Source organism: Palleniella intestinalis, from assembly GCF_013166595.1.
In the GTDB taxonomy this organism is placed as follows: Bacteria; Bacteroidota; Bacteroidia; order Bacteroidales; family Bacteroidaceae; genus Prevotella; species Prevotella intestinalis.
Genome location: NZ_JABKKG010000004.1, coordinates 1 through 115,343, shown reverse-complemented (window position 1 = coordinate 115,343; position 115,343 = coordinate 1). Strand labels below are relative to the sequence as shown.

Genomic DNA, 115,343 nt, shown 5'->3' with positions numbered 1-115,343 from the left:
AGTGTCGTTCAACGTGAAGGAGAATGCCACGGTAATCAACGAGCCGTACTTCAGCATGCCTGCCCAGGAGGTGGGACTGAAGAAGGGTGACATCATCCTTTCCATCGACGGCGAGGACATGAAGGGCAAATCCACGACATACGTCTCGGAGCATCTGCGAGGAGAGGCAGGCACGAGTTTCATACTGAAAGTACTGCGCCCTACCCTCCCAAAGGCAGCGGAAACTCCTGCAAAGAAGGGCAGGAAAGGCAAGAAGGAGAAGGTGAACCCTAAGGGGCAGGAACTGTCGTTCAAGCTGACAAGGCGCGCCATACAGATGCCTGCCATGCCGTACTACGGTATGCTGACAGACTCCATAGGCTACATAAACCTCAACCAGTTCACGGAAGATTGCTCAAAGGAGGTGCGCCACGCTGTCATCGACCTCAAGCGCAAAGGGATGAAGCAGCTGCTGTTCGACCTCCGAGGCAACGGCGGCGGCTCGCTCTCCGAGGCGGTGGACATCCTGAACATGTTCCTGCCGAAAGACCTGAGCATCGTGAAGACAAAGGGCAAGCTCACACGCGCCAACCGTGAGTACAAAACCACGGCTCTGCCGATAGACACTCTGATGCCTATCGCCGTGCTTGTGAACGGCGGCACTGCCTCGGCATCGGAAATCATGGCGGGCACAATGCAGGACCTCGACCGTGGCGTGGTCATTGGCACAAAGACTTTCGGCAAGGGACTGGTGCAGGTGCCGATGGATGTGCCGTACAACGGTAACCTGAAACTGACCACGGCGCATTACTACATCCCGTCAGGACGCTGCATTCAGGCTATAAACTACAAGCACGCCAACGGCGGCTCACGCGAGGCGGTGGCGGACTCTCTGAAGAAGGAGTTCAAGACTCTCCACGGGCGTAAGGTGAAGGACGGCGGAGGAATCATGCCGGACATCGAGGTGAAACCTGACTCGCTGCCGAACATCGTGATGTATCTCACTGCTTCGGGACTGGACTCCACGAATGTGATGATGGACTATGTCGTGGACTATGTGGCAAAGCATCCGCAGATAGCGCCGGCACGTGAGTTCTCAATCACCGACGCCGACTATGCCGAGTTCTGCCGGCGTGCCACAGAGGCAGGATTCAAGTACGACCGTGAGAGCGGCAGGTTCCTGAAGGACCTTGAGAAGGTGGCGCGCTTCGAGGGCTACTACGAGCGTGCAAAGGCGGAGTTCGAGGCTCTGGAGGCGAAGCTGAAGCATGACCTTACCGCGGAACTTGACTACCACCGCGATGTGATAAAGGATGCGATAACCATGGACATCGTCTCCTGCTACTACTACCAGGCGGGGGCTATCGAGAACAGTCTCAGGCGCGACAAGCAGATAAAGGCTGCCATAGCCCTTCTCCGCGACCCTGCAAGGTACTCCGCAACACTCGCGCCGGAGGAAAAGAAGGCAGAGTAGGAACAAGAAAAATGCTCATTGCATCCCTGTCAGGCTTCACAGGAAGTCCGGCAGGGATGCTTTCTTTTGGCATGCAGCCACGGAACAAGGCATGCCGCAACGGAGTGCCGCCTGCCTTGGCTTGCAAGAGGTTGGTTTACAGGCATGAAAAGCATTGTTGCAGAGGGGCACAGCGGAAGGTAGCCTTTTGCACGGTGAAAGGTAACGATTGGCTTGGTGAAAGGTATGCTTTTGCATGGCCAACCGTTACCTTCCGCCATGAGGGTTGTTTTGGCGGCATTTCCTTAATCTGAGTTTGACGAAATGGACAGACTGCTCTTCATGAAAAGGGTTGTCATAGAGCCCGCCAACGATGAGCCGCATAACGTTCCCGCAGATTACGCAGATTCCCGCAGATAGTTGTTTGTGGCATATACCTGCGAAAATCTGTGTAATCTGTGGGAAAAACATTCATTGCAAACGCTTTAATCAGCGAAAATCTGCGTAATCTGCGGGAACTTTGTGCTTTATTGCAAACGAATTTTGTGTCCCTCCGATTTCACAGGCTGCAGGGAACGAAAAAGCCCGCCTCTGCAAGAATACAGATGCGGGCCTATCGCAATGTTTGTTGTCAGTCTGCTGTCATGCAGTCATTATCTGCGCCTGCCTCTTCTGCCGGTGCCCTTGTCAAGGTCAAGGATTGGCTTCAGGGAGTTGTCGTCAGGGTTCACAGACTTATACATCTTAGCATACCTGATAGCTTCCTTTGTGTTGTCATTATGCAAGTTGTAGACAGCGAGGAAGCGGTAAGCGTCGGAGAGGAAGATTTTCTTGCGCTGCTCCGATGTCTGTGCTCCCGTTGTAGGGTCCTGCACGACTTCTATGAGTCGGAGGTAGTGCGGCACGGCAGCGGCGCGGTCAGTAGCGGCAGCCATCCTTGCGCGGAGGTAGCACATCAGCGTTGCCTCGTAGTCAGGATAATCGCGCTGTATGATGGCATAGACGCTGTCAGCCTTTGCTATCGCCATGTTGTGCTGTGCCTCGGTGCAGAGAGTGTCGTCAATCATCTCGCGGTAGATGTTCGCCATCTGGTAGTAGTCGTAGCCCGAGCGGTTGCGCTTCGCTGCTATGTAGTCGGCATACTTCTCGGCAGCCTGGAGGTAATTGCCACCGCTCTTTGTTCCGGTGATGTGCTTGTTGATGAGCGAGCGTGCCGCCTTCAGGTGGTCATTGGCGAACTCACTGTGAGTGTCGTAAATCTTGTAGAAGGTCTCTGTCGCTGTGCTTACGTCACCCCTCTTCAGGTAAATCTGCCCGGCATAGAAGTGGTCGAAGGAGTTCAGTGTGTCAGTAACCTGAAGCAGCTTGTCATAGGAGACAAGGGCATCGTCGTACTGTTCGAGACCGAAGAGGCAGTACATGCGTGTACGGTTGAAGAGCGGATAGTCTGGAAACTTCTTCTGTCCGTCATTGACCACTTCGAGACCTTTTGCGAAGTCACCGATGAAATAGTAGTCAAGGGCATAGTTGTTGTACTGGTAGTCCTCCAGGCGGTTAACCACTTTGGAGTAAGCCTCTGCCGACTCGCGGAAGTGTCCGAGGCGGTTGTATATGCCGCCGAGCTCCAGTTCGGCAGGATATTCCGGACGGCGTGCCTTAAGGTCTTTGAGAACCGTTATGGCGGAGTCGGCTGCGTGTCTCATGCGTAAGCTGTCCTCGTGTGTCTGGCGGTTGCCGTAGAGCTTGTACTTGAACATGTAGAGGTCTGCTATGCGCTCATAAGGCACATTGCTCTGCGGCTCCACGTCGATGGCCTTCTTGTAGTAGATGTATGCCGTGTCGAGGGAGTTCGGCTGGTTCCAGTAGTACTTGTAGATGTCGCCGTACTGGATCAGCGGAGCAGCTGCCTTCGGGTTCTTCTTTATGGCAAGTTCAAGCATGTCCTTTGCCTGGTCGAGCTCTCTGTTGCGGAAGTAGGCATTGCCAAGCTGTGCCAGTACCTCCGGCTGGTTCCCGTACTTCTTCACGAGAACCTTGGCAAGGGAGTCCGTCTCTGTCACAGAATAGTGGCGTACAGTGTTGGCGAACGCCTCTCCGATAGCTTTGGACGACTGTGCCGATGCTGTCAGTGACAGGAACAGTGCCGGGAGAAGGAGAAGTTTCCTTGCTGCTGATATTTTGTTTGTTATTTCCATGATGGTATTCATAAACTAAAGTGTGTACTGCGCTCCAAGCGAAACACTTGGGATTAACTGCATTTTGTTGCCCACGAAGCTGATGGTCTGGATTCCCGCCATCCTTACATTTGAGATGAAGTGCAGTGACGGTTCGAGATACACTCCTATCTGGCGTGAGAAATTGTGGCTGAACTTCGCTCCTCCCGTGAATGCAAAATGTACCTTGAACTTGTGGTCGATGTTGCTCTTGAAGGTGTGTCCCTCAGGAAGATTGTCGCCTATTGCTGATGCGCTCTCGCTGATGTAGAATGCTGCACCCGGACCGAAATAGAACTCCAGGTTGAAGCGCTTCGGACCTTGGTAGCCGCTGAGGAGGCTGTACATGTCGACACTGTAGTTGGCAGTGGTGATAAGCAGTCCGTGGCGGCGGTTACCCATTCTGTAGCTTGACTGTGACACAGGCTTGTCGCCCTTCATGTATGACTCTGTGAACGGAGACTCGATTGCGCGTGAGAGCGACAGGTAGTCGATGGAGAGGCGTGCAGATGACAGCTTTGTGAAGCGGTACTGTCCGAAAGCCTTGATACCGTAGGAGAAGCCTTTGTCTTTGTAGGCACTTGTCTGCATCATCATTATTGGTGTGGTGAATGACAGACCGGCTGTGATAGGGAGTGCGTCGCTCTCTTCCTCCGGTTCGAGGACACGTGGGCGGAACTTCGCGCTGCGTGTTTTTGCCGTCAGACCGAAGAGTACGGAGACATTGTCGTCCCTTACACCTTCATGACGGTAGCTTGAATAGCGTGGCTCGACGAAGAACTGCAGGTCTTTGTCTATTGTGGCATAGAGGTGTGCACCGCCGCTGATAGACTCGAAAGAGGTACGCGTCTTGTAGTTGCCGCCTCCCGTTAAGTTCAAAGATCCATAGCCGACACCTGCGAAGATGTACGCTCCGAAAGGATTGTTCCAATCGAACTTCTTGGAGAATCCGAATGGGTTGATGAGACCTTCGACGTTTCCTCCACAGGTAGCCTCATAGAAGTTGCGTCGGAACCCGTTTTTGCCGGCTCCCTCCTGGATGCGGTTGGATGCCATGTGTGCGGAAAGCCTTACACCGACAGTGCTGGAAATCCACTTGCCCACAGACCACTGCATCTGGAGTCCTGCTGTATGGCTTGCCGGCAGGGCATCTATCGGACTGTTCTTGCGGAAAGTCACCATCGGTCCCATGCCTGCCTCGAAGAACCATGGGTTGTACATGAGACTGTCGTGACGCTGCTTAGGCGAGAAGTTGTTCGTGAAGCTGTGTACGATACTGAGGTTCACTCCGTAGAACACATCGTACTTGCGCCAGTTGTCCGGTGAAAAGTCCATCTTGTCCGCTGTTACGCCAACATAAGGCTCAACGGTGAAATGTCCGTAAGGTCCTGACAGGAACTTGAACTGGAATCCGGTGTGTACCTCAGGAGAGATGCGTGTCGGTTGGGAGTCGTGCATGATGTTTGTGCAGTATGCACCTGCACCGAAGAGGAGCTGCATCTCAAACGGGCGTGCCGGGTTGTAGCCTCTTGAGAAGGCAGACACATTGAACAGGTACTCCAATGATCCGCGCAGTGAATTAAAATGGCTGCGGCTGTACTTCTCATATCCGGAACCATACTCAAGGGAAAGACGTATTGTGTTGTAGATGTCAAGGGTCTTGCCCAAAGAGCCATGCACCGTGGCGAGAGTGTTGAGCTTGTAGTTGCCGGATGTCGGAACGAAACCCATCAAACCCGCACCTGCCTTTACGTACATGTGGTCGTACCATTTCTTTGTGAACTCGTTATGCTTCGGGCGATAGCGTGACTCCAGCGAGAAGTCCATGACGTTACGTCGTGTAGCCAGTCGCTTAGGAGTCTTCGTGATCGTGTCGAGGTAATAATCCTCGTCCTCCGGGTCCGGAGCGATAGAGTCAGGTATGGCGGCATAGTTGAATGCCACTGCTTTCTGCGTAGCCATGACGCAGAGCATCAGGAATATTATCGTGCTGATTTTCTTCATTACCTCTAACTTTTTATTGTTCCACATTCTTATCCTTAACATCGGTGTCCTCATCAAGGTCGTCACCACTCAGTTCCTCCTCATAATCGGCAGGCTTGCCTTTTCCGAGGAACTCGTCAAGCAGTTCATTGTACTTAGGGATGTCACGCTTGCGGTACTTGTACTTGTCTCTCAGCGAGTCGCTGACCTGTCCGTCGGTGAAGTATGTCAGGCGGAGAGCCGGGTCAATGGTGAAGCTCTTGTAGAAGAGTGCGAGATAGAGAGGGATATATTGCTTGTCCGTCACATTGCGCTTTGCTTCCTTGTCAGCCTCGAGGATGGCGAGGAGATACCATTTCTTGGCATCGCTGTCAGGCAGCTTCATGATTTGCTCACGGCATTCGGCATCGCTCTTGCCCATGAACTGGCGGCCTTCGGTGTAGAGGACAGCCCTGTTTGACACTGAAGAGTTGAGTACAAACGCCTCTGTCTTCTTGTATTCGGCAGCCTCCTCGGCGGAGAGCTTGTCGCTGTAGTACTTCAGGAAGTTCTTCTTGAAGTTTACATAGTTGCGCAGTGCCACTACTTCCTTGTCGTTAGCTGTCGGGAACCAGAACTGCAGCAGGCGTGCCGCTGAGTCACGCTTCTCGAGCTGGTAGTATGCGAGGATGTGGTTGATGAGTATCTGGCGACGGTTCATCTGCACTCTCTCGCGTGCCTCGCGGTTGTTTCCGAGATAGGCTTCTGTGACACGGTTGCTTGTTGTGTCGACGAAAGCAGCGAGTGTCTCGGTGCTTGGGTGTCCCTGACGGAGCTGCATGATTGCCATACGGTTTGCGACATACTGTGAGAACTTCAGCTTCTCGTAGTTAGGCTGTGACACCATGTGGCGGTATGCGAGCATTGTGATTGTATCCTGCTCCAAAGAGTCCTTTACGCTTGCGAAGAGATTGTAATAGTCACCATCGGAGAGGTTGACTGACTTGTCGCCGGCAAGGAGCTTCTTCTTGTTCTTTGCATAATAGGTAAGAACCTCATCAGAGTTCATGATGTGCATCTGCTCATATTTATATACGCAGCGCATGGAACGCATGCTTTCAAGAACAGGGAGGATGTGGTCGGTGAAGCCTTGCAGCTCACCTATCTTAAGGATAGGAGACTTGATGCCTGACGCAATGATTTCGCGCACGCTGTCGGCGAGTTCCTTCTTGCCCTTGTTATCCAGTTCGGTAGCGACTTCATCCCAAGTGTAGACTCTTGTCTTAAGACCTTTGGTAACATCGGCGCGTCCGAGTCCGCGCATCACGAGGTTCATGGCGACACGTCCGCGGTCCTGTGCGAGCTTGAGGTTCTTCTCGTAGCCACCGTCAGGTGATGAGTAAGCCTCTATCTCGACACGCATGAGCTGTTCGCCGTACTCCTTCATCTCCTTAATGAGCATTTCGAGGCGCACATCATTCAGAGAGTCTGCAGTAAGCTCTGACTTGCCGACAAGGAAGTTCAGCTTAAGGTCTCGTGGCACTGCTCGCATGGTCTCTTCTGCATCAATGCGGAATTCTTCAAGCGGCATGTCGGCAGAGACGCCTTTAAGGTTGAGGAACTTGAACATCTTGCGCTTGTTGCATGAGCCTACGGTATTGAGGCGCATGTAGCTGTGTGTGTAGTCCTCGACAAGGATGTCACAGAAGATCTTGTAGTCCTTGTTCGGATCCTTCTTCTTGTACATCACGATGGTGTCCACGTGCAGCGGCTGTCCGTCAAGCAGCGGGCGTCCTTTCACGAAGCCCTGTGCGATTACCTCCGGCTCGTTCTTGTAGAAGTCGAAGTTCATGCGGCGGTCCTGCAGGCGGTGGTATCTTCTTCCGGCATAGACAAGAGGTGTGACGTAGCTCACGGTGTCCTCTGTCTGGCAGTCGATAGCCATCGGCTGCACGAAGACGCGGGTGTCCTTGCCGGTGATTCCTTCAGGAAGGTCGAAGGAGATGTGCACAGCCATGTTCACGCCGTCGTCGTCACCTCCGTCGACAATGAATGGGATATGCACCTTCTTGCGGTTACCCTCGACATTGACATTGTCAAGAGTGTGCATGCCGTCCATCTTGAACTCTACGGTCTCGTTATAGTCTGTCTTGCCGTCCTTTATCTCGAAAACCTCGAAACTCTGTTCGTTGACATAGACAAGGACACACTGTCCGGGATATGCGCGCACATTGAAAGTGCCGTTGGCCTTTGCACGTTTGAAGCGCACGTTGTATTTCACGAGAGCATTGTCGTACTCGGGACCACCGGGGAATCCGTCGGTGATTATGGCAGCCTCCAGCTTGTCCTTGACGTCCTTGGCTTTTTTCACGGTCTTGAATACGGCATAAGAAGTCGGGTACACAGCAGGCGTGCCTTTCGTGCCGTGGCGTCCCTGCACCTGAAAGTTGGCTGTCAGGCGCTCATCCTGGGCAATGGCGCTTGTCGCCATGCACAGCAGGAATGCGATGAATATGTAAATTGTCTTCTGCATTTAGTCTAAAATATATGCGATGGAAATACCTATTCTTGTTGGCAGGAAATAAGATCCTCTTGAATTGTCGGTGATAAGCTCTGTCGGGTCCTCTGTCTTGAACAGTTCCTTCTGCTTGTAGAAGAAGTTCTGCACACCGGCATGGAAATCGATGTTCCAGCGGCGTGAGAGACTCAGGACATAACCGAATGTCACACCCACGCCCACACCGTAGCCGTCATAGACCTTGTCGGTGCCTGTCACCTTGTATGTTCCGAAAGGAAGGCAGAGTCCGATGAAGTGGCGGGACATGGCACGGCGTGAGAGATAGTATCTCCATTCCGGCTGTATGGCAATCATTTTCATGTCTGCGCCCCATGGCTTGTAGTTTCCCATGGCATTGAGGGACAGGGTCGTGCTGTTGCCTGTCGTGAACTCTAAGCCGAGGGACGGTGTCTGGAGTGCGTCCATGACCAAATCACTGTTGACCGCTACCGTCTGTGCTCCGGAGTTCGCGGCAAAGGATATAACCGATATTATTGTTATTAAAAGTTTTCGCATTGTGAATTAAATAAGGGAAATACTCTGATTACGTATTGTCTGTACTATATCTTAAAACGAAGGTGCGGCACACCGGCATGTCCCGTCTCGGGAACGTTCCGGCATGCTGTACCTCGGTTTGCTACCTTATCAGTCCTTCTTTCCGGAGGATTTACGCTTTTTCTTCTCAGCAGCCTTCTTCTCTTTCTCGAGAGCCTTCTGCTTCTTGGCTTCGGCCTTCTTCTCCTTTTCAAGGGCTTTCTTGTCCTTTGCTACGGAGTCCTTGTCAGAAGATTTCTTCTTGCCACGAGACTTCTTCTTGGAAGACTTTTTGTCCTTTGCAGGAGCCTGACCCTCATTTTCAAGAGCCTGCTCGTCCTTTGCCACGGCGTCCTGCTCCGAAGAGTCCAGTGCTTCATCGGAAGACTTCTTCTTCTCCTCGGCAGCCTTCTTTTCAGCACGGGCCTGCTTCTTCTCGGCGCGTTCCTTGGCAGCCTGCTCCTTTGCCTGGCTCTTGGCCTGCTTCTTGAGCAGTTCGCGCTCCTGCTTCAGGATCTCGGCATCACTCTTGGCAGCCTCAGGGTTCTTCTTCACGATAGAGTCAAGCTGCTCCATGTAGTAGCCGCTAACCAACTTGTACTGGCTTGTGGCAATAGAGTCACGGTAAGCCTGTGCAATGCGCTCATCACGCAGACTGTCAACCTGGTATGCATATCTCAGGTCTACGTCATAGCGGAAGCGGTACTTGTGGTGTCCGGCTTTCTTGCCGATGCGGTAGACAAGTCCGGCACGGAGCTCGTTGACCACAGGAAGAATCTTCAGATCCTTCCAGCCGACAGTCTTCGTGTAGTTGATCCTGTTGCGCTCTTGGTCAACATCGTACTTCCTGTACTTGTACAATGCCACTCCGACACCCACACCAAGCTCAAGGTCAATGCTTGAACCACGGCGGAAGCGGTACAGAGGACGCTGGATGCCGTAAACACCGCCGAACATCATAGCCTGACCGTCATAGCCTTCATAACCCGGCCCGAAACGGAAGTTATAGTTGGCATAGGAGACGAACAAGCCACGGTAGTAGGTAGTGAGCGGATGCTTCTGCTCATACCTGCGCTGTGACATAGCCTTGTCCCAAATGCGGCTGTGCGCCTTCACACTGCTACCGTTTATACGACGTGTGCGCCAATAGTTGCGGAACTCCAGCTTCGTCTCGAAGAGGTCGAACGCATGGTTTGGTACAAACGTGTGAGAGGTAGCCCACTTATAACGGACATTGACACCAACAGACCAGCGGTTCCAGTTCTTGTTGTTGGCAATGTCATACTCGATGCCGATATTAGGCACCATCAAGAGCCAGTCCACACTGTTGGTGCGGAACGACAGACGGTCGGCAACTGTCAGTGTGTCCAGTTTGCGGCTGTTGTCAGGCACCCACTGGGCATACGAGCTCATACTTGCTGCACACAATAGGCACAGCATAGGTAATATACGTCTAATACGTTTGATAATTGTTAAAATTTAGATGTTAATAAATATTATATATTCTCTTTTGGGGTGCAAAATTATAAAAAAACTGGTAAATATAAATATCAAATGTATCTGTCACCAACATTTTTAACACATTTTTACCGCATATTTTTGTTATTAACCTTTATTGAATCGATTTATGACAATTTATAACTTTTATCATGTAAAAACAAGAAAATCATCAAATTGACACGTATCAACCTGATGATTTGATTAATCTCAATAATTAACGCTGACCTTATCACTCCTTTCGCCTTACAAGCTGGCGGAGGGAGAAATCCTCGCGGTAGGCAATCTCTATTTTCGTGAAACCGAGGGCGCGGAGCTGTGGAATGAGGAGGTCTGTTGCGGAGACCTTGGCGGTCTCGATGACTGCCTGCTGGGCGGAATCCGGCAGCTCTGTCCATGCGCTCTCCTTTGCCTGGCGCACCATCTCCTGGTACTGCTCGTAGGTCAGTCCTTTGCCGAGGAGCTGCTTCTCCTGCGACTCGTTCTCATGGTCCACGGTGCATGCTGTCTCCACGATTATCGGGTCGGGCAGGATTATGCGTATCGTCTTGCCGTCGGTGCGCACATTGCGGCTGTCGACGCGTCCGAGGTCGATGTATGCCTTGTAGGTCACGGTGACAGGAATCTTCGCCTCTGTCTTACCGAGCGGCAGGTCGATGGACTTGTCTATGCCGAGGGCTTTAAGGGAGAGCTTGTTCTGCGAGGTGTAGGTCATGGTCTTCTTGCTCTGCGCCTCGGCGGTGTAGAGACGCGAATGCCGGCGGACGGTCTCGATGACGGCTTCTTCCTGCGGTTTCTCTTCAGGATTGGCATTGCTGCATGCCTTCATGCTGAGGATTGTCATGAGGGATAAGACGATGACTGTGAGGACAAGATAGACTGTGAGTTCCTTGGATTTCATGGTTGTGGAGATGCGTTTGGTGAGAGAGGTTGTAATTAATTGTCAGTTATGTCAGTATTGACAGCACTGTCAGTATTGTCAAGATTGTCAATACTGTCAATACTGTCTGACACATTGCTGCCCGAAGAGGTTGCCCCAGGCGTAGCTGCCGGGCTTCATGGTGATGTGGATGTCGGCATTGAGTGGCTTGATGCGCACCACACCGGGCGCGATTTCGTCAGTGACGGTGAACGTATGCCAAGGGGTTTGGGAGAGTATGGCAAAGGCTGTCGCACCGCCTTCTATGACAAGCTCCGCAGGGAGGGCGGCATCGAGCATGGCGCAGCATACTTCCGCCATTGTGCGGCGCAGATAGACGGCAGCATCCTTGCCTGTGCGGACTTCCTTGTCGCCTATGGTGAGCACGGTGCTGCCTGCCTTTGTGTAGCGCGGCAGTATGGCTTCAGTCCATGAGGAGGCATCGGCACGCTCATAGAAGACGTCCGTCGGCATTGTCTCGACAGGCATCCCGAGGTCGAGAGCCTTGCTCTGCGTGGAGCCGCGGACGACAATCATCGGCGAGGAAAGGGACAATGGCGAGGGCTTCTCAAGAGGTTCATGGGGCTCTTTGACAAAAAGTTGCTCGACGAGGGAGCAGAACAGGTCTGCCGCCCCGGCAAGGAGCGTGTCGCCGGCGGTGAGTGCGGAGGCTGCGGCACGATCTGTGTCGGCCTTGCTTTCGGCGTTTGCGAAGGGCAAATCGGGGAATCGTTCCGCCACGCTGCTTGTCACGGCAGGGAACTCAGGGTCAAAGCGGAAGTCGGTCTCCGCTATCGGTGTGCCGTTGACATAGTATGTCCCGTCCTTTATTATGCGTCCTTTTGAGGGGTTGGCAGGGACATACAACGCACGGGAATAATGGCTGTTGTCAAGGATAGCTTGCAGTTCCTCGCGGACATTTCCGCGCAGTGCGGAGTCTGTCTTGCGGAAGATGAGTTTCTGTTTGTCACCATCGGCGCATGGGAAAGCCATTACCGCCTTGGTGACCTTTGCCGTCATGGCATAAGCCTCGGCAGCGGTGACGGAACGTGCGTCGGTGGCAAAGACAATGACATCCGTACCTTCCTCGATGGAAGAAGGGACGGATGTCGTAAGAGTTGTGCGCAGACCGTAGCGGTGAGCCATACCGGCGATTTCCGCCGCGCCTGTGATGTCGTCAGCAATAACGTAGAGCATGAGTTGTTAATCGGTTTGGTCAGTTCTGTCATTATTGTCAGTAGTGTCAGTACTGACAGTATTGTCAATTATGTCATTACTGACAGTATTGACCAAAACTGACAATAATGAGAATCCTTTACTTCATTCTTATTGATTGAAGGAGTTGAATAATTCTACACGTTCTAATCGTTTTCTCTTCCAGCGTGTTATCGCCATCTTTGTCGCATACTCAATGGAGGAGATGAGAGCATCCTCGGCAGCAACTCCCTTTCCTGCCACATCAAAGGCTGTGCCGTGGTCGACGGACACGCGGATGATAGGGAGTCCGAGAGTGATGTTCACACCTTTCTGCGGCAGCATCTTGCCTGTGGCAGCGTCCCAGTTGAAGCCTACGACCTTCAAAGGGATGTGTCCCTGGTCATGGTACTGTGCCACGACACCGTCATATTTGCCGCTCTTTGCCTTCGCAAACACTGAGTCCGGCGGCACAGGGCCTTCGACATTGAAGCCGCGAGCCTTGAGTTCCTCAACGGCAGGGATGATTTCCTTCGCCTCTTCCCAGCCGAAGAGCCCGTTCTCGGAGCAGTGCGGGTTAAGTCCTGCTATGGCAATGTGCGGATTGTTGATGCCAAACTGGCGGCAGGCATCGTCGATAAGCTCATAAACCTCTATGATACGCTCCTTCTTGCAGCGGTCGCAAGCCTCGCGGAGCGATACGTGGGTGGAGACATGAATCACACGCATAGGGCCGTCGGCAAGGAGCATGGCGTATTTCTTTGTGTTGGTGAAGGTGGCGTAAATCTCTGTGTGGCCGTCATAATTGTGGCCTGCGAGGTGTATAGCCTCCTTGTTAAGCGGTGCCGTGCATGTGCCGTCAACCTCTTCAGCCATGGCGAGTTCGATGGCTTTGCGCACATACTGGAAGGCGGCATTGCCACACTGCACCTGCACTTCGCCGAACTTGAATGTGTCAAGGTCTATGAGGTCGAGGTCGTAGACATCGATTGTGCCGTGCTCAAACTTGGCGTCCTTGACGGCGGCAATGGCGTTTACGGAGAGCGGCTGGTCGAGTTTCAGGAGTTCGATGGCGAGGCTGATAATCTTCGCATCGCCTACGATGAGTGGCTTACAGAGGGAATATGTCTCTTCGCGGGCGAGGGAGCGGACGCAGATTTCAGGTCCTATGCCGGCAGGGTCGCCCATGGTTATTGCTAATATTGGTTTCATTTGGGTTTTAGGTTTTTGTGACAGGATTGACAGTAGTGTCAGCAATGACAGTACAGACCGAAACGACAATACTGACAATATTGACACAACTGACGATACTGATTGAGGTTATTTCTTTTCAAGCACTGCCTCGGCAACTATCTCCGCAATCTTTGCCGCACCCTTGTCAGTCGGGTGGATACCGTCCTTCTGCATGAGGTTGGCATGTGGCGCAAAGAGAGTGTGGAGGTCGATGAATCCGCACTTGTTCTTCTTTGACAGCTTCTTCAAGGCAGGGACTTCGACGGCGGAAATGACAGAATCATTGATTGTCCATGTGGACTTGAATGCCGGAATCGGTGACGCAAGGAAGATGCGCGGTGAGGAAGGCAGGGTGCGAAGCTCATCAATCATCTTCTGCACGGCGGCAGGATAAGTCTTCTCAAGCCCGTTGCGGTTATGCTCCTTAGTATCGTTCGTGCCGAGCTTTATCACCACAATGTCCGGCTGCCAGTCAAGACAGTCGCGCCAAGCCTTTTCCTTTCGGTAAGGAAGGTCGCCATTGTCGATTGCCGTGCGTGAGCTAACACCGAAGTTCTTCACGACATAGCCGTCGCCGGCGAGCTTGCCAAGGACGGCAGGATAACCGTTTCTGCCCGCCATGTCAATGCCCATGCCGTCAGTGATAGAGTTGCCCACGCAGGCAATCTTCTTCGCTCCCTGCTGAGGAAGACGGAGAGTGTCGAGCCAGCGGAGCAGCTCAGCCTTCATCTGTTCGTGATAAGCGAAGGTCGTGCGGAAACCGAATCCGTGGCCTCCCGACGGCCATGCGAAGAGCGAACAGTCGTTTCCGGCGTTGCGCATGGCGGAATAGTAGGCGATGCCGTTTGTCACCGGAGGCACGGCACGGTCATCACTCGCAAGGAGGATGATGGCGGGCGGAGTGAGATGACGGCGCACGGCACGGTTGTTGCTCCATTCCTTTACGAGTTTCTCATCATTTAGTCCGTCGCCAAGGAAATTGACGCAAGAGCCTTTGTGAGTGACTTTCTGGTCCATGGAGATGACCGGATAGAACAGTATTGAGAAGTCCGGACGCACCGCCATAGGGGCATGTGTGGAGACAGAGGAGGCGAGATGTCCGCCGGCGGAGAATCCCATGATTCCCACTGCGGCAGGGTTTATGCGCCATACCGCGGCACTGTCCCTCACGGTCCGCATCGCCTTGTAGGCGTCAGTGAGAGGAACCGAGCGGTCGCCCTTAGGCATTCTGTACTGCAGGACGCAGTAGGCGATGCCGTTCTCGTTGAAGAACGGTGCCCAGTTGTGTCCCTCATTCTCCATGGAAAGGTGGGAATAGCCACCGCCCGGGCAGTCGACAATCGCCATTCCTGACGACCGTGGGTGCTCCGGAAGGTAGACAGTCATCTCAGCCTTTCCGTCGTCTGACAAAGGTAATGTCAGTCTGCGTGCTGTCTGCGCCTGTGCCGAAAGGACGGCTGTGAAGGCAAGCAGGCAGGCAGTGAGTCCGTGTTTCATTGGTTGTAGATTGGAGAGGGGTCATGGTCATCATGATACCACATGATGTAACATGATGCATCATGATGACCATGATTCCCCCATAATTATTAATAAAGTGCGTTATAGATGTCCTTGCAATCCTCTTCCGTGACAGGGCGAGGGTTGTTCTTCAGCAGACGCTGCTGGAGCATTGCCGCCGCTGCCATTGCCGGAACCTCCGACTGTGGGATGTCTATCTCGGCAAGAGTCTGCGGTATGCCACAGTTCTTTGACAGCTGTGCCACAAACTCCACGCCGCGGAGAGCTGTCTCCTCGTCTGTCGCGCCCGGCTCACATCCGCAAGCAATGGCCACATCGGCATATCTCTTGACATTTGCCTCCATGTTGAACTTCATCACCGTAGGCAGAAGGACGGAATTGGAGAGACCGTGGCTCTTGTGGAACATGCCGCCCACAGGGTAAGCCAAGGCGTGGACAGCAGCCGTGTTGACAGGCCCGAGACCGAGACCGCCGTACATTGAGCCGAGGAGCATTGCCTCGCGAGCCTCCATGTCCTTACCGTCCTTGACGGCGCGCTCAAGGTTCTTGGCAATGAGCTCTATGCCTTTCAGGGCGTACATGTCGACGCAAGGGTGCGCGAACTTGTTGGTGTAGACCTCGATGCAGTGGGTCAGTGCGTCCATACCTGTCTCGGCTGTGATGCGCGGAGGCACTGTCGCGGTGAGCTGCGGGTCAAGGTAAGCGACATCAGCAAGGAGGAAATTGGAGATGATGCCCTTCTTTCCGTTGTCCGTCTCGTCAAGGAGGATGGCGTTAGGGGACACCTCGGAGCCTGTGCCGGCTGTCGTAGGAGCGCAGGCAAACCATACTCCGCGCTGTTTGATGAAGCCGATGCCGTAGCATTCCTCGATGGTCTGTTCGGTGTGCATGAATGTAGCGACAAGTTTTGCGACATCCATGACAGAGCCGCCACCGATGCCTATCACAGAGTCAGCACCGAATTCCTGCGCCTCCTTGAGTATGCGCTTGAAGTCGTTGACGGTAGGTTCGCCGAGGATTTTTGTCTCGACCATGGTCTTCACCCCACCCTCTTCGAGCTGCTTGATGACCGGAGAGATGAGCGGCAGTATCGGATCAGCGGTGAGGATGAAAAGGTTCTTGAGTCCGGAAGCGAGATATTCCTCGCACATCTTGTTCATGCAGCCTGTGCCGAAGACAATGCGCTGCGGCTGCTTTAGTTCTATTGGGTTCATGTTTTGTTGTTTGTTTAGTGGGTTGAGGGTTAATGGTTGGCGGTTTTGCAACATGATTTATCATGGTTGAACATGTTACATCATAATGCAGTACTGCCACCTCCTGCCTTCACCCCTTGATTAATTACTTTTCTCTTGACTTCAGCCAGCCCCACAGAGTGAGCTCCTCGTCAATCTTTTCGCCCTTGAAGAAGAAGGACGCCACATAGCCCACGACAAGGACAATGATATGGCTGTAGACGCCGAGCATGTACTTGGAGTGGGTATAGTTCCACGCTCCGAGGTCGAGAAGCGCCTGCTTTGAGCCGTCAGGCATCTTCTGCGGGGATGTGAGCATAGCGTAGGCAGTGAACAGAATGCAGACGGCAAGTCCGACATAAAGCCCCTGCTTGTTTGTCCTTTTGCTCAGCAGACCGAGGAGGAAGATGCCCACGATTCCGGCGGAGAAGATGGCATAGAAGCTGAAGATTGTCTCAAGGACCGCTCCGCCGTTGCTCTGCACATAGAGGATTGCGATGCCTATCGCGCCAAGTCCTGCGAGGACAACTATCCAACGGCCGAAGATGAGTTTCGTACGGTCACTGACATCCGGCTTGAAGCGCACAAGATAGTCCTGCACGGCGATAGCCGAAAGGCAGTTGAGGTCGGAGTCGAGCGAGGATATTGCCGCCGCCGCGATTGCCGCGATGATTATTCCGCGCACACCCATAGGGAGCTGTGTGGAGATGAAATGCGGGAACACAGCGTCCGGTTTCATGCCTTCCACGGCTGCATCCGGTGCAAGCTGGTAGTAGGCGAAGAGCAGTGAGCCCACGAACATGAACATTGTCCACACGGGAACGGAGAGGAACACGCCGATGAAAGCTGCCTTTTTCGCCTCGTGGTCGTCCTTGGCGGTGAGGTAGCGCTGCACAATTGTTTGGTCAGTGCCGTACTTCTGCAGGGCGTAGAAGATGCCGTTGAACACCATCACCCAGAAGGTTGTCTCGACAAAGTCCCACTCAAACGGCCCGACACCTATCTTGCTGACCTCGTAAGACCCGACGGTTGTCGTGGCGTTCCATGCCGTGGAGAGTATCTCTCCGGAGGTTATGTCCGTGCCGTAAGGGAAGAGGAGCATGATGACGCACAAGAGTCCGCCGCCGATGAGCAGTCCGCCCTGCACCACATCCATCCAGATTATCGCCTCCATGCCACCGAGGAAAGTGAGCAGGATTATCGTCACGCCGAGGACGGCGATGATGATGTAGATGTCGATGTTCATGAACGCCGCAAGCGCCATTGACACAAGGAAGAAGACGGAGCCCATCTTCGTGAAGTGGGTGAGGATGAACGCCACACTGGAGTAATAGCGTGCCAAAGATCCGAAACGTCGCTCGAAGTACTCATACGTGGAGAGCCGGATGACCTTTCTGAACAGAGGCACGATGATTCCAATGCAGCAGACCAGGACGCAGGGCACCATGAGTCCCTGCACAAGAAGTATCCAATTGCCGCCATAAGCCGCTCCCGGATAGGCGAGGAATGTCACACTGCTTATCAATGTGGCGAAAATACTCATTCCCACCGCCCACACAGGCACCTTTCCGGAGCCTGTGAAGTAGGTGGAACTGTCCTTCTGCCTGTGGGCGAAGAACACGCCCATGCCTATGGCGAGAAGGATAGAAAGGACTACGATGGCGTAGTCCACCCAGTGAATGTCTGCCATAACTCCGCCGGTTTTACTCGTTGGTGATTGTCATGGCTTTCTCTGCGACAGCCTTCTCCTCGTCCTCGGAGAGGCGTGTGAGCGGCATGAGCATGTCAGGGGTGCACAGTCCGCGTGTCTGCATCATGACCTTCAGGGCTGTCAGCGACTGTCCAAGTGTGCGTCCTGCCTGATAAATCTTGGCGATTTCGTTTGTCTCATCCTGCAGGCGGTTGGCTGTCTCCATATCACCTGTTATGGCTGCGTCATAAAGTTCCTTGAACATTCCCGGCACGAAGTTGCCTGTTGAAGGCACGATACCGTTGCCGCCGAGTTCCAGAGAGCGTGCCGACTGTGCCGCCCATCCGCAGAAATAAGCGAAATCGTCCCTGCCCTGAGCTATGGCTATGCACTTCTCCATGCGCTCCATGTCGCGCTCAGAATCCTTCAGACCCACGATGTTCGGGTGGTGGGAAAGACGCTCGATGACATCGACAGGGATGGACATGTGTGTCGTTGCTGCAATGTTATAGAGCATGAGCGGGCCTTTTATGGAGTCCGCGAGTTTTGTGTAGTAGTTCTCCATCTGCTCGGGAGTGAGGGCATAATAGCTCGGCAGTGTCGCCACGATGACGTCCGCACCCGATGCGCTGTAGTATCCTGCCTGCTTAAGCTGCTCGATGAAGCAGTTGCCGGTCAGTCCGGCATAGATTGTTATCTTGCCTTCTGCGGCATTGACGGCAGTCTCGATGAACGCCTGTCCGTCAATTGTGGACACGGAGTTTCCTTCTCCCGTTGTGCCCATGAGGAGCGGGCTGACGCCTGCCTTGACGAACGACTTGATGATTCTCTCCACTGCTTCCTTGTCCAGGAATCCGTTCTTGGTCACCGGTGTCACCATAGGGACAACCACACCATTGTACTTGCTACTGTTCATTTTGTTTGGATTTGTTAGTTTGTGATTATGTTTTGTTTTAATTGTCTCAGCCTTTTTGTTTCAGGTATCTGCAAAGTTAATAAAATATTTTGTATTGTCAATGATTTTCCATGTTTTTTTGGATGGAAAGGGGAAAATGTTGTTTTTTCAATCCGGCAAATTGTCAAGTTGACAAACAGACAAGTCGGCAAATTGTCGGATTGCGGTCATTTCCCGGCTTTATAGAGCTGCCAGGAGTTGATGATGTTGTGCCAGATGCTGTAACATCCGCCTACAACGGAGGTGATGGGATTGAGGAACATAAGGCCGAGCCAGATGACGAAGACGGTGTTCTTCTGCCCGAAGGCCTGCCCTGCGGTGATTGCGCTGCGCTCTTCCGCACTGATAAAGGTGGTGGGGTCATAGACGGCTCTTTTCCATTCGGAGGGGTCTTTGACGGGTTGCGGATATCGTCTGCCTATCATCCTGCCGAGGGCAAACTGGATTATGCATGCCACAAGGGAGACGAGGGACAACCACAGGAGCAGGGAAAGGGCGATATGGCTGTTGTATATGGTGCGTACGGTCACCGTGATTGCGAGTGGAAGGGCTATGAGCCAGAGGTAGAAAGGGAGGTCGGGCATGCTGAGGAGCTTTGCGCAGAGCTTTTGGCAATAGTGTCTTGTGATGATTGCGAGGAGCAGGGGGCATAGGAGCAACGGGAACACTTGCCCCATGATGAGGAACAGTTCGGTGAAGAAGTCTATGCCGGCGTGTGGCTCCACGAGTGGCAGGAATGCGGGTGCGAGGATGCTTACCATCATGTTGCAGAGGAGGATATAGGTCACTATTCCTGACATTGAGCCGCCGAGTTTCCTTACAATGACGGCCGAGGCGGTCGCTGTGGGGCAGATGAAGCATAGCATTGCGCCCTCAAGGAGGAGTTTCATGTCCTCGGCAATGGTGGTGGGCAGCAGTCCGCAGGCATAGGCGGCGAGGGAGCAGAGTGCGAAGAGTCCGCCTTGTGTGAGCAGTAGAATGCCGTGCCATCGGTGGGGTTTGAGGTCGTGGGGGCTTACTCTGAGGAAGGAGAGGAAGAGCATCACGAAGATGAGTGATGGCTGTATGGCGCGCGTTATGGTGGCGTAGAGCATCCTTTCGCCCTCTGTGTCGAGGGGAAGGGCACGGAAGAGGTAGTAGGCAAGCACGCCCATGATCATTGCGATAGGGAGCTTGAAGGAGCGGAGATGGTTCATGAGTGATTTTTGGAAGTCAATACTGTCAGTAATGACAATAGTGTCAGTATTGACCGGGAACAGTGGTGTCAGTATTGACAGTATTGACAATACCTGCCGGAAACAACAACCGCCCGGACTGTCGTCACGGGCGGTCGGTAGTTATAGAGCTGTTCCCTTGCAGTGGATTAGTCAGCGAGTTTTGCCTTGATGAACTCACGGTTCAGGCGTGCGATGTTGGCGATGGACTCGTTCTTTGGACAAACAGCCTCGCAAGCGCGAGTGTTTGTACAGTTGCCGAAGCCGAGTTCCTCCATCTTCATCACCATTGCCTTTGCGCGCTTTGCAGCCTCAGGACGTCCCTGTGGAAGGAGAGCGAGCTGGCTTACCTTAGAGGATACGAAGAGCATTGCCGAACCGTTCTTGCAGGCTGCCACACAAGCGCCGCAGCCGATACATGTAGCGCAGTCCATTGCCTCGTCAGCGTCCTGCTTAGGGATAAGGATAGAATTGGCGTCCTGAGCCTGTCCTGTGCGGATAGATGTGTAGCCGCCTGCCTGGATAATCTTGTCGAAGGCGTTGCGGTCAACCATACAGTCCTTGATTACAGGGAAGCCTGCCGAGCGCCAAGGCTCTACGGTGATGACGTCACCGTCGTTGAACTTACGCATGTAGAGCTGGCATGTTGTAGCTCCGCGCTCTGTCTTTCCGTGCGGTGTGCCGTTGATGTAGAGTGAGCACATGCCGCAGATGCCCTCACGGCAGTCGTGGTCGAATACGAATGGTTCCTTGCCGTCATTGATGAGCTGTTCGTTCATCATGTCGAGCATCTCGAGGAATGATGTGTCGTCCGGCACATTCTTCATCAGCTGCTCTTCGAAGTGTCCCTGGTCCTTTGGACCGTTCTGCTTCCAGAATTTTACTGTTACAGTTATATTCTTTGCCATAATAGTGGTTTATGGTTGTGGGTTGGGAGGTTTTTCTTTGATGCAACATGATGAATCATGGTTCGACATGTTTTGTCATGAAGTCATGTTGCATCATGATTAACCATGATTCATCATGTTGCATCAGAGAGAAAATCTCCAACCCTGAGATTATTAATTCTTGTAGTTACGTGTCTGTACCTTTATTATCTCGTACTCGAGAGGCTCTTTTGAGAGCTCAGGAGCAGTCTCGTCATTCTTCTGGTACTCCCAGCAGCCGACATAGAAGAAGTTCTCGTCGTCACGCTTTGCCTCACCTTCCTCTGTCTGGTGCTCTTCACGGAAGTGTCCGCCGCAAGACTCCTCACGGTGGAGGGCGTCGTAAGCGACAAGCTCACCCATAAGGATGAAGTCGCGGAGGTGGATGGCCTTGTCAAGCTCAACGTTGAGACCGTCCTTTGTGCCAGGCACGAAGAGGTTGGTATTGAACTCTTTACGGAGCTCCTTAAGCATCTTCAAGCCTTCTTCGAGACCTGCCTTTGTGCGTCCCATGCCGACATGCTCCCACATAATGTGGCCGAGTTCCTTGTGGAGAGAGTCCACAGAACGCTTGCCCTTGATGTTGAGGAGACGCTCCATCTCTGCGTCAACAGCCTTCTCAGCTGCCTCAAACTCAGGCATTTCGGTAGAGAGGCGCGGCCAGATAGCCTGGTCGGCGAGATAGTTCTGGATTGTGTAAGGAAGCACGAAATAGCCGTCAGCGAGACCCTGCATGAGGGCAGAAGCGCCAAGACGGTTTGCTCCGTGGTCGGAGAAGTTGCACTCGCCGATGGCGAAGAGTCCCGGAATGGTTGTCTGGAGCTCGTAGTCAACCCAGATACCACCCATTGTGTAGTGGATGGCAGGGAAGATCATCATCGGATGATAGTACTCTACGCCGTCAACTGTCTTTGCAAGCTCGCCCGGATTGACATCGGTAATCTCCTCGTACATGTCAAAGAGGTTGCCATAACGCTGGCGAATCTCATTGATACCGAGACGCTGGATAGACTCGGAGAAGTCGAGGAACACGGCAAGACCTGTGTTGTTGACACCGAAGCCGTGGTCGCAACGCTCCTTGGCAGCACGGCTGGCAACGTCACGTGGCACGAGGTTGCCGAATGCCGGATAGCGGCGCTCGAGATAGTAGTCGCGGTCCTGCTCAGGAATCTCATAGCCCTGCTTTGTGCCTGCCTGGAGTGCCTTTGCATCCTCTATCTTCTTAGGAACCCAGATACGGCCGTCGTTACGCAGGGACTCTGACATAAGGGTCAGCTTTGACTGGTTGTCGCCGTGTACAGGGATACATGTAGGGTGAATCTGCACGTAGGATGGGTTTGCCATCATCGCACCCTTGCGGTAGCACTGGATAGCTGCCGTACAGTTGCATCCCATGGCGTTTGTGGAGAGGAAGTAAGCGTTGCCATAACCACCTGTGGCGATTACCACAGCGTTGGCGGAGAATCTCTCGAGCTTGCCTGTTACAAGGTTCTTGGCAATGATACCGCGAGCGCGACCGTCGATGATTACAACATCCTCCATCTCGTAGCGTGTGTAGAGACGAACCTTGCCGTCGTTCACCTGCTTAGAGAGAGAAGAGTAAGCACCGAGGAGAAGCTGCTGGCCTGTCTGTCCCTTTGCGTAGAATGTACGTGACACCTGCGCACCACCGAAAGAGCGGTTTGCAAGCATACCGCCGTACTCGCGTGCGAAAGGAACGCCCTGAGCGACACACTGGTCGATGATGTCGTTGGACACCTCGGCAAGACGATAGACGTTTGCCTCACGTGCACGGTAGTCACCGCCCTTCACTGTGTCGTAGAACAGACGGTAAACGGAGTCGCCGTCGTTCTGATAGTTCTTAGCAGCATTGATACCACCCTGCGCTGCGATAGAGTGCGCACGGCGTGGTGAGTCCTGGATGCAGAAGTTATAGACGTTGAAGCCCATCTCACCGAGTGATGCGGCAGCACTGGCGCCTGCCAGACCTGTTCCGACAACGATGACGTCGAGCTTCAGTTTGTTCTTAGGGTTGACCAGGCGCTGATGAGCCTTGTAGTTGGTCCATTTCTCGGCTACCGGTCCTTCTGGTATTCTTGAGTTTAATTGCTTAGCCATTGTTTTCTTGTTTCTTCAAGGTTGGATTATTTCAATGTGAACACTATTGCCACCACAGCGAATCCAAGCATGAGGATTGTGGTGTAGGCAACGCCGATTACCTTCCAGCGGTTGAACCACACCTTGCCGTTGATGCCGAGGGTCTGCATTGCTGACCAGAAACCGTGGGTGAGGTGGAACCAGATTGCAGCAAACCAAGCGAGGTAGAGGACTGTCCACACAGGGTTCTTGAACGTGAGCTCTATCCACGCATAGCCGTCAGCAGGACCCGGAACGCCTGCGCCGCAGCCATACATGGCAGCAGCAGGGTCGAGGAGCTCGACAGCCATCATGTTCCACCAGAAGTGGTAGAGGTGGAGCAGCAGGCCGAGGACGATGATAAGGCCGAGGACGAGCATGTTCTGTGATGCCCAGTCCACCATTGCCGGCTTCTCTGTCACTTCGTAAGCGTTGTTTCCACGCGCCTTCTTGTTCTGCATTGTCAGCCAGAAAGCGTAGAAAATGTGAATCACTGCCAGACCGGCAAGACCGAGTGTTGCAACCACGGCGTACCAGTTGGCTCCAAGGAACTCACAGATCATGTTGTAGCCCTCTGCGGAGAACAGCGCGACTACGTTCATGCTCATGTGGAACGTCAGGAAAAGGATAAGGCAGATGCCGGTCACGGACATAACTACCTTTCTACCGATTGGAGAGTTTAATAACCACATAGATTTTTGAATGTTGATTGAATTAATTATGTTTTTGAATTTGTTCCGATAGGTTTTTCGTCAAGCTTCACCATGAGTTGCCAAGTTGCATCATGAGATATCATGTTACATCATGCCACATCGCGCTGCACCATGATTCACCATGACGCATCATGTTGCATCATGGTTTATCAGCCACGCCCCTTCGCATCTCACGCCCCTTGCCAAAAGGTATCACTTCACCACACGAAAGGTATCACTTTACCACACAAAAGGTAACATTTCGTATGGTAAAAGGTAACGCTTCGCAAAGTCATGCGCTACAGTCCGCCGACGGCATCGCTTCCGCCATACATGGCTTTTTGCGCCTGAGCCGCCGAAATCCCACGCCACGGAAAGCCTCCCATGTAGTCGGGCATGACGGCGTGCAGGGCGCGCGGAGACGCTCTCTGTCAGGTTGTACACGCGTATGTGCGTGGTTTCGATTGCAAAATTAATAATTATTGTTGATTAATCAAAATATTTTCCAAAGAATTCAAAATATTTTCTTACTTTTGCAGGAAAATAAAAAAACTACGCAATGATACTTTTCTATGACGTGATAGTCGTCGGAGCCGGACACGCTGGGTGCGAGGCGGCTTGCGCAAGTGCGGGTCTCGGCGCGAAGACTTGCCTCGTGACGATGGACATGAACAAGATTGCACAGATGTCGTGCAACCCTGCCGTGGGCGGAATTGCCAAGGGACAGATTGTCCGCGAGGTGGACGCGCTCGGCGGAAGGATGGGCATCGTCACTGACAGGACTGCCATACAGTTCCGCATGCTCAACCGCTCGAAGGGTCCGGCGATGTGGAGCCCTCGCGCACAGTGTGACCGTGGGAAGTTCATCTGGGAATGGCGCCACCAACTGGACATAACGCCTAACCTCGACATCTGGCAGGACCAAGTGGACGAACTGCTCACGGAGAACGGCAGTGTCTGCGGCGTGACAACAATATGGGGCGTGGAAATCCGCGCAAAGGCTGTTGTCATCACAGCAGGAACATTCCTCAACGGACTGCTGCACATCGGACGCAAGATGGTTCCGGGTGGAAGAATCGCCGAACCGGCGGCTGCGCATCTGACAGAATCGATAAACGCTCTCGGCATCAGGTCGGCACGAATGAAAACGGGAACTCCGGTGCGCATCGACGCACGCTCCGTGCATTATGAGGACATGGTGCGGCAGGACGGCGAGCAGATGGACAGGATGTTCAGCTACCTTGACTCGGAAACGTTCGAGAGCCAGTTCACGGACGACCGCAGGAATTTTGCCCTGCCTTACCCTTCCGACGAGAATTGTGCGGGCGGTTCGGTGCTCCCGTGCTGGACGACGGAGACAAACAGCCGCTGCCATGAGAAACTTCTCTCTGGTCTTGCCGACTCTCCACTGTACAACGGACAGATTGAGTCCATCGGACCGCGCTACTGTCCGTCGGTGGAAACAAAACTTATAACGTTCCCGGACCGCACGTCGCATCCGCTGTTCCTCGAGCCTGAGGGGACGGACTCCAACGAGATGTACCTTAACGGCTTCTCTTCGTCCATGCCGATGGAGGTGCAGATAGAGGCTCTCCGTGAGATTCCGGCGTTCAGGGATTTGAAGGTTTATCGTCCGGGCTATGCCATAGAGTACGATTTCTTCGACCCTACACAGTTGAAGCATACTCTCGAATCGAAGGCTTGCAAGGGCCTTTTCTTCGCAGGACAGGTCAACGGCACGACGGGTTACGAGGAGGCAGCGGGTCAGGGACTCATGGCGGGACTCAATGCGGCACGCCTTGCCGGCGGAGAGGATGGCATCGTACTTAACCGTGACCAGGCTTACATCGGCGTACTCATCGATGATCTCGTGATGAAAGGTGTCGACGAACCGTACCGTATGTTCACTTCCAGGGCGGAGTATCGCATACTTCTTCGTCAGGATGATGCCGACCGACGGCTCACTGCCCTATCCCACTCCGCCGGACTTGCTACTTCCGTCCGCATGAACCGCTGGCTTGAAAAGGAAAAAGGCATAGAGACTCTTCGGGAGATTCTGCACAACACGACGGTGAAACCGCAGAAAATAAATCCTTATCTCGAAGGAATCGGCTCTACTCCTCTGCGTGGCTCTTACCACCTTGATGACCTTCTCGCCCGTCCGGGTGTGACAATCAACGGTCTCATTGAGCATAATATCTTGCCAGAATCATTCGATTCTCTCGATTCATTCGGTTCTCTCGGATTATCCGAATTACTCGATTCGCCCGATTCTTCCGAACCAATCGATTCCGCCGTGAAACACCTCTCCTCCCTCAAATCCGAAATCATCGAGGCGACAGAGGTAATGGTAAAGTATGACGGATATATCCGCCGCGAGCGCGAATATGCGGAAAAGATGCACCGCCTTGAGGACATCAAAATCCCCGGAAACTTCGATTACAATTCCCTGCAGAGCCTTTCGACCGAGGCCAGACAGAAACTTTCGGCGCGCCTTCCGCAGACTCTCGCACAGGCTTCACGCATCCCGGGAGTGTCCCCTTCGGACATCAATGTGCTATTAGTGTATATGGGACGCTAATGTTTCACGTGGAACGTAGATAAAACACACGATTTCAACGAAAAGAGACGTTAGAAACAAGTTTTTGTTCCACAGTTCCACGCTTCGGGATTTTCGGCGATTTTTTACGCCATAAAGCGGAATTATCGCCGAAAACCTAACCTCTCCTTCCTCTGAGCAACAACATTACAAATTCACAACAATAATCATGAACAATCCAAAACTTTTAGAAAACCTACGTGTCATCTATGATTTCCCAAAACCGGGAATCCAATTCCAGGATGTCACCACCCTGTTCAAAAACCCCGAATGCCTGCGAATCATGCGCGATGAAATCGTGGAACTTTACAAGGACAAGGGCATAACGAAAGTCGTGGGCATAGAATCGCGAGGATTCATGCTTGCAGGCGTCACAGCCGTGGAACTCGGTGCAGGCGCCGTCCTCTGCCGCAAACCGGGAAAACTCCCGGGAGAGACAATCAGCGAGTCTTATGAAAAGGAATACGGAACGGACACAATCGAGATTCACAAAGGTTCCATCGACGAAAACGATGTTGTGCTTATCCATGACGACCTCCTTGCAACCGGAGGCAGCATGCGTGCGGCTTACGACCTTGTGAAGAAGTTCAACCCGAAGAAAATCTACATTAACTTTATCATCGAACTCACCGTCGAGGGGCTCCACGGACGCGACATGTTCGATGAAGACACGGAAATAACGACCCTGATGGTTGTTTAGGAGACTTGCAACTGATGTGACAAGCAAGTTCGGACAATACTGTCAATATTGTCACTATTGACAACCCTGACAGTACTGACATTATTGTCATCAATGTCAATTCTGCCGATTTTGCCGGTATTGTCCGAGAAACTCCCCATAAAAGCCACAAACTTGTTTCACGTGGAACGTACCAAAAACCTTATGAAAGAGAACAATGAGGCGCGTCTGGCACGCTTGAAGAACATAGTGCTCAATATGCCGGAAAAACCGGGCAGCTATCAGTATTACGATGCTGAGGGCACTATAATCTATGTAGGCAAGGCAAAAAACCTCAAGCGGCGTGTCTCTTCCTATTTCCATAAGGAGGTGGACAGGTTCAAGACAAAGGTGCTTGTGTCGAAGATTGCGGACATTACGTACACCGTAGTGAACACGGAGGACGACGCACTGCTCCTCGAGAACGCGCTCATCAAGAAGTATAATCCGCGCTACAACATACTCCTGAAGGACGGAAAGACCTACCCCAGCATCTGCATAACAAACGAATATTTCCCGAGAATCTTCCCGACAAGGCAGATAAACAAGAATTTCGGCACATTTTTCGGTCCTTACGCCAATGTTGGTTCAATGTATGCCGTGCTCGATTTCATAAAGAAACTCTACCACCCTCGCACTTGCCGCATGAACATCCAGCCTAATGACATCGTGCGAGGAAAGTACAGACCGTGCCTGGAGTACCACATAAAGAACTGCGGGGGCTGCTGCATTGGCAAGCAGTCCATGAAGGATTATCAGGCGAACATGCAGGCGGCTCGCGAGATTCTGAAAGGAAACACACGCCAACTCCTGCGCATGATTTGGGACGAAATGCAGCAGGCTGCCGAGGAAATGCGTTTCGAGGACGCGCAAAAACTGAAAGAAAAGTACTTCCTTGTGGAGCAGTTCTGTGCCAAAAGCGAGGTTGTGAGCCATACAGTGACCAATGTGGACGTGTTCACCTGCCTTACCGACGATGACAACAGTAATGCTTATGTCAACTACATCCATGTCACGAACGGCCAGATAAACCAAAGTTTCACCTTCGAATACAAGCGCCGTCTCGGCGAAACGGCAGAGGAAATCCTTGTCGAAGCCATCCCTGAGATACGCGAGCGGTTCCAATCCACGGCAAGGGAAGTTATTGTCGAAAAGCCGTTGGAATGGCAGATTCCTAACGCAGAGTTCTTTGTGCCGCAGCGAGGCGACAAGGCGCACCTTCTCGAACTATCGCGGATGAACTGCCGGCAGTATAAGGTTGACCGCCTGAAACAGTCGGAAAAGCTCAATCCCGAACAGCGTGCCACACGACTTATGCAGGAACTGCGCGACAAACTCGCGCTCCCTGCCCTGCCGATGCGTATCGAGGCGTTCGACAATTCCAATATTTCCGGCTCCGATGCGGTGGCAAGCTGTGTCGTGTTCAAGAAGATGAAACCGTCGAAAAAGGACTATCGGAAGTATAACATCAAGACTGTTGAAGGCCCTGACGACTACGCTTCCATGCAGGAAATCGTGCGCCGAAGATACGGCAAGACGGCGGATGAGCTGCGCACTATCCTTGAAACGGACGAAAGAATCACCCTCGAACAGGCGAAAAGCGTGGAGACAACGCTCACAACCGGCACCCTTCCCGACCTCATCGTCTGCGACGGCGGCATAGGACAGATGCACTGCGTGGCGGAGGTGGTATGGGGCGAACTGCGCCTTGACATACCTATCGCGGGTCTGGCAAAGGACGACAAGCACCGCACAAACGAGCTTCTCTATCTCCGTGATGTGGGCACGAACGTCTCACAGCAGCCTGTTAGCGTGCAGCTGAAGACCGACAGCGAGCTGTTCCACACCCTCACACGCCTGCAGGACGAGGTTCACCGCTTCGCAATCACTTTCCACCGCGACAAACGCTCCAAGAACGCCCTGTCAGGTGAGCTTGACAACATCAAGGGCATTGGTCCAAAGACCGCCGAAACACTGCTGAAAGCCTTCAAATCCGTCAAGCGCATAAAGGAGGCGGACTACGAAAGCATCGCGGATGTGATAGGACCGGCGAAGGCAAAAATCCTAATCGACAATCTTGTCAGTAACGACAGTAATGACAAAAATTCCCGTCAATATTGACATAATTGACAGTTCTGACAATACTGACCCACCAAAAACAAACCAAAAACACCAACCATGCGACTAATAATCCAAAGAGTGAGCCGCTCCGCAGTGACAGTCTACGAGAAGGGCTTCGAATACCAAAACGACCACATCACCCACCACGAAGAGACCGGAAAAGGCCTCCTCATACTCGTAGGAGTCGAGGAAACCGACCTCTCAGCCGACATCGACTGGCTCGTGGGCAAAGCCTCGCAACTGAGGATTTTCGACGACGAGAACGGAATTATGAACCTTTCGCTGAAGGACGTTGACGGCGAATGCCTCGCAATAAGCCAGTTTACCCTCTTCGCAAGCACCAAAAAGGGCAACCGACCGTCATGGTTCCGCGCGGCAAAGGGCAGCATCTCAGAACCTCTCTACGAGGAATTCTGCACGAAAATGTCCGCCGCCATAGGCAAGGAAGTCAAGAAAGGCGTCTTCGGAGCAGACATGAAAGTGGAACTGATCAACGACGGTCCCGTGACGATTTTTATCGACTCGCACAACAAGGAATAATTATCATGATGCAGCATGATTTATCATGAGTCATCATGTTGCATCGTTGCAGCATGGCAGCCATGCTGCAACCACCAATAACCCACAACCATTAACCCAAAAAACTAAACAACATGGAAACAAACAAAATCCAAGAAGCCCTCGGCAAGTATAACCTTGACCTCAACGACGCACAGGTGGCAGAGGAAACAAAGGCTCTCCTTGACGCTCACCTCGAAGAGAACATGACCCCTGAAGTGAAGAAATTCCTCATGGGAAGCATCGAACTCACAACCCTCAAAACCACCGATTCCGACCGCTCTGTAATGGAGTTCACGGACAAAGTCAACCAGTTTGACGACGCTTATCCTGACCTCCCCCACGTGGCAACAATCTGCGTCTACCCTTGCTTTGCAGAGGCTGTAAAAGAGGCTCTGCGCGTCCCGGGCGTGGAAATCGCATGCGTCTCAGGCTCCTTCCCTTCCTCACAGGCTCGCATGGAGGTGAAGATAGCCGAGACATCCCTCGCCATCGCTGACGGCGCGACAGAGATAGACATCGTTATGCCGGTAGGAAAGTTCCTTGAAGGCGACTACGAAGGTGTTGCCGAGGACATCGCCGAGATGAAAAACGCCTGTGGCGACGCTGCCATGAAGGTAATCCTCGAGACCGGTGACCTGCGCGATTCCAAGGACATAAAGATAGCTTCCATCCTCTCCATGTACGCCGGTGCGGACTACATCAAGACCTCCACAGGCAAGGAGAAGGTCAGCGCAACTCCTGAGGCTGCCTACGTCATGTGCCAAGCTATCAAGGAGTACTACGACGAGACCGGCATACAGATAGGTTTCAAGCCTGCCGGCGGCATCAACACCGTGGCAGACGCTGTCACCTACTACACCATCGTCAAGGAGGTTCTCGGCGAGAAATGGCTCACAAACAAGTGGCTCCGTCTCGGCACATCACGCCTTGCCAACCTCCTCCTCTCCGACATTGAGGGCAAGGAAGTGAAGTTCTTCTAACTCCAAAACATCTTTTGAAAAACAAACAACCAAAAGAGAGTTAGAAAAGTCATAGACAACACAAAAAAACAGGAATCCCGACAGCCTATTCTTACTGTCGGGATTCCTGTTTTCCATAATCAATTTCCTTATGTCCCCTACCTCAATTCCACGGACAATCCCATGGCAGAAACCATCCTGTAGAATGTCGCAATGGAGGGCACTGTCAAGCCCCTCTCTATACGGGATATATAACTCTTGTCCGCCCCTATTTTCGCAGCAAGCTCCGATTGTGTCAGTCCTGACTGCTTACGGGCGTCAAAAAGAATCTGGGCATTATATTCCTCCCATGCTTCCTGAATAGCCTTCTCGCGAGACTCTGTCCCCGGTGCACCAAACTCCTTGTCAAGTTCGGCACTTATGTCATAAAGTTCCGTCTTTTTGTTCATAATATTCTACCTTTAATCGTTTTGCCCTTTCAATCTCATTCCTCGGTGTCTTTTGCGTCTTTTTGCGGAAAGCGTTAAACAGAATGACAAGTGTCTCACCGTCGTAAATGAAAAATATTCTGAACTCATTGTTACCTAACGTAACCCTGAATTCATAAATACCGTCCTCAATATACTTTACAAAATGTCTTGGGAAACGGTCATTTTCAGAGAACAACAGCAGGGATTTCCTTACCTTCTTCTGCTCTATCACGCTTAACTTTGACACAAAATCATAGAAATGATTGCCAAAGGCTTTTATTTTCCGTGCCATGCTGCAAAGATAACAAAAGTTGTACAACTATACAACTAAATCAAATAAAAATCACAGCAGTCAAAAAGTTAATAATCTATAATCAGAAATCTTGACACTATATTTAAAATCACTAAATTAATTGACTATCAATTAATTACAAACCATTATCTTTCGCAATGTGAAAGGTAATGGTTGACTACACAAAAGGTAACGTTTTGCATGGCAAAACGTTACCTTTCATTATATCAAAACGCAACAGACAGAGAAGTCAAATCAGCTCTCCCTGCCCACCACAAAGTCAACATACAGACGCAGTGAATCAGCTATGGAGGCGTCAGTAATATTGCTGTCAACATAGTCCATGCAACGGCGGTAATAATCCTCCATGACACCCTGCGCATACTCTATGCCGCCATGCTCACGAGTGTACTTTATCAGCACGGAAATGTCCTCCTCCGTGGCATCAAAAGCCTTCACCTTGCGCGCCAAACCGACGATTTCATCGGGCGCGGAACGCAACACATGAAGCACCGGAAGAGTCAGTTTTCCCTCCCTCATGTCGTTGCCGGTCGGCTTTCCAATTGCCTCAGAATCAGAATAATCGAAGATGTCGTCACGAATCTGGAACAGTATGCCTATGTTTCTGCCAAACTCACAGACCTTCACCATCTGCTCCTCTCCCGCACCTGCCGAGAGAGCACCCAGACGGCAACAGCACTCGAAGAGCGAAGCCGTCTTCTTGTCTATTATGTCAAAATAATTCTCCATTGAGAAATCCGCAGTCGAGATGTTCTCTATCTGCTTCACCTCCCCCGCCGCCAGCGTCTGTCCGAGGTTCGCCACGGCATCGGTCATCGCACCGCAGCCGGCCGTCGCCACCTCTCGCAGCGATGTCGCAAGGATGAAATCGCCCACAAGCACCGCCAGCCTGTTGTCAAACGAAGCGTTCACAGAAGCCTGCCCACGCCTTTTGTCGCTCTCGTCCACCACATCATCGTGAACCAGCGATGCCGTGTGCAGAAGCTCCAGCGAGCAGGCAGCGTGCAGAGCCTTGAAAATCACGGTATTATCTTCCTCCGCAGCCCCTTCCCCCTTGGAGAACGCCTTGGCAACAAGAAGGGTAAGTATAGGGCGCATGCGCTTGCCCCCGCGACGCATGATGTACTCAAGCATCTTGTCAAGCAAGCCACCGTTATTGGACAACGATTCCCTGAAGATAGCGTCAAAACGCGCCATTTCATCGGTAATCGGAGCCTTGATGTGTGACAGTGTATCAGCCATAAAACAATATTTAGTGCAAAATTAATATAAAATATTGGTATTAATGAAAACTTTTGAGTAATTTTACAACAAATTTGCAAAAAAAATAATCCGGCGCCCTGCATGACCGGCGCACACAAATAGTAAAACAACCCACCGGAAAATGGAAAAAATATTTCTTATCGATGCCTATGCGCTCATCTACCGAAGCTACTACGCACTGCTGAACAGCAATTTCTACAGCACGCAGATGCAGATGAACACCGGCACCATCCACGGATTCATGAACACTCTGCATGAGGTTCTGTCAAAGGAGAAACCCACACATGTCGGTGTGGCTTTTGACCACGGAAAGACATTCCGACATGAGGCTTATCCGCCGTATAAGGCTCAGCGTCAGGAGACTCCGGAGGACATCAAGGCTGCCGTGCCTGTGATAAAGGACCTGCTCACTGCCATGAACATACCTATCCTGCAGATCGACGGGTTCGAGGCGGACGACATCATCGGAGCTCTCGCCACACAGCTTGATAAGGAAAACACCGATGAAACCGCGGAAAAACAGATATTCATGCTCACTCCTGACAAGGACTACGGACAACTTGTCACGGAGAATGTCTTCATGTACAAACCGCGTTTCAAGGGGGGATATGATGTTCTCGGAGAGAAAGAAATATGTGAGAAATATTCCATTTCATCGGCAAAACAGGTCATCGACATCCTCGCCCTCATGGGTGACTCCGCCGACAACTTCCCTGGATGCCCGGGTGTGGGTGAGAAGACTGCCGTCAAACTCATCAACGAATGGGGCAACTGCGAGAACCTCATCGAGCATGCCTCGGAAGTGAAGGGTGCTCTCGGCAAGAAAGTGCAGGAGCACATCGAGGACATACGCATCTCAAAGTTCCTCGCCGAAATACGCACCGACATTCCGGAAATCTCCGACAACCTCCCTACCCTCCTCCGCAACATGGAATATGGAGAATGGGATGTTCAGGAACTCACGCGACAGCTTGACCTCCTCGAGCTACGCCAGATAAAGAAAAAATTCCTCGCCATCGCCAACGGTGATGACAAGGAAGCAAGCCTTTCGGCGGAAGACCCGAATTCGGAGACAATAGAGGCAAAGGTAGTAACCGGCTATGACCTTTTCGGAGAACCCATATACAAGACGGTAAAGGTTAAAAAAATTAACACCTCTACCCCTCCGAGTGGACAGGTGCAAGAAAATATCGCAAGGAATACAGGGTTATCGCTACCTCCATACACCGCTGAACTTATTGAAACAGAGGAACAAACAAAGAATGTTTGTGACTTTATTTTGACAACGGAGAGTGTCGGTTTTCACCTCGAAACGACCATTTCCGCACCAATGACGGCAGAAATTGTCAGTTTGACGCTCGTCAGTGGTTCAAAAACCTATTTCATCCCTTTGCCCTCCGAACGCCGGGAAGCGGAACGACGGCTTGCCATTCTTGAGCCAATCTTCAGCAACGAAAGGATTGAGAAAGTCGGACATGACCTCAAGGCAAAAATGATTCTGCTCCACCGCTATGGCATAACCATGCGCGGAACCATGCGCGACGTGATGATCGCCCACTACCTCCTTGAGTGCGGACTGAATCCTAAGCACACCATCAACGACATTGCCTTCGACTGCTTCAAGCATACCCCTGCAAATTTCGAAGAGTTAAAAAAGGTTATCCGCGAAGAAATGAAGGCGGAAGGGAAAAAAGCTCCTTACCTCCGCGACATGACTCTCCGCGACTTCCCCGTGGAGAAGGCCATGGCTTACGCGACGGAACGTGCCTTCATAGCAACAGCTTCGTGGACGATTTTTGAAAAAAGGTTAAAAGAGACCGAAGGGCAGTGGCACATTTTCAATGACATCGAGATGCCGCTCATGGAAGTGCTCTGCGACATGGAACTGACCGGCATCGCCATTGACCTCGACGCACTGAAGGAAGTGTCACGCGTTTTCAATGAACGCCTTGCCGCCCACGAACAGAAAATCTATGAGTTGGCAGGAGAGGAATTCACACTGACAAACCCGAAGAAGCTGGGTATCATCCTCTTCGAAAAACTCCGCCTCATGGAGAAGCCGAAGAAGACCAAGACAGGTCAGTATGCCACCGGCGAAGAGATACTCACCCCTCTGCGCAAGAAGCATCCTATCATCAACGAAATACTTGAATATAAGGGACTTAAGAAACTTATCAATACTTATGTCGACGCCCTGCCGTTGCTTGTGAACCCTGAGACGGGACGCATCCACACGACCTTCAACCAGTGTGTCACAACCACCGGACGACTGTCATCTTCTGACCCAAATCTGCAGAACATTCCTGTCAGAAACGAGGACGGAAAAGAGATAAGGAAATGCTTCATCCCGCTGCAAGGAAACAGTGAAATTGTTACACGTGGAACATTTAAAAACTCTTCACCGGAAGACGCCAAAAACCTGTTCTTCTCTGCCGACTATTCGCAGATAGAACTGCGCGTCATGGCTCACCTTTCCAACGACGAGCGCATGGTCAGCGCATTCCGGAACGGTGAGGACATCCACCGCGCAACAGCAGCCACCGTCTACCACAAGCAGCCAGAAGAGGTCACTCCGGAGGAACGCTCAAAGGCAAAACGTGCGGATTTCGGCATCATCTACGGCATCACACAGTTCGGTCTGGCACAGAACATGAGCATAGAACGCTCTGAGGCTAAGCAACTTATGGACGGTTTCTTCGTCACCTTCCCTAAAATCCGGGACTTCATGGAGGAGTGCAAGGAGAAGGCAAGGCAGAAGGAATATGCCGAGACCATGCTGCTGCGCCGCCGCTATCTGCGACTCATCACCAGCGGCAACGGCACGGAACGCGCCCTTGCCGAACGCGAGGCGATGAACTCGCCCGTACAGGGCACTGCCGCCGACATTATCAAGATTGCTATGGTGCGTATTTTCAGGCGGTTCCGTGAAGAACGCCTCCAATCGAAAATGCTCCTCCAGGTCCATGACGAACTGAATTTTTCCGTCCTTCCGGAAGAAAAGGAGCATGTCGAGCGCATTGTAGTCGAGGAGATGCAGTCTGCCGCCAAGCTTTCTGTGCCACTCATCGCCGACTTCGGGTGGGGCGCGAACTGGCTTGAGGCACACTGAAAAGAACGGGGCGTTACACCGATGATATAGCCACCCGACAGTGAATATAGCGAAAAAGAATATCATTAATTTACAAAAAAGTGTAAAAATACTTGGTTTTTACACTAATAATTAGTACTTTTGCTATCACATTGTAATAATTATAACAACTAAAGAAAATAAAACATGCAGAAGGCAGATAAAATCGACGAACTGGACAAGAAAATTCTTAACATTCTGTCACAAAACGCACGCATGCCATTCAAGGACGTGGCAGCAGAATGCGGAGTGTCACGAGCAGCCATCCACCAGCGTGTGCAGCGACTTATAGAGATTGGTGTCATCCTCGGCTCTTCATTCAACATCAACCCAAAATCCCTCGGCTACAACACCTGCACCTACGTGGGAATCCGACTGGAGAAAGGCAACATGTACCGCGAAGTGGCAGAACGCTGCTCACATATCGACGAGATTGTGGAATGCCATTTCACAACAGGACCGTACACAATGCTTGTAAAGCTCTATGCACGTGACAATGAGCAACTTATGACCCTCCTTAATGATGACCTCCAGAGCATCCCGGGAGTGGTTTCCACCGAGACTCTCATCTCTCTTGAACAGTCCATCAAGAGAGAAATCCCTGTTACTTGCAAATCCGAGGAATAAGAAACCGGTTTTGGGTTGGAGGTTGTGGGTTATGGGTTGTTTTAGACAAAATTGTCAATATTGACAGTACTGTCCAACCCATAACCCATAACCTCGCAACCCAATCCCTACAACCCACAACCAAACAATGCTTGACAAGTTTCTTGAACCTGTGTACAATGGTTGCCGGGAGACTGCCGACAAGCCTGTGATAGGAATAACAACAAACGCCGGCGGAGAGGATTTTTCTCTCCGCCAGCGTTATTGTGAGCAAGTGGAGCGTGCCGGAGGAGTGCCCCTGCTCCTTCCCCCAATGACCTTCACCGATGACGAACGATTGTCAGAGCAAGATGCAGAGATTCTCCTCTCACAACTCGCTGTCGTCGACGGCATAATCTTCAGTGGCGGCGCTGACCACAACCCGCTGTGGATTGGCGAAGAGCCATGGACGGACACTCTGTCACTCAACGAGATACGCGACAGGCATGAGCTGCCACTGTGCCGCCTTGCCTACAACCGCCATATCCCTATGCTCGGAATATGCCGCGGCATGCAGACTCTTGCCGTGGCTCTCGGAGGGCATGTCCTGCAAGACATCGCTCTGCCAGAGCATAACCAGACAACGCCAAAGACAGAGACATCCCACAGCGTGACACTCGAGAAAGGCAGCCTGCTCCACAAACTTTATAATGCGGAACGCATCGATGTGAACTCTTTCCACCACCAGGCAGTGGACCGTTGCGGAGAGAAATTCCGCCCGACGGCAAAGGCTTGCGACGGAACCATAGAGGCAATGGAATCCGCGGAGCACAGACAGATTCTCGGTGTGCAATGGCATCCCGAACAGCTTGCCGACAATGGGCTGCCGCTGTTCCAATGGATTGTCGGCGAAGCGGCGTTGTTCCGCAAGGCAAAAAGCCTGCACCGCAGCATGGTAACCATTGACAGCCACTGCGACACACCGATGTTTTTCCCGCAGAACGTTGATTTTCTCACACGCGATTCCCGCATCCTCTATGACCTTCACAAGATGGACGAGGGGATGATTGACGCCGTGCAGATGGTATGCTACCTTCCGCAGAACCCTATGCCGGAGCACCCTAAAGCATTCGCCGACAGCATCTTTGACAAGATTGAGGCAATATGCAGCAAATCAGACGGTAGGATAGCTGTGGCAGGGACTCCAAAAGAGATTCTCCGCAACAAGCACCGTGGCGTACACTCCATAATTCCGGGAATAGAGAACGGCATAGCTCTCGAGCATGATATTAATAATGTCAAACATTTCAAAGAACGCGGCGTGACCTACATCACACTGTGCCACAACGGAGACAATGACATCTGCGACTCCGCACGCACCACGGAGACTCACGGCGGACTGTCCCCTTTCGGCAGGGAAGTAGTCAGAGAGATGAACCGACAAGGGATGCTTGTCGACCTCTCCCATGCCCATGAACGCTCGTTTTGGGACGCTCTCGAACTGTCCTCCTCACCGATAGTGTGCAGCCACTCCAACTGCCGCGCACTGTGCGACCACCCTCGCAACCTTCACGACAGCCAGATGCGTGCCTTGGCAGAGCGAGGCGGCGTCATGCAGCTGACCCTCTACCACGGATTCCTTGGCGAAGGCGATGTCTCCATCGACGACTTCTTCCGCCACCTTGCCCATGCCATTGACATCATGGGCATCGACCACGTGGGCATAGGCACTGACTTCGACGGCGACGGCGGTGTGCCGGGACTCTCTGACGCATCGGAACTGGTGCACATCACAGAACGCCTCCTGCGCCTCGGATTCTCCGACAGCGACATCGCAAAAATCTGGGGCGGCAACTGGCTGAGAGTGATGCGACAAGCCCAACAACAGAAATAATTCCGACAATATTGTCAATAATGACAGTATTGACAGTACTGACCCGTCAAAACAGACAGTACTGACACAATTGACAATACTGACAATACTGACCCCTTAAAAAATAACCCACAACCCATGAGAATAATCCTCCTCTTCTCCATACTCCTCGCCATGGCAAGCTGCAAGAGCAGCGGCACATCACAGACAACAGAAGAACCCATTGCCACAGGGCCGGAATTCTGCGCCGACTCCGCATACATCTACTGCAAGCAACAGTGCGACTTCGGACCACGCACGATGAACACCGACGCACACGACCGCTGCCGCGACTGGATAGCCAAAGAGTTCCAACGCCACGGATGCACCGTGGAGCTGCAACAGGCCGACCTAAAAGCCTATGACGGCACAATGCTGCGCTCCACAAACATCATCGCCCGCCGCACATCCTCCGACAGCACCGCAACAGAACGTCCGCGCATACTCCTCTGCGCCCACTACGACACTCGTCCGTGGGCAGACAACGACCCGAACCCGGAGAACCACCACACACCGGTCATCGGGGCCAATGACGGAGCATCGGGAATAGCCGTAATGCTCGAAGTGGCACGACTGCTCAACGCTGCCGACTCCGCCAATGTGGATGTGGACTTTGTATGCTTCGATGCCGAGGACTATGGCACACCGCAATGGTACAAGGGCGAATCACAAGTGGACGACCCATGGGCTCTCGGTGCACAGCATTGGGCAAAGGAATATGCCAAGAACCCTTCCGGCAACATCTCTTTCGGCATCCTCCTCGACATGGTGGGCGGCGAAGGCGCAAAATTCCACCAGGAAGGCATGTCCCTGCAGTTCGCACAGCAGCTTGTGCAGAAAGTGTGGTCGGCAGCCTCCACGGCAGGCTACGGCACCCATTTCCCTTCCTCCGCCGGAGGATATGTCACCGACGACCATGTCCCTGTCAACGAGGTGGCGGCAATCCCATGCATCGACATCATCCCCTACTACCCTGACTGCAAGGAATCGTCCTTCGGCCCTACATGGCATACTGTCAACGACACCATGGACCATATCTCAAAAGAGACCCTCAAGGCTGTCGGACAGACTGTCATACAGGTCATATACAGCGAATAGACTCCCACGCCTATGATTAAAGCACTATCCATACTGATTCCGGCCTATAACACCGTCTGCACCGACATCGTCAAGGCACTGCAACAGCAAGCTGAAAGAATCGGCTCACTGTCGTACGAAATCATTGTGGCTGAGGACGGTTCCACCGACAAGACAGCAATAGAGCGCAACGACTCCATAAGAGCCCTGCCCCACTGCCGGCATATCATAAGAAAAGACAATGTCGGACGCGCTGCAATACGCAATTTCCTTGCTGCCAACGCCACTCATGAATGGCTGCTTTTCGTAGACTGCGGACTGTCCTCCGAATCCGAAGACTATCTTGAGAAATATGTCCTCACGGCAACACCGGCACCCGTCATCTATGGCGGATGTGCCGTGCATGCAGACACAAACCTGACATCGAGTAACCTGAGATACCGATACGAAAAGGGAAGTCTCGACGCTCACCATGCAGAGATGCGGCAGACAAGACCGTACCGCAATTTCAGGACATGCAACTTCCTTGTACGCAAGGACATAATGGAGAAAATCCCGTTCGACGAACGATTCCGCTCCTACGGATATGAGGACATCGAATGGGGCAAAAGACTCCGGCAGGAGGGCATACGCATCTCGCACATTGACAATGTCATGCTGTACAATACACTGGAGAAAAACGAGCATTTCCTACAGAAGACAGAGGAGGCCATGCGGACACTCCATGCTTTCCATAACGACCTTACCGGCTACTCCAAACTGCTTGGATATTACTCCAAACTCCAAACGCTGCACATCACGCCCTGTGTGACAGCGGCATTCAGTGTGCTGCGCCCTCTGATGCGGCATAACCTCTGCGGCAAGAACCCTTCGCTACTGCTCTTCCAAATGTACAAATTAGGATATTTCTCCTCATTGATGAAAGGAAAAATACAGTAACCATATATCGCGCATAGAATGAAGATACTCTACGTCATGGAAAAGATGTCATGCCGGGGAGGCATGGAGCGGATCATCACCGACAAAATCAACTATCTTGCCGCACACACCGCCCATGAGGTGACACTGATGACCGTGTGGCACGACAGTGTGCCGCCAGCATATCCTTTCCACCCTGGCGTAAAGCATGTAAGGCTCAATGTGCCACTGCCGCCTGTCCCCGGAGGCTATATGCTCACCCTGCCGTGGGCTTTGCGGCGGTTCAACAATCAGGTGAAGCGGCTGAACCCTGACGTGACCATTGTCTTCCGCGCCGTAGGATCGTTCCTCACGGCACTGACCTCATGGAAAGGGCGCATCATCTATGAGTCCCACCAGCCTCGCTCGACAATGAACCACCCATGGATTTACCGCTTCATGGAACGGCGCGCGGATGCCATTGTGTGCCTGACAAAAGGGGATGCACTGGAGTTCCTGAAGGCAAAGCGCATAGAGGTGATTCATAACTTCACCGAAATCACTCCGCCCCACCCCGCCCCACTGACGGCGAAGCGGTGCATAGCCGTGGGACGGCTGTGCAAGGAGAAGGATTTCATGCGCCTTCTCGACATTTGGGCGTTGGTCATGAAGCAGCATCCGGACTGGCATCTTGACATCTTCGGCGAAGGGGAGGAACGCCCAATCCTCGAACGGCGCATCCGTGAGCTAAACCTCGGCAGTTCCGTGGAACTCAAAGGGTTGGCAAAAAACATCGTGGAAGAATACTTGGACAGTTCCATGCTTATCGCCACATCAAAGACGGAAGGCTTCTCCATAGTGATAGCAGAGGCGATGATGTGCGGTCTGCCCATTGTCTCCCTCGACTGCCCGTATGGTCCGCGAGAGGTCATGGCGGAAGAGGACGAAGCGATAAACGGCTGTGACTGCAAAACAGGATTCCTCGTGCCTTGCCGAAACGCCTCTTCCAACAAACTCATGGCGGACTGCATCTCCGCGCTGATCAGCAGCCCGGCACTGCGCAAGGAGAAGGGACAGGCAGCCCTCCGGCGCGCCACACTCTTCCGTCCGGCACCAATCATGGCGCAATGGCTGAGAATCTTTAAGTCAATATTGACATAACTGTCAGTACTGACAATATTGAACCGTCAAAACTGACAATACTGACACAATTGACAGTACTGACCAACCTATAACCACCCAATGAAAATCCTGCTCTTCGGTAATCCGAGCACTCTCCACAGCAACCTCGCCACAGGACTCGCGGAACAAGGCCACGAGGTGCGCTGCATAAGCAACAGGACAGCATGGCACCGGTTCCCCGCCTACGACATCTGCCTCGAACGGCGCACGGACATCAACGGCAAACTGGCACTCATCGACTACCTCCGGCACCTGCTGCCAATCTTCCGCCGGTGCAAAGGCTACGACATCGTGCAGCTGAGCAACCCCATGTTCCTCGAACTGCGCGGAACACACCTGCGACCGTTCTACAACTTCATCCGACGCCATAACCGCCACATCATCCTCGGCTCTTTCGGCGACGACCCGCACATCGTGGAACAGATGCTCCACTCCGACGCACTGCGCTACAGCGACCAAAGGATTGGCAACAAACTCAGGCACGACAGTGCCGCCACACTCCAGCGCGAACAATGGATAGAGGACTCCCGCCACGAGGTGGGAATATGCCGCCATATCGCCAAGGACTGCGACCACATCGTAGCCTGCCTCTACGAATACTGGGCATGCTACCGCAATGTCTATCCCGAAAAACTGTCCTTCATCCCGCTGCCCATAATCATGGAAAACACTCCTACGGAATTCTCCGTGGGCAAGAAAGTGAAGCTCTTCATCGGCATACAGAAGGAACGCAGCGAAGTGAAAGGCACGGACATCATGCTACGGGCGGCACAGGACATCGTGCGCGACTTCCCTCACCTCGCCGAACTGCGCATCGTGGAGAGCGTGCCCTATGACGAGTACAAGCAGATCATGGAGGGCAGCGACGCCATCCTTGACCAGCTCTATAGCTACACACCGTCCATGAACTCCCTCCTCGCCATGTCAAAGGGCATCATCGACATCGGAGGAGGAGAACCGGAGAGCTACAAGATCATCAACGAGCATGAACTGCGACCCATCATCAATGTGCTGCCGTCCTACGAGAGTGTCTACGCCCAACTGAAGAACCTTATCCACCACCGAGAGCGCATCCCGGAACTCAAACGCCAGTCCGTGGAATATGTGCGACGCCACCATGACTACCGCAAGGTGGCACGGCAATATGAAAGCCTCTACAAGTCCCTGCTATACGATGACAAGACATAAAAAAAGAGCCGTATCATTACTCAGAAACAGAGTGTGACGCGGCTCTTTCTCTTGCCGACTCCACATAAGGAACATCATGAAAATGTCGCACATGAATAATTCTTTTGTTGCTTTTTTCTCAGAGCCATATCATTTTGCATTACGGAAGGTTAGGCTTTGTGTGGTGAAAGGTAAGGCTTTGTGCGGTGAAAGGTAAGGCTCTGTATGAAAAAACGTTACCTTTTGTCATGCAGAGCGTGAAGCTACATGTCTCAGGGCAAGTGATTCTGCACCGTGAAACAGTGAACCACCCTGAAAGAAACTTGCTGATACTCCGCACATTATTGCAATTTCGTCGAACCCACGTTACATTCGATGCTATTTTCGTTGCATGTAACACTATTTCCAGCAGATGCAACCCTTGTGTTTGTACGTTAAAGATATAAAGCATAAATTTGCACCACGAAAACCTGACAAGACTTGAAAAAAAACATAATCATGGAGTGAAAACCATCAACCAAGGCAACAAGAAAACACAATCATAAAACTTTATATCTATGAATAAAACATTCATCATTTTCTTACTTGCACTCCTCACTTCTCTGGGAGTGGCAGCACAGGACATCACGGTGCATGGCACTGTCGTGTCAAAGACTGACAATGAGCCGTTGCTCGGCGCCTCGGTCGTGTGCAAAGGTCAGAACACAGGTGTGCTGACGGACATCGAAGGCAACTTTACCGTAAAGGTCCCTGCAGGCGCGGAACTCGTGTTCTCGTACATCGGTTACACCAACCAGACCGCAAAGGCAAAAGACGGTATGGTGGTGGCAATGCTGGAGGACAACGCACTCCTTGAGGAGGTTGTCGTTGTCGGCTATTCCACAGAGAAGAAAGCCGACCTGACCGGCTCTGTCTCCGTGGTGAAGATGAAGGACGTGGCTGACACTCCTACGGGCAACGTGATGCAGGCTCTGCAAGGCAGAGTGGCAGGTGTGAACATCGTCACCGACGGTACTCCAGGCGGCACATCAACATCAACATCCATCCGCGGCGCTTCTTCTTTCCGCGGCGATGCCAACAGTCCGCTTTATATCATCGATGGCGTGATGACACGCGATAACATCGCTACTATCATCAACGCTTCCGACATTGAATCAATACAGGTGCTTAAGGACGCTTCATCGGCTGCCATCTACGGTGCGCAGGCTGCCAACGGTGTCATCATCATTACAACAAAGCGCGCAAAGAAGGGTGAATGCCACGTGACATTCGACGCTTCGCTGCAAATCCAGACTTACAACAAGGGGCTTGACCTCTTGAACGCTGACCAGTGGGGACAGACTTACTGGACCGCTTTCCGCAACGCCAACAACGGGACCACTCCTAACAGTGCCATCTATGGCAACGGAGCCACTCCTTCCCTCCAGACTTACAAAAACCTCAACGGGGAAGACGTGTTTCCGCAAAGCACATCATGGGAGGACGAGATTCACCGCACCGCCCTCATGCAGACCTACACCGTGGGGCTACAGCGCGGCTCTGAGAATGGCTCAACGGCATTCTCGCTCAGTTTCCTCGACCATGACGGTATCGTCAAAGGCACTGACTTCCAGCGCGTCAACTCACGCCTTGGCTCTGACTACGCTTTCATTGACAACCGCCTGAAGGTTGGCGGCAATGCCACAATCAACTGGTGGAAGGCTCACTATGCTCCTGACGGCATCGAGGAGAACGCCGTGAAGCAGCATCCGGCAAAGGCTGTCTATGACGCTTCCGGCGCATACAACGACGCCATATCTGATGTACTCGGCGATACATCAAACGCCTTGCGCCTCATAGAGATGAACTCCAACAACAACCACGAGTACTGGCGCATCCTTGGCAACGCCTATCTTTCCGTAGAACCTGTCAAGAACCTTATCCTGAAGACAAACTTCGGCGTAAACTACTACAACGAGACAAACAAGACTTTCGAGCCAAAATGGCTTCGCGACGATGTCAACAAGCTGACACAGTCAACGGTGAAGCGTACCGACTGGGTGTGGACAAACACTGCGCAATATAACATTGACTTCGGAAAAAACTCACTTATGGGATTACTCGGCATCGAAGCAAAGAAATACCATACTGAGGACATGAACGGCTTCGGCACAAAACTTGCCATCGAAGACCCTAACTACCAGTACCTCTCCTCAACAACAGCAGGACAGACCGTAGGCGCAGGAGCAAGCAACTACACCATGTACTCCGTCTTCGGAAAGATAAACTATTCTTATGACAACCGCTATCTTGCCTCTGTGACAATACGCCGCGACGCTTCTTCACGCCTCAGCCATGACAACAATTCTGACGTGTTCCCGTCATTCTCGGCAGGATGGCGTATCAGCGAGGAGAAGTTCATGGAGAACACAAAGTCATGGCTCAACGACCTCAAACTGCGCACAGCATGGGGCGTCAACGGCAATGACATCATCGACAATGAGGCTTTCTACACAAAATATCTCGTGAGCCTTCAGGCAAGCTCATACAACATGAACGGCGACGGCACAACTCTCTCTCCCGGTGCCTACAAGATTCGCTCCACAAACCCTGACCTTACATGGGAGAAGACCTGCCAAACCAATGTCGGCATTGACTTTTCCATGCTCAACGGCAGACTGTATGGCTCGTTTGACTATTTCCACAAGAAGACAAAGGACATGCTCGTGGAGAAACCTTACATCGCCATCATCGGTGAAGGCGGCTACTGCTGGTACAACGGCGGAGAGATGGTAAACAAGGGTTTTGAGGCACAGCTCAACTGGCGTGACCATGCCGGAGAGGTTGACTATAGCATAGGCTTCAACGTCACTGTGACAAAGAACAAGGTGACATCACTCCTTGAAGACATCTACTACACTTACGGCGGTGGCAACGGCATCGACAAATCCCTCGTGGGACAGCCTTATGGCTCATGGATGGGCTACGAGACTGACGGCGTGTTCCGGACACAGCAGGAGGTTGACGAATATTGCTCAAAATATCAGATAGAGTTCGGCAAGCCGGAAGTGGGACGACTGAAGTATGTTGACACCAACAACGACGTCAAAATAAGCTCCGCCGACCGCACATGGCTCGGATGCGACCTCCCTAAGGCACAGCTCGGACTCAACCTCGGACTGAACTGGAAGGGCTTCGACTTCTCCGCGTTCCTCAGCGCGACATTCAGGGACGCTTACAACAACTCCAAGTACTACACCGACTTCTTCCAGCTTTGGACAGGCAACCACTCCACACGACTGCTTGAGGCTGCCAACGCTTATGAGGACTACCTCACAACAGGTGTCTACAACTGCGACATCCCTGCGCCAACAACCAACAACAGCAACAACGAGAATGAGCTTTCACGCTACTATGTGGAGAACGGTTCTTACCTCCGGCTGAAGACATTGACTATTGGCTACACTCTGCCACAGAGCATTAAGAACAAACTCCATCTCACCAATGCCCGCCTGTATTTCCAGGCGCAGAACGTGTTCACTGTCACAAGCTACAACGGAGCTGACCCCGAAGGACTGGGCTATCCTTACGCCATTCCTCGCAACTATACAATCGGATTGCAATTCGGTTTCTAAAAAAATGACAAAAACAGACTCATACAAACAAAAGCAATAACATGAAACTCAAATATATCCTTCCAACAATCATAATGGCAGCTGTTACGTCCTCCTGCTCAAACGACTTTTTGGAGAACACCCCACAAGGTTCGCTCAACGACGGAGTGATGGGAACAAGCGAAGGCGCGGAACTCCTTTGCAACGCAGCCTATGCCGCCCTCGGCGGAGTGAACGAGCAGGACAACGGATGCTTCTACCCTGCAAACAACTGGGCATACGGCGAAGTGCGGTCCGACAATGCTTACAAAGGTGGCGGCGGCACAGGTGATGTGAACGAGATACACCGCATGGAAATCTTCGATGTCGATGCCAGCAACTGGAACCTTGACAACAAATGGTACCGCCTCTACTGCCAGCTCCAGCGCACCAACGCTGCTCTCAAAGTGCTTAACAGCTATTCTGACTCCGAGATAAAGAACAGGCAGAGCCGCATAGCAGAAATGAAAGTGCTGCGCGCCCACTTCTTCTTCGACCTTGTCCGCCTGTTCAAGAAAGTCCCTTATTTCGACGAGAATGTTGAGACTCCGGACTATATCGGCATCCCTAACGACAAGTACTCACGCGACGAACTGCTCGGCATGATTGCCAAAGAATTCCTTGACGCTGCCAATGTGCTGCCTGAGACACAACCGGAGGTAGGACGCATACATAAATACGTGGCACTCGCTTATGCTGCAAAAGTGAAGCTCTATCAGGCTTACAAGCAGGATGAGACAACTAATAAGGTTGTCAGCGTGGATAAAACCCTCTTGGGGGAGGTTGTCTCACTCATCGACCGGGTGCTCGCAACAGGACGCTACGACCTTCTCTCTGATTTCCAGGGACTTGACATTATAGCTAACGAGAACGGAAAAGAGTCTGTCTTCTCTGTACAGTACTCCATGAATGACGGCAGCCCTTCTGCCGGACGCATCAACTGGAGCCAACTCCTTAACTCTCCCGGTGGCAACTCGCCTTATCATGGCGACGGATTCTTCCTCCCTTCACAGGACCTTATCAACGCCTACCAGACTGACGAGAACGGTCTGCCGGTGTTCAACTATCAGTCATTGCCTGACTTCTCTGTAGTGAAATTCATAGACGACAACACACAAATCCTCTCCAACGCTGACCACACCGTTGACCCTCGCCTTGACTTTGTCATCGGACGCCCGGGCATAACATGGAAGACTTACACCGACACGCCATGCCAATCATGGGTACGCGACCGCGAGACTTACGGTCATAACTGTGTGAAGCGTTTCTGGGTTTCTCCTGAGTCAGGCGACATGTATCAGGGCTGGCCTTGGGGAGCATCATCGCTCAACTGGCAGATTATCCGCACTGTCGACCTCCTTCTCTGGAAGGCCGAAGCTCTCATTGAGATAGGTGACGACCTCGGGACAGCGCGCGACATCATCAACAAGATTCGCCGCCGCGCTGCCGACAGTCCTTGCGTGAAGGATTTCAACGATAACACGAAGCCTGCCGCCAACTATCTCATCAAGGAATATCCTGCCATAGGATGGACACAAGACTATGCGCGACAGGCACTCCGCACCGAGACACGTCTTGAAAAAGCCTTCGAAGGCGAGCGTTTCTTCGACCTCGTACGCTGGGGAATTGCTGACAAAGTGATGAATTCCTACCTTGAGACAGAATGTGATAATCGTATTTACTACTCAGGCGCAAAGTTTACGGAAGGTAAGGATGAATACTATCCTATCCCTCTCCCGCAATACAATTTCTCAGGAGGACGCTACATTCAGAATCCGGGATATCCTGCCTTCTGAATGTCTGCCGCTTCACTGCAAACAAAAAACATACAAGTAATCGAGGCGGACGTCCGTGATGGATGTCCGCCTCTTCTGTGGATATTATCAATATTGACAGTATTGTCAGTTATGTCAGTATTGTCAGTTATGTCAATAATGTCAGTACTGTCAATAATGACATTAGTGTCCAATTACCGTCTTACCACCTTCATCACCTTGCCGTCAGCGGTGCGGATGATGTTCACGCCGCGCTGTGCAGCCTTGAGCCGGCGTCCCTGAAGGTCAAAGCGCTGCTGAGGAGCAACAGCCGATGGGCTGACATTGCTTATCGCTGTCACAACATCATTGTAATTGCCCTTTGGAGTCTCCTCCGTGCCCTCACATCCGAGGTTGTCATAACAGAAGTAGGCAGGGGTGTTCATGCCATAAATGCCGTTGTCACTGCTTGAGAGAGTGAAGCCAATCTGACGCACGGCACCGAGAGAAGACAAGTCCATGAACGCCCATTCGTTGAGGATGAACCATTCCGCCTTGTCCTCCGAACGGCAGTCGGCAAGATAGAAATCCTTTGTGCCTGTCACGTTGCCTTCATCGTCATAACCTGTGGCAGTCAGCTTGAACCAGTCGCCCTTGCCAAACTTCTTTGCCACACCGTCGCCGTTAGCCATTGAAGAAAGGCTCCATGCGGCGTTTGTAATCTGTACGCCCGGCACAGCCATCATCTCATCCGTGGTGAGGGTGACATTTACAGGTCCCATGAAATCACTGACATACGCGATGCCATAGTTCTTTGAGCCGCCGGCACCCTTTCCTGTGCAGGAGTTGAACTGGTCGGCAAACTCCTTATAGACCGTTGAAGTGTGGTTGGCGACGCCATAGCCCCACCATGTCTCATACTCGCTCATCACGTACATGTCAAACCAGAAGTCACCGCTCTGAAAGCCCATAGCCTCCTCGTCCTCTGCAGTGAACTGCGGCATGTGGCTGTCCTCGGCAAGCTCCACATCCTCGAGAGTCGCAACGGCAAGGTCATGGACGGCAGGATTGCCTATCACGATGTCAGGCAGTGAGCAGAGGAATGTGCTCTGCTGCACAGCGGTGAAATTAGGGTTGCGTCCGTTCAGGCGTGACACGGTGCGGTGGCTGCCGAGAGGGTCACCGAAATAAGTGATGCAGATAGAGCCTTCGGAGAGCTTCACATTCTCCTTTCCGTCCCAATCGGCAGGGAGGGTGAGGGAGAGGGTCTGCGCCTTCTCTGTGGAAGCGAACGCATACTGGTTGGCGTTTGCACTGCCAAGGACAACACCTTCTGAGGTCTTGTTATAGTTTATGGCAGCGCGGAAATTATATATTCCGGCAAGTTTGTTTGCAGGGTGGAACAGAGTGTTGAACACGATGTCCACCTTGTCGCCTGCGCTGAAAGTCTCGCTCTCAGGGTTTGTGGCGTTTGTGAGAGTGTAAGCCACCTCTTTCGCAGTCATCACCTGGTACTCGGCAGCACCGTTCTCTGCCTCGAGCTTCACAATCTGTCGTCCATGCTTCAGCAGTACGGTGAAAGAACCGTCCTCGTTCTTCTTCACGCCCTCGGCAGAGAAGCCTTTGTAAGTGGCTGTGGCAGAGCCAAATTCCGGATAAGCCACAGTGACTGTCTGCACACCCTCCGGCTTGAAGGTGTAGGCATGGCCGTCAGTCCCTGCCGGATAGTAGAAGACATCAAGCTCTGCATCGACATTGTCGCCAGCGAGTTTCTTGTCGGCAGTGTTGCGTCCGGCATTGACGGTCATGTTAGGAGTTATGCCACTCTCCTTCCCTCCTACCGTGACAACATAAGCGGCAGTGTTCTCGGGCCATATTGCGCCCCACAGTGAGCCGCCAGCCATATCCTTTTTCTCGCCGTTGCTATTGTACATACAAGTGCTTATAGCATCATATCCCACAAGGATAATGGCAGTGCCGTCCTTCTTAGCCTTGATTGTCGCCCATGCGCTGCCCTGCTCCTGCTCTATGCCGATGACAGAGTTGTCAGGCCTGCCGTTCTCGTCCAGCACGGTGTAGTGGAAATCAGGTTCGATGAAGTAGTTGCTTGTTATGCCGTCGACGATTTCCCATGAGCGCATTGCATGAGCATCGAAAGAGTCGCCGACATTCATTTTGAGGTTGCCCCTCTCATTGATGTTCACAAAGATGTCCGCAACGTTGTAGCCTTTATTGGACTTCACGTCACGGTCGATGAATGCAGGGCTTGCCGTCGTGTAGTCAGCGTCAGTGAAAGCCAGCACAGGGCGTTTAGCCTCATCGGCATTCATGGTGAAGATTCCGGCGTTTGTCAAGCCACCTTCACGCCATGTGCGGAAGTTGTACTGCTGTCCGGAAGCAAGGACATAGTTATGCCTCTTCACACCGCCTTCATTGACAACACTCTTCGGCTCAACCTTTGTGAAGTCCACGAAATGCGCCGTCTTTTGTCCGATAAGCAGTTCGGCATCGGCAGGTGTGGTGACAGTGTAGGCATAGCCCATAGGGATTGTTTTGCCGACAGTGACGTTGAAAGTCACCGTACCGCTTTGTGTGAACGGCAGATAGCCCTCCGCTGCGCGCTCCTCTGAAGGCACAAGCGCCACACGGTAGCTGTCGCCGCTCAGCACATTGAAGGTTGTTTGTCCGGCAGTGCTTTTGCCGAGAGTTATTGTGCGTGTCTCGCCCTCACAGCCTGCCGCAAAGGTTGTGACGGAGTAGTCTGTGCCTTCCTCCCAGTCCACGCTCTTCTCCTCACCGTCCACGAGGACAGTCTTCTTGTTTGTGGCATACGCCGTGACGGTGAACACGGTGAACTCCTGTTTTGCCTCGTCTGTTACGGCAAGCTCTGTTGTTCCGGTAACGGTCTCACCGTCAGAGGCATAGCCTGTGAGGACATACTCGCCGGCTTTCGCCTCGAAAGTGTAGGTTGTGCCCGATGGTTCACCTGTGGCGACAGCGGTTCCTGTCGCCTTCTCTGCCAGCGTCATTGTCTTGGAGACGCTGTTCATCTTCACGACAACGTTTGCCGCGGAGACGCTTATGACAGCCAGTGCCGCCACAAGCAGGGAAGTAAAGATTCTTCTCATTGATTTTTGTTTTTGTTTATATAAAAGTATTATTTCCGGAATATAACCCTCTTCACATTCTTGATGTAGATGCTGATGATAGTGAACAGTTTTCTCATGGCTTTTGCTTTTACAGGGATAAAAGGAGATTTGGGCATATCTTTCCACACCATGGGGCGCGGAAGGATATGCGTCGCAAATCATCCACATAACATAATTAAAAAACTTACTTCTTGATTATCTTCCTGCCGTCCTTTATGTAGATACCGCCGGAGAGAGGGTTGGTGACACGCCTGCCGCTGAGGTCGTAGAAAGCGCCGTCAGACCTTGGGGCGGCAACCTCCGTGATTCCCGTAAACTTGCCGTCAGGCGGAAGGGCGAGGAAATGTCCGGGATTGATGTACACGCTATGTTCGCCGAGACGCTTGCCGTTGCTGTCCCACTGCATCATCTTTCCTCCGGAGACATAGCCTCCGGCATCGGTAGCGTAAATATAGCCTGTGTATGGGTTCATATACAGCGCGTAAGGCTGCGCAAATGCCTCAATGTCCCTTGCCACGGTGCCGGGGAACTCCTCCCCCACTCCGCTTGTCCCTCCTGACGCCATGACCTCGGAAGGGTTGATGGTGTGGTGGGAGAACTCATAGCCGCCTGTGAGATATGAATAGGATGAGCCTATGCAGAGGAACGTGCCTTCCCTTGTCGCCGTGCTATAGGTGGCAGGGAACGGTAGCACCGTGAAGCAGTTTGCCTCGCCGTCGAGAGCCTTGCGGCAGTCGAAGACGATGCTGCGTGCCGGGTTCTCGTAGTAGTCGCCGGGAGAGCTTATCATAAGGAACTTTCCGCTCTGCGACATCTTGCCATAAAGGTTTATCACTCCGGTGTCTATGGTCCTCACGACCTTCATTGTCGCGGCATCGATTATGCTCACCGTCCTCTCGTAGTCGTGTCCCTCCTGGAAGGCGTAGCCGCCGGAGTTGGCAACAAAGAGGTGTCCGTCATAACAGGCTATGCCTTCCGGTTCATAGCCCACCTCCGTGGCTGCCACGACCTTGAAGGTCTCGGTGTCAATCTTTGCCACATAGCCCTTTGTGAAGGTCATCGCTCCGCATTCGTGGGCGTAGCTTGTCACGTAAACATACCGTCCGTCGGTTGCCAGTTTCCTGTTGTTTGGCACATCCTCCGTGGCTGCCACCGCCTTGCCTTCAGGGGTGATGAACTGCACGATGTTTGACCAGTTGACGGCAATGGCGATGAGATTGTCATTGATTTGTATGATGTCGGTCGGCGTGTCGCCTATCTTACGGCCGTTCACGTCGCGGAACCATTTGTTGCTTACTATGCGGCCGTCCTCGAAATAGGTCAGGCGCGCATTGTCGGACTGCCAGCTGCCTTCGTTGAGGAGGATGATTTTCTCCTGTGCCGAGGCCGTAAGGGCGAGGAGGGCAAGGAGGAGGGTTGTGAGGGTTGTTTTCATTGGTGGTTGTTTTTTTATTTTTTTCCGACAATATTGTCAGTTGTGTCAGTAATGACAATATTGACGTAACTGACAGTACTGACATAATTGTCAATACTGACATTATTAATGATCACAGCGAGAAGCTGACCGTCAGGCGGTAGTTGCGTCCCGGCATGGGATAGCGCGGGATGTGCTCATACTGCTCGTCCAGTAGGTCATTCACCTCGAGCGTCATGCCATAGTTGCGCCATGTGCAGGAGAGCTTCAGGTCAATGTTGTTGTACGGCTTGAGCACATCCTCCTGGTCAGCGTATGACCACATGCGCTCCGACACATGGAGGTCAGAGACCGTCAGCGAGAGATTGCGCCACCCGATGATGCCCGTCAGTCCGTAGGACAAGGTCGGCGAATAGCATATCGGCTTGTCATAGGTCTCACTCTCAGCGTCCGTGCGGTCAAGGTCACGCTGCCATGTCAGGGAGGTGAGCAGCGAGAAGCTCCAGTCACGGAGGTTCAGGCGTGCGTTGCCTGTGGCGTTCAGTCCGCGGCAGAATGTGTAGCCGTAGTTCATCATCGACCATGTGTAAGTGCCTTTCAGCGGCAAGCAGACGATGCGGTTCTCAATCCTGTTGATGTAGCCGTCAGCCTGCACGGAGAATGTCCACAGGCGTGTGGCATGCCGCCATTCCGCACCGATGTTCCACTGCTTCGTGTACTCAGGTTTCAGGTTGCGGTTGCCCGTCTGCGTATAGTAGAGGTCATTGAGCGTCGGCACGCGGAAGATTTTCTTATACCACGCCCTCATGGTCAGTCCGCGGAACGAATAAGCGAGCGATACGGCAGGAGTGAACTTGTCAAGCGGGTCTGCCGCACCGGCATGGGTGCGTGTGTGGTCCTTGTAATGCTGATGAAGCAGGGACGCTGCAAAACGTATACCTTTCCAGTCAGTCTGCAGCGCAATAACCTGCTTTTGGTCAGTGCGGTGGACAGTGTCGAAATACTTCAGGTCGGCATGCAGCTTCGAATAGCGTATGTCGTAGCTTGTGCTCAGCGTGAGCCATTGCCACGGCTGCCAACTGTAGCAGGCAGCGCCATAGAGGTCCTCCTGACGATAATGGTTGTCGACGCGGGCAGTGTTCTGGTTCTCGGGATAGTCCGTGCAGTAGTGCAGGTACTCGTTGGCATACTTAGCATTGACCTTTATGCGGTGGCTGCCGAACTGCCGTGAGTAAGCCGACTGTATGAAGAAGTCGCCGTCCCATTCCCTGCCGACATTGGTGTACTTGTCAGAGAGCCTGCGCACTATCCCTCCCGGGCAGCCTCGCTCGGAATAGTAGTAATAGACATGCGAGGAAAAACCGCCATTGAACAGTGCGCCCTCTACCCTACCATACTTTATGTCGGAGTTCTTGCGCCGGCCGATGGTGTCCTCATATTCCGACTTGTAGCGGAACGGATAGTCGCCCTTTGTGGTCAAGCCCTCTACGTCGATGAAGCCTGCCCACCCTCGCCGCTTTGCCTGCAGATTGACTTTAGCCATCCATGTCCCGAACGACCCTGTCCTCAGCTGTGCCGAGAGAGAGTCCTTCTGCGGACGGCGTGTGCGGAGGTAGACAGTCGCCCCTGACGCATATTCCGATGCCGACTGGCAGTCATCGAGCTTGTTGCCGTTGTAGAGCTCCACGGTCTCCATTGTCGAGAGGGAGAACTTCCCGAGGTCCACGGTGCCGTTCTGCGCGTTGGTGACACGTATGCCGTCGATGTAGATGCCCACATGCTGCGCGCCCAAGGAACGCACGTTGACGGTCTTCATGCCGCCCAGTCCTCCATAGTCCTTTATCTGCACACCGGCAAAATACTTCAGGGCGTCGGCAATGCTTGTCGCCGAGAGAGCCTGCAGCTCCTTTCCGGCGAGTGTCTGGCGCGTGGCAAGCGGCCGTCTGCCATACACGTTGACCGTGGCGATAGTGTCCTGCCACCCTCCCCCATTGCCGTCGGCGGACGGAGGAAAGGAGTCCTGCGCCTGCACATTATGACAGTACGGGCATGAGATGAGTATGGTGCAGACGAACATGATGAGCCGCAAGGCCCTTCTGTCATAGGTCATGATAAGATTTGTTTTTTCCGTGTCCATAATCCCGTGGGCACTTGTTACTATTGGCAAGATTGGCAGGTCTTCTGACTTTATCCTTGTTACGAGGCAGCCCGCCTTCCCGGACAAATTGCCAACAGAGTTTCCGTTGGCGGTCCAGTGGCGATTGGTGGCTGCCCTTGAAAGAAAGGACTCACAGCATCGGGTAATGTCGCGGAATCTCACCGCGTTCCCATCTTAGCCCCGTCACCCTTGCGGATGCGGAGAACCAATTGCGGTTGCAAAGTTAATGCTTTTCACAAAGAATTCCAAATTTTTGGGGAGATTTTTTTTCTGACAATATTGTCAGTTGTGTCAGTAATGACAGTATTGACCGACTTGACAAAACTGACAGTACTGACACGATTGACAATACTGATAACACTGACAATACTGACAGCATTGACGCAATTGTCAGCACTGACCATCAATATATATATTCCTTTTATTATTTTAAAAAGAATACTATAATGATTATTATATACCGTGGAAACTGTGGAAAACCCTCTTCCACCCCATCATTCCTCCCTTACTCTCAGCACTTTAGCTTCCGCCGCCCTGCTGACAATAACCTGTGGAAAGTACAATCATAACTTCGCGAGTTATCCCCACTCCACCGTCCCCTACTTTTGAAAGAAAAGCCGCTGTTGATAACCCACGCCTTTTCCACATCGCTTTTCACATCTTTTCCACCATTTATCCCGGCTTTTCCACGCTTTTTCGTGACTTATCCACACATTCCGTGCTGCAAAAGGTTACCAACAACCATGCAAAAGCCTACCCTTCACCGTCCAAAAGGTAATGGAAATGCGAGTGAAGCGTAACCTTTTGGCATAAGTAGCTGTTGGAAATCATGCAAGAACCGGAAAAAGACACAAACCAAGGCAATCAGACATTTTGCGGTTTCAGTGGAACGAGACATTGCCTATATGGAAACATTAACTGAAAATTATTTAATATATAATGTTTTTTAACCAAGAAAATGGAGTGAGTGAACTTATTGTTCACTATTATAGTGTAATTTCGCAGCCGAAACAGTGGGATGGTCTGTCTTGGCTGTGATATATAGCTGTAATATATATAATAGAGAAGTGCAGACCGATGGGTTGCCGCTGAGAGTAAGAACAGTGCCCTGTCGCGTGACGGCGGGGCGAATAAACAAAGAACAATGAAGGAATTACGACGTATGGTCATCGTGGAGATGACGGAGAAAGTGAAGCTTCTGCTGTCAATGCAGGAGAAGGACGGTTTGCAGTGGAGGGGCACGAAGAGGGACCTTCTGGAACTGCTTCATGAGGTCTACTACCATTGCGGGATAGTGATGGCGGACGGGAGCTATGCCACGTTCACGTATCTTGTGGGGCGTGTGTTCAAGGTTTTCGGTCTGGTCCCTCCTCGCAACCCTTCTTCCAAGGCGTTCCGTGCAGAGGGCAGGAAAGGGGTTCGCAGGGCGAGCCTTGTCAGCAGGATGGAGTCGGCGGCTTCGGCCGGCGGCAGGGAAGGGCTGGAGCGGTTCTGGGAGGGGATTGTCAGATAACGGCAACGACAGTACTGACAATTGTGTCAATAATGACATTACTGACAAAACTGACCGTATTTTCAGCACTGACCGTAAGGCTTTGGGCATGATACCCCCATTCATACCCCCATAAAATTTGGAATCGCTTGCAGAATGTTGTACCTTTGCATCGTCAAAACAAAACAAGCACTTGAACAATCATTGAAAAACCTAACAATCATTCTTTTTACTATGGAAAACACAATCATGATGAACCCTTTCCCGGTCAGAGAGCCGGAGCGCGAGAAGCTCACTGAGCATTTCACCATTACGGAGATGAGCCGTTCTGCCACGGCGATACGCCATGGGTGGGACAACAAGCCCACGGAGCTTGCGGTGGTCAATCTGCGGCTGCTCTGCGAGAATGTCCTTGAACCTCTGAGGCGCAGGTTCGGTGTGCTGCGCATCACGAGCGCCTATCGTTCCAAGAAGGTCAACGAGGCTGTGGGCGGGGCGGAGTTCTCACAGCACCTTTACGGCGAGGCTGCCGACATCTTTGTCCCTAATGCGGAGGTGGGGAAGAAGATGTTTGACTTCATCCGCCAAACGCTGCCTTATGACCAGCTCATCTATGAGTGCCGCAGGAGGGACAATGCCCAGTGGATACATGTCTCGTACAGCATCGAGCGTCTGCGCCGCCAGCATTTCATGCACTACGAGATGCCTGACAATTCCGCCAAGGCGCTGCGGAAGGTGGGGTAGGGTCGGGAATTCCGACAGTAATGTCAGTAATGTCATTATTGACAATATTGACCGACCCAACCGACCCGACAATACTGTCATTACCGACACAATTGTCAATACTGTTTTTTTTTTAATTAACCTTATTTTTCTAACAACACAAACACATTTAATTTATTATGCCAGTACTTTACAAAGTCAAGAAAATCGAACGCAAGTATTCAGACGGTCGTGTAGACCCTGCGAACAACAAGTGGTACGCCAATGCCGTCATCGTAAACACAGTGTCCACGGACAAGATTGCCGAGCGCATAGAGGAGAAATGTTCCCTCACCAAGTCGGATGTCAAGGGCTGCATAGAGGCACTCATCTATGAGATAAAGACCCAGCTCCAGAATTCCTATGCCGTGAAACTCGACGGTCTCGGCACTTTCAAGATGTCACTCCGCAGCAAGGGTGCCGAAAGCCTTGAGGAGTTCTCTGTCCAGAAGAACATTGTGGGCACCAGGGTGCTTTTCCTCCCGACAAAGCAGAAGGACACCGCTTCCGGCAAGGTGATCTCCGTTCTCACCTATGGCACCAAGTGTACCAGGGTTCCTGAGAACATTGTCAAGGAGTCTGCTGCCTGACACTTTGCGCCTTCCCCTCTTTTCCCGTTTTGGAATCGGGGAGGGCGCACCCTTTTTCCTCTTTTTTACCTAAAACCATCAACCTAAAACCTAAAAACATGACTAAAAAAGAAACCGTGAAATACATTATCCAGCTTATTGTCGCCATTCTTACGGCGATAGGCACCTCGATTGGTGTGACAAGCTGCTATGGTCTGTAAAAAAAAACATCATCAGTGTAACGAAAAAAGAGTGCCGTCAATTGGAATGAGCGACACTCTTTTCTTAATATAAAAACAACTAACATTTTTTTTGTGCGTGTGTATTTTTGCTTACACATCACACTAACCACTTATTTATTCTCCGATAATCTCCTTCGGGAGTATAGGCATGGCACCGTTTTGGGTGCATACGAACGCTGAGGTGTTCACCGCTGTCTCGTGGGCTTCCTCTACGGATCTGCCCTTGATGATTGAGGAGAGGAAAGCCGCCGTGAACGAGTCGCCTGCCCCCACTGTGTCGGCAACCTCCACCATAGGGGTCTCCTTGAATGACACGCTGCCAGGGGTGAAGACATAGCTGCCGTTGACGCCGCAGGTGAGGATGAGCATCTTGAGGTTGTACTTGCCGAGGAGTATCCAGCACTTGTCCTGAAGGTCGATGCCCGGATAGCCTTTCAGACGGCTTACGGTGACAAGCTCTTCATCGTTTATTTTCAGTATGTTGCAGCGGCGGAGGGACTCGCAGATGATTTCCTTGTTATAGAATCCCTGGCGGAGGTTGATGTCAAACACTTTCAGAGTGTCTTCGTCCTTCGGCATGGCGTCGAGGAAGTTTAGGATTGTGGTGCGTGAGACCACGGAGCGTTGCGCCAGCGAACCGAAGCATACGGCGCGAGTGTTGCGGGCGATTTCCTCAAGTTCCGGAGTGAAAGGGATGTTGTCCCACGCCACGTTCTCCTTGATGCTGTACTGCGGGATGCCAGCCTGGTCGATTTCCACCTGCACGGTGCCGGTAGGGTAGTCCACGGCAGGGATGTGGTAGTTGAGTCCGTTGTCATCGAAATTGGCAAGGAGTTCCTCGCCCAACTTGTCTTTTCCTATTGCGCTCACTGCAAGGCTTTTAAGTCCGAACTGTGAGACATGGTATGCGAAATTGGCAGGTGCGCCGCCGATTTTCTTTCCTTCCGGAAGGACATCCCAGAGAGCCTCTCCGAGACCTACGATGAATTTGTTCATAGATTTGTATGTGTTTTAAGATTATGATTTTAAGATATTTATTTCTTTATACGTGCGGAGTAGAGCAGGAGGTAAGCCGCTCCGACGGTCATCACTGCGATTGCCCCTGACTGTCCTCCGATGAGGTCGCTGGCGAAGCCCATGGCGAGCGGGAAGATTGTGCCGCCGAAGAGTCCCATAATCATAAGTCCTGAGACTTCGTTCTTCTCCTTCGGGCTGTTGTTAAGAGCCTGTGCGAAGACCACGGGGAAGATGTTGGAATTGCCGAAGCCTATCATGGCTATGGCGGCATAGATGAGGTAGAGCGAGGATGCCGAGAAGAGGATTATCATCGCCACGAGCATCATTACCACGCTTACGGTGAAGAATTTCCTTGCGGAGCAGGAGCGCAGGATGAACGAGCCGAGGAAGCATCCGGCGGTGCGGAAGATGAAGTAGACGCCTGTCGCGAACCCGGCAGCCTCGAGAGTCATGCCGAGGCGTTCCATGAGGATTTTCGGTGCTGTGGTGTTTGTGCCGACATCTATGCCCACATGGCACATTATCCCGAGGAAGCACAGGAGGATGAACGGACGGCCGAGAAGACGTATGCAGTCCGTCACACTTGATGCCTTGTCAGGCTGCTCCTCCTCGATGGGAGTTGCACCGAGCATGGCGATGGTGATGACACACACGGCGGCATAGATAGGGAAGAGCACTTTCCAGTTGAGTCCGAGAGTAGGCATGATGGTTGTCGCTCCCCATGCTGCGAGGATAGGTGCGAGGAATGACGCTATAGCCTTGACAAACTGTCCGAAGGTGAGTGTGGAAGCGAGGTGGTCGGAGCTCATGAGGTTGCTCACGAGTGGGTTGAGCGATGTCTGCATTATGGCGTTTCCTATGCCGAGGAAGGAGAATGCCAGGAGCATGGCCGTGAAACTGTCGGCAAAGACAGGTATGACGAGCGATGCGAGGGTGACGACGAGCGACACGAGGACAGTGTTCTTGCGTCCTATCCTGTTCATCAGCAGTCCTGTAGGCACTGAGAAGATGAGGAACCAGAAGAAGACGAGTGATGGGAATAGATTAGCCTGTGAGTCGGTGAGGCTGAGGTCTTTCTGGACATAGTTGGATGCTGTGCCCACGAGGTCGACGAACCCCATGGCGAAGAAGCACAGCATGACCGGGATGATCTGCACCAGCAATGATTTCCGGCCGGCAGCGAGAGTTTTGTTGTTTTCCATTGTTGAGGATGTTTTTTTTTTTTGGGGGGGGGTAGGTTATAGGTTGTAGATTGGACAGATTCGTCAGATTGACAAGTTGACAAATTGACAAATTGACAAATTGTCGTATATTCCCTTAACTCTACTTTATTTTATATACGTTCAGTTTCTTTATCTTTCCCTTTCCGTTGCCCTTCACGGTTATGTTGGAATACGGTTGGGTAGGGAAGACGAGGTTGGTCATTGCGAACCTTCCTTCGGAGTCGAACGCCTCGATTGACGATGAGTCGATGAAGACGCGTATGGTTCCCGTAGGAGCGTCCTTGGAGAGCGGAGCAACGGTGACGGCAGGGAAATGGCGGCTGAAGTTGACCTCACCGCTCTTTGTGCGGTCCATGGTGAAGGTCATGTCCTTGGCATCAATGGTCATAACGACCTTGTCGCCATTGGCGTTGGAGATGGTCAGTGAGACATCCGACTTGGCATTAAGGCTGTAGTCCATGACTATCTCCATGCCTTTGCTGTCAGGAAGACGGAACGACCTGCCTTTCTTCGACACGGAAAATCTGCCGTAGCTTCGTGCCTCTCCGCGCATGTTGCTGAGTTCTGCGGCAGGTTTGGATGCGAGGAGGAGTTTTCCGTTCTGGTCATGGAACAGTTGGAGGTCGCGCGGCAGAGTGTTTGCGCTGCGGAACTGCTTTGTCGGCACCTCGTTGGCATACTGCCAGTTGCTCATCCAGCCTATCGCCGTGCGTCGTCCTTCGGGAGCGTCGCTCCATGTGACTGTGGCGTAGTGGTCCTTGCCGAAGTCCATCCATAGAGTGTCCTGTGGAGTGTAGTCGGAGGTGAATTTCTTTCCATCGAACTCACCTATGAAATATTGTGTTGCCGAGCCGCCGAACTTTCCTCCAGGGTTAAGATTGCAGAGGAGCACCCATTTCTTCTCGTTTGTCCCCGGCACGTCGAGTTGGAAGAGGTCAGGGCATTCCCACACTCCGTCCTGTGCTGCGTAGCCTTTGCCGAAGGAGCTTTCGTAAGTCCACTCCTTTAGGTCGGGTGAGCTGAAGATGTGCATCTCGTGGTCCATGGCTCCGGCGAGCACAAGGTTCCATTTGTTTATGCCGGTGTTCCAGAACATATTAGGGTCGCGTGCCTCGTTAGGGGTGACGATGACAGGGTTGCCAGGATATTTCGTGAATGTCATGCCGTTGTCGCTGCTGTGTGCAAGGCTCTGTGTCTGGCTCTTGTCGCATGAAGTGTAGAGGGCTATCACCTCGCCTGCGCCGAAGCCTGCGGTGTTGTTGTGGTCGATGACACTGTTGCCGCTGAAGATTGTTCCCAGTCCGTCAGGACGTATGGCTTCCGGATGATGCTCCCAATGCACAAGGTCGGTGGAAGAGGAGTGTCCCCATGTCATGTTCTGCCATTTTGAGCCATAAGGGTTGTACTGGTAATAGAGATGCCACACCCCATCCTTATAGAACATTCCGTTCGGATCGTTCATCCATCCGTAGAGCGGAGTGTGGTGGTATGTCGGGCGGAACTTCTCTTTGTTGCTTGTGTCAAAGGAGTCAGAGACAGCCATCTCGTTCCAACAAAGAATCTCGGTAGCCTGGCGTGAGTGTTCGCGATTGTTGACAGGGCTGACGATACTGAGCAGAATCTCGCCCTTGCCCATGTAGGGCGAGAGGTCGAACGGCACACTGTAGTCTACATTGTTCTCTGCCAAACGCACAAAGAGCGTTGTCACCTTCTCTCCGTTTACCAGGACATCGATTTTGGAGTCCGGACGGTTCTCCTCTACAGGAAGGATGAGATACTTTCCGGTAGGTTTGACCTTTACCAGTGTGTGGTCAGGTGCAGGGTGCATGAATTTGAGTGATTTGTCTGCGCCCCATGTCATTTGAGTGGCTAAGATAAAGAATAATGTTACGAGTTTGGTTTTCATGTCTGTACTTGTTTGTTTTAGTTTTCTGCTGCAAAATTAATAATCAATCGGCATTCAGGCGATAAAAAATGATACATTATTTGATAATTCCGTTTCATGTAACATCATTTTTAACTATTGTAACATTGCTAATTCCGCAAAAAGCATTAATTTTGCAGATGAACCATAAATAAACTAAAACCATAACCTGAAATCCTATAATGAAACAATTCCTATACCTGTTGCTGTCGCTACTCTTTATGACAGGATGCACCGAGGAAAAGAAAGTGCGCATCGGTGTGTCGCAATGCAGCACCGACGACTGGCGCATGACCCTCAACGAGGAAATCATGCGCGAGGAAATCTTCCACCCCGAAGTGGAAGTCGAGATACGCTCCGCCGATGACAGCAATGCCAAACAAATAGCCGACTTGGAGTATTTTGCTAAAAACGATTTCGACATCATCATTGTATCGCCTAACGAGGCGAAAGCCATCACGCCCAAGATAAAAGCCCTGCACGACAGCGGTATGCCAATCGTGGTCTTCGACCGTGAGGCTGAGGGAAAATGCTATTCGGCTTTTGTCGGAGCGGACAATCATGACATCGGCGAGAAGGCGGCACAGTATGCCTTGCTGCTGCCCGATGAAGAGCTACACATCCTTGAAATCACAGGTCTGCCGGGCTCCACTCCTGCCATGAAGCGTGGCGGCGGGTTTGACAAAGTGATGGCGGAGAACAGCGACAGGGCAAGGATTGTGGCGAAAGCCGCCGGCAACTGGAACTATGAGGATGCTTTTGCCGCAGCCGACTCCATACTCGCCGTCCATCCGGAGACAAACATCATCTACGCCCATAACGACCGTATGGCCATCGGAGCATCGGACGCGGCAAAGAAGCATGGCATAAAGGACATGAAGATAATAGGTGTGGACGCCGTACCGTCGATAGGTCTGAAGGCGGTAGCTGACGGTGTGATAACCGCAACATTCCTTTATCCCACCGAGGGCAGCCTGCTGTTCAAAAAGGCATTGGCCATTGTCAACGGTGAGCCGTTTGACGAAGAGACAATCATCACCACACCGACCGTAGTGACAAAAGACAATGCCGAACTGATGCTTATGCTTGACCGGGAGATTCAGAACGAGACTCGCAAGGTGAAGACACTGAAAGGGCAGGTGGACGAATACTGGAGCCGGCATTCCGCACAGACCACAGTGCTGTACTCCGTCGTGGCGATTCTTGTGCTGCTGTCCATACTTTTCTATATGCTGCTGCGCTACTATTGGGCACGAAAACACCATTATGCGGCAATCATGGCACAGAAACAGCAGCTCGAACAGCAGCAGGAGACCCTGACCTCGCTCTACGAACAGCTGCGCGACGCCACACAGTCGAAACTAACCTTCTTCACCAATGTCTCCCACGACCTGCGCACACCGCTGACGCTCATCGCAGAACCTGTGGCGCAGATGGTCAGAGCGGACAACATCACCCCTCAGCAGTCTGCCATGATGCGCCTGGCGGACAAGAACGTGAAAGTCCTGATGCGACTCATCAACCAGATACTCGACTTCCGAAAAGCTGAGAACGGCAAGATGACCTACAACCCAGTTGAGACCGATATGCGTGCGGCAATACTGGACTGGTCGGACGCCTTCCGCCAGGCTGCTGCACGCAAGCACCTGAGTTTCACGGTGAACATCATGGATGCGGAAAGCTATTCCATGGCGGTGGACATAGAGAAACTGGAACGCATTTACTTCAACCTCATCTCCAACGCATTCAAGTACACACCGCAGAACGGCAGCGTGACGGTGGACATGAGGATGGAGAACGGAAAACTCGTCATAGAGGTTTCCGACAACGGACAGGGGATAAGCGAGGAGAACAGGAAGCAGATTTTCGAACGTTTCTTCCGCGCCGATCAGGTGACTCCAAACGGTTCGGGCATAGGACTGGCACTGACGAAATCCTTTGTCGAACTCCACGGAGGCGCTATAGATGTCGAAAGCACGGAGGGAAAAGGCTCAGTGTTCACCGTCGAGCTGCCTGTCACTCATGTCGACAAGCACCTCTCAAGCCATGAGAGCCTAAACAGTCCTGATGACGTGACTGAGGAACTTGCCGACATCGAAGCTCCCGAGCCAGAACAGGAAGAGGCGGACGGCAGACCGACAGCACTTGTCATCGACGACAACGCCGACATCCGCACACTGGTCTACGGACTGCTTTGCGACAAATATAATGTCCTGCAGGCATCAAACGGTGCACAGGGCATACGCATGGCATCACGCTACATCCCCGACATAATCATCTGTGACGTGATGATGCCGGGAATAGACGGCCTCGAGACATGCCGACACCTGAAGAACGAGGTCACGACATCCCACATTCCGGTGCTTCTGCTCACCGCCTGCGCCCTTGACGAGCAGCGCGTGGCAGGCTACGAATGCGGTGCCGATGCTTACCTCTCCAAACCGTTCAACTCACGCGTCCTCACGGCAAGATGCGAATCCCTGATTCTCAACCGCCGAAGGATAAGCCCGCAAGTGACAGAGGACAAGGAAAAACCAGCTCCCAAGCTCACCAAACCTGACAGTAACCTCCTGCCGCAGAGTGACATCGACGACGAGTTCTACCGCCGTTTCGTGGAGGTTGTGGAGTCGGAACTCGGCAACAGCGACCTCACCGTAGAGGAACTCGGCGCGAAGATAGGGCTCAGCCGTGTGCAACTCTACCGTAAGATAAAGGCTCTCACCAACTATTCCCCTACAGAGCTCCTGAAAATCATCCGCCTGCGCAAGGCAGAGAGGATGCTCAAATCCACCCGTCTGACAATCTCCGAAGTCTGCTACGCCGTCGGATTCTCCTCCCCGAGCTACTTCACCAAATGCTACCGCGAGCAGTTCGATGAATCCCCTTCCGACACTCAGCAGCGCACCTCGCGGATGAAATGAACGTGTGCAATGTCCTTACAATGATATTGCTCTAAGAACGCAAAGAAACAAAAGAATCTCCTTTTCAGAATAATGTCATAAGGAAAAAATTCTTTTGTTTCTTTGCGTTCTTAGAGCAATTTTTTTATTTTCCAGCAACGCCCCTCCTGCACATGCAGTCCGTCAGATGGTCGTTCACAAAACCGGTGGCTTGCAGGAAAGCATAGCAGATGGTCGTCCCGAAGAACTTGAAGCCGCGCTTCCTCATGTCCTTGCTTATCGCATTGGATTCGGGAGAGGACGCAGGCACCTCGACCAACGAACGGAAATTGTTGGTAATCGGCTGCCTGTCAGGGAAGAACGACAGGATGTAGTTGAAGAAACTGCCATATTCCTCTTGCACCGTGAGGAATAATCTTGCATTCACGATGGCTGATTTTATCTTCAGCCTGTTCCTTACAATCCCTTCAAAATGCATCAGGCGTTCGATGTCCTCCTCGTCCATCCGTGCCACAGCATCGGCATTGAAACCATGGAAAGCGGCACGATAGCCCTCACGCTTTCTCAGGATTGTTATCCAGCTCAGTCCGGCCTGGGCACTTTCCAGCAGGAGGAACTCGAACAGGGTCTTGTCGTCCGTCACCAATTTTCCCCATTCATTGTCGTGATATGCCGTGTAAAGCTCATCGGTGCCACACCATCCGCATCGTCCGTTTACCAAGTCTTGCATAAGTTCCGAAGATTATCGTTTTGCGATATGAACATCTCCTGCCTGTAAAGGCATCAGTTTCCCAATATTCCTTTTATCTCATTCAGCTTGTTAAGAGCCTGGATAGGAGTGAGGTTGTCGACATCAAGCGAGAGGAGTGCGTCCCTTATCTGCTCCAAGACAGGGTCCTCCAATCGGAAGAACGACAGTTCAGGGGCAGTGCCCCTCCTCTCCGGCTGCCCTTCCGAGACAACGGCAGGTTCCGATGCTGTCAGCGAACTGCGAGCGCCGCTGCCTTTCTCCTCCAGTTCCTTCAGGATAATGTTCGCACGGCGCACAATCTCCGGCGGCATACCGGCGATTTCGGCGACATGAATACCGAAGGAATGCTCCGAACCGCCCGGCACGAGCTTGCGGAGGAACACCACCTTGCCCTTTTCCTCCGCCACGGAGATGTTGAAGTTGTGTATCCTCGGGAAACGCTCCGCCATTTCGTTCAGCTCATGGTAGTGCGTGGCGAAGAGCGTGCGCGGATGCGCCGCTGACGGTCTGTCGCTGCTGCCGTGGAGATACTCCACAATCGCCCACGCTATGGAAATGCCATCGTAGGTGCTTGTGCCGCGCCCGAGTTCGTCGAAGATGACAAGGGAGCGCGCCGTGATGTTGTTCAGTATGTTCGATGCCTCGGTCATCTCCACCATGAAAGTAGACTCACCCGCGGCGATGTTGTCCGAAGCACCCACACGCGTGAACACTTTGTCCACAATGCCTATTTCCGCGCTCTCTGCCGGCACAAAGCAGCCCGTCTGCGCCAATAGTGTGATGAGCGCCGTCTGACGCAGCAGAGCAGACTTTCCTGCCATATTAGGGCCCGTTATCATCATTATCTGCCGGCTCTCCGTGTCAAGATGTATGTCGTTCGGGATATATTCTTCGCCATAATCCATGCGCGCCTCAATGACAGGGTGGCGGCCTGCCTTTATGGTCAGGGCGGTCGTGTCGTTGATGACAGGGCGGTTGTATTTCCTGTGCAGGGAGACAAGGGCGAACGACAGGAGGCAGTCAAGGCGTGCCACAAGGGCAGCGTCGCGCTGTATCCTTACCACAATCCGCTGGCAGTCGCGCAGCAGGCGGTCGTAGACGCGCTGCTCTATTTCGGCAATGCGCGTCTCGGCATTGAGGATTTTCTCCTCATAAGCCTTCAATTCGGGAGTTATGTACCGCTCCGCCTGAGCGAGTGTCTGCTTCCTGACCCATGTCTCGGGGACATTGTCGCGGTACGTGTTGCGTACTTCAAGATAATAGCCGAAGACATTGTTGAAACCAACCTTCAGCGACAGGATGCCCGTCTTCTCGGCTTCCTCCGCCTGCAGTTTCAGCAGATAGTCCTTGCTGTCGCGGTGGAGAAGGCGCAGGTCGTCAAGCTCCTCATCCACGCCGTCGCCGATGACATTGCCTTTGGAAATCTGGACGGGTGTCTCAGGATTTATCTCGCGCAGTATCCTGTCCCTCATCTCCTCGCAAGGATCAAGCTCCCGGGCAAGGGCAATGAGGTCATTGTTTTCGCAGGCAAGGCATTCCGTGCGCAGCACCTCCACCGCCCTGAGTGCCTCGGCAAGGGAGCGCAGCTCGCGCGGATTGACACGGAAAGTGGAGATTTTCGCCGTTATGCGCTCAAGGTCGGCAATGCTTTGCAGCTGTTCGGAGACAGTGTTGCGCAGGTCTGTGGCGCGGAAGAAATGCTCCACGACGTTCTGCCTTTCCACAATCTTCGCCACATCCTTCAATGGGAACAGCAGCCAGCGGCGCAGCAGTCTGCCGCCCATCGCCGTGGCTGTGTTGTCGATGATGCCGAGGAGCGATGCGCCGCCTTCGGTCATAGGCTGCAGGAGTTCGAGGGAGCGCACGGTGAACGTGTCAAGGCGCACATAATTGTCGGTGTCGAGGCGGCTGATGCTTGTTATGTGACCTAACATCTTATGCTCCGTGAACTCCAGATAGTTCATTATCGCCCCTGCCGCCGCAATGCCGTTCTTCAGGTGGTCGATGCCGAAGCCCTTGAGGCTCTTCACGGCGAAATGGTCGCAGAGCCCCTTTTCCGCCGTCTCCTCGGCAAACGCCCAGTCGTCAAGCTCGTATGTGCAGAGCCTTGCCGGGAAGCGCGAGAAGAACTCGTTGCGGCGCCGGCGTTCGAGAAGCACCTCCTTGGGCTGGAAATTATCAATGGCTTTTATGGCATAGTCATAAGACCCTTCGCCGCAGAGGAACTCGCCGGTGGAGATGTCGAGGAACGCTATGCCCACCGCACCGCGTCCGAGGTGGACGGCGCAGAGGAAATTGTTCTCCTTGTTCTCGAGCACATTGTCCTGCATCGCCACACCCGGAGTGACAAGTTCCGTGATGCCTCGCTTGACAAGCGTCTTCGTCTTCTTCGGGTCCTCCAGTTGGTCGCAGATGGCAACGCGCTGTCCGGCGCGGATGAGTTTCGGCAGATGAGTGTCGAGGGCGTGGTACGGGAATCCCGCCATCGCCTCACCCTGTGCCGCCCCCTTGTTTCGGTGTGTGAGGGTCATGTGGAGAATCTTTGAAGCTATCTCCGCATCCTCGCAGTATGTCTCGTAGAAATCACCGCAACGGAACAGGAGCAGCGCATCAGGATGCTTGCTCTTCAACTCGCGGAACTGTCTCATCATAGGGGTCAGCTCATCCGCTTTTTTTGCCATAAATATTGTAGTTTTTTTATTATAAACAAAGGTTATACATTGGAAACGCACGCTTTTCGTGCTTCTGCAAAGTTAATGCTTTTCACAAAGAATTCCAAATTTTTGGGGAAGTTTTTTCCGACAGTACTGTCAATTGTGTCAGTACTGACAATATTGACCGACTTGACAAAACTGCCAGTACTGCCACAATTGACAATACTGACGTTGACGGCCGGCGATGCCAACCATCAATAATAATATATTCCTTTTATTATTTTAAAAAGAATACTATGATGATTATTATATCCTGTGGAAACTGTGGAAAACCATCTCTCCTTCCATTATTCTCTCCTCATCCTTAGCACTTTACGCTTCACCACCCCGTTGATAATAACTTGTGGAAAGTACAATCAAAACTCCGCAAGTTATCCACACATCCCCGTTCCATCCTTTTGAAAGAAAAGCCGCTGTTGATAACCCACGCCTTTTCCACATCGTTTTTCGCATGTTTTCCACCATTTATACACGCTTTTCCACACTTTTTCGTGACTTTTCCACACATCCCATGCTGCAAAAGGTTACCAACAGCATAGAAAAACATTACCTTTCACCAATCAAAAGGTAACGAATGACATGGTGAAAGGTAATGCTTTTTTTATGTTGAAAGACTATTTCAGTTTCGGCTTCAGCTCGTCGGGAGTGCCTTTGGTGAACATGTTGACCGGTGGGGCTTCTGTCTCGAAGAGGGAGGTGATGAGGGCAGGGGAGAGTGTCATCTGCGGAGCGAAACTGTCGGAGAGCATGTAGTCGAGGATGGCTTTGCGCATCTGGCGTGCTACGGGGCGGCGGTCAAGGTCGGAGGAGATGTCAATGGTGGTCATGAGGACTTTGCCGTTGAGCATACGTGCCTCGATGAGCATGCCGAGTTTGCGGCTTATGTGCCATGTGTCGACGGGCTGTATGGGGGAGTTGTAGGAGGCAGGGAAACGGGAGAGGTTCATCACCTGCGCCTTGTTGACGAGTTCCCACCAGTTGAGGTTTGTCCAGTTGTCGGTAGGGAAATGTCGGAACAGTGGGTGGTCGGTGGCGATGGTCGCTCCGGTGGTGTGCGGAGGGCGCATCTTGAACCAGCTTGTGTTCCAGAAGACAGGCAGGTAGGTCTGCTTCACATCGCTGCCGTAGCGCACTTTTCCGGCTGCTTCGATGAGCACGCTGCCGCCACGTTCGAGGACTTTCAGCGCACGGTTGTCCAGTGTGTCGGTGATGTGGATGTCCTTGGCGGACGGCATGTCGATGTGCTTAGGGTACACCCAGAAATCCCAATGGTTGGTGGCAGGGGCGGCATTTGTGGAAGAGACGGTCACGGAGAGTGTGAATTTCGCCGGTTTGTCGACCGTTGCGAGGTTCATCATGGCAGTGCCGAGACTGTGGTTTTTGCCCAAAGGGATAATGCCTTGTGATGTTTCTGCCTTTGCAACGGTGCGCCCTTCGGAGGTTATCTGCCACAGAGTCTTTGCCTTGTCGAGCGGTTCTTTGTAGGCGTTGTACAGCTCTATCGGCACGACGAGTGTGTCCGCGGAGGTGTAGACAAACTTCGGGAAGCGTGCCAACGGCACTATCGGTGCGCAGAACTCCTGCCAGTCTTTCGCCGTGCAGTAGCCTTTCTCGCGCCAGAAGACGTTGAGCACGCCGACGAGGGCTGTGCCCTGTCCGCTGTAGTCGTTGAGTCCGAGGAGCTGGAAGCCCGCATATTCAGGTGTGCGGAGGTTGCGTTCCATTTCGTATTTGTACGCCAAGGTCTGTAGTTTTCCGCTTGCCATGAGGAATTTCTGTGCCTGCGGAGCCATGTTGTTGTCCTTGAGGAGGTCGGCGAAAATCTCGAAATTGCGTGCTTTGTATGCTCCCGTGTATTGTGAAGTCTCGTTAAGGTCAGGGAAGGCGCACCATTGTCCCTGCTCATGAGCTATGAGCGGTTCGTTGATTTCAAAGGTTATGGGTTGGCGGCCTTTCTGCAGGAAACTTGTTATCTGCGGGTAGAAATCGTCCATGGACTGCGGAGCGTGGCGGTTCCAGTCAAGTCCGCGTGCGCCACCCTTCACGTGGTACTCGCTCTTCGGGTCAAACGCCCAGCCTCCGCCGACAGATGCGCCACAGTAGACGCGCCGCTTGTCGCCCGTGCTTTTCCAATAGTCCACGAAGTCACCGACCCATTTCACCCAGTCGCCTGCCGGTTCGTTGCCGGCTGCGAGCATGCAGAAGGACGGGTGGTTGCCGTAGGTTTTCACCATGCGCTGTGTCTCTTCGAGGAGGTAGCGGTCGATGGTCATCCCCTTGCCGAGCTTCACGCCGTGGTTGGGCCATGACGGACCTTCCGGCTGGAGGTAGAAGCCCACTTTGTCGGCGGCGGCAAAGGCAGCCTCCGGCGGGCAATAGGAGTGGAAGCGCATGTGGTTAAGTCCGTATTCCTTGCATTTCCTGAAGATTTTCAGCCACGATTCCTCGTCTGTCGGCGGATAGCCTGTGAGCGGGAAGCAGCAGTTCTCCACCGTTCCGCGCATCCATGTCTCCCTGCCGTTGACAAGGAACTGTCTGCCCTTTATGCCTATTTCCCTCATGCCGAAGACGGTGGAGACGGTGTCCTTGCCGTCGAGGATGGCTGTCAGGCGGTAGAGGTTTGGCGAGAATTCATCCCACAGTCGGGCGTCGCTGCCCATGGCGATTGTGGTGCGGAGGGTGTCGCCTTTGAAGCGCAAGGATTTTGTTATGGGTTTGGAGTCGCGCCCTTCGGTGTCGGTGCAGATTATTTCCAGTTTGTGTTTTCCCTGTTTGCCGTTGAGTTTTATGGCAACATTGGCGGTCATGTCGCTGACGGAAGGGAACACCTGCAGGTCGGCGATGCAGGTCATGGGGCGGCAGATGAGTTCGATGCGTCCCGTCATGCCGTTCCAGTTGCCTTGTGTCTGGTCGGTGACGCTGTGGGAGTCCTGTCCGACGCATACGTTTTCTATGCCGTTGTAAATCTTCACTTCGATGGTGTTCTTGCGTCCGGCGAGTATGAGCGGTGTGATGTCAAACTCATGCGGCACGCTGAGTGAGGAGTCGCGTCCGGCAGCTTTTCCGTTGACGAAGACGTTGGTTTCTATGTGTGGCCGTTCGATGAAGAGTGTTATGCGGTGCTTCTTCCATGAGGAAGGGATGTCGACGGTCTTTTTGTACCACGCGTTGCCGACATAGTGTGTGGCAGGTGTGAGGAAGAATGGGAACTTGATGTTCTCCTCGACGTGGTATTTCTTCATGTAAGGGTTGAAGTAGTAGGACGAGTCGTAAAGGCTGCTGACCCACGGAGTGTTGATGTTCACTTTATTGCCTTTGCCGTTTGTGAGCATGGAGCCCGGCAGCTTTATGTGGTCGGAATAGTGAGGTTTGTCGCCCGCAGAGAACTGCCATTCTCCGGAGAGGCTGATTCTCTGCGCCATGGTTGACAGGCTGAGTGCTGTGGCGAGGATTGTGAGTAGTTTGCGCATTGGTGTTTTTTTTTGGTCAGTATTGTCAGTACTGTCAGTTGTGTCAATACCGACAATACAGACAATTGTGTCAATACTGACAGTACTGACAATACTGATGTTATTGCAGTCACTGTCAAAACTGAAGAATCCCTCCTGTCACCGGTGGCAGGAGGGATTCTTTTTCATTTATTTAGCAAGGGCGTGAAGTTGGGAGGTTGAAGGTCTCTTGGATGTCCTTCATCTCTTGGTCTGTCATGCCGTCAGGCTCGGAGCCCATTGACTTTGCACACATATATATATTAGCTGCCTTGCAGAGTACGTCGGTCTGGTCGAAAGCGTCCATGATGTCAACGCCTACAGCCACTGTGCCGTGCTTCTCCCACATGACCACGTCGTGCTTCTTTATCTGCTCGAGAGTGGCGTCAGCGAGTTCTATTGAGCCCGGCATAGCGTAAGGTACGATACCGATGCCGAGTGGTGCGAAGGCGAGGGTCTCAGGAATCATTGACCAGAGCACCTTTGTCATCTCGTTGCCCTTAAGGAAGCGCTTGATGTGGGACATGGCCACAAGTTCGATAGGGTGGGTGTGGAGCGTTGCCTTGTAGCAGCTGCCGGAAGCGAGGAGATAGTCCTGCAGGGCGAGGTGTGAAGGGAGCTCGGATGTTGGTGCGACAGGCTCGTCGGCGATGATTTCGTAGGATGCGCAGTCGTCACAGATGCGTATGATAGAGCCGTTCTCCATTGGGAAGCGTGCGAGGTCGCGCATGCGCTTTCCTGTGCCTTTTGCGTAGAAGTACTTGCCTTTGAGGTTAGGGAGAACCTTGCCGATTTGCTTTACAGGGGCGATGGCAGGGAGTGCCTTTATCTCGTCGTCAACGAACTCTGTGATGTTCACTGTGATGTTTCCGCCGTTGCGCTCTGCCCAGCCTTTCTGCCAGAGGTAGCCGGTGACTTCAGCGACTTGGTCGATGACAGCCTTGAGTCCCGGACGGTTGTCTAATATTGATTTCATTGGGTTGTTGGTTTTGTTTTTTCTGACAGTATTGTCAATTGTGTCAGTACTGTCAATATTGTCGTGATTGTCATTATTGACACAACTGTCAAAACTGACAGTACTGACCTTAATTAATAATTATCGCCGTAGCGTTCTTTTGTTATCTCTTCAAGCGGTTTGCAGCGAGTGTTCGGTGCGCCGAGGATGCCCACGATAAGCGATACCACGAGGAGTGCTATCATGCAGTAAGCGGCAATGGTGAAGCCTTCGCCGTGCTCACCGTAGATGAGGGTGAAGATGATGCCCCATACTGCCGACAGTCCGCGGACGATGAAGAACATAAGGCCTTGTGCTCCCGCGCGGAACTTTGCAGGGAACAGTTCCGAGCCCCAAAGAGCGTAGAACACCTGCACAGAGCAACCGCCCTGAATGCCCCAGAGTATGCAGAATGTCCACAGTCCTGCAGGGCCGTTGACACCGATTCCCACGATGAGAATCCATGCCGCTATCGCCACGAGGAGTCCGAAGACATAGATGAGTTTGTGGCTCATCTTGTCGATGACGAGTGATGTCAGCCAGCCGACAAAGACGATTACTGCCCACTGTATGCAGTTCATCATCTGCGATGTCTCGTTGCTCACGCCGCCGGCAGTCTCATAGATGTGTGGCTGGAAGAATCCCATTACTGACGCCACAAGGTTCCATGTGAGGTAGATGCCCGCAAGGAATGCGACGGTCTTCACGGCAACCTTGTTGGAGAACAAGACCTTGAAGGAATGAATCATGCCGGTGTCCTCGCCCTTTGCCTTGGCAGCCTCCTTGTTCGCCTTGAATTCAGAGCTTTCCTCGAGCTGTCGCTGAAGGTTCCATGCTATAAAGGCTATGACGAACAGTGTGAAGAAGACCACGCGCGAACTGAACACGTTGACAGCCTCCGTGACGTCTGTCACACCGAACATTGCGGCTATCGACTCAACGTAGGAGAACAGTGTGCCGCCCGGTGCGAAGAGCATGCCGAAGAGCAGGATGAAGAACGGTCCCACGCCCCATGACATCTGCGAGATGCAGATGTTCCTGCCACGGTTGTTGTTCTCCGAACTCTCAGAGATGTATGTCCATGATGCAGGTACGCCGACACCGACAGAGATGCCTGTCAGGAGGAAGCCTGCAAGGAGCATAGGGAAATTGACCGAGAACATCACGAGCAGTACGCCCAGCATGTATACCAGGAGGTTATAAGTAAAGATGAACTTTCTGCCATACTTGTCGGCAAGGAAGCCGCCGATGATTGCGCCCACAGCTGCTCCGAGACAGTTGGCAGAGATGAAGTTGAGCCATCCGAGGTCAACCTCCGAGAGTCCGAGATACTTCTGCCATAGCGACAAACCACTTGCGCCGGCAACGATTGCGCCGGCGTCAAGATAGTTGTTAAGGGAGACAGCTATGGTGCTTTTCAGACTGTTGTCTTTTCCTTCCATGGCTGTTTATCTTTTGCTTGTCACTTCAGCAGCGTACTTGTCGATGTCAAGCATAAAGTCCTGACCTACAGGGACATCGTTGCGTACACAGAACTCGTCGTAGACTGCCTGCCATGGCATAGCCTTCTGCTCCTCGAGGAGAGCGAGAACCTTGTAGCCTTCGCCTGCAAGCTCCAGTTTGCTGATTGTCTCTGTCGGCTCGAGGAGTGCGCGGAGCATGCACTTCTGTGCTGCGCGAGAGCCGATGACGTATGCGCCGAGGCGGTTGATAGAGCCGTCGAAGAAGTCCAGTCCGTAGTGTACACGGTCGAGAGCGCCTGCGCGTACAATCTCGAAGAAGAGCTCCTGAGTTGTGTCGTCCATGATAGTAACGTGGTCAGAGTCCCAACGTACAGGGCGTGACACGTGGAGCATGAGCTCAGGGAGATAAGGAAGGACGGCAGAAACCTTGTCGGCAGGAGATTCTGTCGGATGATAGTGGCCTGTGTCGATGGTGAGGAGCTTGCCCTTCTGTGCAGCGTAAGCTGTGTAGAAGTCGTGAGAGCCTACTGTGAATGACTCAAGACCCATACCGAACACTTTGCCTTCGATGCAGTCCTTCATCATTGGCTGCTCCTTCTCGAAGATAGTGTCGAGTGACTGCTTCAGGAGGTTGCGGTAGAGAGCGTGGTTGACGGACACGTCCTTGCAGCCGTCGTGCACCCAGAGGTTCATGATACATGGGTCGCCCTGTGCCTCACCCATAGCGTTGGCGATGTCACGGCAGCGCTTTGTGTGCTCGATCCAGAACTGGCGTGTGCCTTCGTCAGGGTTGGCGAGAGTGAGTGAGCCGGAGCGTGGGTGGCCGAAAGAAGAGGAGTTGAAGTCGAGGAGGGTGTTGTTCTCCTTGCCCCAGTCGATCCATGACTGGAAGTGCTCAACGGTAACTTCGTCGCGGTCAACAGCCTTGCCCTTGAAATCGCCATAGATTTCGTGGAGGTTAAGGCGGTGGTTGCCAGGGATGAGTGACTTAGCCTTGAGGATGTCCTGACGCACTTCGTCGATGTTGCGTGCTGCGCCAGGGCAGTTGCCTGTCACTGCGAGACCAGAGCCGAGCTCTGTCTCTTCCTTGACCTCGAAACCGTTCACATCGTCTGCCTGCCAGCAGTGGAGTGAGAGGTGGAAGTCCTGCAACTGCTTGAGTACTTTCTCTGTGTCGACGCCTATTTCAGCGTAACGTTCTTTCGCGATTTCGTAAGCCTTGGAAATAAGTTCTGCTTTCATTTTCTTTTGTTAGTTGTTATTTGGTTATTGATTTAATTTTGTTTGGTGGTTTTGGTCAGTAATGCCAGTGGTGGCAGTATTGTCAATTATGACAAGATTGACAGTACTGACCGGTTTTGACAATACTGTCAGTACTGACGCAACTGACAATATTGACCTGACTGTTAAGACTGACAATGCTGTCAGGTTGCTTTTTATCTCTTTTCCTCCATCTTGTTGCAGATGCCGAGGAACTTGTTGTAGTTCTCGTCCCACAGTTCCTCGTCCTTCGGATGATACTCTATGAGTTCGAGAGAGTTGGCGATGATCTTCCTCATCTCCCAAATGTCCTTCACCATGCCGACAGCCTTCGCCTGCACCATGATGTTGCCGAGAGCCGTTCCCTCCTGCGGGCCTGCAAGGACAGTGACACCGGTGGCGTTGGCAGTGAACTGGTTCAGGTAGTCGTTCTTTGAGCCGCCGCCGATGATGTGCAGCGTTGTGATGTCAAACGATGCGAACTCCTTCAGCCATGTGAACACCTGGCGGTAGCGCAGGGCAAGCGAGTCGAATATGCAGCGGATGACCTCGGCATAGCCTTCCGGCACGTGCTGGCCCGTCATGCGGCAGTACTCCTTTATAGCCTCCTCCATGTTGACAGGGTTGGCAAACATCTTGTCGTCAGGGTTTATTATGCTCTGGAATCCCTGAACCTTCATGGCATTGCCGAAGAGGGTAGGGTAGTCGCTTGGTACAGAGTCGCCCCACTCCTTGCGACAGCGCTCGAGAAGCCACATGCCGCAGATGTTCTTCAGGAAGCGTGTAGTGCCCTCTATGCCACCTTCGTTGGTGAAGTTCAGTTCATACGACTTGTCATTGATGATGCAGTCCTTTGTCTCGATGCCCATCAGCGACCATGTGCCGGAAGAGAGGTAAGCAAACTCCTCGTCCTTGGCAGGCACGGCAGCCACGGCAGAGCCTGTGTCATGACCTGCCACGGCATAGACAGGCACAGCGCCGAGACCTGTCATCTCCTGCACCTCGTCGGTCAGAGTGCCGATGAGTGTGCCCGGCTGCACCATCTTGCCGAACTTCGAGCGTGACAGACCGAGTGTTGCGAGGAGCTCCTCGTCAAGCTGTCCCGTGCGAGGGTCAAGCAGTTCACCGGTGGAAGCTATGGTATATTCGCATACATCGTTGCCTGTGAGCATCCATGAGAGAGCGTCCGGCACGAAGAGAATCTTCGCAGCGTTCTCCAGTGCAGCGTTCTCCGCGCGGCGCATCGCATAAAGCTGGAAGATGGAGTTGAAGTTCATGAGCTGTATGCCCGTCACGTCATAAAGCTCCTTCTTGGACTTCACGTTCTTCAGATAATCCTCCATAGCGGAGAATGTGTGCGGGTCGCGGTAAGCCCTCGGGTTGCGCAGGATTTGTCCGTCCTCGCCGATGAACACGAAGTCCACGCCCCATGTGTCGATGCCGATACTTGTGATCTCCAGTCCGCGCTTCGCCACCTCCTTCAGTCCGCGGATCACCTCGTTGTAGAGGGCATAGATGTCCCAATAGAACTGTCCGTGGGTCTGTATGAGATTGTTAGGGAATCGTGTCACCTCCTCGAGAATGACTTTTCCGTCCTTTATGTTTCCGATGATTGTTCTTCCGCTTGTCGCGCCGAGGTCTACGGCGAAGAAGTTCTTGTTGTTTTCCATGTCAGTCAGTGTGGTTGTTGCTTTATAAAGATTATGCCTTGGAAGGCAGATGTTTCTCCTTGCAAAGATAATTATTTTATGTCAATTATGAAAGTTTTTTCAAGTTTTTTTTCTTTTTTGCACAAAGTTACATTCGTTTTGTACAAAGTTACAAATGTTTTCTCTGGCAATACATGAAAAAGGTGATATGTCACTATTGGTTTTCCAATAGAAACATACCACCATCTATAAAGTTTATTGCCAGTGTTATGCGTCCAGCAGTCGCTTTATGTCTTCTGCCGACAAACCTGTGGCAATGGCAACTTATCCCTTTTGTGCAAATGGTTGTCTGCATACCCAATTTTCAATTGTTATGCCATCCACTTTTGAAAAGTGCTTGACATTTTCTGTCACCATGACAAAATTGTTGGCAACAGCAGTGGTGGCTATGAGTAAATCAAAATCATCTATCATGGTGCCGCATTTTTTCAACATAGCTTTCTGCTGGCAAAACAATGGTATTGCACCATCAATAGGTACGATATGAATACTTGACAGGAAATCAGACACTTGTGAATAGTTCTTTTCTCGGTTGGCACTAAGTTCTGCACCATAGAGAAGCTCAATTTGTGTTATTTGGGAAATGCAACAGTTGTCCCATCCTGCTTCTTGGATTTTCCCTCTCACTCCAAAGGCGTCTCGGAACAAGTGAATGATGATGTTGGAGTCAAGCAGATATTTCATGGTCATAATTTCAATGGTTCGCGTATTGATGAGCGTGCCTCGCGTATTGAAGCTATGATTTCGTCGGACGAGCGTTCGTCCGTCCAGCAGCCGGCAAACTTGTCCAGCATGGCCTGAGTTTTCTTGTTTTCTTCTGCTTTATCCGTGGCTGCCATGCCATCAAAGTTTACGCTGTCGAGCAATCGTTTTGCCAATGCAACCTTGATTTTGTCACTAAGGTTTGCAAGCATAGGCCAATAGACTTGCGTAAGTGCCTGAGATGTTGTTGCAGTATTCATAATGAAAATGTTTTTGATTCCCATGGCAAATATAGTGATTTTTATTGTATCTGCCAAATATTTTTCTGTTATTCCGTTTTTTTTCCACATTTCTTACACATAAATGAATTTATTTGATTAAATTTGCAGCCGATTAATCTAACACTAAAAACAAAACCAAAAACTAACAAATGTCAACAGTCACTATCATTGTGACAGCATTCTGCATAGGCTATCTGTTCATAGCCTTCGAGGCTGTCACGAAAATCAACAAGGCGGCGATAGCCGTACTCATGTGCGTCGTCTGCTGGACCCTCCTCGCCCTCGGACACGACGGACTCAATCTTCCTCATTTTGAACTCGGTGAGGCCATCGAACGCAATCTCGGCGAGGCAGGCACCACACTCTTCTTCCTCATGGGCGCGATGACCATCGTGGAGATTGTCGACCAGCACGGCGGATTCAACTGGGTGCGCTCCGCACTCGCCTCAAGGACAAAGCGCTCGCTTCTCTGGAAGATAGCCTTCATGACAGCCATCCTCTCCGCCGTCCTCGACAACCTCACCACGTCCATCGTGATGATCATGATTCTCCGCAAACTCGTCGCCGACAAGCAGGACCGCATGTGGTACGCCGTCTGCGTGATCATCGCAGCCAACGCCGGCGGAGCATTCTCCCCTATCGGCGACGTGACAACCATCATGCTCTGGAACGGCAAGATGATCACAGCCCTCGGAGTCATCTCCGAAATAATCGTACCCTCCTTCGTCGCCTTCATCATCCCTACGGCAGTGATGCAGATGCACCTCAAGGGCAACCTCCCTGCCACTGTCCCCGACGAGCGCGAGCAGAGCATCTCCATTGTCACCAAGAAGCAGCGCATGCTCATCTTCGCCCTCGGCGTCGGCGGCTTGTGCTGCGTGCCGGTGTTCCACACCATCACCGAGCTACCAGCCTTCATGGGCATCCTCGGCGTGCTGGGCATCCTCTGGAGCGTGACCGAAGTCATCTACCGCAAGCGTGACGAGCACGACCCGATGGCAAAGCGCGTGACACAGCTCCTCACACGCATCGACATCGCCACGATACTCTTCTTCCTCGGCATCCTCATGGCCGTTGCCACACTCTCCGAGATAGGCGTGCTCACAGCCCTCGGACAATGGCTTGACGAGACCATCGGCAACCACTACCTTGTCACCGGAGCCATCGGCGTCCTCTCCTCCATCGTCGACAATGTGCCTCTCGTGGCAGGTGCCATGAAGATGTACGCCATCGACCCTGCCGGCGGAGCCTTCGGCGTCGACGGAGTCTTCTGGCAGCTTCTCGCCTACTGCGCCGGTGTGGGCGGCTCAATGCTCATCATCGGCTCTGCCGCCGGCGTGGTGGTCATGGGACTCGAGCGCATCAGCTTCGGCTGGTACATGAAGAACGTCACATGGATAGCCTTCGTGGGCTACCTTGCCGGCATCCTCTGCTACTGGGTGGAGAAGGCATACATCTTTTGATATAACATGGTCATATATAAATTAGGTGACAAGCACCTTTCCACATGCTTCAATCCTCCTTAATCCGCATAAATCCTCATGGGTATATTGTTCTTTCTCATGAGGATTTATGCGGATTAAGAGGATTATGAAGGCCTGTCTTTGACATGAAATCCTCCGGCTCATGTCTGGACCAGTCATAAAGTGTTACTTTTTGCACGGTCAACCGTTATCTTTTGCATGGTGAAAGGCTACCTTCCGCCGGGTGAAAGGTAACACTTTGCGGCATGTCTTTTTTTATGCTTTGAAAGAGTTTTTTTTCCTCTGGTTTCGGCATACGGTTTACTGGATAAGGCAGGTTGGCGGAGCATTCCAAAACAAACACCGCAAAAAGCGGTTTTCCGTCGTTATGACGAGATTTTCCGACTTTTGCGGGTGATTTGTGTCAAGAAATTTTCGGGGGGGTAAATTTAACACTTTTGGTTTTGTCATGTGTAGGATTAACACTAATTTTGCGCCTCGAAAAAATTACACTTCGTTAAGAAGTGCGATTCCGACTGTTTTGCGACCGCATTTCTGAGTGCCAAAGCCGCACGTTGAAAAGAACGTTGTGTGAAAGAGAAATCAAGGGCATAAGCCTAAGAGAGAACAATGATTTCATGGTAAGGAACAATGATGATTGGAGCAGAAGGACAACCGTCATGATTCTTATTAGAAAAGAGAACTACACAAAAAACAAACATATTCAAAAAAACATTCAGATTATGAATGCCAGACTCAAAGTACTTTTGTTATTGTTGAGCATGTTCGTTTGTGCATCAAGAGCTGATGCGCAGGATGTCGCTGTGAAGACCAACCTGCTGGACGACGCCATCCTCGATGTCAATGTCGGCATGGAAGTGGGACTCGCCCCGAAATGGACCCTCGACATCCCCGTGAGCCTTAACGGATGGACTCTCAGCCATGACCGCAGGTGGAAGCACTGGTCGGTGCAGCCGGGCGCAAGATATTGGTTCTGTGACCGTTTCGCCGGCCATTTTGTCGGAGCACACCTCCATGGCGGACAGTTCAACATCGGAGGAATAGACACAGACTTCAAGCTGCTCGGCACAGACTTCGGCAAGCTCAGGGACACACGCTTCCAAGGCTGGTTTGTCGGCGGAGGCATCAGCTACGGCTACGCATGGCTGCTTGACAAGCACTGGAACCTTGAGGGAGAGTTTGGTTTCGGTTATTCTTACACCCGCTTTGACCAATACCGCTGCGCCGGATGCGGCAAGAAAGTCAAGTCCGACCAGACCCACCACTACGTGGGCCCTACCAAAGCGGCAATCAATGTTGTTTATCTCTTTTAATCATTCAGGGTATGGCAATCAACAGGATTCTTTTTTTATTTATGGCAGCCATGCTGTCCTTTGGCAGCGTTTGTGCGAAAGACGTGGTGGACAATGTCTCCGTCTCCTCCCTGAAGATGGACCGCGAGGGCGGTTACCTCTCTGTCGGCATGACCATGGGGCTCGACAGCCTTAAGGTCGAATCCAACCAATGTGTGCTCCTCACGCCGTGGCTTGTCAACGGCAACGACTCCGTGGCACTGCCCTCCGTGGCTGTCTACGGCCGCCGCCGCTACTACTACTACCTGCGCAACAACGGCGAGGCGATGATGTCTGGCAGCACGGAGAAGTCGTTCATGGCAAAGGACAAGCCGCAGGCAGTCGATTACCATGAGCTACTCCCTTACCGCGAATGGATGGACGGCGCAACACTGCGACTCCACCGAGTGGACGAGGGCTGCTGCCAAAAAGTGCTGCTCAACGAGTACGGAGCAATAGGGAAATACAGCGAAAAATTCTTCCCTGACCTTGTATATATAAAGCCGCAAGGAACTCTCGAGAAGCGCCGCTCCCTTGAAGGACGCGCATACATCGACTTCCCTGTCGACAGGACGGAAATCTATCCTGAATACCGCCGCAACACCGTCGAACTGGCGGCGATACGCGCCACAATCGACACCATACGCAACGACCGCGACGCACGCATCGACACCGTATGGCTGAAGGGCTATGCATCGCCTGAAAGCCCTTACTCCCACAACACTGACCTTGCCATAGGGCGTACAAAGTCACTGAAGGAATACCTCCTGCAACTCTATAAGTTTGAGGGCGTTGCGATGCTCACCGACCATGAACCGGAGGACTGGGAGGGACTGCGCAAGGCTGTCGAAGAGTCCAACCTTGACCACCGCAGCGAGATACTCGAACTCATAGCCACGAATATGGACCCAGACCGGAAGGAGGCGAAAATCAAGCGGCTCTATCCGGCGGACTACAAGTTCATGCTTGCCCATTTCTATCCTGCCTTGCGCCATACGGACTACCGTGTCTCCTATGTCATAAAGTCCTACAACGACCCGCAGCAGATTCTGGCAATCATGAAGAAGAGCCCGCAGAAGCTCGACCAGAACGAGTTCTATGTCGCGGCAGGAGTCCTCACCCCGGGCACGGAGGAGTTCACCGAGGTGTTTGAGACAGCGGTCAAGATGTTCCCTGACGACCCCGTCGCCAACCTCAATGCCGCCAGCGCAGCCATCCGCCGAGGCAACCTCAACATGGCTGAGAAGTATCTCCTTAAGGCTGGCAACACTCCCGAGGCTCTCTACACACGAGGTGCCATCGCCGTCCGCAAGAAGGACTACGCCACAGCGCGCAAATATCTCGGCGAGGCAAAGCAGGCAGGACTCGAACAGGCTGCCAAGACCCTTGACGAACTGGAGGAAAGGTTAGGAAACAAGTAAAACGAAGAAAACATTAGATTTATAATAATTACTAAAAAACAATTGTGAAAATGAACAAATCTTTATTCTTGGCGCCATTGTTTATGGCTGCCTTCGCAAGCTGCTCAAACGAGGATGTTGCCATGGAGTCTAATGGCAATGAGCAGACTGCCGGCGTGAGCTACCTCTCTGTGAACATAATGAACACACCTTCCACAGGAGGTGCGGGAGCAAAGGGTATCGCTAAGGCAAACGGCTACGAGGACGGTCTTGCCATGGAGAACAATGTTGGGACAGTGCGCTTCTACTTCTTTGACGAGGAGGGAAACGCTGCAAAAGTCAAAGGGCTGACAGGCGGTACCTATCTTGACTATACTCCGGGTCAGACTTCTGCCGGAACACCGGACAACATAGAGAAGAAAATCAATGCCACTCTTGTCATCGAGTCACCTAAGGGCGACAAGCTCCCGGCATCAATCATCGCTGTGGTCAACCCTACAAGCGACCTCGGCAACGTAGCTTCAATCACTGATCTCAATGATAAAGTTTGCGGTGAGTTCAAGGATTCAGAAGGCAATTTCGTTATGTCCAATTCCATCTATACCGACGAAGGAGAAAAGATGGAGGCTGTCAGCGTAAAAGGCAAACTTTTCGGAACAGCAGCCGAAGCAATTGGCACTCCTGTGACAATCCATGTTGAGCGTCAGGCTGCCAAGGTGCGCGTGCAGAACAATCTTACAAAGGCAGGCGATGTTGAAGGTGTTTATTCCACAGCTTCCGCAGACAAGAAAAACATCCTTGTTGAAGAAGATGCTAACGGCAACATCACAAATACAGAAATCTTCGTCAAGTTCCTCGGTTGGAACACAACAACAACTGCTGACATGTCTTATCTGATGAAGGCTATCAACCCTTCATGGCCTGACAATCTCCTCGGTGCCGAGCTATGGAACAATCCTTCACATTTCCGTTCTTACTGGGCTATCAACCCAACAGGTGTAGGTTACGATAATTTCAGTTTCAATGCTGCCGGCACCGGTGCTACTGCCAAGAGTTTCTACAGCACGGCTGATGCAACCAATGCCAACACCTTCACTTATGTTCATGAGAATGCAGAGGGTGCTGAAAAGAACACACAGGTGATCATCGCAGCACAGCTTTGTGACAAGGACGGTCATAAAATCGAACTTGCAGAGTGGGGTGGTATCAAGTACAATGTCAAGGACTTGAAGAAAGCCATGATGACCCAGACAAACATCTACAAGAAGGTGAATATTACTGATGGTGTGAAGTATGTACGTCTCGAGGAGAATGACCTTGTGCTGAAGACAGCCACAGAGATTAATGGCGGTGTTGCTCCTGCTGAAGAGCGTTACAAGACATACGTGCAGCTTGCAGAAGGTGTCACAGAAATCTACAACGGTTCAGGTGCAAGTGCTCAGGCAATGACACCGGCAGAGGCAAACGAAGCTCTGAAAAACCTTGGCGGCGCAAAGGTATGGAAGACAGGCTTCACATACTACTATTTCGACCTTAAGCACTTCGGCGACAAGTTCGGTGTTGTCCGCAACCATGTCTATAACGCGAACATCAAGACTCTTGCAGGTCTCGGAACTCCTGTCTACAACCCTAATGAGGTTATCGTTCCTGAGAAGCCTAAGAACGAGGAGACATACATCGCTGCTGATATCAACATCCTCTCATGGCGCGTTGTCGATCAGGATGTTGACCTGAATTGGTAATAAAATAATTTTAATAAGTGGCATAATTAAAGAACATTTATCCGCTTTTCCATAAAAAACGATAAGTGAAACGACGAGGAAGGTGCGGACTGCGGTACAGGGATTGTACTCACGCTCTGCATCTTCCTTTCCTAAAAGCAGCTGTCAGGACTTTCATCCATGGTTGCTTGACAAACAACAAAGAGAAAGCACCTCTGCGCCGGTGCAAAGAGTGGCGCAGGCATCGGGAATCCTTGTTTCCCGGACATATCCATAAAGACGACAACACTCCGGGCGGCGGACATCCTCCCGATAACCATATATGTCAGTATTGACATTATTGACAATACTGACACAATCGACAGTACCGACAATACTGACAGTACTGACACAACTGACACAACTGACAATATTGACATAATAATCCCATAACCGGTAAAAACAGATATACGGAAATGAACACTCTGAAGCATTTCAAACACCTTTCGCTTCCGGCAGCCATGTCACTCATCATGACACTGCTCCTGTTCTCATCATGCGACAGCTTCGTCTACGATGAGGAGGGCGACTGCTCTGTGACCTACGACTTGAAGTTCCGCTACGACATGAACCTCAAGTGGGCTGACGCCTTCAGCAACGAGGTGAAGTCCGTCAACCTGTATGCCTTCGACGAGAACGGGGTGCTGGTGTGGAAGAACTCCGAGGCAGGCAGCCGTCTGGCATCGCCTGACTACTCTATGGACCTGCCACTCCGGGCAGGCAAATACACTCTCCTCGCATGGTGCGGACTGGAGAACGGCAAGGAACGCGAGTCGTTCCAAGTCCCTGAAGCCGTTGTCGGCACCACACGCCTGGAGGACATCACCTGCCGCCTTGACGCCGACAAGGCGGAGGACGGCGTGAGCAGCGGACGCTACCTTGATTTCCTTTATCACGGACTCATCGAGGTGGAGCTCCCTGAGAACATGGACGGCGGACACTACTCCTACACCATGCCGTTGGTGAAGAACACCAACCACATACGCATCATACTCCAGCAACTCTCAGGCGACGACCTCGAAGCCGACGAGTTCAGTTTCAAGATAGAGGACAGCAACAGTTTCATGGCAAGCGACAACAGTCTTGCCGATGACGTGAACGTGACCTACACTCCATGGGCTGTCACCACAGGCACGGCAGGAGTGGGCAAGGATGATGCCGAGGAAGCAGGCAGCCGCTCCATTGTCTATGTCAACGGAGTCATTGCCGATTTTTCCGTAGGCAGGCTGATGGCTGACCACAACAAGCGCATGGTGCTCACCATAACAAACAAGGATGGGGAGACAGTGGCACGCGTGCCGGTAATCGATTACGCCCTGCTCTCAAAGGAATACTATGAACAGGCTTACCACCATCCGATGACTGCACAGGAGTTCCTTGACCGTGAGGATGAATATTCCATGACATTCTTCCTTGACGCAAACAAGAAATGGATTAGCACCTCCATCCTTATCCATTCATGGAGGATTGTGCTTGACGATGTGGAGCTTGGCGCAAAATGATTCTCCCATGACAGGAGATTGTTAGAAAAAATATTTACAGACAGATATTCATAATTAATGAACCTTATCCGACATAGATGTTGCAAGGCATATACATTCCTGTATGCCATGATGTTGCCGGCACTTGCAGTGCTGGCAGCTTCCTGCGTGTCGGATGAGGGCACCATGGCAGGCGGAATGCCTGACATGGCAGGAAAGGCAGGCATCAGTCTGACACTGAGCATGGACGGCTCTTCGGCACCGGCAAGAGCCAAGGCATCCTTGTTCTCCGCCACCCCTGCCGACGGCGAGTACAGTCCGGGAGAAGGATTTGAGAACTACATAGAGTTTGCCGGGCGCGATTTCAGGGTCTATCTCGTCGATGCAGACAATAAGGTCGTGTGCGAGTTTGACAACACAATGGTCATTCCCATAGGCGATTCCGAAACCACGAAGCACTACCGCCTGAACATGACCCTGACACAGGAAGAGGTTGAGAATTATTTTATCGGCAACAAGATAAAGGTGATGATGCTTGCCAACTGGCGCAACTACCCTGCGAATGCTGTGGGGCGCACCGTGGACGACATTGTTAAGGACGAGGCGGCAGTGTTCAACTATACGCCGTTTGGCGGAACGCTGACAGCCGGGAACCGCATCCCGATGTTCGGCATAGCAGAGTACAGCGATTTCACCATTACCGAAGGCAGCTACAACGAGTTGGGAATCATCCATCTGTTGCGCGCCTTTGCAAAGGTGGAGGTAAGGGACAAGGCTGAGACAGCGGAAGATACGCATAAGATAAAGACAGTGGAGCTTGTGCGCTACACCGACAGGGCGGCAATGGCACCTTACGGTGTCTATGACCAGGGCGATTATGTCTTCGGCTCATGGTTTGAGGACTATGGCGACATCTCCATCCCTAAGGACGCTGAGGTCAATGGCGGTTCTGCAGGATTTGTCAAGACAGACTCCAAGACCCCCTCCTTTGTCATATACTGCCCTGAATATGACAATACAGGTATGGGCGTCACGCCGTCACTGATCCGCGTGACCTATGAGGACGGCAGGACTTATGACATTGAGTTCAAGAACTATGGCAGCCTGCCCGGCATGGAGAAGGATGAGCCGTTTGACGTCAAGCGCAACAACTGGTACAAGTACTCCCTTGAGCGTGAGAGAGCCACGGTGACAGTAGAACTCGATGTGCAGCCTTATGCCTCCTGCAGCATGGACGCTCCTTTGGGGCTGCCGCGTGACGACATGGGCGACCTTAAGGTCTATATGGAGAAGGACGAGCAAGGAAACCTGACGTTGCCGCAGGAATTGATTGATTACATGCGCATAAACAACAAGGAATTGCCTCGGACGGCTAATGGTGAAGAGTTGGTATGCCATGACGAGATAGGCGACTACTACGCCATCCATTTCACATCTGACGGAACGATGGAGAATTCCGAATTGTGGTTGAAGAACTGGGCTGGCTGCCGCGTCCTCTCCAATTTCAAGGCTCCGGACCCTAATGACCAGGACTGCAGCACCAGGCAAGTAATCCGCTTTGTCGGAACATCCGAATATCCGGAGCACAGAGACATCGATGGCGAGGTGCGCCTGCAGCACAACGCAAACCACACCTCCATCGTCTATGACCGCGATGGTGTGATGATATTCAAGAATCCTGACACCAAAGAACGCTACATCGTGGAGTCATGGGACAGCGAGACCGGCATTTTCTACATCACTTTGGAGGAGACTGACACGAAGTATCGCTTTCAGGAGTATGACAAAACCGGTGAGCCTACAGGCAATATCGTGGAAATTGACAAGAATACAGGGGAGCGCACGGAGCGCATGGTGGAGTAGTGAGCACGGCAAGAATGTGTGTTGTCAGAGGCATGTGTTCCTCTAAGCGATACTCGCTTTAACCGGATAATCTCTCGAAGAATCCAAAGAAAGCAAAGAACCCTCTTCGCCCATAGAGCTCAGATGTCCGGCGAAAAGTTTCTTTTCCTTCTTTATGTTCTTAGAGCAACATCCTCAATTGTCCTTGGAGCAACAAACTGTCCTGACAGAACACCAAACATAATTAACAATAATACAAACAACAGAATGTCGTTACACAGAAACATAAGAACGATAAAGTCAGCAACACTCCGCATGGCAATCCTTCTGCTTGCCACGCTGGCATGGTCATGCAGTGACGACTTGTTCACAGATGACACGACAACGCCACATGGCGAGACCATTGTGGAGATAGAAGCATCATTCGAACCTTTCTCCTCGGCAAAGGTCGGCGGTGCGGGAGCGAAAGGACGGCATGCCGGAGACATCATGAGCGACTTGTCCGACATCGCCCTCCTTGCCTACGACAGTGAGGGAAACCTGCTGCCCGACTACCCTGTGGCACTGGAGTTCACAGCCAACGACATCAAGGACGAAGACCGTACGGGAGATGACGCCACGACAGGAGAGACCACGGAGTCTTCCACAAAATGCGTGAAGAAGTCCCTGAAAGTCAGCTATGGCACCTACTACCTCGTAGCCGTGGCAAACATGGGACAGTACAGCGACAACGGTGCAGTAATCACAAGCACCACCGACGCACTGAAGGCTATGCCTGCCGACAACTATGCCACATTGGACGCATTGCGCGACATGAAGCGCCAATGGGACAGCGAAAACATCTACAACAACCGCATGATGATGGGCTACTTTGCCGACAAGTCCGATGAAAGCTCCTCCGCACCATCATCGACAGACGACTTCACTCCCGTCCATGTCAGCCGCAGCGGCATGACCTTGCGGACATGGCTGCGCCGCGCCGCATCGAAAGTCACTGTGGACTTTGACGGCACAGGGCTGCGCGAGAACGTGAAGATATACATCCGCGACGTGAAAGTCCATGACATACCGCTCGACTGCACCGCAGGCTTTGGAAAGAAGCAGGTAGGGGAAGGGCAATTCCGTTCCTTCAACAATGCCGTCACCAAGGAAGAGGGACTCATCCGCGACGACAGCCAGGCAATAGTCTTCGGAGAAGGCGCGGAATACAACACATGGCCCATAATCTCAAAAGGCACTCCATACATCATGGACGCAAGCGGAGAGCGTGCCGCCCTGCACACCAACAGCTCCGAGTCGCTCTTCTTCTACGAGAACATGCAGGGCAACGCCCCTCACGGCAAAGGCCCTGTCACCGACCTCTCAAACGGCGGCATCGCCAACAGCACCACCATAAAGGACGAAGTGCCCTGCGGCACATACATCGAGGTAAGGGCATTCTATGTCTCCGAGGCAAGCGGCAACATCAGCAACGGTGAGATAAAGTACCGCTTCATGCTCGGAAAGGATGCTGACAAGAACTGCGACGCAGAGCGCAACCACCACTACAAAGTGACACTCAAGTTCAATGGCAACGCCAACGACTACTCATGGCACGTGGACTACAAGGAAGAGCCTGACTCATGGGATGTGCCGCAGCCGTGGTATGTCTCCTATCTCTATAACCACCAGTCCACCATACCGTTCAAATACACTCCCGCCGAAGGCATGGAGGTGGTCTATTTCACGGCAGAGATTGTGAAGAACCCATGGGAACCAGACGTGGGTTCGGGACTCGACATCAATGATGACAATAAAGGCGCTTTCAACGAACCTCTGAACAAGGAGCCGGGCAACGGATTCCTCTCATTGCGCTACGACAAGAATGTGGTGGTGACCCCTGAAATGTGCGGTGCAGAGGGATGGCCTGGATATGACAACCAAAGTAATGCCGTGGTAGAACGGTCAAGGACACTTAACAACGAGTATTTCTACGGACAGCAGGGAGGTCTTGATTTCTCCAAGCGAACCCTTTATGTCGACGGCACTGCTGACCCTACTCCGGACAGAAAGGAGGTGGAGATCTATTCTTACCTGAAAAGAGGACAGAGTGTCTCCGTCAATCTTCCGCTGTTCACACGTCCGAAGGTGCTGATAAAGGAGACCGGATATTCCGGCAACAACCCTTATGTCGGATATACACGCACGGCAGACATCAAGGTGACGCCCTACGTGCGTAAGATAGGCTCTGCAGACGACCCGCAGCCTGCCAAAGAAAAGATCATCAATGTGCAGCAGGTGCACCGAATCGTCAATCCTAAGGGAGTCTACCGCAAGTCCGGCAACTTTGAGCCTTTCCATGTCCGCCTGCTCACGCTTCCTGGTGAGGGTGTGCCGATGTTCGAGAGCTTCAATTCTGATGGTCCGTGGATGGCAGAGATTGTCGGTGAAAAGAACTTCATCACTCTTGACGGCAAGCAGCAGGTGCACGGCTCTACGAACACTCCGATTGACTTCACCATAAAGTTCAACAGGATTAACAATGACAACAAGGTGCGCAATGCCGTTGTGCGTATAACTTACAACAGCTACACCTGCACCCACCTCATCTTCGTAAGGCAGGGCTATGCTCCACAGGCTCTTTCGCCGACAGCAAATGAATATGGCAATAGTAACGCTGAGCCTGTGCTGTGGAGGACATTCAACCGTGTCTCCGCCGACCTTGACGCTGAAGACCCTCGTGACGAAGGCTCATTGTTCAAGTTCGGAGGCAGCACTCAGCCTATCGATGCGATAAACAACTGTTACTACGATGATAATGGTGATGGACACGGTGGTAATGATGATGGTCCTTATGACGGTATAGGATATTACTACAAGAATCCTGTCAACCCATGGGAATCACACGCAACGACAAATATGGGCAGGTATGTGATAACGCGCCCTGACGGCAGTATAGATAGGGCATGGGGTGCTCGTACGATATGGGCGAACATCAAACAGAATTCTGTCGGTTTTGTTGACCCGTCATGGGACAATATGGCGACAATGCGCCACTATGAGCAGTTGTACACAACTGAGAATGTCCAGTTTGGTTACGGTGTGCTCTATGCCGACGGGGCAACGGAGACGCAGGAGGATGTGGACATGGCTTATGGATATTATCGCCGTGACCCTGACAGAGCAAAGAAGGGCATGCGCGGTGTGTTCGTGTACTACTATGATTCGGACGAATCCGACAACACTTTCACAGGAAGGAACATTTTCTTCCCTATCGGACGCTCCGGCTACGGACACCGCAAGCATGGCGGAGGTACAAAAGAAGGTACCGAAGGCAGAGGCATCCTTCGCTACTGCTGCTCGGGCTACAATAACAGAGGCAATCTTTTCAACAAGACAGCTCCGCTGTTTGCCGCCCTCTATTACCGTCCCGGCGGAATCTACTACGCCAAGACAATCGTACCAAAATGCCTTGACGCGACAAGAAAAGTTTATGATGAAGCTACCATTAGTCCGAGTGAAGTAGGCAGAGGCGACAAGTACTATGCTGCGGGAATGGACTTGAACTATTTCTCGTTCGATGCGAACATGATAACCAAGAATGACCTTGGCAAAGGCGAGGATGCATGCATGGTGCGTTTCGTGGGAACAGATTCTGCTCCTGTAAAGCGCAAAAGCAAGACAAGAAGGAGATGAAAATGACTTATAGAGAAAGGGCAACATCGCTTCTGGCGGTGTTGCTCATGCTGTTTATGGCAGTTCCCACACAGGCACAGTCGGAGCTGCCGCTGCCCTCCGTGCCGGACTCCCTGCGCACGCCGAGGAAGCGCGCGGCATACGTCATGGAGCATTTCTGGGATGCCATGGACTTCCGCGACACGCTGCGCAGCCATGACGAACGGTTCATGGAGCAGAACCTTGTGAACTTCTTCTCACTCTTCCCTCATGCCGACACTGCGGATGTGCGCCGCTCCGTGGCACTGCTCATGGAGCGTGCGGAGGCAGACGGCAAGGCGTTCACGGTGGTTGCCGACCTTGCGGCGAAGTATCTGTACGAGAAGGAGTCGCCGATGTTCAGCGAACTCCACTACACGATGTTCCTTGACCGTGTACGCTGCTCCCCGGCAGCTCCTGTGGCTCTCCGCTCTCGTGCCGCCTTTCTCTTCGAGGCGATAAGGAAGAATTTCCCCGGCACTGTGGCTGCGGACTTCCCTATGGTGCTGCGCGACGGCAGCCGCTCGTCGCTCATGGCGGCTCCTGCACGCCCGACGGTGCTGCTCTTCTATGACCCCCACTGTGACGACTGCATTGTGGCGATAAAGACCCTTTCGGAGTCTTCTCTTTTACGCCGCCTTGCCGAGTCGGGCAAACTGACCGTCCTCGCTGTCTACACGGAGGGCGACACTGCCGTGTGGCAGCGGACAAAGGACACTCTCCCCTCATGGTGGACGGTGGCTCGGGACTTGGGCGGCATCCTGTCCGACGACCTCTATTTCCTGCCCTCCATGCCCTCCCTCTACCTCCTCGATGCCGACAGGACGGTAGTCCTCAAGGACACTTCCGTGGAGGAGCTCCTGAAAGCCGTGTCGCCCTAAGCGGTGGTGTTGCTCGAAGAGAAAATTGCTCTAAGAAATAAAAGAAACAAAAGAATTTTATAAATCTGCCAAGATACCTCACAAATATAGTGAAAATGGAGCAGATTCTTTTGTTTCTTTTATTTCTTAGAGCAATACTATTTTTATTTCTCAGAGCAACAGAAAAGTCTGATAATTACCTGATTAGCGGAAAAATATTGTTGTTGTAACGAAAGGTAACGACTGACCATGCAGAAGGTAACCTTTCACCAAGCCAAGTGTTACCTTTTGCCGGGTGAAAGGTAGCCTTTTGTTTTGCCCTTCAATGGCTTGGCTTCCATGCCGGAAAACATGGGCTTTTGGGAGTGAAGGCTGCCGGAACTGTTTACGGAACACGTTTTTAACACGGATCAGTGTTAAAAAACAGGCGCAATAATAATAATTGTCATCTGTACCATATTATTTTCTGCCAAATATTTGCAAATGTTAAGAATTTTTCCGAACTTTGTAACGGTGTTGCACGCATCACGCATTGCAGCGGCGGCAGGAAGTCAGACCGATTGCCGGTGGCAGGATGATGCGTCATGGTTTTCTATTGTGGATTTTTTTCTTTTAATAATATAATTGAGCCAACAGGTTTTAGTATGGAAATGAACAACAGATTCAAGGATGGACTATGGAACAAGGAAATCAATGTTTCCGACTTCGTGTTTACAAACATCACCCCTTACGAGGGCGATGCCTCATTCTTGGAGGGTCCTACGGAGAGGACAAAGAAAGTGTGGAACGAGTGTCTCAAGGCATTGGAGGAGGAGCGTGAAAACAATGGTGTGCGCTCGCTGGACAATGTCACCGTCTCCACGATAACCTCCCATAAGGCCGGATACATCGACCGTGAGAACGAACTCATCGTGGGCTTGCAGACCGACGAGCTGCTGCGCCGCGCCATCAAGCCGTTCGGCGGCATCAAGGTGGTGGAGAAGGCATGCAAGGAGAACGGTGTGGAGGTGGACGAGAAGGTGAAGGACATCTTCTACCACTACCGCAAGACACACAACGACGGTGTGTTTGACGCCTACACGGACGAGATTCGCTCCTTCCGCTCACTCGGATTCCTTACCGGTCTGCCGGACAATTATGCGCGCGGACGAATCATCGGCGACTACCGCCGCCTCGCCCTCTACGGCGTTGACCGCCTTATCGAGGCGAAGCAGGAGGACTTGCGCAACATAACAAGCCCTATGACCGATGCGAAAATCCGCCTGCGCGAGGAGGTGCGCGAGCAGATAAAGGCACTTGGCGAGATAAAGGTCATGGGCGAATACTACGGTCTCGACCTCAGCCGCCCTGCCACTACGGCACAGGAGGCGGTGCAGTGGGTCTACATGGCTTACCTTGCCGCAGTCAAAGAGCAGGACGGAGCAGCGATGTCCTTGGGTAATGTCTCCTCGTTCCTTGACATCTATATCCAGTATGACCTCGACCACGGACTCATCGACGAGACTTTCGCACAGGAACTTGTCGACCAGTTTATCATCAAGCTGCGCATGGTGCGCCACCTGCGCATGCAGTCGTACAACGACATCTTCGCCGGCGACCCTACATGGGTGACTGAGTCTATAGGCGGACGCTTCAACGACGGACGCACAAAGGTGACGAAGACATCGTTCCGTTTCCTCCAGACTCTCTACAACCTCGGCCCTTCACCGGAGCCTAACATGACAGTGCTGTGGAGCCCTGAGCTTCCGGAAGGATTCAAGAATTTCTGCGCACAGGTGTCCATCGACACATCGTCCATACAGTACGAGAACGACACTCTGATGCGTGAGGTGCGCCATTGCGACGACTACGGCATCGCCTGCTGTGTCTCCTATCAGGCTATCGGCAAGCAGATTCAGTTCTTCGGAGCGCGCTGCAACCTTGCCAAGGCTCTCCTTCTGGCCATCAACGGCGGACGCAGCGAGAACACAGGCACTGTTATGGTCAAGGACATCCCTGTGCTTACGGGCGACTTGCTGAACTTCGAGGAGGTGTGGTCTAATTATAAAAAGGTGTTGATGCAGATAGCACGTGTCTATAACGACGCTATGAACATCATCCACTACATGCACGACAAGTACTACTACGAGAAGGCTCAGATGGCGTTTGTCGACACCGATCCGCGCATAAATCTTGCTTACGGTGTGGCAGGTCTGTCTATCGCTATCGACTCTCTGTCGGCAATCAAGTACGGTAAGGTGCATGCCAAGCGCAACGAACTCGGACTTACCGAGGGCTTCGAGATAGAGAAGGACTTCCCATGCTTCGGCAATGACGACGACCGTGTGGACCACCTCGGTGTCGACCTTGTCTATTTCTTCAGCGAGGAATTGAAGAAGCATCCTGTCTACAAGAACGCGCGCCCTACACTTTCATTGCTGACAATCACCTCCAACGTGATGTATGGCAAGAAGACCGGTGCTACTCCTGACGGCAGAGCGAAGGGTGTGGCTTTCGCTCCGGGTGCCAATCCTATGCACGGCCGTGACAAGAGCGGTGCAATCGCATCGCTGAGTTCTGTGGCGAAACTGCGCTACCGTGACTCACAGGACGGCATAAGCAACACGTTCTCCATAGTGCCGAAGTCTTTGGGTGTGGACATGGAGACACGTATCGACAACCTTGTGACGATGATGGACGGCTATTTCACAAAGGGTGCGCACCACCTGAACGTGAATGTCCTTAACCGCGAGATGCTCGAGGATGCCATGGAGCACCCTGAGAAGTATCCGCAGCTGACAATCCGCGTGTCCGGCTATGCCGTGAACTTCACGAAGCTCAGCCGTGAGCATCAGCTGGAGGTCATCAGCCGCTCTTTCCATGAGAAGATGTAATTGTTAGGCAGTTCTGACAGTAGTGACAGTATTGATGTGATTGTCACAACTGTCAGAATTGTCATTATTGACAGTTGGGGTCAATAATGTCACTATTGTCACTGCATCAGTACTGTCATTATTGTCATTACTGACACTACTGTCCAAACCTTTTCCCCAAGAAACCATGCCAATAAAAGTACATTCCTACGAATCCATGGGCACTTTTGACGGTCCCGGTCTGCGCCTTGTGGTCTTCCTTCAGGGCTGTAACTTCCGCTGCCTTTATTGCGCCAATCCCGATACGATAGACGCTTGTGGAGAGAGTGTGGAGACATCCGCGGACGAGATTGTGCGCAAAGCCATGAGCCAGAAAGCCTTTTTCGGCAAGAAAGGCGGTGTGACATTCAGCGGCGGCGAACCTACCTTGCAGGCGAAAGCCCTTATCCCCTTGTTCCGCCGCCTGAAGGAGCAGGGCATACACATCTGCGTGGACACCAACGGCAGTGTGTGGAACGACGATGTGGAGGAACTTTTGGGACTTGCCGACCTTGTGCTCCTTGACATCAAGGAGTTCAATCCTCAGCGCCACCGCCACCTTACGGGGCACAGCAACGAGCGCACCCTGCGCCTGGCGGAATGGCTTGAACAGCACGACCGCCCGTTCTGGCTGCGCTATGTCCTTGTCCCCGGCTACAGTGCCTTTGAGGATGACATCCGCGCGTTGGGCGAGCATTTTAGGGACTACCGCATGATTCAGAGGGTGGAGATCCTGCCTTACCACACCCTCGGCGTGCATAAGTATGAGGCGATGGGGCAGGAGTATATGCTCAAAGGTGTCAAGGAGAACACTCCGGAGCAGCTTGACGCAGCCAAAGCACTGTTCTGCGAGTATTTCGAGACGGTGTATGTCAATTGATAAGCGACAGTGGTGTCATTACTGACAATTCTGACAGTTCTGTCAATACTGACCAAACTAACCAACTAACCAAATGAAAAAAGAACTTATTTATGCTCTTTTGCTCTGTTCCACAAACATGATGGCACAGAGAATCGATTTCAACATCTCCAATCAGTCGAAAACGACCACGGAGGAAGGGTTCCAACCGTGGGAAGTGGCACGCGTGGAAAGTGACGAACAGGTTTTCACAGCCGATGACGGCAGTGCAGTGACCATAAAGGTGGAGTCAGTGAAAGCCCCGGGCAATGCCGGCAATGCCGTCTACTGCAACTGGTGGAAGGACGGTGCCAAAAGCAAGAACCAGCTTATCGGCGACGCTGTCTTCCCGATAATCCTCGAGGATGGCAACTATTCGGCTTCCAAGACCGAACCGATGGGCTTGCGGTTCACTATCAGCGGACTGAAAGCGGGTGAGCACTCGCTTGCCGCTTACCATAACAATGTCGACGGCGTGATGACTCCGGACTATCCGACAGTGAAGGTTCTTGTCAACGGTGTGCAGGTTCTCGAAGGCGTTGAGCAGACCATCCGTCAAGAGAAAAACTCCCTTTCGGGCATGTCCTATGTGAAGTTCACTGCCGAGGAAGGCAAGGATGTTGTCATCGAATATGTTTCCGACCCGAAGGCAGGTACGGAGTACATCAACAACTATGTTGCTGTCAACGCGCTCATCTTCGACCGTCCGAACCCTAAGACGACCGCTTCCGACCCTTATCCTGCCAACATCGACATGCACGCCGCTGCCGTCGACGCACCGGTCAATGAGGCGGGCGACATCGTCCTGACATGGAAACCGGCATCATCTGCCGTGAAGCACCATGTGATGTTCGGCACATCGCCTGACGACCTCACCGAGATGATTGCCACAACCGAGGCACAGTACGCTCCGCAGGGTCTCAGCAGCCACAACGTCTACTATTGGCGCATCGACGAGGAAGACGCTGCCGGCAACAGATATGAGGGCGATGTATGGTCATTCCGCCCGAGACATCTCGCATTCCCGGGTGCTGAAGGCTACGGCAGATTCGCGATAGGTGGCAGAGGAGGCGTGGTCTATCATGTCACATCCCTTGACGATGATGTGGACAATCCGCAGCCGGGCACGTTCCGTTATGGCTTGACAAAGGTTGAAGGCCCAAGGACTATTGTCTTCGATGTCTCAGGCTACATCACGCTGAAAGGCAGGCTCGTATGCTCCGACAAGTACGTGACAATCGCCGGACAGACAGCTCCGGGCGAGGGCATAACCTTCCGTGGCGCGCCACTCGGTGTGAATTCCGACGGCATAACACGCTTTATTCGCAGCTACCGCGGCTATGCAGGCGACCAAAACGGTCCTATCGAGGCAGAGCAGAACAAAGGTCTGGACGGTCTGGGACTGGCAGGCGGCGACCATGCCATTGTCGACCACTGTTCCGTTTCGTGGACAACGGACGAGGCTTTCTCCTCACGCGGTGCAAAGAGCATAACGCTTCAGCGCACTCTTTTATCAGAGTCTCTTAACTGTGCCGACCACCCTAACTACGGCAGCGGTGCACAGCACGGCTATGCAGCAACTATCGGCGGCGGACAGGGTAGTGGTGTGGGCTCATTCCACCATAACCTCCTCGCACACAATGAGGGACGCAACTGGAGTCTCTCGGGCGGACTTACCGGCAGCGGTTTCTACGACGGAGCACACGATGTGTTCAACAATGTTGTCTACAACTGGGGCGGAAGAGCAACCGACGGTGGCAGCCATGAGATAAATTTTGTGAACAACTATTACAAGAAAGGACCTTCCACACGGCAGAACTACCTTCTCAACCTTCAGCTTGAAGGCACCGGAAAGGGCACGCAGTCGGCATACGTGAGTGGAAACATACGCGAAGAACTGAACGGAAACAAGGTCTACGACAAAGAAAACACAACTTTCCGCTATTCACTCTCCGGTGGTCAGGAACTCAACTGGGAGCCTTTTGTCAGCGAACCGTTCTTCCCTTCCTACGCAACCATAGAGAGTGCCGAGCAGGCTTACCGCAATGTACTCTCCGATGTGGGTTGCAACCAGCCGTTCTTCAACAGCCATGACGCGCGAATGGTCAGCGAAACCGTCAACGGAACGACAAGCAAGGTGGGCAGCAAGACAGGCAAGAAGGGTCTCATCGACCGCGAATGGGATTCAGAAGGTTATGTCGACATCCCTGAAGTGCGTCGCTCTGCCGACTTTGACACCGACCTTGACGGTATGCCGGACTGGTGGGAGCGCACCCACGGACTGTCAGTGACCTCGCCGGACAACAATTCCGACAATGACAACGACGGCTACACAGCCCTTGAAGAGTATCTCAACTGGATGGCGCAGCCTCATTATGAGGTGGCAGGCGGCAAGTCTCTCGACATAGACCTTATGCCTCTCTTCGCCGGATACACCTCTGCTGCAGCGTTCTCCGTAAGCGGTGCAGGCGCGACAGTCAACGGCAGCACACTCACCGTGACAGCTCCGGCACACGAGTCCGTGATGAGCTTTGAGGTGAAGTGTGAGGAAGGCGGCTACTCCTTCACACGCACTGTCAATGTCTATGTCAACGGCATCTCCACAGGTATCACCGAGATTGCCGGCGGTTCCGACCTTGACAACGCTGCAAATGCCGCCGCATACAACCTCAACGGCCAGCGTGTCAGCCGCTCCGCACGCGGCATCGTCATCATCAATGGCAAGAAGGTGATTAGGTAAGCGTTAACCAATGATTCTGGTCAGTAATGTCAGTATTGGCAGCACTGTCACTATTGGCAGTCCGGCAATATTGTCATTACTGACCTTTTTTTTGACAATACTGCCCCTTAAATACACCCCAATAAGCGTAATCTTTACACATCCCATTTTTGCATGATATGTAAGGAAAAATAACATATTCTCTGTTTATTATTGTTAAAACATAGTTAAACGGAATAAAATACGTTAAAACAAATTACACGTATAGTTACATATTTATATAATTCACTAAATTTGTAGAACCTAACCTAATGTCCCATTGAATATAATTAAAATTATTTATAACTAACTTTATATTTATGCAAAAGAACAAAACTTTGGTCAACAGAGCTATGAAAGCGATGTTTGTGGCGGGCTTTGCAGCAACAATGTTTCCTGTACAGGCACTTGCCGGTGGCAGCGCGAACACTTTCGTGCAGGCTCAGCAGAATGCCGTAAAGGGCACTGTCGTTGATGAGTTCGGAGAACCAATGATTGGTGTCACAATCATGTTGAAAGGTTCGCAGGGCGGTACCATCACCGACATGGATGGCAATTTCTCCATTAAGGCAAAGGCTGGTGAGACACTCCAACTCTCATACGCAGGTTATAAGACACAGACAATAAAGGTTGGCAGCGGTGCACATCTCAATATAAAGATGGAGCCGGACGCTGTCGGGCTTGACAACGTTGTGGTCATCGGCTACGGTACGATGAAGAAGCGCGACCTTACAGGTGCCATCACATCTGTAAAGAACGAAGATATCACCCTCTCCCCTACATCCAATGCCATGGAGGCTCTGCAGGGCAAGGTGGCAGGTCTTGACATCACCCGCTCATCAGGACAGGCCGGTGCAACGCCTACTATCCAGTTGCGTGGCAACCGCTCGCTTACTGCCAGTGGCAATCCATTGTATCTTATTGATGGCATGCCTGGAGACATCAATACTCTGAACCCGAATGACATTGAGAGCATCGAAGTCTTGAAAGATGCATCTTCTACTGCGATTTATGGTTCTCAGGGTGCGAATGGTATAATCATCGTAACAACAAAGAGCGGTAAGGAAGGCAAAGCAAAGGTTAATTTCAACGCTTATCTTGGAATCAACGGGTGGTCAACAGTACCTGAAGTATATCACGGTGCAGACTATTTTAACCTCCGCAAACTTGCAAAGATGCAGGCAGGACAGTACACGACAGACGATACCGTATTTGATTCAGCCGTCTATGACGCTTATCTGCGCGGTGAGGATATCGATTGGGCTGACGCATTGCTTAAGACAGGAGTGACACAGAACTATTCTGTATCTGTGAGTGGCGGAACAGAGAAGACAAAGGCTTATATGTCGTTCAATTTCAATGGAGAAGAAGGACAGTATGCCAATGATAACAACAAGATATATTCTACAAATCTGCGTATAGACCACAAGGTAAACAATTGGCTTTCAACCGGTGTCAATATGCAGGGTTCTTACCAGTATCGCAACATGGCTTACGCAAAGCTTGACCGTGCCATAGGACGCAGCCCTATTGGCAGCCTCTATGATGAAGACGGCAATGTAAACGTACGCCCTGTAGCAGGTGACAACATGGTGAGCCTCCTTGTCAATAACAAGGGTAACTACCGCAACAACAGCCAGGACACAAGGATTTACCTTAACCCGTATCTCCGTTTCACTCCACTGAAGGGACTTACTTTCGAGACCCGCCTGAACATTTCACTCGGCTACTCAAAGGCTAATAAGTTTGAAGGCATCGGCTCTTACAGTGACTATGACAATGCTGGCAACGGTGTTGACACAAACAAGAATGTGTACGCTTCTGTCGGCAATACAAACACAACAAACTACAAGTGGGAGAACATCCTCACATACAATCTCAGCATTGCCGATAAACATAACCTCACCTTTACCGGTGTAACATCATGGAACCATAACCGTAAAGAATATTCTTACGCTTACCAGAATAACCTTGCATCCAATGCTTACCTTTGGCACGGTATCGGCTCAAACACACAGTATACTGACGCTAAGACTACTTATACAATGTCAAAGGGTTTGAGCTATGTAGGTCGTGTAAACTATTCTTACGAAGGCAAATACATGGCAAGCTTCTCTCTCCGTGCCGATGGCTCTTCACGCTTGGCAAAGGGAAACAAATGGGACACATTCCCTGCATTCTCTGCAGGTTGGCGTATCTCTGAGGAGAAATTCATGGAAAGCACACGCTCATGGCTTGATAACCTGAAGCTTCGTGTCGGATACGGTGTGACAGGTACAGCCAGCATCGGCGAGTATTCAAGCCAGTCGGTATATACTCCGGTAAAAGTTATTCTCGGCAATCAGTATGTAGATGGCTACCGCTTCTCAACAAATGAGGGAAGTGCAAAATATTCTATCGCCAACCTCAACCTTGGTTGGGAGAAATCCAAGAGCTGGAACATCGGTGTCGACATGGCTATGTTCAACGGACGAGTTGACTTGAACCTTGACTATTACTACACAAAGACAGAGGATGTCATCTACAACCGCAATCTGCCTGTGACAAACGGTGCTTTTGACGCATCCAACTACTACAATACTTATATGAACATCTGTGAGACAAAGAACAATGGTTTTGAGGTGGCACTCACAACACGCAACATCACAGACAAAGAGGTAAAAGGCTTCACATGGACATCTAATATCACTTTCGCAGCGTATAGTGAAGAAATCTCAAAACTGACATCTGATAACACAGAGTTCATCACTAACGGCGATGGCGGCAATGTCTACTATAAGGGACATCCGGTAAACTCTTATTACCATTACAAGCTTCTTGGAGCATGGCGACAGAGCGAAGCTGCCGATGCAGAAGTGTTCGGTGCACTGCCGGGCGACCTGCACATTGACATCCCGGGAATGATAAAGGTAGAGGACGGCAAGTTTACAAAGAATGAGCTGGACGAGAACAACAACATAATCTATTACACCAAGGATAATAAATATACTCCAAGCGGCAATGACTATCAGGTGCTCGGACACAACACTCCTGACTGGACATTGGGCTTCAAGAACACATTCATTTGGAAGAACTTTGACCTCTCTGTGTACATGTACATGCGTTGGGGACAGACAATAAAGAGTGACCTCGTTGGCTCTTATGACCCGACAGCAGGAGGCAACTTCCCGACACATTTCGACTATTGGACAACAGAGACAGGCGATGCATACCACTATTTCCCTGCACTCAATTCTGCAAAGAGCCTGGAGACTTACACCGGCTACTATGCACTGCAGTTCGTGAATGGTTCGTTCTTCAAAATCAAAAATATCACTCTTGGCTACACATTGCCAACTAACATAGCAAAGAAGATTGGCATTGAGAACTTCCGCATATACGGTACAATAACCAACCCATTGGTTGTTGCCAAGAGCGACCTGCTGAAGAATTACGACCCAGAGATGAATGGCAGCATTAACTATCCTCTCACAAAGCAGCTCGTGTTCGGTGTAAACCTTACTTTCTAACACATTTTAATACATACAGAATATGAAGAACAAATTAATATATGCGTTGGCAGCCGTGGCAGGTGCTTTCTCATTGTCATCTTGTGACCTTGACGAATTCAACCCTACAGCGGGAGATGCCACTGCCGACAACTATAAGACCTGGAAAGGTCTGGCAACATATTGCTACTCTCCATTGGCTACACAGTTGTACAGTGTTTACGACTTCATGTCAGTGGCAGAAGGCGGTACTGACATGTGGCTCTGCCCATCAGGAAACGTAGATTATGCCAAGCAGCTGATTTACTATGATGGACTGACAACCAACACAAATGCCGCAAACAAGGTGTTCAAGCAGGCTTACGCTGCAATAGCAACCTGCAACAGTGTGGTGAACAACGCAGGAAATCTCAACGGAGGAACTGCTGACGAAATCAGGCAGATTGCAGCAGAGGCAAAGACCCTCAGAGCCTTCTATAACCTTATTCTGGTGACTTACTATGGTCCTGTGACCCTCTCCACACAGGAGGTTGGCGACGTGAATGTCAACCCTACACGCAACAGCGTGGAGGAAATTTATGCAGCAATAGTGAAAGACCTGAAAGAGGCTGTCAACGAACTGTCGGAGATACCTACTGACGGCAACTATGCACGTGTGACAAAGAAGACCGCTTATGGTATCCTTGCTCGTGCTTATGCACAGGGTGCAGGTGAGGGACTTAAAGAAGACGGCAAGTCATACTGGGAGCTCGCAAAGGCCACAGCAGAGACCGTGATAACAGGCTCTGCCGGTGAACAGAATTTCGGAGCTTATCTCTATTCTGATGTGTCCGACCTTTGGGCACAGGCTAATAACCGTGGCAATAAGGAAGCGCTGTTCATTGCATCTGGAGCCAACGGAGAATTGTCTGACCAGTCAGGATATGCCAAGAACAACCTTTTTACTTACAGCATCTGCAAACCGGCTGACTGCGATGACCTGTACAAGACAAAAGACAATGCAAACTACTATATTGGTCGCGCAAACAACTGTACACTCGCACCTTCAAAGTACAGCATTGACGTGTTCGATGCAAATTGGGACAAACGTTACGAGAACACCTTCATGACAGCTTTCGGAGAGTTCTCTATGGAGTCTTCCGGTTGGTACGGTGCTGGAGAACACTATGCCACAAAGGCTCTCCCTATCACTCGCAGCCTCCGCACAAAGTATGGCGTATGTTCCGGTGATACATTGGTTCCTTATGTTGAAATGGGTGTGCAGAAACCGGGAGCTACAAACCAGTATATTCCTGTCGGTGTATGGCCTAAGGGATATTCTGCATGGAAGGGCAGAAACGCACAGGGATTGGATGTCTATGAGCCAGATCTCAGCAAATTGGAGACAAACCATAAGAACGTGTATGTCATAGACTATCCTGTTGATGTCGATGACAACCGCTTCCGCATTGTGCTTTCCAAGGAATATAAGACTGCTGAAGAGAAGAAACTCAGCCCTTACTTTACAGTAAACATTGACGATTTCTTCGGACAGGATGCTCTCAACGGCTATGATACAGAGTACAAGCGCTCACCATTTGATGTCACAACATCAAACCCTTCAGGAACAAACGCTTACAAACTCTATCCTTCGCTTATCAAGTTCAATTGGTGTTATAGTGGTTCATGGGGCAGTGGTCTTAATACGAAGAATGGTGACATGATGATTATCCGTACAGCAGAGCTCTACCTTATAGCAGCGGAGGCAGCACAGCAGTTGGGAGACGGTGCTACGGCAGCAAGATACCTTAACGTGCTTCGCAACCGCGCTGTACGCCAGGGAAAGACAGCTCCACAGCTTACAAATGCCACAGAGAGCGATATTCTGGACGAGTATGCACGCGAGATGGCAGGAGAACTTAATCGCTGGGCATTGCTGAAGCGCCACCATGCCTTTGAGACACGCCTTGCACAACACAACAAGCGCGCAGCAGCGTTCTTCGACCCTGCAAAGCACTATAACCGTCCTATCTCTGCCGATTTCCTCAATCAGATTTCCAACCCTGATGAGTATGGAGACAACGGTTACGGAACAACAGCCAACAAAGGCTTCTGATAAAAACTAACAGGAGAGGACGTGGCTTTTTCGGGCACGTCCTCTCAATCCAGGGTTTATAAAACTAATTACTAATAATTTTAATTTTTCAACTATGAAGAAAACTTTACTTTCATTTGTAGCAGCCTTAGGACTTGCTACAACGGCTATGGCACAGATGCCACAGCTCTACCAAAAGATTTCTGGCGATGCTGCGACACGCGTCTATGCTTCGCAAATGTCAGCTACTGACATGGAGACAGCAGTTAAGGCTTTCGATGCAAACCGTTGCTGGGGTGGCGCAAATTTCTTCTACACCACAGGTGAGACTCTTTATGCTGATGATGAGATTACACTCGCAGCACAGGGTCAGGGTGACAATGGTGAGATGCGTGTTTATGATTCAACATGGGGTGCAGATGTCACTGCAGCACAGACATTCAATGACAACATTAACTATCTTGCCATTGTAGGCAGCTCTATCAATAAGAACGTTCTTGACGGTACAGAAATTATCGACTATTCTGCTCCAAAAACAAATTTCAATGCAGCCGGACAGGGCGCTATTGTTGTAAATGTGACAAAAGCAGGCATACTTACTGCTACAGCTTCACGTGGCAATAATAATACAAATATTGGTATATGGCAGGTTTCCAACGAAGCAGACAAGATTGAGGCTCAGAAGATTCTTGACGCTGCAGAGGCTAACGAGGATCTTTCTGAGGAGGAATACCAGGCAGAGATTGCTCGTGGCAATGCACTGAAGATGGGTAAGTGGGTAGCATACACTAACTTTGAGAGCAGCAAAGATGGCTCAAAAAATGGTATTGTAAATGGTAACGTTGATAGCGAGCACACATATCTCATCGTTTCCTTGTCAAAAAATAACAGCTATGTACATTATGTAACTTTCACTCCAGAACTCAAGGAGACATGGTCAGTTGCTTCTATTGCTGAAGGCTTTGACGGCAAGACAACTCCGGTTGTTTCTGCTGACGGCAAATCAGCAACTATTACTGCTTCAACAGAAAACATTACAATGACTTACCTCTCTTCTCCTAATGAGGATAATATCGCTGAAGGAAAGACATGGATTGATCTTACAGGTGGTGGCAATCAGGCTTACGACGACGTCTTCACTCATAAGATCCAGGGACGTGGAAATCCGGCTTTGACACACGAGGAATATGATGAAGAGACAGCTGAAGGAACAGCTCACCGTGTTCTTGAGACTTACTATGAAGCTGGCTGTAAACAGCTCCCTATTCGTGGCAGCTACGTAGAGTTTGAAACAAAGGCTGATGGCGTTCTTGACATGATTCTTTATGTTCACCGTAACAATTGTCAGCTTATGGTTGTTGATGAGGCTACCAAAAAAGAAATCGCTCCAAGTGCATTCACTATCCAGGGCTATTTTAACAACAACACTGTAGTTTGGGGAACAAACACAGAGGCTCTCAGCTCTATCGTAATGACAGACGACTATAAGGTTCATGTTGCTGATGCACCAAACAAGCAGTTCTTTGGCAGTGTTAAGTTCAATGCTGCTGCCAATACTAAGTACATGGTATTCATCCCAACAGGACAGATTGGCCTCTACGGTTTCAATTTCATCCCAGCAGGAACAAGCACAGCTATCGAGGATGTGGAAGTTGCTAACCCTGCTGCTACAATCAAAACCAACGTAATCTACAATCTCGCTGGTCAGGTAGTTGACGAGAACTACAAGGGCATCGTTATCAAGAACGGCAAGAAGTACTTGATGAAGTAACCTTGTATAAGAGATCAACTAATCGTTATTAGTTGGTAGTAATAAATCAAGAGGAGGCACCGCTCATTTGCGGTGCCTCTGTTTTTATAAAAGTATTTTGTTGGAAGAAGATTTAAGGTAATTCTCAATTTCTGTTGATATTCTGCGCTTTAGCATGGCGAATTACATTTATTCCGTTATTTTACACCTGCAAAAATACATTTATTCCATCAAATAAACAAAAAAAACAAACACATTTTTTCAAAATTGTCAAATAATCGGCTTGACGTATATTCCTCATGCGAATTAAGAAGATTTCCTGATAATAATATTTTTTAGAGTCAAACAGGAAAATATGCAAGCGCATTGCTCATGGTTTTCCAATTACCCAATAATTGCGTTTTTGTATAATTTCCATGTTTTACAGTAACTGCCGTGCAAAGTGTGGCAGCGCCACACTCCTTTATGGTTCATCTTCGCACAAGCGTATGAAGTGGATTTTTGAGGTTCGTGCCGTCTGTGTGTTCTGCATAAAGGAGTGTGGTTCCACCACACAGCGTTTGAGTTGCTTTACAGTCCTCACGGCTAAAGCCGGAGGTGGTTGAGCTTCGCTCTACCTCCCCTCGCCACGGCATAGCTGAAACAAGTTTCGCTCTGCTCGTTTGGCTTATCGGGGACGTTTCCCGTAAGGGTTGTGGCTCTGCCACACTTTGCATGGAAATGTTTACAATAAGGCATGAGTGTTTTCACAAATCAATTTTGTTTGACTATATCTTCGAGTCATATCATACCACTATTTTTTTCAATCATGGTCAACAAAAAGAGGAAAGTGTATCAATATATGGATAATTATTTGTATCTTTGCAGATAATTGGTAATATATTAATTGTATGAAAAAGAAATACACTACGAACAACGATATTTTGTTGCTTTTGGCGAAGCGACTGAAGGATTACAGATTGGCGGCACGTATGAGTCAAAAGGAACTGGCGGAACAGTCGGGTGTAGGGCAGGCGACCATAAGCCATTTCGAGCAGGGCGTGAATCTTAATCTGACATTGAATAATTATATTTCGCTGTTGCGTGTCCTTGGGTTGGAGCGTCGTATAGAGGAGGTTATGCCGGAACTGCCTATGCCGCCGATGGCTCTTCAGAAAATAGAAAAGCTGATACCTAAAAGAGTGAGGAGGAACAAGCCATGATAGAAAATTTGGATGTGATGTTATGGGGCAAAAAGGTAGGGACACTTGTTGCAAGCCGTGAAAACCACAAGAGCAAAGCCTGCTTTTATTTCGACCGAGAGTATGTGTCAGGTGGTTACGACATTGCGCCGCTACGTGCCTCCATAAGTGGGGCTGCTGCACAGCATGGTCTGCCTGTCTATCCGGAAGAGGAAAGAGTTTTCGGCGGTTTGCCATCGTTCATAGCCGATTCGTTGCCAGACCATTGGGGAAATACAGTGTTTAACGAATGGGCAAAGGCGCACCGCATTCGCCCAAGGGATCTTTCTGCACTCGACCGTCTCGCTTACATTGGACGGCGCGGTATGGGTGCTTTAGAGTTTGTTCCCCCAACAGCCGAAGAAATGGAGACTCCATTCCGTGTGGAGATTGCCGACTTGCATAAACTGGCGCAACGGGCTTTGGAGCAGGTGGGGGCATTTCATGCCACCATGTCGGACGATTTGATGATAGAGAGCCTGTTCAAAGTTGGCACGTCTGCCGGTGGAAGACGCCCAAAGGCTGTGGTAAATGTTAATTTGGAAGAAGGACAATGCTTTTCCGGTCAGGTTGATGCCCCTTATGAGGGCTACACCCCCATGATTGTCAAGTTCGATGAGCATATTAAAATACCTACTACCCGAATAGAGTATAGTTATTATCTGATGGCTGTGGATGCCGGGGTGAACATGATGCCGAGCCGCTTGCTTGAATGCGGAACGGCGACACATTTCCTGACAGAACGTTTTGACCGTAGGGGTGGCAGAAAGGTTCATGTGCAGACATTGGCGGCAATGAATCCTTCGTCCGATTCCTATGATGACCTGTTTGATGTGGCTTGCCGTATTGGTGTGCCTCCGGCTGAATTCCAACAGTTGTTTCGCCTTATGGTAATGAATGTGCTTGGAGGGAATGTGGATGACCATAACAAGAATTTCAGTTTCATGATGGCTGATGACGGGAAGTGGCATATAGCTCCGGCATACGACTATACATTTGCCATTGATGTGGATGCTCCGTATTATGTCAACCGCCATAGCATGACTATAAACGACAAAACGGAAGATATAACGGCTGAGGATTTGCTGGAAACAGCGCGGAAGTACAGTGTCAAAGCAGCTGAACCATTCCTGAAAAAAGCGGCAAGTATTGTTTCGCATTATGCGGATTATGCTCATAGAGCCGGTGTCGGAGAGCTATGGACAGAGAAGGTGGAAAAGGAAATCGCCATGCGGGTAAAGAATCTTGAGCTGAAACCATGAAGGCAGGTCGCATGAATATGCAGTGAGCTTTGCCTAATGCGGACTGATGCTGATTTTATCCAATGAATCTGTCTTTGGTGTCTTTGAGTAGTATTCCTCCAATATTTTTCTCTTTTGTTTGGCTATATGAAAGAAAATCAGTATCTTTGCATAAGATAAGCTGCACCTCAGCATACATGAACAAATTCTGTATGCATTATCTTTGCAGAAGAAAACTATAAAAATAAAACCAATACTAACCATACATGAGAATCTATTTCAAACAAATCATCGCAGCAGTGGCAGCGTTGCTTGTAGCGAATGTGGCAGGCGCGCAGACACTGAAGGCAGACGGGACATACGACCCCGACTGCGTCGTGGAAAAGTGGAGCAACAGCTCTGCTTACAAGAAGGTGATTGACATCAACTTCAACGACGACACATGGCCTGACACATGGCAGGGCAAATATGCCGTAGACTGCCCGGAGTACGTGGACAGCAAGGCTAAGAAATACGGCGGATATGTCAATGCCGTACTTGAAACACCTGCCAATGGTGGCACGGAAGTCAAATACCCTGTCGTATTCCACAACTGCACCTTTGCCACAAAGAAATCGTACAACGGACTGGCAGGAACCACCGCTGCCATGGGACGCATCTATGATGAACAGCAGCCTGCAGGAGCTAACAAGGGCTTCCCTAATAATTGGACAATGGAAGGGCATAAGGTCATGCTTGAGGATAATGTCACCTATGACAGCAACAATAAGCCTACTCATGGCGAGGCAGGTTTCGTGCAGATGTGTCGCACGAAGAACACTGCTGGCGCAGACCTTACTGCCAAGAAACAATGGCTCGGATGGGTGGAGATTGACCATATCCCATACGTGGAGCGCATACAATGGTCTTGGTCAGGCACTTCTGCCGGCAGAGGCATAAAAGTGGAATATCGTTCCAAGACACAGAAACGTTGGAAAGTGCTTACATCAATGGGTTCCGACCGTATTGACTATGGTTTTACACCATTTTCTGACCAAGGCTATTTCATGGAGAACATCATCAATCAGGAGGATGTATCCATACGTTGGAGAGTGTGGGATGGAGAGACACTTGGCAACCCATATCAAACACTTAATGGTGAGGCTATTTTCCAAAACTCTTCCAATGAACATGAATGGTATCAGGCACCGCGCCTGCACAAAATCCAAATCTTCGGCAACGAAATTACCGCCGAGCAGGCACAGTATGCCCGTGACAACAGAATCTCCGACCCGGGCGAACTGACCGACCTCTCAATCTTCGGTGTGGACTCCGGCGACGACTATGTTGACACCGCTCCTGACGCCAACGCCCCTGTCACAATCTTCACCGTGGCACAGGACGGCAGCGGCGACTTCACCACCATTCAGGCAGCCATCGACGCTGTCGGCGAAGGACGACGCGGAATAATCTATGTCCGTCCGGGCGTCTATGACGAGAACATCTATTCCGGCACAAAGACATCAAAGAACAAGTTCATAAGCCTTATAGGCGAGGACAAGGAGACTACAATCCTCACATCGTCAGTGTCACGCGGCAGCGGCAACGCCACATTCAACGACTGTGCCGCCCTGAACGTGTTCACCGAACGCTTCTATGCCGAGAACATCACCATCCGCAACACCAGCGGAAACCACGGACAGGCAGAGGCATTGTACACTCATGGCGATGCGCACATCTTCAAGAACTGCATCCTGAGCGGCTATCAGGACACCTACAAGGCTAATGGCGGCGCACGCGGCTACTTCACCGACTGCACAATCATCGGTGCGACAGACTTCATCTATGACAGCGGTCTGGAATGGTTCGAAAACTGCGAAATCCGCTGCCTGAAGGGCGGCAACGGCTATGTCACGGCAGCTGGTGATGCCTTTGCAAACATCACATCCCGCCTATGCCCGTCATTGAGCGTGTCACCGCTCTATCTCGGACTCTTCTTCAACAACTGTAACATCACCGCTGAGGACGGCACGGCAGCTGCCTCCTACGTTCTCGGACGCCCATGGAAGGAGAAGGCCGGCACAGTGTTCATGAACTGTACGCTTGGCAACCACATCAAGCCGGCAGGATGGACCGACTGGAACAACGTCGGAGCCAATGGACAGTGCACATACGTTGAATACAAGAATAAGAACGCTGACGGCTCACTTGCCGATGTCTCAAAGCGTGTGGCATGGTCACATCAGGCAACAGACGCCGAAGTGGCAGAATGCCTTTTCCCGAAATACATATTCGAACAGCTCAAAGGCGACATTCCTTTTGACTACGAAAGAATCCTTAAAGGTGCTGCCGCTCCTACCGGCTTCACTCTCGAGGACGGCAGCATAACATGGCAGGGCGACAAGATGACCGTGGGCTACATCCTATATAAGGACGGCAAGTTTGCAGGCATCCTCACCGAACCGACAATCACCATCGAGGATGATGACAATGCCAACTACACCGTGAAGGCTATCTCACGCCACGGCGTGACAAGCGTGGCAAAGAAGGTTGCCGACCCGTCAAAGATGCTGGCGTTCCCGACAGCAGAGGGCTTCGGCAAATACACCTCCGGCGGCCGTGGCGGAAAGGTTGTCAAGGTGACAAGCCTTGCCGACGACAAGGACGGCGCAACGGAAGGCACGCTGCGCTGGGCTTTCAAGCAGCATCCGGAAGAACCTATAACAATCGTCTTCGCCGTATCGGGCGAGATAAAACTTGTCAGCGACATGCGCGTGAAGCGCAACGACTGGACTCTCGCAGGACAGACAGCTCCGGGTGAGGGTATCGTCATCACTCACAACAAGATGAACTTCGGAGGCTCACAGAACTTTATCATAAGGAATGTACGCTTCCGCATCGGCCAGAACGACGCTTCCGGCTCAGTAGTTGAAGAGGGTGCCGTGGCAACAGAGAACTGTGCCAACTACATCTTTGACCACTGCACCGTGGGATGGTCGGTAGAGGAGAACATGAACACTCAGGACTCTCATTTCCTTACCGTGCAGAACACCATGGTACACGAAGGACTGTATGATGCAGGACATAAGAAAGGCGCACGTGGCTATGGCTCACAGTGGGGCGGCTCACCGGCAACCTACCACCATAACCTCCTTGCCCACAACAACAGCCGCAGCCCGCGCATCAACGGCGCACGTGGCGAGGACTATGTCGTCTTCATGGAGTATGTCAACAATGTCAACTACAACTACGGCAGCAAGGGCGGATGCTATGGCGGCGAGAACACTGCAGAGGTGACAAAGCCAATCACAGACCCTGACAATCCAGATGAGATTGTCAACTCACGCCATGAATGTAACTTCATGAACAACTACTACAAGGCAGGCCCTCTGTCCAACCAATCATCCGTAGCGTTCGTGAACTCCAGCTATGCACGCAGCGGAGCGACATCCCACGGCCCTGCAAAATGGTTCGTCAACGGCAATGTCGCTACAGCCAGCGCGGCTGCCACAGCCGACAACTGGAAGGGTATGGAGGCAGAACACTACAGCCTCGCACAGATTCGCGTCGACGAGCGCATCACACCGAAATATCCTTACTACCGCTACACGGCGGCAGGCGGCGAGGGACGCTATATCCCTGTAAACTACATGCTTGAGAACATCGAGACAGCCGAGGAGGCTTACAACACCATCGTTGTGAAGAAGAATGTCGGCTGCGTGAACAAGGACAAGGTTGAACTTCGCATCCTTGACGAGGTGCTCAACGGCACAGCGAAGTACGGAACAAGGGGACGCATCGACAACGAACGCCAGTGTGAGGGCTTCCTTGCCTATCCTACAGACTATGTTGTCCCTGTCGACACCGACGGCGACGGCATGCCTGACGAGTGGGAGAAGGCCAACGGACTGAACCCTAACGTGGCAGACCAGAACTCTGTCAACGACGACGGCTACACAGCCCTTGAGGTCTACCTCAACTCCCTTATGGGCGAGACCATGGACAACCATTTCACCACAGGCATCGCCGGCGTGACAATGGAGGGCACAACCGTCAGCTACGACCGTGCCACACGCACCGTCCACGTAGGCGAGAACGCTGTCGGCGGCACAGTGGCAGTCTTCTCTCTCGACGGCCGTCTCCTCTCTTCCATGAGGATAACCGCACCTTCTGTCCACCTCTCTTCAGTAGGAGGGCAGGCTGCCAACGGCGTGATTCTCATCCGTGTGGACGCCAAGGGCATCTGTCCGCGCATCCTTAAGACAGCAATGTGATAAGGTGCTTGCTTTCTGAAAGCATGTCATACTTGCTTCATGAATCATACTGATTGAAAAAACAAGAGTGGCTTTCCGCTTGTCGGGAGGTCACTCTTGCTATGTCAGGATTTTCCAAAATCTCACTTTCCGCTATTTTGCAAAAAGATGTTGGAAGGAGAAGGACAGCTGTATTTCGGATGTTTGTCTTCAAATAGCTTTTTGTTGTTGTAATTCTTTGTATTTCAGTGTGTTATAAAAGGTGTTCTTTTGCAATGTGAAGTGTAACCTTTTGTGGTGCCAAATGTTACCTTTCACAATGCCTGCCATAACCTTTTGTCCATTGAAAGAGAATCATCAGGAAAACCACTGATTATGTCACATGCCCCTTCATGTCATCCCACGCTCCACATTTCCACACTCCATTTTTTCCTGTTGTCCCGTTTCCATGCATTTTCTTCATGTTTTCCCACTCCATTTTTCCCCTCCACCTCATGCTTTTTCATGCTTCCTCCCGTTGTATCATGCTGTATCAATATACCCTTCCTCTATAATATATTATAATGTGTGCCCCTCCGTATTCATTAATTTAAATCAACGAAAGGCGCAAAAATTGCCTTTTTCTGCAAAAAATCCCTCGGAATTCTTGCGAGATTGGCAAAAAAGCTATACCTTTGCACTCGCTTTTGAAAAACGCCTCCCTGTGAGGCAGCTGAGAAAGCAGTTCTTTGAAAGATTTGCAATACAGACAAGTAGTACAAGAGAAGCGACTTTCGCCCTTCTGAACGAAGGGTACAATGAAAGTCAGGGTACAAGAAAGAAACCGTCAATCCCTCCTTTTTGTGAGGGACTTTGATGAAAGAGTAATTCTCCTTCAGCCCTGGATTCAGACAATTCTCCCACCTTATGTTATATATAAGGGTGTGGAAAAAGATATTCTACTATGAAGAGTTTGATCCTGGCTCAGGATGAACGCTAGCTACAGGCTTAACACATGCAAGTCGAGGGGCAGCATGAACTTAGCTTGCTAAGTTTGATGGCGACCGGCGCACGGGTGAGTAACGCGTATCCAACCTTCCCATGGCTGCGGGATAGCCCGGTGAAAACCGGATTAATACCGCATGGCGTCCCTTGACGGCATCCGACAGGGACTAAAGTTTTTTCGGCCATGGATGGGGATGCGTCCGATTAGCTTGTTGGCGGGGTAACGGCCCACCAAGGCTACGATCGGTAGGGGTTCTGAGAGGAAGGTCCCCCACACTGGAACTGAGACACGGTCCAGACTCCTACGGGAGGCAGCAGTGAGGAATATTGGTCAATGGGCGGAAGCCTGAACCAGCCAAGTAGCGTGCAGGATGACGGCCCTACGGGTTGTAAACTGCTTTTATACGGGAATAACGCGCCTTACGTGTAGGGCTTTGCATGTACCGTATGAATAAGGACCGGCTAATTCCGTGCCAGCAGCCGCGGTAATACGGAAGGTCCGGGCGTTATCCGGATTTATTGGGTTTAAAGGGAGCGTAGGCCGCATGTCAAGCGTGCTGTGAAATGTCCGGGCTCAACCCGGGCCTTGCAGCGCGAACTGGCGTGCTTGAGTCCGCGGAAAGCAGGCGGAATTCGTCGTGTAGCGGTGAAATGCTTAGATATGACGAAGAACCCCGATTGCGAAGGCAGCTTGCTGCAGCGGAACTGACGCTGATGCTCGAAAGCGCGGGTATCGAACAGGATTAGATACCCTGGTAGTCCGCGCGGTAAACGATGGATGCCCGCTGTGCGCCCTTGTGGTGCGCGGCCAAGCGAAAGCGTTAAGCATCCCACCTGGGGAGTACGCCGGCAACGGTGAAACTCAAAGGAATTGACGGGGGCCCGCACAAGCGGAGGAACATGTGGTTTAATTCGATGATACGCGAGGAACCTTACCCGGGCTTGAACTGCAGCTGCATGGGGTGGAGACACCCCTTCCCTTCGGGGCTGCTGCGGAGGTGCTGCATGGTTGTCGTCAGCTCGTGCCGTGAGGTGTCGGCTTAAGTGCCATAACGAGCGCAACCCCTCTCTTCAGTTGCCATCAGGTGATGCTGGGCACTCTGGAGACACTGCCGCCGCAAGGTGCGAGGAAGGCGGGGATGACGTCAAATCAGCACGGCCCTTACGTCCGGGGCTACACACGTGTTACAATGGCGCATACAGAGAGCGGGTGCCATGCAAATGGCATCAAATCCTGAAAGTGCGTCCTAGTTCGGATTGGGGTCTGCAACCCGACCCCATGAAGCTGGATTCGCTAGTAATCGCGCATCAGCCATGGCGCGGTGAATACGTTCCCGGGCCTTGTACACACCGCCCGTCAAGCCATGAAAGCCGGGGGCGCCTGAAGTCCGTGACCGCGAGGGTCGGCCTAGGGTGAAACTGGTGATTGGGGCTAAGTCGTAACAAGGTAGCCGTACCGGAAGGTGCGGCTGGAACACCTCCTTTCTGGAGCAGCGAGGACAC

The 115,343-nt window shown here is 51.7% G+C and carries 73 protein-coding genes, 1 rRNA gene and 1 riboswitch (1 of these 75 running past the window's edge); of the genes, 39 read left to right on the top strand and 35 right to left on the bottom strand.

Features of this window, described 5'->3' with window-relative positions; translation table 11 throughout:
* Positions 1-1,453, top strand: partial view of a S41 family peptidase gene (locus tag HPS57_RS07020; RefSeq protein WP_135940081.1) — the 3' portion only. Its footprint begins 302 nt before the window's first position; only the last 1,453 of its 1,755 coding nucleotides appear in the window; its start codon lies off the left edge, out of view; it ends in the stop codon at positions 1,451-1,453.
* Between the two features lie 632 nt (positions 1,454-2,085).
* Here HPS57_RS07020 and HPS57_RS07015 read toward each other — a convergent pair.
* From HPS57_RS07015 to HPS57_RS06935, 17 genes are all read right to left on the bottom strand, one after another.
* The gene (locus tag HPS57_RS07015) at positions 2,086-3,627 is read right to left on the bottom strand and encodes a tetratricopeptide repeat protein (RefSeq protein WP_168354640.1); all 1,542 of its coding nucleotides are present in this window, start codon (positions 3,625-3,627) and stop codon (positions 2,086-2,088) included.
* Positions 3,628-3,642: 15 nt separating this feature from the next.
* The gene (locus tag HPS57_RS07010) at positions 3,643-5,649 is read right to left on the bottom strand and encodes a hypothetical protein (RefSeq protein WP_135940079.1); all 2,007 of its coding nucleotides are present in this window, start codon (positions 5,647-5,649) and stop codon (positions 3,643-3,645) included.
* A gap of 13 nt (positions 5,650-5,662) precedes the next feature.
* Positions 5,663-8,140, bottom strand: a complete 2,478-nt coding sequence (locus tag HPS57_RS07005; protein ID WP_172181554.1) for an OmpA family protein — start codon at positions 8,138-8,140, stop codon at positions 5,663-5,665.
* Entirely contained in the window at positions 8,141-8,680 is a 540-nt protein-coding gene (locus tag HPS57_RS07000) for a DUF3575 domain-containing protein (protein ID WP_135940077.1), read from the bottom strand.
* Positions 8,681-8,809: 129 nt separating this feature from the next.
* A complete protein-coding gene (locus HPS57_RS06995; protein WP_172181552.1) occupies positions 8,810-10,111 on the bottom strand; it encodes a DUF3575 domain-containing protein in 1,302 nt (433 codons plus the stop codon).
* 316 nt (positions 10,112-10,427) lie between these two features.
* The gene (locus HPS57_RS06990) at positions 10,428-11,096 is read right to left on the bottom strand and encodes a DUF4230 domain-containing protein (protein WP_172181550.1); all 669 of its coding nucleotides are present in this window, start codon (positions 11,094-11,096) and stop codon (positions 10,428-10,430) included.
* A gap of 96 nt (positions 11,097-11,192) precedes the next feature.
* The gene (locus HPS57_RS06985) at positions 11,193-12,311 is read right to left on the bottom strand and encodes a four-carbon acid sugar kinase family protein (protein WP_172181548.1); all 1,119 of its coding nucleotides are present in this window, start codon (positions 12,309-12,311) and stop codon (positions 11,193-11,195) included.
* Positions 12,312-12,440: 129 nt separating this feature from the next.
* On the bottom strand, positions 12,441-13,520 hold the full coding sequence (gene pdxA, locus HPS57_RS06980; protein ID WP_216653388.1) for a 4-hydroxythreonine-4-phosphate dehydrogenase PdxA: 1,080 nt from the start codon (positions 13,518-13,520) through the stop codon (positions 12,441-12,443).
* Positions 13,521-13,628: 108 nt separating this feature from the next.
* Complete coding sequence (axeA1, locus tag HPS57_RS06975) at positions 13,629-15,038, bottom strand: acetylxylan esterase AxeA1 (protein ID WP_172181546.1); 1,410 nt, start codon at positions 15,036-15,038, stop codon at positions 13,629-13,631.
* Positions 15,039-15,127: 89 nt separating this feature from the next.
* Positions 15,128-16,273, bottom strand: a complete 1,146-nt coding sequence (locus HPS57_RS06970) for an iron-containing alcohol dehydrogenase (RefSeq protein WP_172181544.1) — start codon at positions 16,271-16,273, stop codon at positions 15,128-15,130.
* A 124-nt stretch (positions 16,274-16,397) separates the two neighbouring features.
* Positions 16,398-17,981: a sodium:solute symporter family protein gene (locus HPS57_RS06965; protein ID WP_172181542.1), complete on the bottom strand. Its 1,584-nt coding sequence runs from the start codon at positions 17,979-17,981 to the stop codon at positions 16,398-16,400.
* A 13-nt stretch (positions 17,982-17,994) separates the two neighbouring features.
* Positions 17,995-18,897 carry a dihydrodipicolinate synthase family protein gene (locus tag HPS57_RS06960; RefSeq protein ID WP_172181540.1) on the bottom strand — a complete coding sequence of 301 codons (903 nt, stop codon included), beginning with the start codon at positions 18,895-18,897 and terminating at the stop codon, positions 17,995-17,997.
* Between the two features lie 206 nt (positions 18,898-19,103).
* Positions 19,104-20,222 (bottom strand): transporter, encoded by a 1,119-nt coding sequence (locus HPS57_RS06955; RefSeq protein ID WP_172181538.1) that lies wholly within the window; start codon positions 20,220-20,222, stop codon positions 19,104-19,106.
* 77 nt (positions 20,223-20,299) lie between these two features.
* Positions 20,300-21,058 carry a succinate dehydrogenase/fumarate reductase iron-sulfur subunit gene (locus HPS57_RS06950; protein ID WP_135940068.1) on the bottom strand — a complete coding sequence of 253 codons (759 nt, stop codon included), beginning with the start codon at positions 21,056-21,058 and terminating at the stop codon, positions 20,300-20,302.
* Positions 21,059-21,211: 153 nt separating this feature from the next.
* Positions 21,212-23,194, bottom strand: a complete 1,983-nt coding sequence (locus HPS57_RS06945) for a fumarate reductase/succinate dehydrogenase flavoprotein subunit (protein ID WP_172181536.1) — start codon at positions 23,192-23,194, stop codon at positions 21,212-21,214.
* 26 nt (positions 23,195-23,220) lie between these two features.
* Positions 23,221-23,904, bottom strand: a complete 684-nt coding sequence (locus tag HPS57_RS06940; RefSeq protein ID WP_172181534.1) for a succinate dehydrogenase cytochrome b subunit — start codon at positions 23,902-23,904, stop codon at positions 23,221-23,223.
* Between the two features lie 240 nt (positions 23,905-24,144).
* Complete coding sequence (locus HPS57_RS06935) at positions 24,145-24,348, bottom strand: hypothetical protein (protein WP_172181532.1); 204 nt, start codon at positions 24,346-24,348, stop codon at positions 24,145-24,147.
* Between the two features lie 115 nt (positions 24,349-24,463).
* On the opposite strand from HPS57_RS06935, the gene mnmG reads away from it, so the two are divergent.
* The 5 genes from mnmG (at position 24,464) to deoC (ending at position 30,883) form a co-directional block, all read left to right on the top strand.
* Positions 24,464-26,485 (top strand): tRNA uridine-5-carboxymethylaminomethyl(34) synthesis enzyme MnmG, encoded by a 2,022-nt coding sequence (mnmG, locus tag HPS57_RS06930; protein WP_172181530.1) that lies wholly within the window; start codon positions 24,464-24,466, stop codon positions 26,483-26,485.
* A 187-nt stretch (positions 26,486-26,672) separates the two neighbouring features.
* On the top strand, positions 26,673-27,203 hold the full coding sequence (locus tag HPS57_RS06925) for an adenine phosphoribosyltransferase (protein ID WP_172181528.1): 531 nt from the start codon (positions 26,673-26,675) through the stop codon (positions 27,201-27,203).
* Positions 27,204-27,386: 183 nt separating this feature from the next.
* Positions 27,387-29,342: an excinuclease ABC subunit UvrC gene (gene uvrC / locus HPS57_RS06920; protein ID WP_172181526.1), complete on the top strand. Its 1,956-nt coding sequence runs from the start codon at positions 27,387-27,389 to the stop codon at positions 29,340-29,342.
* Between the two features lie 57 nt (positions 29,343-29,399).
* Positions 29,400-29,882 carry a D-aminoacyl-tRNA deacylase gene (gene dtd, locus HPS57_RS06915; protein ID WP_172181524.1) on the top strand — a complete coding sequence of 161 codons (483 nt, stop codon included), beginning with the start codon at positions 29,400-29,402 and terminating at the stop codon, positions 29,880-29,882.
* Between the two features lie 113 nt (positions 29,883-29,995).
* Complete coding sequence (gene deoC / locus HPS57_RS06910; RefSeq protein WP_172181522.1) at positions 29,996-30,883, top strand: deoxyribose-phosphate aldolase; 888 nt, start codon at positions 29,996-29,998, stop codon at positions 30,881-30,883.
* Positions 30,884-31,020: 137 nt separating this feature from the next.
* On the opposite strand, the gene HPS57_RS06905 is transcribed toward deoC, so the two are convergent.
* The 3 genes from HPS57_RS06905 to HPS57_RS06895 form a co-directional block, all read right to left on the bottom strand.
* On the bottom strand, positions 31,021-31,311 hold the full coding sequence (locus HPS57_RS06905) for a helix-turn-helix domain-containing protein (RefSeq protein WP_172181520.1): 291 nt from the start codon (positions 31,309-31,311) through the stop codon (positions 31,021-31,023).
* The gene (locus HPS57_RS06900) at positions 31,286-31,624 is read right to left on the bottom strand and encodes a type II toxin-antitoxin system RelE/ParE family toxin (RefSeq protein ID WP_172181518.1); all 339 of its coding nucleotides are present in this window, start codon (positions 31,622-31,624) and stop codon (positions 31,286-31,288) included. Before HPS57_RS06900 ends, HPS57_RS06905 begins: the two co-directional genes overlap by 26 nt.
* 255 nt (positions 31,625-31,879) lie before the next feature.
* Complete coding sequence (locus HPS57_RS06895; protein ID WP_172181516.1) at positions 31,880-32,887, bottom strand: polyprenyl synthetase family protein; 1,008 nt, start codon at positions 32,885-32,887, stop codon at positions 31,880-31,882.
* A gap of 142 nt (positions 32,888-33,029) precedes the next feature.
* Here HPS57_RS06895 and polA point away from each other — a divergent pair, with 142 nt between their 5' ends.
* The 9 genes from polA to HPS57_RS06850 all read left to right on the top strand — a co-directional run bounded on the left by polA (position 33,030) and on the right by HPS57_RS06850 (position 48,283).
* Positions 33,030-36,017, top strand: a complete 2,988-nt coding sequence (gene polA, locus HPS57_RS06890) for a DNA polymerase I (RefSeq protein WP_172181514.1) — start codon at positions 33,030-33,032, stop codon at positions 36,015-36,017.
* A gap of 165 nt (positions 36,018-36,182) precedes the next feature.
* Positions 36,183-36,662, top strand: coding sequence for an Lrp/AsnC family transcriptional regulator (locus tag HPS57_RS06885; protein WP_172181512.1), 480 nt, complete (start codon positions 36,183-36,185; stop codon positions 36,660-36,662).
* A gap of 127 nt (positions 36,663-36,789) precedes the next feature.
* Positions 36,790-38,514, top strand: a complete 1,725-nt coding sequence (locus tag HPS57_RS06880; RefSeq protein ID WP_172181510.1) for a gamma-glutamyl-gamma-aminobutyrate hydrolase family protein — start codon at positions 36,790-36,792, stop codon at positions 38,512-38,514.
* A gap of 117 nt (positions 38,515-38,631) precedes the next feature.
* Positions 38,632-39,630, top strand: a complete 999-nt coding sequence (locus HPS57_RS06875; protein ID WP_172181508.1) for a M28 family peptidase — start codon at positions 38,632-38,634, stop codon at positions 39,628-39,630.
* 12 nt (positions 39,631-39,642) lie between these two features.
* Complete coding sequence (locus HPS57_RS06870) at positions 39,643-40,548, top strand: glycosyltransferase family 2 protein (protein ID WP_172181506.1); 906 nt, start codon at positions 39,643-39,645, stop codon at positions 40,546-40,548.
* 18 nt (positions 40,549-40,566) lie between these two features.
* Positions 40,567-41,667: a glycosyltransferase family 4 protein gene (locus tag HPS57_RS06865; protein WP_172181504.1), complete on the top strand. Its 1,101-nt coding sequence runs from the start codon at positions 40,567-40,569 to the stop codon at positions 41,665-41,667.
* Between the two features lie 81 nt (positions 41,668-41,748).
* Positions 41,749-42,876: a glycosyltransferase family protein gene (locus HPS57_RS06860; RefSeq protein ID WP_172181502.1), complete on the top strand. Its 1,128-nt coding sequence runs from the start codon at positions 41,749-41,751 to the stop codon at positions 42,874-42,876.
* Between the two features lie 536 nt (positions 42,877-43,412).
* On the top strand, positions 43,413-46,469 hold the full coding sequence (locus HPS57_RS06855; RefSeq protein ID WP_172181500.1) for a SusC/RagA family TonB-linked outer membrane protein: 3,057 nt from the start codon (positions 43,413-43,415) through the stop codon (positions 46,467-46,469).
* A 41-nt stretch (positions 46,470-46,510) separates the two neighbouring features.
* Positions 46,511-48,283 carry a RagB/SusD family nutrient uptake outer membrane protein gene (locus HPS57_RS06850; protein ID WP_172181498.1) on the top strand — a complete coding sequence of 591 codons (1,773 nt, stop codon included), beginning with the start codon at positions 46,511-46,513 and terminating at the stop codon, positions 48,281-48,283.
* Positions 48,284-48,456: 173 nt separating this feature from the next.
* Here the strand turns inward: HPS57_RS06850 and HPS57_RS06845 are convergent, their stop codons facing one another.
* The 3 genes from HPS57_RS06845 to HPS57_RS06835 form a co-directional block, all read right to left on the bottom strand.
* Positions 48,457-51,369: a DUF4465 domain-containing protein gene (locus tag HPS57_RS06845; RefSeq protein WP_172181496.1), complete on the bottom strand. Its 2,913-nt coding sequence runs from the start codon at positions 51,367-51,369 to the stop codon at positions 48,457-48,459.
* Positions 51,370-51,574: 205 nt separating this feature from the next.
* Positions 51,575-52,825, bottom strand: coding sequence for a YncE family protein (locus HPS57_RS06840; protein WP_172181494.1), 1,251 nt, complete (start codon positions 52,823-52,825; stop codon positions 51,575-51,577).
* A 112-nt stretch (positions 52,826-52,937) separates the two neighbouring features.
* Entirely contained in the window at positions 52,938-54,941 is a 2,004-nt protein-coding gene (locus tag HPS57_RS06835) for a TonB-dependent receptor plug domain-containing protein (RefSeq protein WP_172181493.1), read from the bottom strand.
* Between the two features lie 17 nt (positions 54,942-54,958).
* A riboswitch (cobalamin riboswitch) is annotated at positions 54,959-55,187 on the bottom strand.
* Between the two features lie 919 nt (positions 55,188-56,106).
* Between HPS57_RS06835 and HPS57_RS06830 the strand changes: the two genes are divergently transcribed.
* The 4 genes from HPS57_RS06830 (at position 56,107) to HPS57_RS06815 (ending at position 58,006) form a co-directional block, all read left to right on the top strand.
* Positions 56,107-56,475, top strand: a complete 369-nt coding sequence (locus tag HPS57_RS06830; protein WP_172181492.1) for a hypothetical protein — start codon at positions 56,107-56,109, stop codon at positions 56,473-56,475.
* Positions 56,476-56,688: 213 nt separating this feature from the next.
* Positions 56,689-57,198, top strand: a complete 510-nt coding sequence (locus HPS57_RS06825) for a D-Ala-D-Ala carboxypeptidase family metallohydrolase (protein WP_253946492.1) — start codon at positions 56,689-56,691, stop codon at positions 57,196-57,198.
* Between the two features lie 158 nt (positions 57,199-57,356).
* Positions 57,357-57,806: an HU family DNA-binding protein gene (locus tag HPS57_RS06820; RefSeq protein ID WP_135940044.1), complete on the top strand. Its 450-nt coding sequence runs from the start codon at positions 57,357-57,359 to the stop codon at positions 57,804-57,806.
* 98 nt (positions 57,807-57,904) lie between these two features.
* On the top strand, positions 57,905-58,006 hold the full coding sequence (locus tag HPS57_RS06815; RefSeq protein WP_168354637.1) for a smalltalk protein: 102 nt from the start codon (positions 57,905-57,907) through the stop codon (positions 58,004-58,006).
* Positions 58,007-58,141: 135 nt separating this feature from the next.
* On the opposite strand, the gene HPS57_RS06810 is transcribed toward HPS57_RS06815, so the two are convergent.
* The 3 genes from HPS57_RS06810 to HPS57_RS06800 all read right to left on the bottom strand — a co-directional run bounded on the left by HPS57_RS06810 (position 58,142) and on the right by HPS57_RS06800 (position 62,173).
* Positions 58,142-59,023, bottom strand: a complete 882-nt coding sequence (locus HPS57_RS06810; RefSeq protein WP_172181491.1) for a carbohydrate kinase family protein — start codon at positions 59,021-59,023, stop codon at positions 58,142-58,144.
* Positions 59,024-59,061: 38 nt separating this feature from the next.
* Positions 59,062-60,246, bottom strand: coding sequence for an MFS transporter (locus tag HPS57_RS06805; protein WP_172181489.1), 1,185 nt, complete (start codon positions 60,244-60,246; stop codon positions 59,062-59,064).
* Between the two features lie 121 nt (positions 60,247-60,367).
* A complete protein-coding gene (locus tag HPS57_RS06800) occupies positions 60,368-62,173 on the bottom strand; it encodes a glycoside hydrolase family 32 protein (RefSeq protein WP_253946491.1) in 1,806 nt (601 codons plus the stop codon).
* A gap of 200 nt (positions 62,174-62,373) precedes the next feature.
* On the opposite strand from HPS57_RS06800, the gene HPS57_RS06795 reads away from it, so the two are divergent.
* Complete coding sequence (locus HPS57_RS06795; RefSeq protein WP_172181487.1) at positions 62,374-65,112, top strand: hybrid sensor histidine kinase/response regulator transcription factor; 2,739 nt, start codon at positions 62,374-62,376, stop codon at positions 65,110-65,112.
* A 124-nt stretch (positions 65,113-65,236) separates the two neighbouring features.
* Here HPS57_RS06795 and HPS57_RS06790 read toward each other — a convergent pair whose 3' ends face one another.
* From HPS57_RS06790 to HPS57_RS06750, 9 genes are all read right to left on the bottom strand, one after another.
* Positions 65,237-65,821 carry a DNA-3-methyladenine glycosylase I gene (locus tag HPS57_RS06790; protein ID WP_172181485.1) on the bottom strand — a complete coding sequence of 195 codons (585 nt, stop codon included), beginning with the start codon at positions 65,819-65,821 and terminating at the stop codon, positions 65,237-65,239.
* Positions 65,822-65,874: 53 nt separating this feature from the next.
* The gene (mutS, locus tag HPS57_RS06785; RefSeq protein ID WP_172181483.1) at positions 65,875-68,523 is read right to left on the bottom strand and encodes a DNA mismatch repair protein MutS; all 2,649 of its coding nucleotides are present in this window, start codon (positions 68,521-68,523) and stop codon (positions 65,875-65,877) included.
* 647 nt (positions 68,524-69,170) lie between these two features.
* Complete coding sequence (locus HPS57_RS06780) at positions 69,171-72,026, bottom strand: DUF8487 domain-containing protein (RefSeq protein ID WP_172181481.1); 2,856 nt, start codon at positions 72,024-72,026, stop codon at positions 69,171-69,173.
* 172 nt (positions 72,027-72,198) lie between these two features.
* Positions 72,199-73,020 carry a rhamnulose-1-phosphate aldolase gene (gene rhaD, locus HPS57_RS06775; protein ID WP_172181479.1) on the bottom strand — a complete coding sequence of 274 codons (822 nt, stop codon included), beginning with the start codon at positions 73,018-73,020 and terminating at the stop codon, positions 72,199-72,201.
* A gap of 113 nt (positions 73,021-73,133) precedes the next feature.
* Positions 73,134-74,480, bottom strand: a complete 1,347-nt coding sequence (locus HPS57_RS06770; RefSeq protein ID WP_172181477.1) for an MFS transporter — start codon at positions 74,478-74,480, stop codon at positions 73,134-73,136.
* Positions 74,481-74,486: 6 nt separating this feature from the next.
* Positions 74,487-75,743 (bottom strand): L-rhamnose isomerase, encoded by a 1,257-nt coding sequence (locus HPS57_RS06765; RefSeq protein ID WP_172181475.1) that lies wholly within the window; start codon positions 75,741-75,743, stop codon positions 74,487-74,489.
* 194 nt (positions 75,744-75,937) lie between these two features.
* Positions 75,938-77,431, bottom strand: a complete 1,494-nt coding sequence (locus HPS57_RS06760; protein ID WP_172181473.1) for a rhamnulokinase — start codon at positions 77,429-77,431, stop codon at positions 75,938-75,940.
* A 303-nt stretch (positions 77,432-77,734) separates the two neighbouring features.
* Complete coding sequence (locus HPS57_RS06755) at positions 77,735-78,160, bottom strand: type II toxin-antitoxin system VapC family toxin (protein WP_172181471.1); 426 nt, start codon at positions 78,158-78,160, stop codon at positions 77,735-77,737.
* Positions 78,157-78,432, bottom strand: a complete 276-nt coding sequence (locus tag HPS57_RS06750; RefSeq protein WP_172181469.1) for a hypothetical protein — start codon at positions 78,430-78,432, stop codon at positions 78,157-78,159. Before HPS57_RS06750 ends, HPS57_RS06755 begins: the two co-directional genes overlap by 4 nt.
* Positions 78,433-78,602: 170 nt before the next feature.
* Here HPS57_RS06750 and nhaD point away from each other — a divergent pair, with 170 nt between their 5' ends.
* From nhaD to HPS57_RS06655, 19 genes are all read left to right on the top strand, one after another.
* A complete protein-coding gene (gene nhaD / locus HPS57_RS06745; RefSeq protein WP_172181467.1) occupies positions 78,603-79,916 on the top strand; it encodes a sodium:proton antiporter NhaD in 1,314 nt (437 codons plus the stop codon).
* A 782-nt stretch (positions 79,917-80,698) separates the two neighbouring features.
* Positions 80,699-81,250, top strand: a complete 552-nt coding sequence (locus HPS57_RS06740) for a DUF3575 domain-containing protein (RefSeq protein WP_253946499.1) — start codon at positions 80,699-80,701, stop codon at positions 81,248-81,250.
* Positions 81,251-81,291: 41 nt separating this feature from the next.
* Positions 81,292-82,689 carry a DUF3868 domain-containing protein gene (locus HPS57_RS06735; protein ID WP_253946490.1) on the top strand — a complete coding sequence of 466 codons (1,398 nt, stop codon included), beginning with the start codon at positions 81,292-81,294 and terminating at the stop codon, positions 82,687-82,689.
* Between the two features lie 50 nt (positions 82,690-82,739).
* Positions 82,740-84,410 (top strand): Mfa1 family fimbria major subunit, encoded by a 1,671-nt coding sequence (locus HPS57_RS06730; protein ID WP_172181461.1) that lies wholly within the window; start codon positions 82,740-82,742, stop codon positions 84,408-84,410.
* Between the two features lie 65 nt (positions 84,411-84,475).
* Positions 84,476-84,724, top strand: a complete 249-nt coding sequence (locus HPS57_RS06725; protein ID WP_172181459.1) for a hypothetical protein — start codon at positions 84,476-84,478, stop codon at positions 84,722-84,724.
* 120 nt (positions 84,725-84,844) lie between these two features.
* On the top strand, positions 84,845-85,930 hold the full coding sequence (locus tag HPS57_RS06720; RefSeq protein ID WP_172181457.1) for a FimB/Mfa2 family fimbrial subunit: 1,086 nt from the start codon (positions 84,845-84,847) through the stop codon (positions 85,928-85,930).
* 57 nt (positions 85,931-85,987) lie between these two features.
* A complete protein-coding gene (locus HPS57_RS06715; protein WP_172181455.1) occupies positions 85,988-87,772 on the top strand; it encodes a hypothetical protein in 1,785 nt (594 codons plus the stop codon).
* Positions 87,773-88,018: 246 nt separating this feature from the next.
* On the top strand, positions 88,019-91,426 hold the full coding sequence (locus HPS57_RS06710; RefSeq protein ID WP_172181453.1) for a DUF4906 domain-containing protein: 3,408 nt from the start codon (positions 88,019-88,021) through the stop codon (positions 91,424-91,426).
* 2 nt (positions 91,427-91,428) lie between these two features.
* A complete protein-coding gene (locus HPS57_RS06705; protein ID WP_172181451.1) occupies positions 91,429-92,325 on the top strand; it encodes a DUF5106 domain-containing protein in 897 nt (298 codons plus the stop codon).
* Positions 92,326-92,948: 623 nt separating this feature from the next.
* The gene (pflB, locus tag HPS57_RS06700) at positions 92,949-95,177 is read left to right on the top strand and encodes a formate C-acetyltransferase (RefSeq protein ID WP_172181449.1); all 2,229 of its coding nucleotides are present in this window, start codon (positions 92,949-92,951) and stop codon (positions 95,175-95,177) included.
* 166 nt (positions 95,178-95,343) lie between these two features.
* Entirely contained in the window at positions 95,344-96,075 is a 732-nt protein-coding gene (gene pflA, locus HPS57_RS06695; protein ID WP_172181447.1) for a pyruvate formate-lyase-activating protein, read from the top strand.
* A 73-nt stretch (positions 96,076-96,148) separates the two neighbouring features.
* Entirely contained in the window at positions 96,149-98,833 is a 2,685-nt protein-coding gene (locus HPS57_RS06690) for a hypothetical protein (RefSeq protein WP_172181445.1), read from the top strand.
* A gap of 371 nt (positions 98,834-99,204) precedes the next feature.
* On the top strand, positions 99,205-102,360 hold the full coding sequence (locus HPS57_RS06685; protein WP_253946489.1) for a SusC/RagA family TonB-linked outer membrane protein: 3,156 nt from the start codon (positions 99,205-99,207) through the stop codon (positions 102,358-102,360).
* Between the two features lie 22 nt (positions 102,361-102,382).
* Entirely contained in the window at positions 102,383-104,434 is a 2,052-nt protein-coding gene (locus HPS57_RS06680) for a RagB/SusD family nutrient uptake outer membrane protein (RefSeq protein ID WP_172181443.1), read from the top strand.
* A gap of 94 nt (positions 104,435-104,528) precedes the next feature.
* Entirely contained in the window at positions 104,529-106,184 is a 1,656-nt protein-coding gene (locus tag HPS57_RS06675) for a hypothetical protein (RefSeq protein WP_172181435.1), read from the top strand.
* Between the two features lie 869 nt (positions 106,185-107,053).
* Positions 107,054-107,365, top strand: a complete 312-nt coding sequence (locus HPS57_RS06670) for a helix-turn-helix domain-containing protein (RefSeq protein WP_172181441.1) — start codon at positions 107,054-107,056, stop codon at positions 107,363-107,365.
* A complete protein-coding gene (locus HPS57_RS06665) occupies positions 107,362-108,645 on the top strand; it encodes a type II toxin-antitoxin system HipA family toxin (protein WP_172181439.1) in 1,284 nt (427 codons plus the stop codon). Before HPS57_RS06670 ends, HPS57_RS06665 begins: the two co-directional genes overlap by 4 nt.
* 245 nt (positions 108,646-108,890) lie before the next feature.
* On the top strand, positions 108,891-112,877 hold the full coding sequence (locus HPS57_RS06660; RefSeq protein ID WP_172181437.1) for a pectinesterase family protein: 3,987 nt from the start codon (positions 108,891-108,893) through the stop codon (positions 112,875-112,877).
* Positions 112,878-113,796: 919 nt separating this feature from the next.
* Positions 113,797-115,325, top strand: a 16S ribosomal RNA gene (locus HPS57_RS06655).
* The last annotated feature ends 18 nt before the right edge of the window (positions 115,326-115,343 follow it).

What these genes read in the sequence shown, in the direction of transcription:
- HPS57_RS07015 (WP_168354640.1), bottom strand. Translation starts at nt 3,627, where the DNA reads ATGGAAATAACAAACAAAATATCAGCAGCAAGGAAACTTCTCCTTCTC.
- HPS57_RS07010 (WP_135940079.1), bottom strand. Translation starts at nt 5,649, where the DNA reads ATGAAGAAAATCAGCACGATAATATTCCTGATGCTCTGCGTCATGGCT.
- HPS57_RS07005 (WP_172181554.1), bottom strand. Translation starts at nt 8,140, where the DNA reads ATGCAGAAGACAATTTACATATTCATCGCATTCCTGCTGTGCATGGCG.
- HPS57_RS07000 (WP_135940077.1), bottom strand. Translation starts at nt 8,680, where the DNA reads ATGCGAAAACTTTTAATAACAATAATATCGGTTATATCCTTTGCCGCG.
- HPS57_RS06995 (WP_172181552.1), bottom strand. Translation starts at nt 10,111, where the DNA reads ATGAGCTCGTATGCCCAGTGGGTGCCTGACAACAGCCGCAAACTGGAC.
- HPS57_RS06990 (WP_172181550.1), bottom strand. Translation starts at nt 11,096, where the DNA reads ATGAAATCCAAGGAACTCACAGTCTATCTTGTCCTCACAGTCATCGTC.
- HPS57_RS06985 (WP_172181548.1), bottom strand. Translation starts at nt 12,311, where the DNA reads ATGCTCTACGTTATTGCTGACGACATCACAGGCGCGGCGGAAATCGCC.
- pdxA (WP_216653388.1), bottom strand. Translation starts at nt 13,520, where the DNA reads ATGAAACCAATATTAGCAATAACCATGGGCGACCCTGCCGGCATAGGA.
- axeA1 (WP_172181546.1), bottom strand. Translation starts at nt 15,038, where the DNA reads ATGAAACACGGACTCACTGCCTGCCTGCTTGCCTTCACAGCCGTCCTT.
- HPS57_RS06970 (WP_172181544.1), bottom strand. Translation starts at nt 16,273, where the DNA reads ATGAACCCAATAGAACTAAAGCAGCCGCAGCGCATTGTCTTCGGCACA.
- HPS57_RS06965 (WP_172181542.1), bottom strand. Translation starts at nt 17,981, where the DNA reads ATGGCAGACATTCACTGGGTGGACTACGCCATCGTAGTCCTTTCTATC.
- HPS57_RS06960 (WP_172181540.1), bottom strand. Translation starts at nt 18,897, where the DNA reads ATGAACAGTAGCAAGTACAATGGTGTGGTTGTCCCTATGGTGACACCG.
- HPS57_RS06950 (WP_135940068.1), bottom strand. Translation starts at nt 21,058, where the DNA reads ATGGCAAAGAATATAACTGTAACAGTAAAATTCTGGAAGCAGAACGGT.
- HPS57_RS06945 (WP_172181536.1), bottom strand. Translation starts at nt 23,194, where the DNA reads ATGGCTAAGCAATTAAACTCAAGAATACCAGAAGGACCGGTAGCCGAG.
- HPS57_RS06940 (WP_172181534.1), bottom strand. Translation starts at nt 23,904, where the DNA reads ATGTGGTTATTAAACTCTCCAATCGGTAGAAAGGTAGTTATGTCCGTG.
- mnmG (WP_172181530.1), top strand. Translation starts at nt 24,464, where the DNA reads ATGATACTTTTCTATGACGTGATAGTCGTCGGAGCCGGACACGCTGGG.
- HPS57_RS06925 (WP_172181528.1), top strand. Translation starts at nt 26,673, where the DNA reads ATGAACAATCCAAAACTTTTAGAAAACCTACGTGTCATCTATGATTTC.
- uvrC (WP_172181526.1), top strand. Translation starts at nt 27,387, where the DNA reads ATGAAAGAGAACAATGAGGCGCGTCTGGCACGCTTGAAGAACATAGTG.
- dtd (WP_172181524.1), top strand. Translation starts at nt 29,400, where the DNA reads ATGCGACTAATAATCCAAAGAGTGAGCCGCTCCGCAGTGACAGTCTAC.
- deoC (WP_172181522.1), top strand. Translation starts at nt 29,996, where the DNA reads ATGGAAACAAACAAAATCCAAGAAGCCCTCGGCAAGTATAACCTTGAC.
- HPS57_RS06905 (WP_172181520.1), bottom strand. Translation starts at nt 31,311, where the DNA reads ATGAACAAAAAGACGGAACTTTATGACATAAGTGCCGAACTTGACAAG.
- HPS57_RS06900 (WP_172181518.1), bottom strand. Translation starts at nt 31,624, where the DNA reads ATGGCACGGAAAATAAAAGCCTTTGGCAATCATTTCTATGATTTTGTG.
- HPS57_RS06895 (WP_172181516.1), bottom strand. Translation starts at nt 32,887, where the DNA reads ATGGCTGATACACTGTCACACATCAAGGCTCCGATTACCGATGAAATG.
- polA (WP_172181514.1), top strand. Translation starts at nt 33,030, where the DNA reads ATGGAAAAAATATTTCTTATCGATGCCTATGCGCTCATCTACCGAAGC.
- HPS57_RS06885 (WP_172181512.1), top strand. Translation starts at nt 36,183, where the DNA reads ATGCAGAAGGCAGATAAAATCGACGAACTGGACAAGAAAATTCTTAAC.
- HPS57_RS06880 (WP_172181510.1), top strand. Translation starts at nt 36,790, where the DNA reads ATGCTTGACAAGTTTCTTGAACCTGTGTACAATGGTTGCCGGGAGACT.
- HPS57_RS06875 (WP_172181508.1), top strand. Translation starts at nt 38,632, where the DNA reads ATGAGAATAATCCTCCTCTTCTCCATACTCCTCGCCATGGCAAGCTGC.
- HPS57_RS06870 (WP_172181506.1), top strand. Translation starts at nt 39,643, where the DNA reads ATGATTAAAGCACTATCCATACTGATTCCGGCCTATAACACCGTCTGC.
- HPS57_RS06865 (WP_172181504.1), top strand. Translation starts at nt 40,567, where the DNA reads ATGAAGATACTCTACGTCATGGAAAAGATGTCATGCCGGGGAGGCATG.
- HPS57_RS06860 (WP_172181502.1), top strand. Translation starts at nt 41,749, where the DNA reads ATGAAAATCCTGCTCTTCGGTAATCCGAGCACTCTCCACAGCAACCTC.
- HPS57_RS06855 (WP_172181500.1), top strand. Translation starts at nt 43,413, where the DNA reads ATGAATAAAACATTCATCATTTTCTTACTTGCACTCCTCACTTCTCTG.
- HPS57_RS06850 (WP_172181498.1), top strand. Translation starts at nt 46,511, where the DNA reads ATGAAACTCAAATATATCCTTCCAACAATCATAATGGCAGCTGTTACG.
- HPS57_RS06845 (WP_172181496.1), bottom strand. Translation starts at nt 51,369, where the DNA reads ATGAGAAGAATCTTTACTTCCCTGCTTGTGGCGGCACTGGCTGTCATA.
- HPS57_RS06840 (WP_172181494.1), bottom strand. Translation starts at nt 52,825, where the DNA reads ATGAAAACAACCCTCACAACCCTCCTCCTTGCCCTCCTCGCCCTTACG.
- HPS57_RS06835 (WP_172181493.1), bottom strand. Translation starts at nt 54,941, where the DNA reads ATGGACACGGAAAAAACAAATCTTATCATGACCTATGACAGAAGGGCC.
- HPS57_RS06830 (WP_172181492.1), top strand. Translation starts at nt 56,107, where the DNA reads ATGAAGGAATTACGACGTATGGTCATCGTGGAGATGACGGAGAAAGTG.
- HPS57_RS06825 (WP_253946492.1), top strand. Translation starts at nt 56,689, where the DNA reads ATGGAAAACACAATCATGATGAACCCTTTCCCGGTCAGAGAGCCGGAG.
- HPS57_RS06820 (WP_135940044.1), top strand. Translation starts at nt 57,357, where the DNA reads ATGCCAGTACTTTACAAAGTCAAGAAAATCGAACGCAAGTATTCAGAC.
- HPS57_RS06815 (WP_168354637.1), top strand. Translation starts at nt 57,905, where the DNA reads ATGACTAAAAAAGAAACCGTGAAATACATTATCCAGCTTATTGTCGCC.
- HPS57_RS06810 (WP_172181491.1), bottom strand. Translation starts at nt 59,023, where the DNA reads ATGAACAAATTCATCGTAGGTCTCGGAGAGGCTCTCTGGGATGTCCTT.
- HPS57_RS06805 (WP_172181489.1), bottom strand. Translation starts at nt 60,246, where the DNA reads ATGGAAAACAACAAAACTCTCGCTGCCGGCCGGAAATCATTGCTGGTG.
- HPS57_RS06800 (WP_253946491.1), bottom strand. Translation starts at nt 62,173, where the DNA reads ATGAAAACCAAACTCGTAACATTATTCTTTATCTTAGCCACTCAAATG.
- HPS57_RS06795 (WP_172181487.1), top strand. Translation starts at nt 62,374, where the DNA reads ATGAAACAATTCCTATACCTGTTGCTGTCGCTACTCTTTATGACAGGA.
- HPS57_RS06790 (WP_172181485.1), bottom strand. Translation starts at nt 65,821, where the DNA reads ATGCAAGACTTGGTAAACGGACGATGCGGATGGTGTGGCACCGATGAG.
- mutS (WP_172181483.1), bottom strand. Translation starts at nt 68,523, where the DNA reads ATGGCAAAAAAAGCGGATGAGCTGACCCCTATGATGAGACAGTTCCGC.
- HPS57_RS06780 (WP_172181481.1), bottom strand. Translation starts at nt 72,026, where the DNA reads ATGCGCAAACTACTCACAATCCTCGCCACAGCACTCAGCCTGTCAACC.
- rhaD (WP_172181479.1), bottom strand. Translation starts at nt 73,020, where the DNA reads ATGAAATCAATATTAGACAACCGTCCGGGACTCAAGGCTGTCATCGAC.
- HPS57_RS06770 (WP_172181477.1), bottom strand. Translation starts at nt 74,480, where the DNA reads ATGGAAGGAAAAGACAACAGTCTGAAAAGCACCATAGCTGTCTCCCTT.
- HPS57_RS06765 (WP_172181475.1), bottom strand. Translation starts at nt 75,743, where the DNA reads ATGAAAGCAGAACTTATTTCCAAGGCTTACGAAATCGCGAAAGAACGT.
- HPS57_RS06760 (WP_172181473.1), bottom strand. Translation starts at nt 77,431, where the DNA reads ATGGAAAACAACAAGAACTTCTTCGCCGTAGACCTCGGCGCGACAAGC.
- HPS57_RS06755 (WP_172181471.1), bottom strand. Translation starts at nt 78,160, where the DNA reads ATGACCATGAAATATCTGCTTGACTCCAACATCATCATTCACTTGTTC.
- HPS57_RS06750 (WP_172181469.1), bottom strand. Translation starts at nt 78,432, where the DNA reads ATGAATACTGCAACAACATCTCAGGCACTTACGCAAGTCTATTGGCCT.
- nhaD (WP_172181467.1), top strand. Translation starts at nt 78,603, where the DNA reads ATGTCAACAGTCACTATCATTGTGACAGCATTCTGCATAGGCTATCTG.
- HPS57_RS06740 (WP_253946499.1), top strand. Translation starts at nt 80,699, where the DNA reads ATGTTCGTTTGTGCATCAAGAGCTGATGCGCAGGATGTCGCTGTGAAG.
- HPS57_RS06735 (WP_253946490.1), top strand. Translation starts at nt 81,292, where the DNA reads ATGGCAGCCATGCTGTCCTTTGGCAGCGTTTGTGCGAAAGACGTGGTG.
- HPS57_RS06730 (WP_172181461.1), top strand. Translation starts at nt 82,740, where the DNA reads ATGAACAAATCTTTATTCTTGGCGCCATTGTTTATGGCTGCCTTCGCA.
- HPS57_RS06720 (WP_172181457.1), top strand. Translation starts at nt 84,845, where the DNA reads ATGAACACTCTGAAGCATTTCAAACACCTTTCGCTTCCGGCAGCCATG.
- HPS57_RS06715 (WP_172181455.1), top strand. Translation starts at nt 85,988, where the DNA reads ATGAACCTTATCCGACATAGATGTTGCAAGGCATATACATTCCTGTAT.
- HPS57_RS06710 (WP_172181453.1), top strand. Translation starts at nt 88,019, where the DNA reads ATGTCGTTACACAGAAACATAAGAACGATAAAGTCAGCAACACTCCGC.
- HPS57_RS06705 (WP_172181451.1), top strand. Translation starts at nt 91,429, where the DNA reads ATGACTTATAGAGAAAGGGCAACATCGCTTCTGGCGGTGTTGCTCATG.
- pflB (WP_172181449.1), top strand. Translation starts at nt 92,949, where the DNA reads ATGGAAATGAACAACAGATTCAAGGATGGACTATGGAACAAGGAAATC.
- pflA (WP_172181447.1), top strand. Translation starts at nt 95,344, where the DNA reads ATGCCAATAAAAGTACATTCCTACGAATCCATGGGCACTTTTGACGGT.
- HPS57_RS06690 (WP_172181445.1), top strand. Translation starts at nt 96,149, where the DNA reads ATGAAAAAAGAACTTATTTATGCTCTTTTGCTCTGTTCCACAAACATG.
- HPS57_RS06685 (WP_253946489.1), top strand. Translation starts at nt 99,205, where the DNA reads ATGAAAGCGATGTTTGTGGCGGGCTTTGCAGCAACAATGTTTCCTGTA.
- HPS57_RS06680 (WP_172181443.1), top strand. Translation starts at nt 102,383, where the DNA reads ATGAAGAACAAATTAATATATGCGTTGGCAGCCGTGGCAGGTGCTTTC.
- HPS57_RS06675 (WP_172181435.1), top strand. Translation starts at nt 104,529, where the DNA reads ATGAAGAAAACTTTACTTTCATTTGTAGCAGCCTTAGGACTTGCTACA.
- HPS57_RS06670 (WP_172181441.1), top strand. Translation starts at nt 107,054, where the DNA reads ATGAAAAAGAAATACACTACGAACAACGATATTTTGTTGCTTTTGGCG.
- HPS57_RS06665 (WP_172181439.1), top strand. Translation starts at nt 107,362, where the DNA reads ATGATAGAAAATTTGGATGTGATGTTATGGGGCAAAAAGGTAGGGACA.
- HPS57_RS06660 (WP_172181437.1), top strand. Translation starts at nt 108,891, where the DNA reads ATGAGAATCTATTTCAAACAAATCATCGCAGCAGTGGCAGCGTTGCTT.